Annotated in this window: 104 protein-coding genes and 1 tRNA gene (2 of these 105 running past the window's edge); 73 read left to right on the top strand and 32 right to left on the bottom strand. The window is 43.8% G+C overall.

Annotation, left to right across the window (positions count from 1 at the left end):
- The 3 genes from Q0890_RS03225 to Q0890_RS03215 form a co-directional block, all read left to right on the top strand.
- Window positions 1-215, top strand: partial view of a hypothetical protein gene (locus tag Q0890_RS03225; protein ID WP_299217544.1) — the 3' portion only. Its footprint begins 136 nt before the window's first position; only the last 215 of its 351 coding nucleotides appear in the window; its start codon lies beyond the left edge, outside the window; the stop codon is at window positions 213-215.
- Window positions 216-343: 128 nt separating this feature from the next.
- A complete protein-coding gene (locus Q0890_RS03220) occupies window positions 344-655 on the top strand; it encodes a hypothetical protein (protein WP_299217542.1) in 312 nt (103 codons plus the stop codon).
- A 173-nt stretch (window positions 656-828) separates the two neighbouring features.
- The gene (locus Q0890_RS03215; protein WP_299217540.1) at window positions 829-1,140 is read left to right on the top strand and encodes a hypothetical protein; all 312 of its coding nucleotides are present in this window, start codon (window positions 829-831) and stop codon (window positions 1,138-1,140) included.
- Window positions 1,141-1,256: 116 nt separating this feature from the next.
- Here Q0890_RS03215 and rpmG read toward each other — a convergent pair whose 3' ends face one another.
- Both rpmG and rpmB read right to left on the bottom strand, forming a co-directional pair.
- Window positions 1,257-1,412: a 50S ribosomal protein L33 gene (gene rpmG, locus Q0890_RS03210; protein WP_010201403.1), complete on the bottom strand. Its 156-nt coding sequence runs from the start codon at window positions 1,410-1,412 to the stop codon at window positions 1,257-1,259.
- A gap of 38 nt (window positions 1,413-1,450) precedes the next feature.
- Entirely contained in the window at window positions 1,451-1,687 is a 237-nt protein-coding gene (rpmB, locus tag Q0890_RS03205; RefSeq protein ID WP_075100488.1) for a 50S ribosomal protein L28, read from the bottom strand.
- A gap of 488 nt (window positions 1,688-2,175) precedes the next feature.
- Here rpmB and Q0890_RS03200 point away from each other — a divergent pair, with 488 nt between their 5' ends.
- Together Q0890_RS03200 and purU are read left to right on the top strand one after the other, a co-directional pair.
- On the top strand, window positions 2,176-7,848 hold the full coding sequence (locus Q0890_RS03200; protein ID WP_299217536.1) for a hypothetical protein: 5,673 nt from the start codon (window positions 2,176-2,178) through the stop codon (window positions 7,846-7,848).
- A 198-nt stretch (window positions 7,849-8,046) separates the two neighbouring features.
- Complete coding sequence (gene purU, locus Q0890_RS03195; protein ID WP_299217533.1) at window positions 8,047-8,976, top strand: formyltetrahydrofolate deformylase; 930 nt, start codon at window positions 8,047-8,049, stop codon at window positions 8,974-8,976.
- A gap of 50 nt (window positions 8,977-9,026) precedes the next feature.
- Here purU and Q0890_RS03190 read toward each other — a convergent pair whose 3' ends face one another.
- Complete coding sequence (locus Q0890_RS03190; RefSeq protein WP_299217531.1) at window positions 9,027-9,818, bottom strand: inner membrane protein YpjD; 792 nt, start codon at window positions 9,816-9,818, stop codon at window positions 9,027-9,029.
- 355 nt (window positions 9,819-10,173) lie between these two features.
- On the opposite strand from Q0890_RS03190, the gene ffh reads away from it, so the two are divergent.
- The 7 genes from ffh (at window position 10,174) to Q0890_RS03155 (ending at window position 16,622) form a co-directional block, all read left to right on the top strand.
- On the top strand, window positions 10,174-11,721 hold the full coding sequence (gene ffh / locus Q0890_RS03185; protein ID WP_299217529.1) for a signal recognition particle protein: 1,548 nt from the start codon (window positions 10,174-10,176) through the stop codon (window positions 11,719-11,721).
- 329 nt (window positions 11,722-12,050) lie between these two features.
- Window positions 12,051-12,752, top strand: coding sequence for a tRNA (adenosine(37)-N6)-threonylcarbamoyltransferase complex dimerization subunit type 1 TsaB (tsaB, locus tag Q0890_RS03180; RefSeq protein WP_299217526.1), 702 nt, complete (start codon window positions 12,051-12,053; stop codon window positions 12,750-12,752).
- 119 nt (window positions 12,753-12,871) lie between these two features.
- On the top strand, window positions 12,872-13,714 hold the full coding sequence (locus Q0890_RS03175) for an undecaprenyl-diphosphate phosphatase (RefSeq protein ID WP_299217524.1): 843 nt from the start codon (window positions 12,872-12,874) through the stop codon (window positions 13,712-13,714).
- 49 nt (window positions 13,715-13,763) lie between these two features.
- A complete protein-coding gene (locus Q0890_RS03170; RefSeq protein ID WP_299217522.1) occupies window positions 13,764-14,660 on the top strand; it encodes a class I SAM-dependent methyltransferase in 897 nt (298 codons plus the stop codon).
- A 76-nt stretch (window positions 14,661-14,736) separates the two neighbouring features.
- Entirely contained in the window at window positions 14,737-14,985 is a 249-nt protein-coding gene (locus Q0890_RS03165; protein WP_299217519.1) for a hypothetical protein, read from the top strand.
- A 58-nt stretch (window positions 14,986-15,043) separates the two neighbouring features.
- A complete protein-coding gene (gene ubiA / locus Q0890_RS03160) occupies window positions 15,044-15,961 on the top strand; it encodes a 4-hydroxybenzoate octaprenyltransferase (RefSeq protein ID WP_299217517.1) in 918 nt (305 codons plus the stop codon).
- Window positions 15,954-16,622, top strand: a complete 669-nt coding sequence (locus Q0890_RS03155) for a DUF4112 domain-containing protein (protein ID WP_299217515.1) — start codon at window positions 15,954-15,956, stop codon at window positions 16,620-16,622. Before ubiA ends, Q0890_RS03155 begins: the two co-directional genes overlap by 8 nt.
- Window positions 16,623-16,725: 103 nt before the next feature.
- Here the strand turns inward: Q0890_RS03155 and Q0890_RS03150 are convergent, their stop codons facing one another.
- The 6 genes from Q0890_RS03150 to Q0890_RS03125 all read right to left on the bottom strand — a co-directional run bounded on the left by Q0890_RS03150 (window position 16,726) and on the right by Q0890_RS03125 (window position 21,503).
- Window positions 16,726-17,361, bottom strand: a complete 636-nt coding sequence (locus Q0890_RS03150; RefSeq protein WP_299217512.1) for a hypothetical protein — start codon at window positions 17,359-17,361, stop codon at window positions 16,726-16,728.
- A 77-nt stretch (window positions 17,362-17,438) separates the two neighbouring features.
- Complete coding sequence (locus Q0890_RS03145; protein ID WP_299217510.1) at window positions 17,439-17,876, bottom strand: secondary thiamine-phosphate synthase enzyme YjbQ; 438 nt, start codon at window positions 17,874-17,876, stop codon at window positions 17,439-17,441.
- Window positions 17,877-17,979: 103 nt separating this feature from the next.
- Window positions 17,980-20,022: an FAD-dependent 5-carboxymethylaminomethyl-2-thiouridine(34) oxidoreductase MnmC gene (gene mnmC, locus Q0890_RS03140; protein WP_299217997.1), complete on the bottom strand. Its 2,043-nt coding sequence runs from the start codon at window positions 20,020-20,022 to the stop codon at window positions 17,980-17,982.
- A 79-nt stretch (window positions 20,023-20,101) separates the two neighbouring features.
- On the bottom strand, window positions 20,102-20,530 hold the full coding sequence (locus Q0890_RS03135; RefSeq protein ID WP_299217508.1) for a hypothetical protein: 429 nt from the start codon (window positions 20,528-20,530) through the stop codon (window positions 20,102-20,104).
- A complete protein-coding gene (locus Q0890_RS03130; protein ID WP_299217505.1) occupies window positions 20,527-20,856 on the bottom strand; it encodes a YciI family protein in 330 nt (109 codons plus the stop codon). Before Q0890_RS03130 ends, Q0890_RS03135 begins: the two co-directional genes overlap by 4 nt.
- A gap of 95 nt (window positions 20,857-20,951) precedes the next feature.
- Window positions 20,952-21,503, bottom strand: coding sequence for a septation protein IspZ (locus Q0890_RS03125; RefSeq protein WP_299217503.1), 552 nt, complete (start codon window positions 21,501-21,503; stop codon window positions 20,952-20,954).
- Window positions 21,504-21,692: 189 nt separating this feature from the next.
- Between Q0890_RS03125 and Q0890_RS03120 the strand changes: the two genes are divergently transcribed.
- Complete coding sequence (locus Q0890_RS03120; protein ID WP_299217501.1) at window positions 21,693-22,577, top strand: PHP domain-containing protein; 885 nt, start codon at window positions 21,693-21,695, stop codon at window positions 22,575-22,577.
- 380 nt (window positions 22,578-22,957) lie between these two features.
- Window positions 22,958-24,454, top strand: a complete 1,497-nt coding sequence (locus Q0890_RS03115) for a diguanylate cyclase (protein ID WP_299217498.1) — start codon at window positions 22,958-22,960, stop codon at window positions 24,452-24,454.
- Window positions 24,455-24,495: 41 nt separating this feature from the next.
- Here Q0890_RS03115 and truD read toward each other — a convergent pair whose 3' ends face one another.
- Window positions 24,496-25,758 carry a tRNA pseudouridine(13) synthase TruD gene (gene truD, locus Q0890_RS03110; protein WP_299217496.1) on the bottom strand — a complete coding sequence of 421 codons (1,263 nt, stop codon included), beginning with the start codon at window positions 25,756-25,758 and terminating at the stop codon, window positions 24,496-24,498.
- Between the two features lie 376 nt (window positions 25,759-26,134).
- On the opposite strand from truD, the gene Q0890_RS03105 reads away from it, so the two are divergent.
- Entirely contained in the window at window positions 26,135-27,808 is a 1,674-nt protein-coding gene (locus tag Q0890_RS03105) for an FAD-dependent oxidoreductase (RefSeq protein ID WP_299217493.1), read from the top strand.
- 92 nt (window positions 27,809-27,900) lie between these two features.
- Entirely contained in the window at window positions 27,901-28,497 is a 597-nt protein-coding gene (locus Q0890_RS03100; RefSeq protein WP_299217491.1) for a GNAT family N-acetyltransferase, read from the top strand.
- Between the two features lie 29 nt (window positions 28,498-28,526).
- On the opposite strand, the gene Q0890_RS03095 is transcribed toward Q0890_RS03100, so the two are convergent.
- From Q0890_RS03095 to Q0890_RS03080, 4 genes are all read right to left on the bottom strand, one after another.
- Window positions 28,527-28,769, bottom strand: a complete 243-nt coding sequence (locus Q0890_RS03095; RefSeq protein ID WP_299217489.1) for a hypothetical protein — start codon at window positions 28,767-28,769, stop codon at window positions 28,527-28,529.
- 254 nt (window positions 28,770-29,023) lie between these two features.
- Window positions 29,024-30,379 carry a glutathione-disulfide reductase gene (gorA, locus tag Q0890_RS03090; RefSeq protein ID WP_299217486.1) on the bottom strand — a complete coding sequence of 452 codons (1,356 nt, stop codon included), beginning with the start codon at window positions 30,377-30,379 and terminating at the stop codon, window positions 29,024-29,026.
- 277 nt (window positions 30,380-30,656) lie between these two features.
- Window positions 30,657-31,109, bottom strand: coding sequence for a threonine/serine exporter family protein (locus tag Q0890_RS03085; protein WP_010201359.1), 453 nt, complete (start codon window positions 31,107-31,109; stop codon window positions 30,657-30,659).
- Window position 31,110: 1 nt separating this feature from the next.
- Window positions 31,111-31,911, bottom strand: coding sequence for a threonine/serine exporter ThrE family protein (locus Q0890_RS03080; protein ID WP_299217482.1), 801 nt, complete (start codon window positions 31,909-31,911; stop codon window positions 31,111-31,113).
- A 131-nt stretch (window positions 31,912-32,042) separates the two neighbouring features.
- Here Q0890_RS03080 and Q0890_RS03075 point away from each other — a divergent pair, with 131 nt between their 5' ends.
- The gene (locus tag Q0890_RS03075; RefSeq protein ID WP_299217479.1) at window positions 32,043-32,324 is read left to right on the top strand and encodes a DUF503 domain-containing protein; all 282 of its coding nucleotides are present in this window, start codon (window positions 32,043-32,045) and stop codon (window positions 32,322-32,324) included.
- Between the two features lie 118 nt (window positions 32,325-32,442).
- A complete protein-coding gene (locus Q0890_RS03070; protein WP_299217476.1) occupies window positions 32,443-34,182 on the top strand; it encodes an NACHT domain-containing NTPase in 1,740 nt (579 codons plus the stop codon).
- 88 nt (window positions 34,183-34,270) lie between these two features.
- Here the strand turns inward: Q0890_RS03070 and uvrA are convergent, their stop codons facing one another.
- On the bottom strand, window positions 34,271-37,177 hold the full coding sequence (gene uvrA / locus Q0890_RS03065; RefSeq protein ID WP_299217474.1) for an excinuclease ABC subunit UvrA: 2,907 nt from the start codon (window positions 37,175-37,177) through the stop codon (window positions 34,271-34,273).
- 844 nt (window positions 37,178-38,021) lie between these two features.
- Between uvrA and Q0890_RS03060 the strand changes: the two genes are divergently transcribed.
- From Q0890_RS03060 to Q0890_RS03015, 10 genes are all read left to right on the top strand, one after another.
- On the top strand, window positions 38,022-39,386 hold the full coding sequence (locus tag Q0890_RS03060; RefSeq protein WP_299217471.1) for an MFS transporter: 1,365 nt from the start codon (window positions 38,022-38,024) through the stop codon (window positions 39,384-39,386).
- A gap of 107 nt (window positions 39,387-39,493) precedes the next feature.
- A complete protein-coding gene (gene ssb, locus Q0890_RS03055; RefSeq protein ID WP_299217468.1) occupies window positions 39,494-40,111 on the top strand; it encodes a single-stranded DNA-binding protein in 618 nt (205 codons plus the stop codon).
- A gap of 661 nt (window positions 40,112-40,772) precedes the next feature.
- A complete protein-coding gene (locus Q0890_RS03050) occupies window positions 40,773-41,096 on the top strand; it encodes an H-NS histone family protein (RefSeq protein ID WP_299217465.1) in 324 nt (107 codons plus the stop codon).
- A 228-nt stretch (window positions 41,097-41,324) separates the two neighbouring features.
- On the top strand, window positions 41,325-42,122 hold the full coding sequence (gene gspN / locus Q0890_RS03045; RefSeq protein WP_299217462.1) for a type II secretion system protein N: 798 nt from the start codon (window positions 41,325-41,327) through the stop codon (window positions 42,120-42,122).
- Window positions 42,123-43,091, top strand: coding sequence for a type II secretion system protein N (locus tag Q0890_RS03040; protein ID WP_299217459.1), 969 nt, complete (start codon window positions 42,123-42,125; stop codon window positions 43,089-43,091).
- A 132-nt stretch (window positions 43,092-43,223) separates the two neighbouring features.
- Complete coding sequence (gene gspD, locus Q0890_RS03035; protein WP_299217456.1) at window positions 43,224-45,482, top strand: type II secretion system secretin GspD; 2,259 nt, start codon at window positions 43,224-43,226, stop codon at window positions 45,480-45,482.
- Between the two features lie 76 nt (window positions 45,483-45,558).
- Window positions 45,559-45,735 (top strand): hypothetical protein, encoded by a 177-nt coding sequence (locus tag Q0890_RS03030; protein ID WP_299217453.1) that lies wholly within the window; start codon window positions 45,559-45,561, stop codon window positions 45,733-45,735.
- A 278-nt stretch (window positions 45,736-46,013) separates the two neighbouring features.
- Entirely contained in the window at window positions 46,014-47,027 is a 1,014-nt protein-coding gene (locus Q0890_RS03025; RefSeq protein ID WP_299217450.1) for a TatD family hydrolase, read from the top strand.
- A 256-nt stretch (window positions 47,028-47,283) separates the two neighbouring features.
- Entirely contained in the window at window positions 47,284-48,018 is a 735-nt protein-coding gene (locus Q0890_RS03020) for a tRNA threonylcarbamoyladenosine dehydratase (protein WP_299217996.1), read from the top strand.
- A 31-nt stretch (window positions 48,019-48,049) separates the two neighbouring features.
- Complete coding sequence (locus tag Q0890_RS03015; RefSeq protein ID WP_299217447.1) at window positions 48,050-49,819, top strand: GAF domain-containing hybrid sensor histidine kinase/response regulator; 1,770 nt, start codon at window positions 48,050-48,052, stop codon at window positions 49,817-49,819.
- Between the two features lie 111 nt (window positions 49,820-49,930).
- On the opposite strand, the gene efp is transcribed toward Q0890_RS03015, so the two are convergent.
- Complete coding sequence (gene efp / locus Q0890_RS03010) at window positions 49,931-50,503, bottom strand: elongation factor P (protein ID WP_299217444.1); 573 nt, start codon at window positions 50,501-50,503, stop codon at window positions 49,931-49,933.
- Window positions 50,504-50,734: 231 nt separating this feature from the next.
- Between efp and epmB the strand changes: the two genes are divergently transcribed.
- The 8 genes from epmB to Q0890_RS02970 all read left to right on the top strand — a co-directional run bounded on the left by epmB (window position 50,735) and on the right by Q0890_RS02970 (window position 61,411).
- On the top strand, window positions 50,735-51,769 hold the full coding sequence (gene epmB / locus Q0890_RS03005; RefSeq protein WP_299217441.1) for an EF-P beta-lysylation protein EpmB: 1,035 nt from the start codon (window positions 50,735-50,737) through the stop codon (window positions 51,767-51,769).
- Between the two features lie 99 nt (window positions 51,770-51,868).
- The gene (locus Q0890_RS03000) at window positions 51,869-53,653 is read left to right on the top strand and encodes a hypothetical protein (protein ID WP_299217438.1); all 1,785 of its coding nucleotides are present in this window, start codon (window positions 51,869-51,871) and stop codon (window positions 53,651-53,653) included.
- A 109-nt stretch (window positions 53,654-53,762) separates the two neighbouring features.
- Window positions 53,763-55,847, top strand: a complete 2,085-nt coding sequence (locus Q0890_RS02995; protein ID WP_299217435.1) for an EAL domain-containing protein — start codon at window positions 53,763-53,765, stop codon at window positions 55,845-55,847.
- A gap of 137 nt (window positions 55,848-55,984) precedes the next feature.
- Window positions 55,985-56,545, top strand: coding sequence for a c-type cytochrome (locus Q0890_RS02990; protein WP_299217432.1), 561 nt, complete (start codon window positions 55,985-55,987; stop codon window positions 56,543-56,545).
- Window positions 56,546-56,730: 185 nt separating this feature from the next.
- Entirely contained in the window at window positions 56,731-57,771 is a 1,041-nt protein-coding gene (locus Q0890_RS02985) for an AAA family ATPase (RefSeq protein ID WP_299217430.1), read from the top strand.
- A 49-nt stretch (window positions 57,772-57,820) separates the two neighbouring features.
- Window positions 57,821-58,909 (top strand): hypothetical protein, encoded by a 1,089-nt coding sequence (locus Q0890_RS02980; RefSeq protein WP_299217428.1) that lies wholly within the window; start codon window positions 57,821-57,823, stop codon window positions 58,907-58,909.
- The gene (locus Q0890_RS02975; protein WP_299217426.1) at window positions 58,906-61,158 is read left to right on the top strand and encodes a DUF3488 and transglutaminase-like domain-containing protein; all 2,253 of its coding nucleotides are present in this window, start codon (window positions 58,906-58,908) and stop codon (window positions 61,156-61,158) included. The genes Q0890_RS02980 and Q0890_RS02975 overlap by 4 nt, the downstream gene beginning before the upstream one ends.
- Window positions 61,159-61,334: 176 nt before the next feature.
- Window positions 61,335-61,411 (top strand) — tRNA-Val (locus tag Q0890_RS02970).
- Between the two features lie 345 nt (window positions 61,412-61,756).
- On the opposite strand, the gene Q0890_RS02965 is transcribed toward Q0890_RS02970, so the two are convergent.
- The 4 genes from Q0890_RS02965 to Q0890_RS02950 all read right to left on the bottom strand — a co-directional run bounded on the left by Q0890_RS02965 (window position 61,757) and on the right by Q0890_RS02950 (window position 66,436).
- The gene (locus tag Q0890_RS02965; RefSeq protein ID WP_299217423.1) at window positions 61,757-63,259 is read right to left on the bottom strand and encodes a tripartite tricarboxylate transporter permease; all 1,503 of its coding nucleotides are present in this window, start codon (window positions 63,257-63,259) and stop codon (window positions 61,757-61,759) included.
- A 5-nt stretch (window positions 63,260-63,264) separates the two neighbouring features.
- The gene (locus Q0890_RS02960) at window positions 63,265-63,720 is read right to left on the bottom strand and encodes a tripartite tricarboxylate transporter TctB family protein (RefSeq protein WP_299217420.1); all 456 of its coding nucleotides are present in this window, start codon (window positions 63,718-63,720) and stop codon (window positions 63,265-63,267) included.
- Window positions 63,721-63,816: 96 nt separating this feature from the next.
- Window positions 63,817-64,848: a tripartite tricarboxylate transporter substrate binding protein gene (locus tag Q0890_RS02955; protein ID WP_299217417.1), complete on the bottom strand. Its 1,032-nt coding sequence runs from the start codon at window positions 64,846-64,848 to the stop codon at window positions 63,817-63,819.
- A gap of 298 nt (window positions 64,849-65,146) precedes the next feature.
- Window positions 65,147-66,436 (bottom strand): SLC13 family permease, encoded by a 1,290-nt coding sequence (locus Q0890_RS02950; protein WP_299217414.1) that lies wholly within the window; start codon window positions 66,434-66,436, stop codon window positions 65,147-65,149.
- Window positions 66,437-66,759: 323 nt separating this feature from the next.
- On the opposite strand from Q0890_RS02950, the gene Q0890_RS02945 reads away from it, so the two are divergent.
- Window positions 66,760-67,485: a GntR family transcriptional regulator gene (locus tag Q0890_RS02945; RefSeq protein WP_299217412.1), complete on the top strand. Its 726-nt coding sequence runs from the start codon at window positions 66,760-66,762 to the stop codon at window positions 67,483-67,485.
- 119 nt (window positions 67,486-67,604) lie between these two features.
- Here the strand turns inward: Q0890_RS02945 and Q0890_RS02940 are convergent, their stop codons facing one another.
- On the bottom strand, window positions 67,605-68,378 hold the full coding sequence (locus Q0890_RS02940; RefSeq protein WP_299217409.1) for a sulfite exporter TauE/SafE family protein: 774 nt from the start codon (window positions 68,376-68,378) through the stop codon (window positions 67,605-67,607).
- A 367-nt stretch (window positions 68,379-68,745) separates the two neighbouring features.
- On the opposite strand from Q0890_RS02940, the gene Q0890_RS02935 reads away from it, so the two are divergent.
- From Q0890_RS02935 to Q0890_RS02860, 16 genes are all read left to right on the top strand, one after another.
- Window positions 68,746-69,945: a globin domain-containing protein gene (locus Q0890_RS02935; RefSeq protein ID WP_299217406.1), complete on the top strand. Its 1,200-nt coding sequence runs from the start codon at window positions 68,746-68,748 to the stop codon at window positions 69,943-69,945.
- A gap of 343 nt (window positions 69,946-70,288) precedes the next feature.
- On the top strand, window positions 70,289-70,633 hold the full coding sequence (locus tag Q0890_RS02930; protein WP_299217403.1) for a multidrug efflux SMR transporter: 345 nt from the start codon (window positions 70,289-70,291) through the stop codon (window positions 70,631-70,633).
- Between the two features lie 31 nt (window positions 70,634-70,664).
- On the top strand, window positions 70,665-71,246 hold the full coding sequence (locus Q0890_RS02925) for a TetR/AcrR family transcriptional regulator (RefSeq protein ID WP_299217400.1): 582 nt from the start codon (window positions 70,665-70,667) through the stop codon (window positions 71,244-71,246).
- A 97-nt stretch (window positions 71,247-71,343) separates the two neighbouring features.
- Window positions 71,344-72,858, top strand: a complete 1,515-nt coding sequence (betB, locus tag Q0890_RS02920; RefSeq protein ID WP_299217397.1) for a betaine-aldehyde dehydrogenase — start codon at window positions 71,344-71,346, stop codon at window positions 72,856-72,858.
- Between the two features lie 146 nt (window positions 72,859-73,004).
- Window positions 73,005-74,705, top strand: a complete 1,701-nt coding sequence (gene betA / locus Q0890_RS02915) for a choline dehydrogenase (protein WP_299217394.1) — start codon at window positions 73,005-73,007, stop codon at window positions 74,703-74,705.
- A 329-nt stretch (window positions 74,706-75,034) separates the two neighbouring features.
- The gene (gene betT / locus Q0890_RS02910) at window positions 75,035-77,080 is read left to right on the top strand and encodes a choline BCCT transporter BetT (RefSeq protein WP_299217391.1); all 2,046 of its coding nucleotides are present in this window, start codon (window positions 75,035-75,037) and stop codon (window positions 77,078-77,080) included.
- Between the two features lie 313 nt (window positions 77,081-77,393).
- Window positions 77,394-77,882 (top strand): M48 family metallopeptidase, encoded by a 489-nt coding sequence (locus tag Q0890_RS02905; RefSeq protein WP_299217389.1) that lies wholly within the window; start codon window positions 77,394-77,396, stop codon window positions 77,880-77,882.
- A 573-nt stretch (window positions 77,883-78,455) separates the two neighbouring features.
- A complete protein-coding gene (locus Q0890_RS02900; protein WP_299217386.1) occupies window positions 78,456-79,364 on the top strand; it encodes an urease accessory protein UreD in 909 nt (302 codons plus the stop codon).
- Between the two features lie 87 nt (window positions 79,365-79,451).
- Complete coding sequence (gene ureA / locus Q0890_RS02895; RefSeq protein ID WP_058369263.1) at window positions 79,452-79,754, top strand: urease subunit gamma; 303 nt, start codon at window positions 79,452-79,454, stop codon at window positions 79,752-79,754.
- Window positions 79,755-79,765: 11 nt separating this feature from the next.
- Complete coding sequence (locus Q0890_RS02890; RefSeq protein ID WP_299217383.1) at window positions 79,766-80,125, top strand: urease subunit beta; 360 nt, start codon at window positions 79,766-79,768, stop codon at window positions 80,123-80,125.
- A complete protein-coding gene (gene ureC / locus Q0890_RS02885) occupies window positions 80,122-81,825 on the top strand; it encodes an urease subunit alpha (RefSeq protein ID WP_299217380.1) in 1,704 nt (567 codons plus the stop codon). The genes Q0890_RS02890 and ureC overlap by 4 nt, the downstream gene beginning before the upstream one ends.
- A gap of 21 nt (window positions 81,826-81,846) precedes the next feature.
- Complete coding sequence (gene ureE, locus Q0890_RS02880; RefSeq protein WP_299217377.1) at window positions 81,847-82,395, top strand: urease accessory protein UreE; 549 nt, start codon at window positions 81,847-81,849, stop codon at window positions 82,393-82,395.
- Entirely contained in the window at window positions 82,370-83,092 is a 723-nt protein-coding gene (locus Q0890_RS02875; protein ID WP_299217374.1) for an urease accessory protein UreF, read from the top strand. Before ureE ends, Q0890_RS02875 begins: the two co-directional genes overlap by 26 nt.
- Before the next feature lie 97 nt (window positions 83,093-83,189).
- On the top strand, window positions 83,190-83,828 hold the full coding sequence (gene ureG / locus Q0890_RS02870; RefSeq protein WP_058369267.1) for an urease accessory protein UreG: 639 nt from the start codon (window positions 83,190-83,192) through the stop codon (window positions 83,826-83,828).
- Between the two features lie 135 nt (window positions 83,829-83,963).
- A complete protein-coding gene (locus Q0890_RS02865; RefSeq protein WP_299217366.1) occupies window positions 83,964-84,563 on the top strand; it encodes a HupE/UreJ family protein in 600 nt (199 codons plus the stop codon).
- 206 nt (window positions 84,564-84,769) lie between these two features.
- Window positions 84,770-86,044 carry a RidA family protein gene (locus Q0890_RS02860; RefSeq protein ID WP_299217363.1) on the top strand — a complete coding sequence of 425 codons (1,275 nt, stop codon included), beginning with the start codon at window positions 84,770-84,772 and terminating at the stop codon, window positions 86,042-86,044.
- A 155-nt stretch (window positions 86,045-86,199) separates the two neighbouring features.
- Here the strand turns inward: Q0890_RS02860 and Q0890_RS02855 are convergent, their stop codons facing one another.
- The 6 genes from Q0890_RS02855 to pstS all read right to left on the bottom strand — a co-directional run bounded on the left by Q0890_RS02855 (window position 86,200) and on the right by pstS (window position 92,144).
- On the bottom strand, window positions 86,200-86,577 hold the full coding sequence (locus tag Q0890_RS02855; protein ID WP_299217360.1) for an MliC family protein: 378 nt from the start codon (window positions 86,575-86,577) through the stop codon (window positions 86,200-86,202).
- A 102-nt stretch (window positions 86,578-86,679) separates the two neighbouring features.
- Entirely contained in the window at window positions 86,680-87,453 is a 774-nt protein-coding gene (gene phoU, locus Q0890_RS02850) for a phosphate signaling complex protein PhoU (protein ID WP_299217357.1), read from the bottom strand.
- A gap of 239 nt (window positions 87,454-87,692) precedes the next feature.
- Entirely contained in the window at window positions 87,693-88,451 is a 759-nt protein-coding gene (gene pstB, locus Q0890_RS02845; protein ID WP_299217994.1) for a phosphate ABC transporter ATP-binding protein PstB, read from the bottom strand.
- Window positions 88,452-88,701: 250 nt separating this feature from the next.
- A complete protein-coding gene (gene pstA, locus Q0890_RS02840; RefSeq protein WP_345832133.1) occupies window positions 88,702-89,604 on the bottom strand; it encodes a phosphate ABC transporter permease PstA in 903 nt (300 codons plus the stop codon).
- A 66-nt stretch (window positions 89,605-89,670) separates the two neighbouring features.
- The gene (pstC, locus tag Q0890_RS02835) at window positions 89,671-90,624 is read right to left on the bottom strand and encodes a phosphate ABC transporter permease subunit PstC (RefSeq protein WP_299217355.1); all 954 of its coding nucleotides are present in this window, start codon (window positions 90,622-90,624) and stop codon (window positions 89,671-89,673) included.
- Between the two features lie 356 nt (window positions 90,625-90,980).
- Window positions 90,981-92,144 (bottom strand): phosphate ABC transporter substrate-binding protein PstS, encoded by a 1,164-nt coding sequence (pstS, locus tag Q0890_RS02830; RefSeq protein ID WP_299217352.1) that lies wholly within the window; start codon window positions 92,142-92,144, stop codon window positions 90,981-90,983.
- A gap of 441 nt (window positions 92,145-92,585) precedes the next feature.
- Between pstS and Q0890_RS02825 the strand changes: the two genes are divergently transcribed.
- From Q0890_RS02825 to Q0890_RS02745, 17 genes are all read left to right on the top strand, one after another.
- Entirely contained in the window at window positions 92,586-93,260 is a 675-nt protein-coding gene (locus tag Q0890_RS02825; RefSeq protein WP_299217349.1) for a 2Fe-2S iron-sulfur cluster-binding protein, read from the top strand.
- Window positions 93,257-94,249: a xanthine dehydrogenase family protein subunit M gene (locus Q0890_RS02820; RefSeq protein ID WP_299217346.1), complete on the top strand. Its 993-nt coding sequence runs from the start codon at window positions 93,257-93,259 to the stop codon at window positions 94,247-94,249. The genes Q0890_RS02825 and Q0890_RS02820 overlap by 4 nt, the downstream gene beginning before the upstream one ends.
- Before the next feature lie 2 nt (window positions 94,250-94,251).
- Complete coding sequence (locus tag Q0890_RS02815) at window positions 94,252-96,747, top strand: xanthine dehydrogenase family protein molybdopterin-binding subunit (protein ID WP_299217344.1); 2,496 nt, start codon at window positions 94,252-94,254, stop codon at window positions 96,745-96,747.
- 145 nt (window positions 96,748-96,892) lie between these two features.
- Window positions 96,893-98,221: an XdhC family protein gene (locus tag Q0890_RS02810; RefSeq protein WP_299217341.1), complete on the top strand. Its 1,329-nt coding sequence runs from the start codon at window positions 96,893-96,895 to the stop codon at window positions 98,219-98,221.
- A complete protein-coding gene (locus tag Q0890_RS02805) occupies window positions 98,218-98,949 on the top strand; it encodes an NTP transferase domain-containing protein (protein ID WP_299217338.1) in 732 nt (243 codons plus the stop codon). The genes Q0890_RS02810 and Q0890_RS02805 overlap by 4 nt, the downstream gene beginning before the upstream one ends.
- A 68-nt stretch (window positions 98,950-99,017) precedes the next feature.
- Window positions 99,018-100,313 carry a gephyrin-like molybdotransferase Glp gene (glp, locus tag Q0890_RS02800; protein WP_299217335.1) on the top strand — a complete coding sequence of 432 codons (1,296 nt, stop codon included), beginning with the start codon at window positions 99,018-99,020 and terminating at the stop codon, window positions 100,311-100,313.
- 123 nt (window positions 100,314-100,436) lie between these two features.
- Window positions 100,437-101,552 carry a GTP 3',8-cyclase MoaA gene (gene moaA, locus Q0890_RS02795; protein WP_299217333.1) on the top strand — a complete coding sequence of 372 codons (1,116 nt, stop codon included), beginning with the start codon at window positions 100,437-100,439 and terminating at the stop codon, window positions 101,550-101,552.
- Window positions 101,553-101,618: 66 nt separating this feature from the next.
- The gene (gene moaB / locus Q0890_RS02790; RefSeq protein WP_299217330.1) at window positions 101,619-102,149 is read left to right on the top strand and encodes a molybdenum cofactor biosynthesis protein B; all 531 of its coding nucleotides are present in this window, start codon (window positions 101,619-101,621) and stop codon (window positions 102,147-102,149) included.
- Between the two features lie 24 nt (window positions 102,150-102,173).
- Complete coding sequence (locus tag Q0890_RS02785) at window positions 102,174-102,944, top strand: NTP transferase domain-containing protein (RefSeq protein ID WP_299217327.1); 771 nt, start codon at window positions 102,174-102,176, stop codon at window positions 102,942-102,944.
- 20 nt (window positions 102,945-102,964) lie between these two features.
- Window positions 102,965-103,486: a cyclic pyranopterin monophosphate synthase MoaC gene (moaC, locus tag Q0890_RS02780; protein ID WP_299217324.1), complete on the top strand. Its 522-nt coding sequence runs from the start codon at window positions 102,965-102,967 to the stop codon at window positions 103,484-103,486.
- 88 nt (window positions 103,487-103,574) lie between these two features.
- Window positions 103,575-103,883: a MoaD/ThiS family protein gene (locus tag Q0890_RS02775; RefSeq protein WP_345832135.1), complete on the top strand. Its 309-nt coding sequence runs from the start codon at window positions 103,575-103,577 to the stop codon at window positions 103,881-103,883.
- 52 nt (window positions 103,884-103,935) lie between these two features.
- Window positions 103,936-104,427, top strand: a complete 492-nt coding sequence (locus Q0890_RS02770; RefSeq protein WP_299217321.1) for a molybdenum cofactor biosynthesis protein MoaE — start codon at window positions 103,936-103,938, stop codon at window positions 104,425-104,427.
- Between the two features lie 73 nt (window positions 104,428-104,500).
- Window positions 104,501-105,328 carry a molybdate ABC transporter substrate-binding protein gene (gene modA / locus Q0890_RS02765; RefSeq protein WP_299217318.1) on the top strand — a complete coding sequence of 276 codons (828 nt, stop codon included), beginning with the start codon at window positions 104,501-104,503 and terminating at the stop codon, window positions 105,326-105,328.
- A gap of 50 nt (window positions 105,329-105,378) precedes the next feature.
- On the top strand, window positions 105,379-106,077 hold the full coding sequence (gene modB, locus Q0890_RS02760) for a molybdate ABC transporter permease subunit (RefSeq protein ID WP_299217315.1): 699 nt from the start codon (window positions 105,379-105,381) through the stop codon (window positions 106,075-106,077).
- A gap of 193 nt (window positions 106,078-106,270) precedes the next feature.
- Entirely contained in the window at window positions 106,271-107,134 is an 864-nt protein-coding gene (locus Q0890_RS02755; protein ID WP_299217312.1) for a universal stress protein, read from the top strand.
- A 60-nt stretch (window positions 107,135-107,194) separates the two neighbouring features.
- A complete protein-coding gene (locus Q0890_RS02750) occupies window positions 107,195-108,286 on the top strand; it encodes an NAD(P)-dependent alcohol dehydrogenase (protein ID WP_299217308.1) in 1,092 nt (363 codons plus the stop codon).
- A gap of 75 nt (window positions 108,287-108,361) precedes the next feature.
- Entirely contained in the window at window positions 108,362-108,649 is a 288-nt protein-coding gene (locus tag Q0890_RS02745) for a DUF4031 domain-containing protein (RefSeq protein ID WP_299217303.1), read from the top strand.
- Between the two features lie 112 nt (window positions 108,650-108,761).
- On the opposite strand, the gene Q0890_RS02740 is transcribed toward Q0890_RS02745, so the two are convergent.
- Together Q0890_RS02740 and Q0890_RS02735 are read right to left on the bottom strand one after the other, a co-directional pair.
- The gene (locus Q0890_RS02740; protein WP_299217300.1) at window positions 108,762-109,280 is read right to left on the bottom strand and encodes a DUF302 domain-containing protein; all 519 of its coding nucleotides are present in this window, start codon (window positions 109,278-109,280) and stop codon (window positions 108,762-108,764) included.
- A gap of 154 nt (window positions 109,281-109,434) precedes the next feature.
- A complete protein-coding gene (locus Q0890_RS02735) occupies window positions 109,435-110,328 on the bottom strand; it encodes a LysR family transcriptional regulator (protein WP_299217297.1) in 894 nt (297 codons plus the stop codon).
- A 209-nt stretch (window positions 110,329-110,537) separates the two neighbouring features.
- On the opposite strand from Q0890_RS02735, the gene Q0890_RS02730 reads away from it, so the two are divergent.
- Window positions 110,538-111,662: an S-(hydroxymethyl)glutathione dehydrogenase/class III alcohol dehydrogenase gene (locus Q0890_RS02730; protein WP_299217294.1), complete on the top strand. Its 1,125-nt coding sequence runs from the start codon at window positions 110,538-110,540 to the stop codon at window positions 111,660-111,662.
- Window positions 111,663-111,905: 243 nt separating this feature from the next.
- On the opposite strand, the gene Q0890_RS02725 is transcribed toward Q0890_RS02730, so the two are convergent.
- On the bottom strand, window positions 111,906-112,601 hold the full coding sequence (locus Q0890_RS02725) for a haloacid dehalogenase type II (protein WP_299217291.1): 696 nt from the start codon (window positions 112,599-112,601) through the stop codon (window positions 111,906-111,908).
- A gap of 156 nt (window positions 112,602-112,757) precedes the next feature.
- On the opposite strand from Q0890_RS02725, the gene Q0890_RS02720 reads away from it, so the two are divergent.
- Entirely contained in the window at window positions 112,758-113,372 is a 615-nt protein-coding gene (locus tag Q0890_RS02720; protein WP_299217288.1) for a TetR/AcrR family transcriptional regulator, read from the top strand.
- 1 nt (window position 113,373) lies between these two features.
- Here the strand turns inward: Q0890_RS02720 and Q0890_RS02715 are convergent, their stop codons facing one another.
- A complete protein-coding gene (locus tag Q0890_RS02715) occupies window positions 113,374-114,042 on the bottom strand; it encodes a DsbA family oxidoreductase (RefSeq protein ID WP_299217286.1) in 669 nt (222 codons plus the stop codon).
- Window positions 114,043-114,108: 66 nt separating this feature from the next.
- On the bottom strand, window positions 114,109-114,663 hold the full coding sequence (locus Q0890_RS02710) for a carboxymuconolactone decarboxylase family protein (RefSeq protein WP_299217283.1): 555 nt from the start codon (window positions 114,661-114,663) through the stop codon (window positions 114,109-114,111).
- A gap of 293 nt (window positions 114,664-114,956) precedes the next feature.
- On the opposite strand from Q0890_RS02710, the gene Q0890_RS02705 reads away from it, so the two are divergent.
- A protein-coding gene (locus tag Q0890_RS02705; RefSeq protein ID WP_299217280.1) for an SDR family NAD(P)-dependent oxidoreductase crosses the window boundary here: on the top strand, window positions 114,957-115,343 show its 5' end (the start). 465 nt of this gene lie beyond the right edge of the window; only the first 387 of its 852 coding nucleotides appear in the window; it begins with the start codon at window positions 114,957-114,959; the stop codon falls past the right edge of the window.

The raw sequence follows: 115,343 nt of genomic DNA, 5'->3' as shown, positions 1-115,343 counted from the left end.
TTCGCTTAATGGTAGGGGATGATGTTGGAGACGTGTTACGCCATGCTGCGGTGATAGTCCCTGCTTTTGTAGTTGGTATTCCATTACTTTTTTGGCTTGGCGCGCGTGTATTTAACAAGGTTAATGGTACTGACATTGCAGGCTGGAATGCGATAAGTCTAGGTTATCTGACTTCCTGTATTGCAATGTTATGGTTGATGGGTACTTATAGTTAGATTTCACACCATTTATAGGTTTTTTATCATTGTTAAGTCATGATCTTAAGGCGGGTCCTCATTTTTAGCCTATCAGAGGTTTACTCATTCAGATTGAGGATATACCCTAGTCTTGACTGGAATTTTATATGCAAATTATGCCCACCCGTATTGCGAATATTATTTACCCAAAAGATCTGCCCAACGTTTTGTTTACCAGTCTTATCATTGCCTGTCTATTATTAGGATTGGCGTCGTTAAGTCATGGTACAGGGTTGCAAGGCTGGTTACATGTTTTTGAGAGCTGGCTATTGATGCTCATTATTATACCTACTGCTACTGCCACCATTGCTTTACCTTTCAAATACCGTGATCCAGCGTTAGAGCTTAAGCTAATGTATTACCTTGGTATGTTTGTCGCTTTGCTATTTACCTTAGCAAAGTTACGCTATTGGCGTTAATTACTAGGCTAGTATAATTTCTTTGAATGCTTGTTATTGCATAGGAGTTGCATTATTACCCTTGAATTATAGCGTCAAAGCGTCCATTGTATGAGTATGATACATTTACTCATATTGTCCTGAGACGAAAAACTCTATGCAACGATGAGACAGTATAATTGAGGACATATTAGATGCCATACGATATCGATAATGAGATAGAAGTAGACAACGACAACCAAGATAATTTTGCAGGATTTGGTAAAGAAACGACTCTTGAATTGGTAGAAAGTGATGACGGCAGATTGTTGTTACGTGATGCTGAGCAGGACGATACCCCATTGATGACGATTGATTTTTCGGACAAGCTCAAAGAGCTGCTCGGTAGTGATACTCAAGCGATCGGTCAGCATATGATTCATGCTGCAATTCAGGTCATCATGCAAAAACAGATGAGTCAATGGCATGCGCATGTCTATGATAAAGAACCCACGCATTATAGTTAATGTGCGATGAGTGAAACTATAGCAGTTCATTCATAAAAAGCTAAATTACAGACCATAAAAAAGGGTTTATCAATTGATAAACCCTTTTTTATGGTCAAATAATAAGGTAATCACTATTACTTGATTTTTGCTTCTTTAAAGATCACATGCTGACGTACTTTAGGATCAAACTTTTTGATCTCCATTTTGCCAGGCATTGTGCGCTTGTTTTTGGTGGTAGTGTAGTAATACCCAGTACCAGCAGTCGATACCAACTTGATTTTATCTCTCATGATAGCTTTCCTTTAGATGGTGGTGATAAGCGCGTGGCTTAAACTTTTTGACCTTGTGCGCGCAAATCTGCTAACACTTTATCAATACCAACTTTGTCGATGATGCGCATACCTTTGGTAGACACACGTAGACGAACAAAACGGTTTTCTGACTCTACCCAAAAACGATGGTTATGAAGGTTTGGTAGAAAGCGACGACGGGTTTTGTTGTTTGCGTGCGAAACATTATTACCCACCATAGGGCGCTTTCCAGTCACTTGGCAAACTCTAGACATGGCGAACTCCTAATCTATGCGGTATGAGGGATTCTCATACCAGTCTGGGCAAGTTGCGCGTATTTGCGGCATGGACACAGCAAGCAGCAGCTTTGCACCAAACAAAACTATATGAAGGTTGAGCTGGTTTTACTGTCATATAAAGGCAAATAACAGAGTGACCAATTCAGAAAATTTTAAAGCCGACATTTATACCATAAAATCAGTAAATACTCAAATTATTTTACGATAAACATCGTCTTATAGAAGCGTCATTATACCTTGAATTGACACTGCTATGTGATTGATTACTTAACTTATAGGTATAATTTTTAGTTGTAAGTTACAACAAAAGTCAGTAAGGTTACCGTTATAATTTTAATACATTATATATATAGAGTAAACAGAATGTAACTTTATCTATTTTTATTATGCATTTATAGATTGGGTACGATTCTTGCTTGTATTTTTGAACATATCATAGCTGATTCGGATTCGGAGTCCAAAACATGTCACATAGCTCGCTACCTTTTACTTCTAAGCTGTTTCAACTTACTTCTTTGACTTGTGCATTGGCACTGGCAGGTTGTGGTGGAGGTGGTGACGGTGACACAGTAGATTCTGTTGCACCTGCACCTGATTTAGGTATTGAGCAGCCAGGCTCAGGTGGTAGTAACGGGGGTAATGGAAATAATGGTGGGGGCGAACAAGTTCCAGATACTGAACCTGATTTCTTTTTGCAAAAGCTTACTACCTTACCATCCATTATTGAGCTATCGGATGAAGAAACTCTCTTTACTGTTACTGTTAAAGCCGTTGAGAAAAACTCTGGTGGAGCAATGGTTGGCAAAGCAGTTACTTTAAAAGTAAATGACTCTGAAACCAACGGCATTACTATCGAAGGTCAGAGTACTCAGGCTACCGATAATGACGGTAATGCTGTATATACGCTCAAGCTCAATCCGCAAGCAGTTGATGACAAAAACGAACTGATAAATAAAGGCTTTACTTTATTGGCTACTGCTAATAAAGCAGATGGTACAGCTGTTGCACCGCAAGAGTTGAAGGTTTCAGTAAGCAAAGAAGGCAGTGGCGATGGTACACAAGTCACTGAAAGTAAGCTTGAAATCACCTCTTCATTAAGCACAAGTTCAGTTTCTAATAATACTCTAAACCCTTACGGAGATAATGCCCAGCTGACTGTCATTGCTAAAAACAACAATGGTGCTCGTGTTCAAGATGTAAAAGTTGGACTCGGTATTGATAGTATTAAGGGTATATCTATCGTAGGGGGTAATGGTAAAGTTACTGATGCTAATGGCGTAGCAACCTTTAATATTAAAATAGAAGAAAATATTTGGACAGATGAAGATGCGGATAAGCTTGAGGCATTGCAAAAAGAGCTTGCTGCATTGCTCGAAGGTGAAGGAATTGCATATGCTATTAGTATACAAGAGCAAAATGGTGCTACCAAACAAGATACAGGCTATTTACCTATAGCGTTGCCTGTATCTGACTATGAGTTAAGCATGACCAAGAGCGCAGAGCCACTTAGTGCTTATGGTGATACAAGGCAACTGACTTTTACTGCTAAGCCAAAAAATAGTAGCGTATCAACCAATATTAACGGCGCTAAAGTCACTGTCAAACTTAATGATGCACCTAATGGTGTGAGTCTAGCAACCAATCAGCTGACTTTAAATGATAAAGGTCAAGTAACTGTTGCGTTGACGATAGCACCTAATCTTAAAGAGTCTATACGAAAAATGCTCGCTGAAGATGGCATCAGCTATACAGTGACATTGTCGGAACCCAATCGTTCAATCACTCCTAAAACATTTAAAAGTTCAGTTGAAATACCAGTTGCAAAGAACGTAGTGAGTTTTGAGGGAAGTGACAAAAAACAAATCTCAAGCTCTGGTGGTAGTGCAGTGATTAGTTTTAGAGTCAATAGTAAAAATGGAGGAGCAGTAGCCAATCAATTGGTTTCAGCGACTCTACCAACGGCTTTGACTAGTAAAAGCTTATTGACTATTGACGGTAGTTCTGAACAGACTACTAATGATAAGGGTATCGTAAGCTATATAGTGCGTGTACCTGCAGGACTGAGTGAAGCACAAAAATTATCATTAGAAAAAACGGCAAGCTTTGTCTTAAGTATCAACGCTGTGGAAGATTCTGGCGTTAGCAGTACGGCAAGTAGTGAAAGCATTACTATTGGCTCAGACATTGGACAAAGTGATATGACATTGACAGCCAAAAGCGTACCAGCAGCTGTTAGTATTCTAGACGAGCAATTTCAGCTACAGGTTACTGGTAGACGTAAAGACGGTAGTGCTGCTAATGGTCGCTCAGTAAAGCTAATTATTAATAAAGGCGCAGGCGTAACTATCGTTGGTAATCAGCAGGTTACTAACGATGCTGGCGTAGCAACATTCACGGTCAACATTGATCAAAGCTTAACAGCAGCTCAGCGTGAACAACTGATAAAGTCTGGCATCAGTTATACTGCTGTCTTAACTGATGGAGATGGTACTCAAGCTAAAATTACTCAGTCTATCAAGGTTGCACAACCAATCACTAGTATTGAGTTTGCCTCTATTACTACCCCAACGATTAGTGAGCTTGGTGGTAGCGGCAACATTAATGTTAGGCTGTCGGCTAAAGGTAAAGCGCAGGCCGTTACAAACCAAAAAGTTGCTATTCAACTAGGCGCTAAAGCACAAACTTATGGCGTTACTATTGCTCAAGAGACGGCGACTACAGATTTCAATGGTGATGCAACTTTCGTCGTTCAGATACCAGACAATCTAACTGCCGAGCAGCGCGCTGATCTCAAAAGCGTAGGAATCAATTATCAACTATCTTACGTTGAAAATAATATTACTTATAAGTCTGAAATACAAAAAGTTAATATTGTTACTCCTACCGTTTCTCTAAACATATTGAATGCAACGAATAATATCGATAACCAAGCAGGCTATATTCTTAATAATGCTGGTAGCGATACTAGAATACAGGCTCAGCTTAATAACCAGTCATCTGGCGATCAAGTAGCCAATCAACCGATCAGACTTACCTTTGATAATACATCACTGGCAAGTTTGTTAACCGTTAACGGCCAGATTGGTTCAGCAAATATCACCGCTACTACAGATGATAATGGTTTAGTAAGCTTTGACGTTGTAGTTCCAAACAATTTAACTGATGAGCAAAAAGAGTCTCTTAACAAACAGGTGCTTACTGCGACCTTGGTGGAGACACTAACAGGTAAGCAACAGCAGGTCAAAATTAAAGTACAATCTATGACCGCCGCTATCTCCTTACTAGGCAGTGCATTAAAATCACTTAACCTAAATGGCGGTGAGAGTCAGATTGAGGTTATTGCAAAGGACAGTAAAGGCAATATTGTAGAGGGACAAAAAGTATTCCTTGCTCTGCCAGCCTCTATCGCTCGCCAAGGAGTTGCTTTGGTCTCTGGTGGTAACCAGACCACTGACAACTCAGGTAAAGCGACATTTAGCATTGCTGTACCCAACAATCTAACAGATGAGCAAAAAGCGGCTATTAGTAATAGCTTTGTGGTGGCATTATCGGCCGCTGATGCTAGTGGTAATATCGCTACGCAAACCGTCACTGTCGATACGGTTACACCAACGGGCACTACAGAGAGCTTGAGCATTGGTGCGAACAAAGTCGTTAACACTCAAGGTGATACATTCAAAGTCTTTGTACGCGTGACTGATAAAAAAGGTAGTATCGCAGGGCGTGAAGTGCGCTTAAATGTCGATGATCCTATTAAGACAGGCGTGAGCATTGCTAATGGCAAAGCCATGACTAACAATGATGGCGTCGCTAGTTTCGATCTTACACTCACAGACGGTGCTAGCGTCAACCAAGCTATTTTAGAAGAAGCTGGTATTCGCTTAACTGCCAAGACAACAACTGTTGAAAAAGTTGAGTTGGAGCAAAACTACATTGTAGCTGTAGATTCTACTAGTATTGATAGCTATCAAATTCTAGCTTCTTCTGACAAACCTACTTTAAACACCGGTGGCGATCAAACTAGCGCCACTTTCCGCGTAACCGATAGCAGTGGTGGTATCTTAGTAGGGGTGCCAGTTCAATTAAGTATAGAAAACTTAGCAGCTAGCGGCGCTGCTCTATCTACGCCAAGCATGGTAACCACTGATGCTAGCGGTTTGATAAATGTTGGTGTGTTACTAACGGCTAATAATGTCAATGCACGCCTTAACCATAGTGTCGTGATTAACGCCAAAATCGTCACGCCGCAATATGACGAGGATGGTAATGTTAGTATGCAAGTGCGTGAGGAGAAGTCGTTAAGCTTATCAGCAGTTGGCACAGAGATTACGCTTGCTGCGACAGCAACTCAGCTTGCAGATGGTGGTAGTACAGTTATCACTACTACGTTAATAGACGGAGCAGGCTTGCCCATTGGCAATGCTAATATGGAGCTAGTAAATAGTGATGGAGAAGTTATTACTAATGCTACTATTACTAATGCTAACGGAGAAGCCAGCTTCAACGTTCGGGAAACTGCTTTAAGCTTTGATAATAATGGTAATCTGCGAGTATTTGCTAGGGCAGTAGGCGAGCGTCAATTAATTACGCAGCGTAGCGCCAACAGTATCGACCTCGTCAAAATCTCACGTGCAGGTATCAGTTTTGTCGATATCAAAGAGTTTTACGACGTAAATGAGCCTCAGACGGTCAGCATTCAAGTCCGTACTGATACTGCAGAACAAGCGGCAGCTCTTATCGGTGAAGCAGTAGAGGTGCAAACAACATTAGGCAAGTTTACTAATAATACCGTTATTACTACTAAAAACATTACAACTAGTAATATCAACGGCAATATCATTACAGTTCCTGTCACTTTAGAGTCGCAATTTGCAGGTACGGCTGTACTGCAAGCAAGAGTGCTAAATATATTTATTAATGGTACTAGCGGCGGGCTAAAGTACCAAACAACAGTAGATACTCGTTTTAGAGCGACAACGCCTGCAAAAATGCTGTTCCAAGCAGTAAAATCCGTTATTACCCCAGGCGGTAGCACTGAAGTTGTTGCTACGGTTAAGGATAGAAATGATGTTCCTGTAGAAGGTCAAACGGTCGTCTTTAGCCGGGCTGCTGACTTATCAGCTGGTCGTCTATCTGCAGCTACAGCAGTGACTGATAGCAAAGGTGAGGCGCGTGTGGTGTATCTAGCAAACGCCAGCTCACCTATTGGCGGCGTTATAGTCAATGCGCGCTTATTGAATGACAATGCAGGAATTGGTACCAAAGAGGCGAAGATTACGGTCTCAGAAGAGGCGGTCTATACTACCCTAGCGTTCAGTAATAAGTTATCTTCTGACAATATCTATTACACAGTACAGGGCTCAATCTCTGTTATGGATGGTTCGGGCCGTGCGGTCACTGATACCGAAGTATCGATTAAGTCTTATGCTATCGAATATGCACAAGGCAGAGTATGTCTATTAGATAGCAATATTTCTTATACAGACTTAGGTTTTATAAACAGTACCTTTACTGAACAAGTACCGATTATATTTGAATCTAGCTGGAAGCCTACAGAGGATCCTGACTATAACTATACCTTAGATAAAGATGATGATATCAACAATAATGAAAGTCTAGAGACCATTAATCCAGTCGCTATCATTGGTGGTCAAGTATCAGACGATGGTTATTCGTTTATCACTGATAAAGAAGGTCGTGCTGATTTTCAGATTCGCTATCCTATTCGCTACTCGAACTGGGTGAAAGTACGTTTTGATGCCTCTACATTCTTAAACGGTAGTGAAAACACACAAAGTATTAATTATGGTTTGCCATATCTAGCAGACGATCTGAGAGTTGAAGGATCGAACTTGTTTAACCCTTGGATAGGTGGTAGCAGTCCATTTGGCACTGGCGGAGCTACTTGTGTTAACAGTATGAGCGTAAGCGTTAACGATCAGACTAACAAAACCACCGTATCTTTATCCCCTTATCAACCAGGCTACGCCGTTTCCATTAACGGTGTGCCTAGTAATCCTCCAAGCACAAGTACTGAATCCTTCTTTGTAGATTTTGATCAAGCATTTGATATAGGCTCTACAATTGATGTTAGTAATAATGGTTTTAGTTTCTCAAGAGTGCTTAAAGTTGATTAGTAGTTAACAAATATTGTTCAAGTAATTAACATTTAATAAAACCCCCAACCCCGCGTTGGGGGTTTTTACATTCATAATCTCAATAACGAAATACATTCAGCAAAAAGCGGTAAAAACAATTAGAATAGTGAATTTGCTACGCTCTTAGTGGTTATTAAAATACAAAAAGCAATTATTCTATTTTAGGTTGGGTGCTCTATGTCAGATACTGAAACGACGACTTCATCAAATGCTTTATCGCACGCTGTGTCTAATGCTTCATTCCCTCTCGATGCTATTGATACCGCTACATTATTGATTAAGTGCCGCGATCAAGCAGGCATTGTACAGGCAGTATCAGAGTTCATTCATCGCTATGGCGGCAATATTATCTCACTTGACCAATACTCTACCGCTCATGAAGGTGGCCAATACTTTATGCGTTTGGAGTTTGCTTTGGTAGGATTAAGCGAGATCGTCGACAATTTTGAAGCCAGCTTCGCTCATACGGTTGCTAAGCGCCACAATATGAACTGGCGCTTACATGATAATGCAATCAAAACTAAAGTAGGTATATTGGTATCGAAGTTTGATCATGCACTGCTGGATTTGCTATGGCGTCATCAGCGCGGTTTGCTCGATTGTCAGATTACCTCGATAGTAAGTAACCATCCTGACTTGCGCCAAGCGGTCGAAAACTTCGGTATACCGTTTCATCATGTACCAGTGACTAAAGATAATAAGGTAGAGGCGGAAGAGCAGATTCATACATTGATGGCAGGTAATGATCTGTTAGTATTGGCGCGTTATATGCAGATATTATCATCTGACTTTATTGAACGCTGGCCGATGCAAGTTATCAATATTCATCATTCGTTTTTGCCCGCATTTGTGGGGGCTGACCCATATCGTCAGGCCTATGAAAAAGGTGTTAAGCTGATTGGAGCGACTGCGCATTATGTGACTGCGGAGCTTGATCAAGGACCCATAATTGAGCAAGATGTGCACCGTGTGACTCATCGCCAAAGTGTGATAGAGTTACGTGCTATTGGCCGTGATATTGAACGCAATGTATTGGCTCGCGCCGTAAATTGGCATGTACAAAACCGAGTTATAGTGACAGGCAATAAAACAGTGGTGTTTAATTAAAAAAAATTGTCGATAATTGGTGATTAAATAGTTTTGATAAAAAGAGTGTTTTATAACACCAGCTCTAAGACAAACTTGCTACCAACGAAGCCCACTGCTAATAAGATAAAAGCATAAAAGGTAATGTTAGCCGCTCGCTTGCCACGCCAGCCTGCGCGCCAATGACCTATCAATAGTACGCCAAACAATATCCATGACAGCAAGCTAAAGACTGTTTTATGTACAATGTGCTGTGCCATTAAATCTTGTACGTAAATAAAGCCAATGCCTAGCGCAATGCTTAGTATGATAAAGCCTACCAATATCATATCGAACAATAGGCTTTCCATGCTTTGTAGAGGCGGTAGTTTGTTCACCCAAAAGCGATGAATGGTATGGTGTTTCAGCTCACGGATCTGCAGACGTAAAAATAGCGCTTGTAGGGCAGCCATTAACAGGACACAATAGGCGGCCAGTGACAATAAAATATGGGCTTCAAGTCCGATGCTTACATCAGTTAATGGTTGATAGGGTGCGCGGCCAACATAGCCTATCGTCATGCCGATAAGTGCCGACGGCGCCGCTAAAATACCGAGACTAAGAATAGGGCGATACAGGCAAAAGAGTACGTAAAAGAATAAGAAAAATAGACTGATGAGACTGATTATATTAAATAGGTTAAAATTTAATCCATATAACGTAACGACATACGGGTACAATAGCGCGGCATGGGCAAGCATACCAACGGTTAATAAACCTAGGCTTAAACCCTTATGTATAAGGTGATTTTTTGTCAGTGCCCAACTGATATGGATACTGACCAATATATAAGCCATACTGGCAACGATAAACACAAGGTGCACTGGTAAAAAACCTCATCCCATAATGAGCGCAAAATCGCCGCTCAATTTATTGCTAAAGTGGTATTATTAGAATAATCGTTCAATTTATCATAAAATGAAGGCTAATTGAGAATCATCTTCATTATTCTTTATGACTATTAAGGCAGTTGTTACCAAACCTACAAATGCTAAAAGCGTAAATTACACGCTAGTATCAATAAGTGGTGGTTTTTGGATAAATTGTACACAAACTAAGTGAGTAGTATTCCAAACTATTTTATTTAGTCCCTCATTAATAAAGTGCTTTTTGACTGTATATATTTTGGTAAAAAGCCTTTTGATAAAAATATTTTAACTGTTTAACTGAGAGTTATTTATGTTTGATACCTTAACAGAACGTCTGTCGTCAAGCCTACGCAATATCGTTGGCACAGGACAACTGACTGAAGACAACATTAAAGACACCTTGCGCGAAGTGCGCATGGCACTGTTAGAGGCTGACGTCGCCTTGCCAGTAACCCGTGATTTTGTCAAACGCGTCAAAGAGCAAGCGCTTGGAGCGGAAGTACTCAAAGAGCTAGCACCAGGACAAGCGTTTGTCAAAATTGTTCATGACGAGCTGACCGAGATGATGGGCAGCGCTAATCAGCAGCTTGAGATGACGGGTAAACCGCCTGTAGTCTACTTGCTGGCAGGTTTGCAAGGTGCAGGTAAAACCACTACTGCGGGTAAATTAGCCAAATATCTACAAGAGCGCCAAAAGAAAAAAGTCATGTTGGTTTCAGCGGACGTATATCGTCCAGCAGCGATCAAACAGCTTGAGCAGGTTGCCGGTCAAGTAAATGCCAAGTTTGTCAATTCAAGCATTGATGAAAACCCTATTGATATTGCTACCCGCGCCATTGAAGAAGCCAAAATCCAGTATCAAGACATCTTAATCATCGATACAGCTGGTCGTTTGCACATTGACGACACTATGATGGATGAGATTAAGGCGCTGACAGCGGCAGTTAATCCATCTGAGACCTTATTTGTGGTCGATGCGATGACAGGTCAAGATGCGGCCAATACTGCCAAAGCCTTTAACGACGCATTGCCATTAACTGGTGTGGTCCTCACCAAGACCGACGGTGATGCACGCGGCGGTGCTGCGCTTTCTGTCCGCGCGATTACAGGTAAACCGATTAAGTTCTTAGGTCGCGGTGAAAAACTAGACGCTTTAGAGCTTTTTCATCCTGAGCGTATAGCCCAGCGTATCCTTGGTATGGGTGACGTACTAAGTTTGGTTGAAGAAGTCGAGCAAAAAATCGACCGCGACAAAGCCGAAAAAATGGCGAAAAAGATGCAAAAGGGCGGTGATTTTGACCTTGAGGATCTACTGACTCAGTTTCAACAAATGAAAAATATGGGCGGTATGTCGGGTTTCCTTGATAAGATACCTGGTATGGGTGGATCAGACATGCAAAAGGCAGTCGAAGACGCTAAGCCTGAGGAAAAGGTACGTGAAATGGAAGCGTTGATTAATTCTATGACGCCATTTGAACGTAAAAACCCAGATAAGATCAATCCAAGCCGTAAGCGCCGTATCGCCGCAGGCTCTGGCCGTGAGATTCAAGACGTCAACCGTTTGCTAAAGCAACATAAGCAAATGGCAAAAATGATGAAAATGATCTCAAAGCCTGAAGGCATCAGTAAGATGATGAAGTCGATGCAAGGATTAATGGGCGGTGGCGGCGGAGCTGGGGGCGGTGGTCCTCTATTTGGCGGTGGCGGTCAGCAGGGCGGTCCCAAAGATGTGAACCCGCAACAAATGGCGAAGCAAATGGGCCTTGATCCCAATAATATGCCTAGCACCGAAGAGATGCAAAAACAGATGCAAGAGCTGCAAAACCAGACGCCTAAGAATTTTAAAAAGCGTTTTTAATAGACCAGTGACAAGTTTCTGTTATTGTAAGTTTTCTTTTTGATGAAAACCCAAAGCTAAAGCAGTTTTGGGTTTTTTTATGAAAACTGTAGGCAAATTTTTTGATGAATAAAGTATGAAAAACGTAGAAAGTCATAAAATGGCCTATTCTAAATGCTATGATAGGCCCAATTTTATTTGGGTGTTTTTGATATAGTCGTCCAAAGTGAAATTGTTATAAGTTTAAGCTGTTATAAAGCAACCGAGTGTAGAGGTAATACTGCAAACGAGACGCTATAATCTCTTATAGCGGACTGACTATAGTGCCAAAAGTATAAGCCGAGGTTACGATGTTTTTAGCAATGGATACCGTGTTTGATCAATGTTCGATCGCCATCCTAGATGCGAGTGGGCAAGTGCTATCGAGTCATACAGAGACGGGTAAACGTCAGCAGACCCAGCAAATATTGCCGATGATTGATGCAGCGTTGTCTGAGACAAATCTTAATCTCGCTGACCTACAAGCATTAATCTTTAACCGTGGCCCTGGTGCATTTAGCGGTATTCGAATTAATACCGCAGTGGTACAAGCATTATCTGTGGCACATGATTTGCCTTGTGTAGGCGTGTCTAGCTTACAAGCCATAGCCCAGTGTGCGTATCAGCAGTACGGCGTGACGCACGTATATAGTGCCCTCGATGCACGTATGCAACAAGTCTATTTTGGCCAATATAAAATAGAAGAAACAGAGCAATACCCCGTTGCCATAATGCAGCCAGTTTCAGTCGATAATAGCGATAGTACTGAGCGGTTGCTGGATTATGACAGTCAGACAGCGCTTAATCTTGCTATCGTTGGTAATGGTGCACAGCTCTTAACACTGTATGATGGACAAATATGTCATGATGATGTCTGGCCTATTGCAGTGGTGATTGGTCAATTGGGTATTGCTCAATTTACGAGTACTGGCGGTACAGAGGCTGCGCAAGCGCTACCAGAGTATCTGCGCAATCAGGCATGGAAAACCTTAAAAGAGCAAGGTAAAGCATAGCTTTTAATATATTCATTTAAGAGAATGCATATAGATGGGCAATAGTAGCTATGTGTAACTTATTATAAAAGCAACGACAATATAGGACGGCCAATAGGTCTGTTTTTAGGAAAATAATTGTGGATATACTCTTGTTAATTCAAGCTGTCATTATGGGTATCGTTGAAGGCATTACTGAATTTTTACCCATCTCTAGCACGGGTTATTTAATTCTATCTGCCGATTTAATGAATTTTTGGACTAAAGATAAAGTCGATTTGTTTGTGGTGGTGGTACAGCTTGGTGCTATTTTGGCAGTCATTTATGACTATTGGGGTAGGCTGTGGCAAGCGTTGATGGGTCTGCTGACGGGCAAAGCTGACGGTATGAGTAACCCAAGACAGCTGGGGCTGAGCCTGATTGTCGCTACTGTTCCTGTGATGCTTGTAGGCTTTACTTTTGCTGATGAGATCAAAACCTACTTATTTAATCCTATTACTGTCGCTATCATGCTCATCATCGGTGGTCTGCTGATATTTTATGTTGAAAAACGCCCCAAAACGATCATTGCTCGTGAAGCCGAAGACGTCAGTTTAAAGACAGCGTTGATGATTGGTTTGTTTCAGTGTCTGGCGCTGATACCAGGTACATCACGTTCAGGTGCGACTATCATTGGTGCGCTCTGGCTTGGCGTCTCACGTAAAGCTTCAGCAGAATTTTCATTCTTTTTGGGAATTCCGGTCATCGTTGGTGCCGCATTACTAGATTTGCTTAAGCACGGCGATGTGTTGACCAGTAGCGAAGATTGGCTGGTATTAGGCGTAGGCACAGTAGTATCTTTTATTGTAGCGCTACTTTGTATTCGCTGGCTTGTCGCTTGGGTAAGCCGTCGTGACTTTACGATTTTTGCATGGTTACGTATTATTACTGGTGTAGTGGTATTATTGGCGTCTTGGTTGTTTGGTTATCAAATGGCAGGTTAAACATGCGCTATGATTTATGGTTTTATCAATCATTAAGAGAAGGGCAGTCATGAGTGCGTCGCTACCAGCAGCTAACAATCTTAGTGCGCAAAGTCATTGCCAACTGCTTTATGTCAGCGAGCATCAGCAAGCCCAAATTGAGCGCCTGCACGTCTTGATAGAACAGCATCAACTCCCCATCAGCCTAATACCTAAATTGTTTACCGAAAAGCTCAATCAAAAACGTCGCAAGCAGTTAAGTCAAATGTCCACTGTACCCATTTTATTATTGGATGAAAAAGACAAGCTGTCGTGGTTGAGTGATGGATTGAGCGTTACCCCAGAATGGGATAAATTGCAGCGCCGTGTGGTAAGCGCTGGACGTAAATCTGAGCTGTTGCTGCAAGCGGCTAAAGTTACATCGGACAGCCGCGTTATCGATGCGACAGCAGGCTTTGGTCATGACAGCTTGATATTAGCCAGCACCGGTGCTCAAGTCACTATGCTTGAACAGCAACCTTTAATGGCGTTGCTACTACTAGTAGAGCAGCAGCGTATGAATGCACTACCGAATTGGCAAAAGCTGATGAGCCGTCTACATATCATCAACACCGATGCGCTAAGTTATTTTACGCAGTCAAATACAGAGATGACAGCCGCCAGTCAACAGTCAATCGACGTTGTATATTTGGATCCGATGTTTCCAGAAGACAGCTATCAAGATAGTAAGACGGGCAAAGGCGCCAAAGTCGGTAAGCATATGCAGGCCTTGCACCAATTGGCAAGCCCGCCGACAATGGACGAAGAGTGCCAACTACTACAAAGTGCGCAAGCTATCGTCAGAAATAGCGACAAACAAGGCCGCGTGGTGGTAAAACGGCCACAGCTTGCCCCGCCACTTGCCAATCAACAACCTAGTGAGAGTTGGCATAATGAAGCGGTACGTTTTGATGGTTATTTTGTTTGATATATAGGCAATCCAGTTTTAGAACGTTACCGTGCTGCTGGAATATATCTAGGACTCATGGATTTAGGAGCAAGGAATGTCGACGTTAATCATATGGGTGATGGGGGCAGGGTTATTATTGATAAATATTATCCTGCGTACTCGGATTCTCCGGCTTGAAGCGTCTCTTAAAGAACTAAGAGGCTCACAAGAGTATTTGACTTATCTGCATAAGCAAGCTCAAGCAATGCAAAATAATAAAGTGGCAGCCATCAAGGCGCTGCGTAAAAAATACCCTGAGCTATCATTGATTGAAGCCAATAAATTATGGCAGCAAGTCCAGTAGTCTTAACCGAACATATAAGCCGCATACATAACTTTTTATTGATGATAATTAAAATACCATGACATTTTCAGACAAACTACACGCCTATTTGCAGCTGACACGCTTTGATAAGCCAGTCGGTATAGAGCTGCTACTTTGGCCCACACTTTGGGGCGTGATGCTGGCTGCTATGGGCCATGCGCAGCAGCAAGGAGCAACGGCAGGTCTGCCCAGCCTAAAGGTATTTGTATTATTTGCACTGGGCGCGATTTTTATGCGAGCGGCAGGCTGTGCGATTAATGATTTTGCCGATCGGAAGGTTGATGGTCATGTCAGTCGTACTAAAGGTCGCCCTTTAGCAGATGGACGTTTATCTGCTAAAGAGGCCATTGCTGCATTTTTAGTGTTGGTATTATTAAGTGCCAGTCTATTGTTTTTTTTGCCCATCGAAGTATTTTATTGGTCTTTAGGAGCAGTCATACTGGCCTTTATTTATCCGTTTATGAAACGCTTTACGCACTTACCGCAAGTGTTTTTGGCTGCAGCGTTTGGCTGGGCGATACCAATGGCGTATGTAGCGGTGCAAGGTGCGCCTGACATTTGGTGCTGGTTGTTGTTTATCGCTTATATGTGCTGGACGGTGGCTTATGACACCCAGTATGCCATGGCGGATCGTGAGGATGATTTAAAGATTGGAGTCAAATCTACGGCAATACTCTTTGGCCGCTTTGATGTCGTTATTATTTCATTACTGCAAATGTTGTTTTTGCTCGTCATGGGTGTGGTGATGTGGCATTATTTTGCACCGACGTCGCTGGGCATCACGCCAGTATTTGGGCTAGCGTTGGTCGCGATGATGTTTGCTAAGCAAAACAGTGCCTGTGCCACGCGTCATGCAATGTCTTGCTTTCAGGCATTTTTGGCCAATATATGGGTCGGGCGCTACGTCTTTGCGCTTATCGCAATTGCTTGTTTATGGACGACTTTTAATGGATAAATTCAAGAAGCTCTCAAAGTCAAAAGCGAGAAAGCGGGCCAATCCCAATGCTTCAAACGTTGATTATCATGCTAAGCTTGCTGAGCACGGATTGACGCGCGCGCAGGTCATTGCCACCGAACGTAAACTCGCTAAATTTGCCAATACCATGGATTCGCTCGTGCGTGTACCCTTTACCAAACAAGGCATGGGCGCTGATGCCGCGCTTTCGACCATTCCCTTGGCAGGGGATTTGGCAGGGCTGGCGTTGACCAGCTATGCCTTTATACTAGGTCGTCAGTTGGGTGTCCCAGCGCATAAGATGACGCCAGCCGTTAGACTGGCCCTCATTGATATGGTGGTTGGTATCGTACCTGGTATCGGCACACTGCTAGATATTTTTATACGTCCTAGTCGTAAAACCTTAGGCATCGTGCATGAGCATCTACACCATGAGTATGGCATCACTGAAACCATGCATATGGATCGGCCATTTTTACACCAATCATTAGAAGACAAGCAGCAGCAAAGCCGCTTTTGGCGTAATCCAATCATTGCTTGGCTTTATCTGCACATACCTGACATATTAGGGCTAGTCGTTTTAATATTTGTTGTTTGGGGATTGTGGACGGTGATGAGCTGGCTGGTCGCTATGTTTGGTAAAACAACGGGTTTTGGCTAAAAGAAAGCAATAAAAAGGCGGCACACGTTACTATCGTGTGCCGCCTTTTTTATTGCTTAAAATAGTGTTTTTAAGAAGCTTAAACTATATGTCTTTTCACAATTTACTCAGTGACGACTTCAGCATCAGCGCTGATAGCATCGAAGCTTGTGACATTATTGCCTTCAATCAAGTCGATGCTACCACCACCTGCGTGAGTGACCAGCTGCATATGACCATCTGTAGAACGATAAGTTGGGTTGTTACCTTGGCCTTCGGGTGCGCTGAGCGTCATAGTCGGTTTGTTAGGCAAAGTGACAAGGGCATTGAGCACGCCTGCTGCTGAGGTCTCAAAGACGACGGATAACGTTTCACCTGCCGCGTTTTTATAAATGACATCAGTGATTTGTGCGCCTTTAATCGCTTGTTCTGGATTAGGAGTCAGGTCTGCTGTATTTGGTTCTACTTCTACGGTTTCGATATTGTTTTCAAGCTCGTTTACGCTGACATCGTTCTTTGACTTTTTGGTGGGATCAATCGAGTTTTGAGAGCTGTCTATAGGTGCATTATTGTCATTACTATCACTGTCATCATTAACAGGCGTACTTTGAACGGTGGTCGTTTCAGCTTGTGGCTCATTAGCTGCCTCAGGTTCTGGTGTCTTTTGGCAAGCAGTCAGTATCAGCCCACTAAAAAGAAAGGCAGGAAAAACACGCAAGTAGGACTTGGATTTTAGTGACGCTATAGCAAGAGCTTTCATAGTAAGGTTATTATTCCATTAAAAGGGTTTATTTGGGCATAGTGAGCTGTCATCTGCTGTTGAAGGGCAATATATGACTAAGTGCTTACGGTAATAACGAGCTGTCGCTGTCCGCCATACTTATCAAGGTTGTCTCGATGCTCGCATAAATATATGCCTTGCCACGTGCCAAGTCCCAATACGCCATTGATAAGTGGAACGGTTAAACTGACCCCAAGCATTATACTTTTAAAATGGGCTGGCAAATCATCTGCACCCTCTAATGTATGACGGTACTCGGGCTGATTAGCAGGCGCAATTTTATTCAGCCAGTCTTCAGTATCTAATCTGACATCTGGATCAGCATTTTCGTTAATCGTGAGACTGGCTGAGGTATGCTGTAAAAATAGGTGCACTAGACCTGCTTTAGGTGAATTGGGCATTAGCTTACGAAGCGCATCTTCAATCATTGGCGTTATGATATGAATGCCGCGCGCATAGGCAGGTAGGGTCAGCGTGGTTTGGTGGTAGGGCATTACATACCTCCCGTTATTAGAAACAACTTTATAGCTTCATACTACAAAATAGCCGTAAGTGTGCAAAGCTCAGTCACAACAAAGCTGAAACCAGGTTTGAATGTTAACTAAGCGGCGTCTGTAAGCGCGTACGATTGGGCGACAGGCGCGCGCGCATCGCTGCTGACAATGGTGCAAACGATCCTAGCATCATATCTGCAAGCGTTTCAGCGCATATAGGCGCTAACGCATAGCCTTTAGCGCCCATCGCACTCATGACCCAAGTACGCCGGCTTTGTGCTAATCGTCCTACGATAGGATGATAATCAGGGGTTTGAGTTCGAACGCCGGCGCGCCCCTGCCATAGACTGCTATCGGCTGGAATAACTGATTCCATCTCAGGAATGGCAGAGACGAGCTTTTCACGACTAATATGGTGCTCTTCATTACGAATATCAGTGTCTGTATCATTGCGTATAAAGCTAGCGCCTAATAATAGATGCGCTGCACCTTCTACCACATCATTCAACTCTTTATCATCAGCTTGCGCGGTAAAGGCGGCACAGTAGCCGCTATATTTAAGCGGTATTTTAGGTAGGTTTGTGAGCTGTTTGGTGGTTGGTGTGAACCACGAAAGCTGACCACGAATTTTACGACAATCAAAAATACGCTGATCTATTTTGTGGCTCTCATAAGCGGCGCAAATCACCACATTATCGGCACTAATGGTCATCGCGCCTTTGTCCTGATTACTGCCTTCAACACGAACACAGCTTTCCATCTCGTTAATACTGCTAACGTCTAATTGCTGAAAGCGGATGAGTGGATGGGTCAGTATTGTATTTTTTAATGATTGAGGATTGACCAAACCAGATTGCGGTAAGTACAAATTCTCTGATAAATCTTGCGTTTTTAATCCAGTAGTCTCTTGTGCTTGCGCAAGCGATAGCGTGGTTGCCATCTCATCCGGATAGTCTGCAATTTGTTCTGTGCCGATATTGGCTTTTATCAGCAAATCTAGTGCGCCAGTTAACTCGAGTACCGGCGCTGTATTTTGCTTTGCAGCCTTTTTATTAAGCTGTCGATACAGACGGCTGCTATAGAGATAACCGATGCTATGCAAATGCTCATCGACATGATGGATCGGTGTCATCTTAGGCGCGAGTAAGGCGCGAGGATTGCCTGATGCACCTGCTAGCGGCGCTGATTTATCTAGCAAAGTGACACTAATACCGCGATTGGCAAGTGACCACGCTATCATTAAGCCTGAGACACCAGCGCCAATGACAATACTATGGGCGCTATTAGTAGCTTGATTATCAGGATAGTCATGAGGATCACTACAGTTATCTGATAAATCGGTAGACTCAGCCATGATGGTGGTAAGCATCTCACGTTTACGGCCAAAGCCTTTGACTTTTTTGATCTTAAAGCCGCAGTCTTTTAGTGCGCGTTTGACAATACCTGCGCAGCTATAAGTAGCTGCAGTCGTGCCAAGGTAGGAGAGACGCTGTATTTGTGCGAAGATGTTTTCAGCCCACAATGTACTATTACAAGAAGGGGCAAAGCCATCCAGATACCATGCGTCAATGTAGGGTGCTGGCTTGATAGAAGTATCTAAGGCCAATTTGGCTAGGCTATCAGCTGCGTCACCAAACCACATATCGACAGTCAAATTATCATCGAGGAAGTTTAGACGATGACATCCTGCGATAAGAGGCGGATAAGCCGCTAAAAACTGCGCAGTCAGCACAGACAGCTCAGGCGCACGCTGTGCCCATAAAGCTAAGATTTGGGTAAGATCTGTGAGCGGTATCGGATGTTTTTCTGTGGTAATAAAGTGTAGCTTCGCTGTTGCCAAGTGTGGATGGGCATGACGCAGCTCTCGCCATAGCTGCCACGTTGCCAACAAATTTAGTCCAGTACCCAAGCCCAATTCTGCGATGCTAAAGCATTGCCTTGGCGCAAGATTAGTCAGTCGCTCAGCCAACTGATTGTGTGCCAAAAACACATAACGCGACTCTGCAAGGCCATCGGCATGCGAAAAATACACATCATCAAACTCACCTGATACCGGCACTTTATTACCCGTATCGTCCATCTGCCAGTTGATCTTGGCAGGAGTGATAGCTGATGCGTGGATATTCGGTGTGGTAGGGTGCTGCATAGGCATCGCGGCAGCGCTACTATTTTTTGAGGAGGCGTTAGACATAGGCGATCACATTAGAGAAAGCAATAACAAAGAGCTACCAGCGCTCACGGCGGACAAATACCAGCCATGAGATAAAAATACCGACAAGCAAGCTCATCAAAACAGTAAATGCACCGTATAAAAACAATTGACCTTTACTCTCATAAACCAAAACGTTTACTTGTGTCTGCAAATCATTTACTTGTCTTTGCAGTTGCGCATTGCGACTAAGTAGCGCTTGATTGGCCTCAGATAGGGCTTTATCTGAAGGCTGAATTTGTGCGGCTAAAGTATTGCTAGCTGACAATGTTTGGTCTGATGTTGACTGGACAGAAGTGTTTTGATTGGTGGCAGAGGACGTTGCTACGGAATCAGTATTGCTCACTGATGGCGCCGCATGCGCTGACATGGCAATGAGCAAAAACGTACTAGCTAGGCCATGTTGATAGCAGCGAGTTTTTGATAAGGATATTCGCTGATTCACGACTTTACTACTGCATTCGAGGCGTTATCATCTGCTTTTGGTAAGGTATGGATAAAGGGTCTGATATCTACGTGACTGTACACACCATCCCGTAAATACGGCTCATCGTTTGCCCATGCTTGCGCTGCTTCTAAAGAGTCAAAGTCAGCGATAATTAGGCTACCTGACATCGCCTCTAAACCGTGCTCGATAGGCGTAGGGCCTGCGATAATAAGACGGTTTTCTTGAATTAACCGCTGTAAGCGCTCAACATGTTCAGCGCGGGTGATTTGACGCTGTGCTGTACTATTGGCGACGTCGTGACCGATGATGGCAAATAAGGACATGACCCTTCCTTTATGAATAGTAAAAATAAAAAATGATGATTTATAATGATAATGTCAATTTGACAATAAGGGTTGGTTATTATCGCAATACTTTTTTATTTTGCAGACTTATCAGTTAAAGCTGGATTTAAATGCTTTTTTAATACCGCAAATTGAGCGACAACAAACACCAGCATAATCGGAATCCAGCCATAGGTCTTAAAGTTAATCCATGCCTCATCAGACATCGTGAATGCCGTGATATAATGTAAAAAGCCCATAAAGGCGAAGAACAGTGCCCAAGCGATAGTAAGCTTTTTCCAGCCACTCATGGTAAGCGAAAAGACCTCTTTCATGGCAAGTTGCATCAAGGGTTTATTAATCGCAGCACTGATAATCAGCGTTAACGCAAAGATACCGTTGATAATCGGCGATTTCCAACGCAGATAAATATCATCACGCAAAAGTAGCGTACCCCCACAAAATAAAATGGTCAGTATTAATACAACCCATTGCTGTTTATCAAATTTGCCTTTTTGGCGCACAAAGTGAATAGCATAAACAACGATAGTTGCAATAAGCAAAGCGCCTGCTGCTGCCAAAATACCACTTTGACGAGCAGTAACAAAAAAAGCAATCAAAGGAATGAAGTCTAGTAATGCTTTCATAACAAGTGGAATGTCCAACAAAAACGTAGTGAGTAGTTTACACGTCTACTGAGGCAAAAAAAAGTAATCAACATCACAAACATATTGATAATAAGTATAAGTGCTAGACAATCTTGTTATTGTTTTCTATTAAGCCATTATTGGCCCTCTATAAACCCATATATTTGATCAACATCTAAGGTTAACGTTATGAAAATCGACTTACATTGTCACAGTACCTGTTCAGACGGTACTTACGCTCCAGCAGATGTCGTACAGCGTGCGCACGCAGCTGGTGTCGATGTACTGGCATTGACGGATCACGATACGCTACTAGGTATTGATGAAGCTAGAGCGACAGCCACAGCGTGCGGAATGACACTTATTAATGGTGTTGAAATCAGCTGCGAACATACGCTAACTGGCGGTTATGGTAAAAATAAATCGACCAACAAGATCATTCACATCGTCGGGCTTGATTTTACCGATTTAGATAAAATGCATGCAACGCTACAGCAGCTACAAGACAGCCGTGCCACTCGTGGTCAACGAATTACCGAAAAGCTGAGTGAGCTATTAGATACCGACTATGAGGAGCTATGGCAAGCGATACTCGATAAAGCAGGTGGTAACTCGCAAGCGGTTGGACGGGCGCATATTGGTCAGGTGTTGTTTGAGCGTGGTGATGTCAAGACCGTACAAAAAGCCTTTGATAAATATCTGGCCGACAATAAAGCCGCTTACGTCGCGATTGACGCACTTAGTATGGCGAGAGGTATTGAGCTGATTCATGCATGCGGCGGTAAAGCAGTTCTTGCACATCCAACGCGCTATCAGCTGTCAGCCACGCGCGTACGTAAGCTTATCGCTGAGTTCGCTGAGCTTGGCGGCGATGCTTGTGAGTTGCCAGCGACCAGTGAGCCGATCAGTACCCGAAGAATGGTTGATCGTAGTATCGCTGAACATGGACTTATGGCTTCAATTGGCAGCGACTTTCATGGTAGCAATATGCCATGGCGCCGTATTGGAGATGTGCCAACCTTGTCAACTGAACAGCGCGGCGTTTGGCAACTTTTTCAACATAGCAATCATTGATTATTGGACAGTTATTAACCATATGTCGTATATAGAGACCATTGACAACAATAATATTGCCAAATGATTTGAAAGTTGCCAAAATCAATAATAAACATACTAGAATTATATAGGTAAGAATTACGTTCACAAAAACGAGTATAGTGCTGCGTCAATCGACGGCTTATTTAAAATTGTAATGCATATCAAACGTTTAAGATTTAAACCAATAAGTATCGTCATCTGCCATATCCTAAGTTCAGTACTAATGTAGTAATCAAGGCACAAGACCTTTGTTACTTTAAACTCATCTATCAGTCTGTTAGCACTTATTTACAAACCACAACGTTTGTATTGGTCTTGATGACAGAATGAACAAATATGCACGTGGTAACGCGTATATGGTTACACCGATATACCGGGCAGGCTACAAAAAACTCTCTCAGATGATTTTTGAGTGGCAAGCTGCGGATAGAGCATCATTGTTAGCCATATTCATCGTGATGGAAATCACCATGCATTGGTTATGGTGTCTGTTTGTTTGGTTACGACAAGAGGCACTAGAGGGCTATGTGGACATGGCTCTCTTGTATCCCATATGGGCCGTTATAACGCTCATAGGGATATTTTTTTGCTGGATGGTAGGTCACTTATCTCATATTAGAGACGACTCTAAGCGCCTACATAATTGGCAAATCGTACTCATTTGTGTATATGGGTTATATATTGCCGTTGTCGTTTTGGTAATGGGTCACAGCAGTTTAGTCTCAGGTGTATCGCTCGTTGGCGGTACGATGCTTGCGATGATGCTAGTACGCCGGCGTTACATTTGGTATGCGTTCTTGATTCAAGTTTATTTGATTGTCCTGATGGCGATTTTGCCTTATTTGGGTGTGACTTTACCTAGCATGCGCCAACTAAATATTCCCTCATTACCGCTGGGTACTTACAGTTATCAAACCTATAGCGAGATGACAAGTATTGAGAATGCGATAGAAGCCACTATTTTTCAAGATGGTACGCTTAGCTGGGATAGCATCAATGAGATTCGGCGCTCCTCAGTATTCTTTTGGCGTGTGACGCATATGTATTTGGCGTTGCCCAAAGCCATTTTTATGGTATATATTTTTAGTACGCTGCTACTAATTTTGGACAATAGCAAAAAACAAATCGTGCAGCATGCCAATCATGATGAGCTGACAGGTCTGAAAAACCGCCGCTGCGGTCTTACTAAAATGCGTCAAACGCTCGCTAAACTCACTAAAAGCCAAGACTATACTGTTATCTTACTCGATTTAGATTTGTTTAAAGACATCAATGACAATTACGGTCATGATGTCGGTGATCATGTATTAAAAGAAGTTGCAGATATATTGACAGACAAGCTCACTGAGACTGATATTGTCAGTCGTTATGGAGGTGAGGAGTTTTTAATTGTTCTACCTGATATAGCGCATGATCTAGCGATGGCTATTGCCGAACAGCTGCGTTGCGATATTGCTACCCATGTGTTTCAAATAGACCATAATCTAAGATTTAAGATAACGGCGAGTCTAGGGCTTTATACCTTAACTCATGTTGAGCGCGCCTGCATCAGACAAAGATATGCTGCCATAAAATCCAAAGAAACGGTGGCGACATCATCATTACCGAAGCTGCCGACGATTAAGTCTCGTAAGAGCAAACGCGCATCTATACCAGTGTCAGAGCTGCGTTATGCTCAGTTGCCTAGTGATATCTGTCAGCGTTTGATTAGAGTCGCAGACAAAGCATTGTACGAAGCCAAAGATCGTGGTCGCAATCAAGTGGTCAGTGCCAACGAGATGACAGTAACAAAAGACAGCATTGGGCAGTTATACAGCAGTCAAAAAACCAGCGGCCAAAAAACAGATGCGTAATCGGTTATGAACAGGATAACTTAGTACAAAGCTACAAAGCATTACACCTTCGATGATGAGCTGCTTAGCTGTTGTACCAAACTTGCCAGTACACTAGTAGCAAAGCTGCCAGTCGTTAAAGCAAAATGTAATACGAGCGTTTGCTTACCATCTGTTTGTCCCTCTTGCCACGTCCAACGCATCGCTTCAACGGGTAATCGTAGTGCTCGTCGCTGGGCTTTGACATCGCGTTTTTCTAGACCCACTGCTAGCTGTGCTAATAATGGATTGCGCTGTACTACATCGTCTTCGAGCTGGGCTGCTACGCCGCTGACTTTATTGTTACCTACGCCCCACAGCACACCAGTTGGATGAATATCCCCACTGGCAACACGCGCACGTAGCGACTCGTCTATCGCTTCACTGGCGAATATCGAGCCTGAGTCATCTAAATTAAATACTTCACCGGCAAGTCCTATATTCCAACTGCCGTCACGTACTCTGGCCGCCAATATCTCATTAAATAGTAAACTGCGCGCGGCAGACAGCTCCATCGCGTGTTGCTCACGCGGGGCACGTTTACGTTTACTCTTTTTTGTTTGCGGACGATCTTTTGGTGCTGGGCGTGCGAACAGCCTCAACGCCTCTGTTATATTGTTACCATGCCATCCAAAACGCTGCGGACCAAAGTAATTGGGTACGCCGCCTAAGCTGATAGTTTGCAGATGCTGCTCTACAGACGATTTATCGTCATCTTTTAATTCAATATCGCGTAAGGTAATAATAAAGTGATTGGCCCTATGCGCGCCGCGATTGAGCTTTTTATTGTGCCAGTGCTGCGTAAGGATGGTGACTGACTCGTTGTCACCGATATCTATTGGTGCAAATTGAGTCTCTGGCAATTGCTTTTTAGGTATCCGCAAGCTAAACCACTGCGTTGTCAGTGCATGGCGGTCTTTGAGTCCTGAATAACCAACATCACGTAATGGAATCTCTGCCCACTCGGACAGTAATTTGGCTAAATAAGCAGTATTCACGCCGGACTTTTCGATATGTAGCCATAGATGTTCGCCTTCGCCAGTGAAGTCAATCGGCAATATCTCGTTGACGATAAAGTCTGTGTTATATGTTTTGTAGGTTGCCTGCTTTAAAGGTGGCAGTATGGGCTGAGGGAGCTGTTCGGTATCTGTCGCCGCTTTGATATTAAAACTTGCGATATCGAAGCTTGCGATATCAAACTGCTCGTTATGAGTTGGCTGACTGTCTAAGTCAGATTGAGCACTAAGGTTATCTGTCGTTTTTTTATAGTTATCTTGAGAAGTCATAAAGTGGTCTTGTATTTTGAAGGTAAGTTTTGGGTTGAAAGGGTAAGGCCAATTCATTAGAGCTAGTAAATATTCACCAGTTACGTTTCGCAACGCAGCGAACGTACAAATAAACAGCGTACGTTAAGTGGGCTTGTTACTATCAATAGAGCTGTTTTTTAAATGTATAGTCGATACAAACTAAAATGGATACAGGACATTATAGTGCGTTACTGGTACAAATTTTCCTCACTTTCTGTGCCTACGCTGACAGAAACTTTGTAAAAATTGTCTCAGTCACGCTTGGTAGTTCGCAGTAACCTTGTCTTTTTTAAAGTATATCGACTATTACGGTACGTTTTATACAGAACATAATTATAACTGTTAAGGATGACCTATGAGCCAGATGAATAACAACCTAGCCGATAATAACATTCATACCGAGAATATCGTGACCATCAATAAATCTGATATTCCAAATGGTGGCATGAAATCATATAAACAAGATGATGATAGTATCATTTTAATCACGCGCGATGAGGATGAGTTTTTTGCCTTTGATGGCAAATGTCCGCATGCTGGCGCAGATTTGGGCACAGGGTTGCGCTGCGGTAGTCGAGTCGTCTGTCCTTGGCACCATGCAACTTTTGACAATCGTGATGGGACGCTATTAGAGCCAGTTGCCATGCGCGGATTGACTCAATATCAGCTGACAGATGAGGGCGAGAGCTTGAGCGTCGATACCTCAGCGAAAATGAATCAAAACTTGGACAATGACAAGCTGATCGATACCCATACTATTATCGTTGGTGGTGGCGGTGCAGGGTTTATGACGGCCAATCAGCTGCGTCATACGGGCTATGGCGGCAAGATTACCTTGATCAGTAAAGAGGATAAAGCCCCTTATAATCGCCCTTTATTATCAAAAGCCTTTTTAGCAGGGAATATGGATGAAGACAAGCTGTTGCTAGGCGGTGCAAAGTGGGCCAGTGACAACGATATCGATTTACGCCTCAATCAAACGGTTAGCGAAGTACTGCCCAATGAGTCTACCGTCGTTATCACCAATGATAACGGCAATAGTGAGCGACAGACCGCGGATTTTTTAGTGGTAGCGACAGGTGCTGAGCCAAACATACCGCCTATCACAGGAGCTGATTTGGATGGCGTTTATACCTTGCGTAGCATGGAGGATGCCAAGTTGATTAAAGCGGCCAGTCACGACCAGCGTGTGGTGATTGTGGGTACAGGCTTTATCGGTATGGAGGTCGCTTCTGCATTGGCACAAGCAGGTACGCCCGCTTCGATTACGGTGATTGGACAGGACAATCGGGTAATGGGCAATATCGTATCAGAAACTGTGAGCAATGCGTTGATTAAGCTGCATAAAGACAACGGCATAAACTTTGTGTTTAATGCCACTGTCAATAAAATCACTCAAGTTGGAAATAAGGCTGAGCATCCTAAACATGATAAAACCTTTTCACAAGTAGGCGGTGTGACGCTTGCCGATGGCGAGCATATCGATGCCGATATTGTGATTCTGGGTACGGGCGTGACACCGCGTACAGAAGTTTTAAATGAGGTGAATGATCCAGATGGCGTGCAAGTCGACAGTCATTTGCAGCTGCGCGATGGGGTTTATGCGCTTGGCGACATTGCAAAAGCATCCGGTCAGATGGGACGTATGCGTATCGAACATTGGCGCGTGGCTTTGCAGCATGGTATGGTCACAGCGGCAGCGATATTAAACGATGATAGTGTCAATTCGTTAGAGGCGCGCATTCCTTTCTTCTGGACGATGCAATATGGCAAGAGCCTACGCTACAGCGGACATGCAGCCTCACCAGATAATAATATCTTACTTGGCTCGCCTGACACGCTCGATTATATCGAGTACTACTTCGATGATGAGGGAGAAGATACTCGTGCAAGTGCTGCAAGTACTTTAGGGCGTGATAAAGAGTTGGTCGCTTTTAGTGAGCTGCTGCGTCGTGGTCACGCGCCGACGCGCGCGCAGATCAATACTGGATTCGATATTATCGAGCAGGCCCAAGCATTATCGCGCTAGCATTTACAGGCACATAAGGTTTACTATTAAAGCTGGCTTGGTTATCCAAGTCAGCTTTTTTATATAGCAATAATGAAAGGACACCTTATAAGATGAATAATAACCTTCTAAACAAAGACGCTGTGTTTTTACGGCAAGCAAAAGTGGATGATGTTGGCGCACTTGAGCAGTTATTAAATCGCTGTTATCGAGAAACAGCAGGCTGGACCAATGAAGCTGACTTGGTTGGTGGCATTCGTATTACTCAGTCTGAGCTGGCGAGCATCATCGATAATCCAAAACATTATCTGTTCGTTTATCCAAAAACGACGACTGGCTCTCAGGATGGCGATGAAACTGACGAGCTGTTGGGTTGTATTGCCGTTGATATAAAAGTCGATGCTGACGCAAATGAAAAAGCCTATATTGGTATGTTTGCGGTACATCCAGACTTGCAAGGGTGCGGTGTGGGTAATGTGATATTAGAAGCAGCTGAGACTTTTGCAGAGCGGCATCTACAAGGTAATGATCAACCAAGTCGTCTGACCATGTCTATTTTAAGCCATCGCCCCGAGCTATTGGCTTACTACCAGCGCCGCGGCTATCAGTTGAATGGTAACGAGATGCCGTTCCCAGATGACGGCAATAATGGCGAACCGAAGCGTCAAGACTTAGCATTATTAGAATTAGAGAAAATCGTTAGCTCATAAAGGTTGGCTTTAATTGTATCAGACTTGAGCTAACCCCAAAAATGCCCAAAGGTCATAAACAGCCCAACGCTTAGTAGAATAAATGCCACAATAATTAAACGCTTAAACCAGTTAAAAGCTGGCAGACGCGTGGCATTGTCATCCGACATGAGGTATGCAAACAAGCACAGTAAGCTTGCCGCTAACGTCATAATCCCAAGGCCAATTGGTAAAATATAGAGGTATACTTGCCACACAGTCATCTCACAAACGGCTTCTATTAAGCGCATCATAGCAGTATCATGATTGTGCTGTCTGTATCTGACGCTACGCTAAATCAAAAATAGGCAATAAAAAAGGCTATTCTATAGAGAACAGCCTTTTTGCTATTACTATCGTTAATCTTAAATAAAAAGAGTCCAAACATTATAACGTGTCACTGATATAAATTTTACTTGCTTGCTGTGTCTACGCTGACAGAGGCTGCGCAAAATTTATCCCAGTAACACTGTATTTATTTTATAGTGGATTGATTATATCTAACAAATTAACGCATCGTCACAAACTCTTCTGAACCAGTAGGATGAATAGCGACCGTATTGTCAAAGTCAGCCTTGGTCGCGCCCATCTTGATCGCCACCGCAAAGCCTTGAATCATCTCATCGACACCAAAGCCGATGCCGTGCAAGCCGATGACTTTTTCATCTTCGCCTAAGCACACCAGTTTCATCACGCACTTTTGACGATGCTGCGTCACTGCGCTATACATAGAAGTAAATGTTGAGGTATAGCATTTAATGTTGTCTTTACCAAAGTGATTGACCGCATCAATCTCAGACAAGCCAATCGTGCCAATAGGCGGATGGGTAAAGATAACCGTCGGTATCAAGTCATAAACCAAATGCTCATCGGTTTTGTCATTAAACAAGCGCTCAGATAGTCTACGACCCGCCGCGATAGCAACAGGGGTCAAATCAATGCTGTTTTCAATAATATCGCCGACCGCATAAATGCCCTCAACGTTGGTATTTTGGAACTTATCGACTTTGATTTTACCGTTATCAGTCGTCTCTACACCTGTCACTTCCAAGTTAATACCGTCAGTAGAAGGCGCGCGACCAATCGCCCAAATCAAACAATCTACGGTATCAAGAGCGCCGTCTTTGGTAAACAACTCTAAACAGCCATCTTCTTTTTTATGGACTTCCGTTAGTGTGGTATCGGTGTGCAATTGAATGCCATCCTGCTCCATCTCTATCAGCAATGTCTCCACGATGGTATGGTCAAATGAGCGTAGCGGCGAGTGTTGACGGACGTACAGATGCACCTCAGCACCCAGGCTGTTGAGCACGCCAGCGATTTCAACGGCGATATATCCTGCCCCGACGATGGCCACCCGTTTTGGCAAAGCATTTAAGGCAAAAAAACCGTCAGAATCAATACCGTATTCTGCGCCTTTAATATTTGGCTTAATAGGATGACCGCCCGTTGCGATCAAAATATGGTCAGCCGTGATATGCTCGCCATTGACTTCGACCGTATTGGTATCGACAAACTTGGCAAAGCCTTTTATGACTTCCACGCCATTTTTGGCTAAATTATTATCATAAGCGCGGTGAATGTTTTGGATATACTGTTGGCGACTATTGACTAGCTTTTGAAAATCAAAACCCTTTAACTCGACATCAAAGCCATAATCTGGCGCATACTTTTCGATGGCTTCGGCCACTTGCGCGCCGTACCACATGACCTTTTTGGGCACACAGCCCCAATTGACGCAAGTACCGCCTAACTGCTCCGCTTCAATAATAGCGCATTTTTTGCCATAGCTTGCCGCGCGGTTGATTGAGGCAATGCCGCCGCTACCGCCACCAATGGCGATATAGTCATAATGTTTTGTCATGGTTAAGTCTCTTTAGTCAATGCTTGTGATGAATAGTATGAACGCGATTGTTTTTTAGTTTTATTGTGAACTTTACTGTAATGGGTATGAGAATACATCTTACAAGTTTTTTCATGCTTAAGGCGTGCCAAGTAGCATTAATAATCCAATCTCAATTATTTATTTTTCTTATTTTTATTGGCGTAGGCTGGGTTTTAGTCCAACATTTTACCCAAGTTGAGAGCTAAGGCTCAATTTATAAAAGTCTTTAAGTAAAATAGACACCATTTAGATCTATTTAGACAATGGCGCGCCGTCTATAAAATAACAGTCCGGGAATAGACAAGCCCAGTACCAATCCTGAGGTCACAAACAGGGCCTCAAACAAATACACCATCATTTGGCTAAATAACTCGTCTGAGAAGCCAAAATAACCGATCTGTACCATACTGACCATCGCCTTATAAGCGGCAATACCTGGCATCATACAGATGACGCTTGGTGAGATTAACGCTTTGGGTGGTAGGGTGTATTTTTTAGAAAAATAAACACCCAAAAAGCTGGCAAGCATCGCCCCAAAAAAGCTGGCAACCACCAGATGTACGTGCTGATAGACAAGCGCTGTTTTTAGCCCAAAGCCAAACGCAGTCATCAGCAAACACGGCAAAATGTAGCGTTTGGGTACGCTAAACATCAGCGTCCAACCAAGGGTAATAATACATGACAGCACCACGGTTTCAATGAACCACATGTCAAAACCCCCAGTGCTGTATTTGCAGCAAAACCAGCGCCATAACAATGCCAACGCACGCGGACAAGGTCAGCATATAAGTAAACACGGCACGACCAATGCCGATATTGACATAGCCTTTTAGAATGTCTGAGAAAGAATTAATCAAAGGAAAGCTTGGCACCAATAACAGCACGCTAGAGGCAACCGCAATATCGGCATTATTACCAATATCAAAATAATAGGTTGTCGCGCCAATTAAAGAGGCGATAAAAGCCGTCACAATGACGGTAATAAAAGGATTAAAATGGTGCTTGGCTAAATAAATGCGCGTAAACATCGCTACCATGCCCGCGATAAAGGTCACGGCGGTAATCGATAAGCTACCGCCATTAAGATTGGCAAACGCGGCACAAGATGCACCAACAAATATGCCTACTAGCCATGTTGGATAAACCGTTTTATCTAACTCATCAAAGGCATGGGTGGTGCGGTCAGTCAGCTCAGACTTTAGCTTGTCAATATTTCTATCGGCTTCGGTTTTATTAACGATTTGCTGGATTTGCACCAGCAAATTGACATTAATGCTTTGATTGATGGTGTCTCTGGTAGTGGTGATACAGCGCTCATTACAGATGGTTGTCAGGGTAATGGCATTAAAGTTCAGCGAACATTCGACGCTGCTCATCCCCAAAGCAAATCCCAAACGTTTAGACAAGTCAACCACCACAGCAGACTCAGCGCCGTACTGCATAAGAAGTAATCCGCAGCGCACGCATAGTCGAGTGATGCGCTGCTGCTGTATGTAGCTGATAGAAGTCATTGGGCGAGATACGTATGTTGGTTGGTATTGGTACGCTATTATAAAGGGTCTAGATGCTGACGCGCAGGCATTATCGGACATTATATTTGATGCTACTATAAAGTATAAACTTTTTTGGTAAGGAGCATAAAATGCATATCGCTATCTTAACGCTGACTTTTGCGCTACCTGGCTGTAGCTCGTTAAAAGAAAAACGCCAACGAATGGGCGGCTTGCACGCGCGCTTCGGTAATACGCCAAGCGTTGCGGTATGCGAAAGCGATGAGCGTGATCGGCATGATGCTAGCGAATGGACGTTTGTAATCGTTGGACTGTCCAAACGTGAGATTGAGTCACAATGCAGTCAAATAGAGGAGAAAATAGAGCGTACGGTAGATGCACGGGTGATGAATGTTGAGAGGGAGTTTATTTAGTGTTGTAAATAGCTAACATTTGCTTGATAAATCAATGAGTATTGTAAGTTTCAGCTGCCATACGTGCTATAATTTTTATATCTATATTTAAGCAAATGAACATAATAGGATTAATCTTATGTTGTTAACTGGAGCGATGGCAGGTATAGCTGGAATGAAGTTAGCAGATGAGCTCAAAGAACCTACCAAAAAAGTATTTGGCTGGCTATTTGAGAAGGGCAAAAATAAATATGATGACCATAAACTTGATCAAGCTCTTAGTAATCTGTCTGATAGAATCGTTAGAGTTACCAAAGTAAAGACAATCTATAAAGGTGACGATAGTATAGACTTACAGGGGTTTTATGTGCCTACCAGAATTGAAGATATAAATACATCTATCGATTTTGTCACTGATATTAGTCGACAGTCAATTGTTCTTCAAGGGACAGTAGGACAAGGTAAATCTATTTTCATGCGTTATTTAACTTTTCAAGAAGCAAGACAAGGACAACGTATTCCGTTATTTTATGAGCTGCGCCGCTTAGATGATAACGATACATTAATCAATGCGCTAAGTAAGCAAATTAATAACTGGATAACTGAGTTTGAAGAGTCAGATTTTGATAGGGTCGCTAAGACAGGCGAGCTAGTACTGTTTTTAGATGGCTTTGACGAAGTACCTCATGACAAAGTAAAAAAGTTGCTTAATGAAATTGAAGAATGGTGTGAGCGTTATCCAAACATGCAAATTATTGTTAGCTCAAGACCGGATGCAGATATTCAGCGATCCAATTACTTGAAAGTATTTAAGCTATCAGAGTATCGTTTTTATGAGCAAAGTCTATTAATTGATAAATTGGTCGAAGAGAGTGAGAGTAATAAGCTACTCAAACAAGCTATTAAAGACAGCAATACAGAGATTCAAGACTTACTTAAGACTCCCTTGATGGTTACTCTTTTCGTAATGAATTATAGGGGTAGTCTGGAAATACCGACTAATCAACACGAATTTTATAAAAATTTATTCACAATTCTAATATCGCGTCATGATAAAACAAAGCCTGGTTTCAAACGTGAGTCTAATAGTGGTTTGAATGAAGTTCAGCTTCAAGAAGTATTCGAAGAGTTTTGCTTTATTACCTTTAGTATGGATATTCTGGTGTTTGATGATGGTAAAGCGATTGAAGTATTAAAAGAGTGTCTTGAAAATCAAAATATTCGTGATAACCCTAGAATGGTTTTATATGACTTATCTAAAAACGTTTGTTTAATTTTGAAAGATGGTTTCGATTACACCTTTATACATAAAAGTATTCAAGAGTTTTACTACGCTTCATTTATACACAATCAACCTGAAATGAAAATTGAATTCTATAAAGACTGCAGTTATGAGTTTGTAAATGGTAAGCACAATATATTAAAATTTCTTGAAAGTATGGATACTTACTACTTCTATAAGTATTTAGCATTACCAGTATTTGATGTATATATCAAATACTTTAATTTTGATGAAAGTCAAAATAAACTTATAAATTATTTTTTCTACAATTCGAATGAGGAATATGGTACTCATATTGAATTCTACTTTGAAATCTATTATGAATATCCTTTCAACTATTTCGATATCTTAATTGTGAAATTACTTCCTACAGTACTCAACGCATCATCTGAATTTGGTGCTGGTATGCTTAAAACCACTAAAGTTAGTTCAGAAGGCAGAAAATCAATTCAGTCACTTTTCACTTCAGAAAAGTATAATGAACTACAGATTACACTACACTTGTTTGAACAAGAAGTATTAGAACGTAGAGAAGAAATCCTAAGCTTTATTGATAAAAAAGATTCTAAAAAGTACAGAAAATATCTAAATAGATAAAATATGATAATTCTGAATTTAAACTCAGCCCAACAAAAAAGGCCACTCCCTAAAGAGCAGCCTTTTATCAATCATTCACTAACCTGTCTTAGCTTACATCTTTTAACCCTTGCTCAAGCATCGGCTTTAAGAACTCACCCGTATACGAGCCTTTCACTTCTGCCACTTCTTCAGGTGTGCCTTTCGCGATGATGAGTCCGCCACCTTTACCGCCTTCAGGGCCAAGATCAATGACCCAATCCGCCGTTTTGATGACATCCAAATTATGCTCGATGACCACGATGGTATTACCTTTATCACGTAAGGCATGTAGGATATTGAGCAGTTTATCAATATCATGGAAATGCAGACCCGTAGTCGGCTCGTCCAAGATATACAGCGTCTGTCCGGTATCGCGTTTGGCCAGCTCACGCGCCAGTTTGACCCGCTGTGCTTCACCGCCAGACAGCGTCGGCGCAGACTGACCCAAGCGAATATAGCCAAGACCAACATCCATGAGTGCTTGTAGACGGCGATAGATCGCTGGGATCGCTGAGAAGAACTCAGTGGCATCTTCAACGGTCATATCGAGCACTTCAGCGATACTTTTGCCTTTATAATGAATCTCTAAGGTTTCACGATTATAGCGTTTGCCTTCGCAGGTATCACACGGCACGTACATATCAGGCAAAAAGTGCATCTCAACTTTGATGAGTCCATCGCCTTGGCACATCTCACAGCGACCACCTTTAACATTGAAGCTAAAGCGACCTGGTTTATAACCACGTGCGCGGGCTTCTTGCGTTTGCGCAAACATCTCACGTACAGGGGTAAAGACGCCTGTATAGGTTGCAGGGTTTGAGCGCGGCGTACGGCCGATTGGACTTTGATCGATATCGACCATTTTGTCCAAATGCTCAAGGCCGCTGATACTTTCATGCTTATCTGCAATAAGGGTAGAAGCATTGTTTAACTGTGTGGCGGCGATCGGCATTAAAGTACGGTTGATCAAAGTTGATTTGCCTGAGCCTGAGACACCAGTAACACAAGTCATGATACCAACGGGTATGGTCAAATCTACATCATGTAGGTTGTTGCCGGATGCGCCTTTTAGCTCAATCGTCATCGGCACTTTTTTGGGTTTGGCTTTACCTTTAGCTTCAACTTCTACTGTTTTAGCCTTATGACGAATGGTAGGAATTTCAATTTTTTTCTCGCCTGACATATATTGTCCGGTCAGCGAGTCTTTGGTCGCCATGATTTCATCGACCGTGCCTTGCGCGATGATATGACCGCCGTGTACGCCTGCACCGACACCGATATCGATGACATGATCGGCTTGACGAATCGCATCTTCATCGTGCTCAACGACAAGGACAGTATTGCCCAAGTCGCGCAAACGAGTTAAGGTTTTGAGCAAGCGATCATTGTCACGCTGATGCAGACCAATAGACGGCTCATCGAGTACATACATCACGCCCATAAGCCCCGCACCGATTTGGCTGGCAAGACGGATACGCTGCGCTTCACCGCCAGATAGCGTCTCGGCAGAGCGGGCAAGGGTCAGATAGTCAAGTCCGACGCTAACAAGGAAGTTTAAGCGCTCATTAATCTCTTTAAAGATCTTTTCTGCGACTTCGCCTTTATGACCGCCAATCTTTAAGGTTTTATAATAATCAGCGGCATCGCCAATGGACAGCTTAACGATCTCAGCGATAGTTTGCTCATCGACGCGGACATTGCGTGAAATTTCATTCAAGCGCGCACCATCGCAGACGTTACAGGTAGTATCAGCCAGATACTTTGCCAGCTCATCACGCACAAGGTTACTTTGGGTCTTGGCATAACGGCGCTCTAGATAAGGCAGCACGCCTTCAAATGGAACAGTTTTGTTGGTCTTACGACCACGCTCATCGGTAAAGTTAAAGGAGAGCTTTTCTTTACCTGAGCCATGCATAATAAGGTCCTGTTGCGCTTTGCTCAGGTCTTGCCAAGGCGTATCCATATCAATGTCAAAATGCTTGCAGACAGTAGAGAGCAGACCAAAATAATACGCATGACGCTTGTCCCAACCGTTAATCGCACCTTGGTTGAGCGATTTTTCATGATGGGTAATCAGTTTTTCAGCGGCAAAATATTGACGTTTACCCAAACCATCACAGCTTGGGCAAGCACCGTATGGATTGTTAAAACTAAACATCCGCGGCTCAAGCTCAGGCACTGCTCGATCACAGACAGGGCATGAGTGCTTGGACGACATGACTTGGTTTTCATCGCCACCTTCTTTTGGATTGCCATCCATAAAGTGTAGCGTAACCAAACCTTGACCCAAGCGCAGAGCAGTCTCGAGACTTTCAGCGACGCGGTTACCTAAGTCATCACGGACTTTAAAGCGATCAACCACAACCTCAATAGTATGTTTTTTCTTTTTATCAAGCGTTGGTAGCTCGTCTGTATCATAGACATCACCATCGACGCGCACGCGCACAAAACCTTGTCCAATCAGCTGCTCAAGCAATACGGTATGCTCGCCTTTACGCTCACGAACCACTGGTGCCAAAATCATTAGCTTGGTATCAACAGGCAACGCCATCACCTGATCAACCATTTCTGTCACCGATTGTGCGACCATCGGCTCACCATGTTCAGGGCAGTATGGCGTACCGATACGCGCATAGAGCAGGCGTAGATAATCGTAGATCTCAGTAATCGTACCGACTGTTGAGCGTGGATTATGGTTGGTTGATTTTTGCTCAATGGCAATAGCAGGAGAGAGACCCTCAATGCTATCGACTTCTGGTTTTTCCATTTGTGAGAGGAACTGACGGGCGTAGGCGGACAGACTCTCGACATAGCGACGCTGTCCTTCAGCATATAGCGTATCAAAAGCCAAAGATGACTTTCCTGAGCCAGATAAGCCAGTAATTACCACGAATTTGTCACGTGGAATATCGAGATCAACGTTTTTTAGATTGTGAGTGCGTGCGCCGCGTATTGCAATGTGGTCATTTGCCATCGGTTACAGGTTTCCTATTTTCTAAAAGCGTTATTAAAAAAACTATGTGCGTATGGTTATAAAATCTAAAGTAAGTGATATATAGTAAGCTTTAAATGAAAACGGTATGTTAATAGCCATAGGCTACTTCATTTAAATACGATACGTTTAATGATAAGTTATAAAGTTTTATAGTGGTTGTTCGTAAAAACAGCTGTATCAACTGTGCATTCACATGTTATGTCATTCTATTTATAAAACCGTTAATGTTAAAAATTAACAAAAGTCTAGATTAGATAGAATTAGTGAAACAGTTACTTGTTGGCTAAGTTTTTGTTGTTTTCTGATATTTATGTCAGTTTTAAAATCAGTATCAGGTAACCAGTTAATATTTTAAAAAGATAGACTTGCGTCAAAGATATATGAGTAAATTCATCCATCAGTAGATCGCATCTATGTTTTTAAGCGCTGGGCAATACAGATTACGATAACATTGCTTACATATATGAGGTTTTTCTATTTAGATGATTTTTTATCATATTTTGTATGACGTTTTACTTTATTGTCATTCAGATGACATTATTCAAGGTATGACTGCGCATTAGATGCACTTAGTAACAAAACTGTCTAGTAAAATAAGCAAGTTGCAAATAGCAGCCTATGGTTGATTGTCTTTTGAAGAGGGTTAACTATAGGGCACGTTATTGAAAAGGTAAAAGTTTCGGCAACCAAGTAGCGAATGTTTTATACTGTGGGGCTTGATTGACAAGTGAAGCTGATCGCATGAGCCTGTATCGATGGCGCTACATAATCGACAGTCAGATAAAAAGGTCAGATCAGCGATGATAATATCAGTGAGGCAAGTATGAATAGCGTAGAAAAACGGGCAATTCTCGGGGTCGGTGGTATATTTGCCTTGCGGATGATTGGCTTGTTTATGATTGTGCCTGTTTTCTCTGTATATGGTGACAACTATGCCCATGCCACGCCGTTTTTGATTGGTTTGGCCGTTGGTATTTATGGGCTTGGGCAAGCGATTTTTCAGATACCGATGAGCCTTGCTGCCGATAAATTCCCGCGTAAGCCGATTATCTTTTTGGGTCTGATATTATTTGCTTTGGGCGGTATCATCGCGGCCAACGCGACAGATATTTATGAGGTTATTATCGGCCGAGCGCTGGCAGGGAGCGGTGCGGTCTCGGCGGTGCTGATGGCATTGTTAGCTGATGTGACACGAGAAGAGATGCGCACCAAAGCAATGGCAACGATGGGCTTGACCATCGCCACCTCCATTATGCTCGCTTTTGCCTTTGGCCCACTACTGGTGGGTTCGCTTGGTATTTCAGGCCTGTTTTGGCTGACATCGGGTTTTGCGGTTTTAGCAATGATGCTACTTTTTGTCGTACCCACACCGCTACGTGTGCTCAAGCACAATTTAGACAATAAATCGATTGGTCAGCAGTTGGTAAGCGTGTTAAAAATTGGCGATTTAAACCGTTTGCATATCGGTATCTTTGCCCTACATCTGACCATGACAGCGATCTTTGTGATTTTACCGCACCAGCTCTCTGACGTATTAGGTCTATCAGTACGTCAGCAGGGTTTGGTGTATTTGCCGCTATTATTTATCGGCTTTGCCGTGGCCATTCCCTTTATTATCATCGCTGAAAAGAAACGCAAAATGCGTCAAGTATTTTTGGGCGCGATTGTTTTGATGACGGCGGCGCTTGCATTATTGGCATTGGGCAGTCAACTGGGAGTCGGGATTATCCTAGGTTTGTTGTTCTACTTTATGGGTTTTAATTTACTTGAGGCGACCATTCCGTCTTGGATATCTAAGCGTGCGCCAGTGGCAAATAAAGCGACGGCAATGGGACTTAACTCGTCCAGTCAGTTTTTTGGAGCTTTTGTTGGCGGGGCCATGGGCGGCTTACTATTGACACAGCCAAATTTATTGGCGTGGGGCATACTAGCACTTATTATGGGCGCAGCTCTGCTGATCATTATTCCGATTGCACAGCCGCCTTACTTGTCGAGTACGACCGTCACTATCCCCAAAAATATCGACATACAAAATTGGTCGCGGCAGGTGTTGGCAGTAGATGGTGTCGATGAGCTGGTCGTGATGGCAAAGGAGCAAGTAGCGTATCTTAAGCTAGACAAGACCCAGCTGACAGATACTTCGCGACAAGAGCTGTCGCATTTGGCACAAAGCCCTCTAGATATTTAAACAAAAATTGGTTAAAGTAAAATCAAATTACTGATAGTATGAATTGGTTTCAATCAATAATAGCTTGTACGATTCATTAAATTATTCATAAGTAAAAGGACGGTATCATGCGCGGAGTTAATAAAGTTATCATTATCGGTAACCTTGGAGCAGACCCTGAGGCACGTCAATTTAACAATGGCGGTAGCGTGACCAATATTTCGGTTGCAACGTCAGAGCAATGGACAGACAAACAAAGCGGTGAAAAAAGAGAAGCGACAGAGTGGCACCGTATTGCTTTATTTAACCGTTTAGGAGAGATTGCCGCGCAATATCTTCGTAAAGGCAGTAAGGTCTATATTGAGGGCAGTTTGCGTACGCGTAAATATCAAGATCAAAATGGCCAAGATCGCTACATTACTGAAATTCGTGCTGAACAAATGCAAATGCTAGATGGCGCAAGTGGTGGTCAAGATAACAATAACTTTGGTGGTCAAAACCAAGGTGGCGGCTATGGTAATCAGGGCGGACAAAACAACCAAAACAACTTTGGTCAACAAGCCAATAATCAACAAGGTGGCTATAATCAGGCGGGCGGCGTAGCAGCTCAAGGTGGCCAACAAAACAGTTTTAACAACCAAAGCGCATCTGCTCAGCAAAACCAGTTTAATCAACCAAATCAAGCGCCAACACAAAAACCTACGGCAATGCCAGATGGTCCTGTCGATGATGACATTCCATTCTAGGATATACCTGAACTAATAGGGTAGAAAAACATTAAAAAGAGCCTATATCGATAGGCTCTTTTTAATGTGCAATGTTTTTTATAGGTGTTTCAATTTTAAAAGAAAATAGTGTCTCTTAAATGAAGTTTTTATATTATAAAGAAGTGTAAGGTATAGATTAGCTAAGAAAAAACAATGCAAATAAAACATAATAACTAAATGATTAAATGCCTAACGCATCGCCTTGTCTTGAAGCAATCGTTTAAACCTGATATCAAAATTCACTGTTTATATAAGAAATAGTAAGAATACAGAATTACTATCGTAAATAAACTTATGTCTATAAAAAATTATGTAAGATATAATCATTGTATAAAAATACGACTTTTAATGTCTTCATGATAATGTCATACCTAACTATTAAAAAACTTGAACAATATTATTGATATTTATTTATTCATTAAACAATAAAATTATGTTAATCTCGCACAGTTGCTATCGCTAGTTAATCAGACAGTGAAAATTATCATATAAATCAAATCGATCTATTTTGTTTTTGGTTTGATGGGTAATTTCAAAAGACAATAATAGTGTTAAAGCAGTATTGCTAAATACCTATCCTTCGCTTAATAGGTTGCAAAACCATATTGAGCTTATCTCTATTTTTAAGACTGAGGTTATTATGAATAAGAACAAGACAATTGATTTAGATAATCTAGATGTAGACGAGCTACGTGCTATCACTGAGAACGCCCAACAACTTATTACCCAAAAACAGCATCAGCGTTTATATGATGCGTATATGCAGTTTGAAAAAATCGCAGAAGATAGTAATAGTACAATTGAAGAGATTTTAAAAGCTGGTGAGAAGTTAGAAAAGAAACGCAGTATTAAATATCGCAATACTGACAATCATCAAGAAACTTGGACTGGCCGTGGTCGTAAGCCTACATGGTTGGTGGATGCATTGGCAGCGGGTCGCGATCTTGAAGATTTTGCTGTATAAATCTACTTTAATCTGACTGTGTGTTTATCTTGAATGTGATTATTACATTGCATTAATTGTACGAGCTATTTATAAACGAGTTATATAATAGAGCGATAATACCACTCAGCTGATTGGATTCTAAAAACCAGTATCTTTGTCTAAAGATACTGGTTTTTTTGCTGTCATCTATAGGTAATAGTTTGTTATCATAATATCATTTTTACCTCCAAGAAGAGTAATCTAACTGTGTCCAAAGCATCTGCTTCGTCTCATAAGCGTCCCCGTAAGCTGTGGTGGCTGGTTGGATTTGTTTTGTTTGCTCTATTTGCGTTGTTGCAAATGCCAGCATCTTGGATCGTTGAGAAGTACGCGCCTGATTCAACTTATGTACAACATGTTTCAGGTAATCTGTGGCAAGGTTCAGCCATTTGGCAACTACCAGTAGCGACTGTGCCACTGACGGGGTCTGCTAAATGGTCTTGGCAGCCGTGGCAACTGTTACTGGGTAAAATAGGCGCTGATGTCAATATTACTACGGGACAAACCCGTCTTGATGGCCAAGTCAACATAGGGCGTCACTCTTGGCAGGTTGATGATATGAGCGGCAAGATTGCTTCTGATACCCTATCTAGTGTGGTTGATTGGCAACTGCCGAATACGCCCATTCAAGTAAATGCCGTCTCATTGCACCGCCAATCAAGCTCAAAAGTGACTGGCTTTACAACAGCAGATGGTCAGCTTACTTGGGTGGGCGGCGAAGTTGGTTATCCAAGTGGTGGCAAGGTGTTTTACATTACGATGCCAGCGACACGTGCTGAGCTAAATACAGAACAAAAAAACGATAAAAATTTGCTGCATATTAACCTATTAGACAATCAGGATAAGCGCTTAGGGGATCTATATCTCGATGGTGATAACATGCTAGATGTGAGCCTGACGCAGCGATTGTTAGAAAATATGCCTGAATACCAAGGGCAAGCACCAAAAGATACAGCGGTAGTAAGTGTTCGCCAACCACTGCTGACAGGTTTGGGGGCGCGTTAAATGACAAGTATTCCAGCACGCCTAAAACCAGTGGTAGATAACTTAAACCGATTTTCGGTATGGCTACTATTATTGGCACTTGGTTGGCTAGCTTGGACTGCCGCGCGCCTATTATGGTTGATATTAGCGCCACCTACTGCGCCTGCATTGCAGGTACAGCCATTGCAGAATAATGCCGCATCCAATATCGATAACAGCAGTTTGTTTGCAATATTTGCCGATCCTGAGCCTGTTGTCGCTGCTACAAAGCCGCCACCTAATGTAAATTTAAAAGGGGTGCTATTGGCGATACCAGAGAGTATGTCATCTGCATTATTGGATGTAGAGGGCGAAGTTAAAAATTACCGTATTAACGAAAGTCTGCAAGACAGCGGATATATACTGGTTGCTGTCGATTGGAACGCTGTCGTTATCGCTGATGCTAGTGGTAGGGAGACAGTCATTAGCATGGCGGACTCTATGCCACTTGATCAAAGCGATATGATAGCAGGGAATGTAAGCAATCAGCGCTTGCCAAGTAATGAACCGGTCGATGATTTGCAGCCGATGCCATTACCTAACGCAATACCGAATGACAATGTTGTCAATGCGACTACTAGCTCCAATGATGGCTCTGACAATGACTCAACAGACAGTGATTCTACAAATGATAGCAATGGTGCAGCTAGCCCAAGCTCAGCTATTGATGAAGCTGTCACTGCATTACAAGACAGCCCAGCCAGTTATTTGAGTCGCATGGGGGTGATGGCAGCTGGTGAAGGCTATCAAGTCACCGCTGCAATGCCAGCTGGAATACGTAATCGATTGGGGCTAGAGCCGGGCGATCGAGTACTTAAGGTAAATGGCCAAAACATCGGTAGTGATCCTACACAAGACGCTGGTTTGTTAAAGCAAGTACAGCAATCAGGCGAAGCTCAGATTGAAGTAAAACGTGGAGAGCAAGTGATTACGATTCGTCAGCAGTTCTAATGGATTTGATGATATTTAAATAATACGGTTTGCTCTAACCACCATTATCTCGACCATATAACAATATTGTTAGCGCTATCTTAGCAACGTTTCAGTTTACAGTGAGTGATATCACAATGGGTAATGATAACCATGATAAGTTTTTATAAATTTTCAGTAACACCTCTACGTCATTCACTGCAGCGTTTGCTGTATATATGTCGGCCATTGTGTCTAGCACTGCCGTTATGGGCGGCAACGTTTGGGTTTGCCAGTGCTGAAAGCTGGAAGGTAAATTTGCAAGACGCGGATATTAAAGCTTTTATTAACGAAGTGGCAACGATTACCGATCAAAACTTTGTCCTTGATCCGCGTATCAATGGCAACGTTACTGTGATTTCTAACAAGGCGTTGTCTCGTGATGAGATTTATCAGCTGTTTTTGAGTGTCATGCAGGTCAATGGTATTGCAGCGATCGATTCAGGAACGACGATCAAGCTCGTTCCTGATAATATTGCAAAGCAGTCTGGTGTCGAAGTCGATCTGCGCGGTGATAGCGTGGGTGAAGCCTTGGCAACTCGCGTTATTTATTTGACCAATACGCAGGCCGCTGAAGTACTAGGCGTTATTCGACCACTGATGCCACAGTCTGCTCATGCGGCTGCCGTGCCTGGTGTCAATGCACTGGTATTATCTGATCGCGCTGATAGTTTGAATCAGTTAACCACCCTAATTCGTGATTTGGACAACAATGTCAATGATAGCTTACAAGTCATACCACTGCGCCATGTAGACGCTGAGCGTATGATGGATCTCATCAGTGCTTTGGTGTTAAGTGCAGGTGAACAGGCACAAGGAGGCGGCAATCAGCTCAAAGTGATCGCTGATACTTCTAGTGACAGACTGCTGGTCAAAGGCAGTCCTGAGATGATTGCTAAAGTGCAAGAAATGGTCAATCAACTTGATACCACGCCGTCACGTCGCTTAAGTGGCTTACGAGTCTTTCGCTTAAAGTATGCAAGTGCTGGTCATATCGCAGAGATGTTACGCGGCTTACTTGCCAATCAGTCTATTAATAGTACTGGGGCGACATCGACTTTAGAGTCAGCCTCACTGGATAGTGCTGGCAGTACAGGTAGTACGCTGGGCAATAATAGCAATGATACATTAAATGGCAATAGTTCAACTGGAACTAATAACTTGGTGTCAGCTTCTGCATCCAGCTCAGGTGGGGCAGGCACAAGTACTGGCGGTCGACCCTTTAGCATTATCGCTGATGAGACGCAAAACTCCGTTATTGTCAATGCAGCCCCCGAGCTTATGTTCGAGATTGAAACGGCCGTCAGTCAGTTGGATAATCGCCGTGCGCAAGTGCTTATTCAAGCGGCTATCGTTGAGGTCTCAGGTGATGATGCCGCCCAACTCGGTGTACAATGGGCACTTGGCAATGCGAACAGCGGCTATGGAGTGGTGAACTTCAATAACGTTGGCGCAAGCGCGGCATCACTTGCAGGCGCGGTACTGTCTGGAGGCGCGTCAGGTATTAGCTCTGCGGCAGGCTCTATTGCTGGTGCGTTACTTGGTATTGGGGATAGTAGTACAGACAGTGATGGAAATACACAGTTTTATGGCGCTATCTTGCAAGCATTAGACTCATCTACCAGTGCTAACTTATTGTCCATGCCTTCTATTTTGACTTTGGATAATGAAAAGGCCAGCATTTTGGTTGGTCAAAACGTACCATTTGTAACAGGCTCTTATACCACCAGCGGCAACTCGTCTGAAAATCCATTTCAGACCATCGACCGTCAAGATATTGGTATCAATCTTAATGTCATTCCACATATTGGTGACAATGGCACGGTACGCTTGGAAGTCTCGCAAGAAGTATCTTCGGTCGTACCCGGTAGTGTCGGTAATGCCAGTGGGCTTATCACCAATAAAAGTTTAATCAACACCACTATTTTAGCGGATGATCAACAGACCATCGCGCTTGGGGGTTTGATGCGCGACAACACGACCAGCAACCAACAAAAAGTTCCAGGTTTAGGTAACGTGCCTATTATCGGGCGGCTATTCCGCTCTGATAGTGATAGCACCCAAAAGAGCAATTTGATTATATTTTTACAGCCAACTATCCTACGCGATGGTGGTGCAGTTGCAAGTGTCACTGAGCGCAAATACAACCAGATGCGTGTACTACAATTGGTCATCGATAAAAATGGGACGATCAAACAACTGCCACTTAGCGGCACTGAAGGCTGGGATGGTAAGGTTGATGCTAATTATGAATTGATGCCACTAAACCCACTCGTACCCAAGCGCGATCAAAAGTCAAAACCTACAGCGCAAGGGTTTACTAAGGTAGATGCTCCAAGCACAGGCATTAAGACATATCCGTTAAAGCGTTAGAATATAGCGGTTAAGTTTGTCGTTTGGCTATCTACAACTGTGATAGACAGACATAAAAGTGGCGGGAGTAAAAACGATGAATAAACAAAAATGGCTGACATTAGGCATGGTTGGGACGGCTTTATTGCTGCTACCAAGACGTAGCAGCTGGCAACAGACTCCTCATGCCAAAGAATTATCAAAAAAAGACCACTCAAAAACCATCAATCCTGAGCATACAGAACTGCAATATCAAAACTGTGACAAGGATTAATAAAGGGTTAAGAAACAACTTTTATACTTCCATGCTTTTGATACTTGCACGCTCTTTATACTTGCATATTATGCTCAATATAACGCACCTAATAGACAGTTTAGCGGCGCAATATACTTCATAAAGCGGTACATCACACGCTGTATTACAGTTTTGTGTCAGCATATAGATACAAAGCTGCTAAACATTCAAAATTAAAATACTCTATTATCATAACCACCTAACTGCTATGCAGCACATATTTACCAACCTTAAAGAATCAACTATAAAGACGGATTATGATTCATACAAATTCACATCTAGCGCTAGATCATACCCCACTGCCTGCTATATATCCTCTGATCGATACTCATACTCATTTTGATGCGCCAGTCTTTGATGGTGATAGACAGTCACAGACGCAGCAGGCTTATATGCAGGGTGTTCAGCACTTGGTATTGGTCGGTTATTTGCAGCGATATTTTTCTAGACTCTATGAGACCCAGCAGGCAATCGAGCAGATACATCTGTCTAAGGATAAGGATAAAACTGATCGTAGAGACGTGTATCCTGTAGCGCACATTGCACTTGGCTTACATCCTTTTTATATCGAACAACATACTGACACGCATCTATCTAGCATGGCGCAAATGATACAAGAGCAGCGCCCGTTAGCAATTGGTGAGATAGGGTTGGATACTTATACGGACGCTATGAAGCAACCTGAGGTTTTTGCTAAACAAGCGCGTTTTTTTACAGCGCAACTGGATATTGCTGTGCTGCACAAGCTTCCTGTCATGCTGCACATTCGTAAGGCTCATGCAGAGGCATTGGCGTTATTAAAGGCACATAGCTATGACGCGCATAAATTAGGCGGTATTGCTCATAGCTTTAGTGGCGGTGAGCAAGAGGCCAAAGCTTTTGTTAAATTGGGCTTTAAGCTTGGTATTACTGGCCAAATTACCAACCATAACGCCAAAAAGCTACGCCGTGCTATCAAAGCTGCCGTTGATAGTCATGGCATAGAGTGTTTAGTTCTAGAGACTGATTGTCCTGACATGATGCCGATAATGTGTCAAAAAGCAAAAGACACTCAACTAGACAGTCAATCAGCCAATCAATCAACAACGGGACAAAGTCCAGATAACGAATGGTATGGCGCTGATGGACACAATCGTAACGTACCTGCTAATTTGCCTTGGGTATTGAAAGGTCTAAGTGAGTTGCTTTCTGTAGAACCTGCAGTACTTGCACCTCAATTGTGGCAAAATAGTTGCAATGCCTTGCAAACTTCTTGGCCTTACCCTAAATAAGACATGAGCAATTAAAAACGTCAAAAAACGTCAAGAATATCAAAAGATTATTGACCATAGTGTCACCAACCATCAGAGCTTCTCATTCATTATGAATCAACAAACGCAACTCATAAGAACCGAGCAACAATCGGCCAATACTGAATCGACTTTAGAACATGGCACACTAAATGCAACGACTCATACAGTAAGTGAGGTTGTCAATACAGATTTACAATATGAGCGACGCTTTCAAGGGACGCAGACATTGTATGGTATGGCAGCATTTGATGTCTTTGCTGCAGCGCATGTTTATGTGATTGGCGTGGGCGGCGTAGGCTCTTGGGCTGCTGAAGCGTTAGCGCGTACCGCAGTAGGCAATATTACGTTAGTTGATTTAGATGTATTGGTGGCTTCCAACGTCAATCGGCAGCTACCTGCGCTTGATAGCACCTTTGGGCAAAGTAAGATAGCAGCACTGGGCGCACGTTTGCAAGAGATTAACCCAAAGCTCACTTTGCACTTGGTAGATGACTTTTTAACAGTTGAGAATGTCTCTACATTATTACCCAATCGGAGTGAGGCAAAAGCTGCCGCAGCTGAGCAAAGGCCGATTGTGATATTAGACTGCGTAGATGACATGAGTGCCAAACTGGCTATTGCACTACATTGCCGTTTTAATAAGCTAAAGCTCGTTTGTGCAGGTGGAGCAGGGGGCAAGATAGACCCTTCTCAGATTACAGTTAGCGATTTAAAGGACAGTTATCAAGATCCATTGTTAGCACGGTTACGTAACAAGTTGCGCCATGAAAAAGGTATCAATAGCGCTCTAAAAGATAAATTCGGTATTAGGTGCGTATACTCAACTGAGCCGCCGCGCGTAGACAAAAGCTGTCAGACAGGCGGATTACAATGTGGCGGCTATGGCTCTGCAGTCGCGGTAACTTCTGTAGTGGCAATGATTATGGTTAGTGAGGCATTACAAATGCTGAGCAAACAAGCTGGGGTCTGACCCATCACTTCTTATTAACTTGGAGACGGTTTTGTCGATTCATACTTATCCGCTGGCGTTAGATGAGCATTTACGTATCGCTAAGCTACATGAATACGACGTGCTTAATACTTGTAATGAACCTGCATTTTCGCGTTTGACTGAACTGGTTAAATTGTTCTTTGGTGTGCCCATGGTGGCTATTACTTTCATGGATGAACACATACAGTATCTAAAATCGCCGCATGGATTCGGTGATTTATGTACGACCAAGCGCGGCGTGGCGATTTGTAATTACACAGTATTATCTAATAGTGTTTTTACTATACCAGATCTATCACTTGATGAGCGTTTCGTCGACAATCCATTAGTGACAGAAGACCCTCATCTACGTTTCTATGCAGGCGCGCCAATTACTCTAACAGAGGAAAACAAGACGTATCATTTAGGGTCACTTTGTTTGTTCGATACCAAGCCCAACAATACATTTGATGACGATAAGGCCAGACTGCTTTTACAGTTCGCTGAAATGGCGGCAGATGCATTGCAGTTGCAAAAGAATCAACATCGCGCCAAACATGCCAATCAAATGAAGTCTGAATTTTTAGCAAACATGAGCCATGAGATACGTACTCCCATGAATGGTATTATTGGTATGGTTGAGATGCTTGACGATACTGATTTGAACGTTGAGCAAAAAGTCTATGTCGACAACATAAAACTGTCAACAGAGCACCTGCTTGCGATTATTAATGGCATTCTAGACTTATCTAAAGTTGAGTCAGGCAAGATGACTGTTGATGACATACCTATGGACTTGTCATTATTATGTGATGAAGTCGTCAGTTTATTTGCGGTCAAAGCTCGTCAGCGCGGCCTTATACTGGATTACAGTTATAGTGAAAAACTATCGCCTTATATGCAAGGTGATCCTGTAAGGCTAAAACAGATTTTGGCCAATCTAGTTAATAATGCGATTAAGTTCACTCGTGAAGGTGGGCATGTCAGTATTAACGTCACTCATGCACCGCATTGTAAAAAGAGTGGATGCAAGAGTTTGGGTGTAAAAACTGATGAGATAGTTTGTCATGATATGACGGTCTGTATTGATATCAAAGATACAGGCGTTGGTATTAAGCCTGAATCATTGGATGCTATTTTCGACGCTTATAACCAAGCAGACAAATCTACCCATCGCCTATACGGTGGTACAGGTCTGGGTCTGTCTGTTTGCAAGTCTTTGGTTAACTTGATGGGCGGACATGTTTGGGCAAACAGTGTCGTGGGAGAGGGAACGACGTTTAAGGTATTGTTACCTCTAAGGTCTATAAGCCAAGAAAAGTATGATGACTGGCAACGCTCAAACATCATAGAGATTAGTCCCAATTCTGAGTATTCTGGTCATATATTATTGGTTGAAGATGATAATGTTAACGCTATGATTGCCAAAAAAGCGTTATGTAATAATGGGCACAAGGTCACTCACGTGACTGATGGACAAAAAGCCATTGATCAGTTTTCAGCACACCCGCGGCGCTTTGATGTGATACTGATGGATCACCATATGCCGATCATGGATGGGATACAAGCAACGATCAAACTGCATGAGATTTATGACCCAGAAATACTACCACCAATCATTGCGCTAACGGCAAATGCTATGGATGGCGAGCGCGAAAAATATCTGAAAGTTGGCATGCAAGACTATTGCACCAAACCTTTTAAAAAAGAACAGCTCAACGCGTTGGTACAGTATTGGCTTATGCACCAACAAGCAACAAAAAAACAGGTCAATAGTAGAGACCTAAAAGAGTCATCATAGCAGATAGCTGCCGGTATCAAGTATCGAATAGCCAGTAAAAATCTGATAGTAATAATAAAAAAGCTCGACCATTGTTATGATGGTCGAGCTTTTTTTATAGGTCTGACGGTATCAGCTAACTCGAGTCTGATAGTCACCTGTGCGCGTATCAACGCGAACGATTTCACCTTGCTGGACGAATAATGGTACACGTACGACTGCACCTGTCTCTAAAGTTGCAGGCTTACCACCGCCGCCCGAAGTATCACCGCGTACACCAGGATCGGTTTCGGTAATCTGCAATTCAACGAAGTTTGGCGGTGTGACTGACAATGGTACCCCATTAAACAAGGTAATCACGCAGAGCTCGTTACTGTTGTCTTTTAACCATTTTGGCGCATCGCCAATGGCCGCTTTGTCCGCTTGTAGCTGCTCAAAGCTTTCAGGGTGCATAAAATGCCAAAACTCACCATCGTTATATAGATAGTTCATTTCAGTATCCAACACGTCGGCCGCTTCTAAGCTATCACCTGATTTAAAGGTTTGCTCGAGTACTTTACCACTACGAAGGTTGCGCAGTCTAACGCGGTTAAAAGCTTGGCCTTTACCAGGTTTGACAAACTCATTTTCAAGAATGGCACAAGGGTTGCCATCAAGCATGACTTTTAAACCGGCTTTAAACTCATTGGTAGAAAAACTTGCCACAAGAGACTCCTAAGGGTTGTAGTAATTATATTAATAGGTTACTGATTGATTATCGACGCGTTGCCAAACCTGACACGGTGTTACTTATACTGGAATACCTATCATATGGGCCAAAGTCTATGAATGGCAAGGGTAAATAGGTATCAACCATAATGTTTGCTTGGCATGCTTTGATAGTACGCTGATTTACAGCGTATAATGTCGGTTTTTAGGCACACGCATTAGGTTGTCATGATAAACCATTTAATCACACAAAAAAACTGGCAAACACAACTATCTGAAGCAATTACATCGATAGATGAGTTACTGGAGATACTTAACCTTGAGACGATGAAAGCGCAAGTTTATGCTCCAGCGCACTTTCCTTTACGTGTCCCGCGTGCCTTTGTCGCCAAAATGGCGATGGGTGATGCGCATGATCCTTTATTAAAGCAAGTGTTACCAGACAGACAAGAACAAATCGCTGTGACAGGTTATATCACTGACCCCTTGGCTGAAAACGACCAAAATCCAATTAAAGGTCTGCTACATAAGTATCAATCTAGGATACTATTAACCGTGACGGGTGCGTGCGCCATCCATTGTCGTTACTGCTTTCGTCAGCACTTTGATTATAACGCCAATATGCCAACTTCCACCGAACACTTAGCGATTGCCTCCTACATTAAAGAGCATCCTGAGGTCAATGAGGTTATCTTGAGTGGCGGCGACCCACTGAGTGTTTCTAATCGGCGACTATTTGCCTGGCTTGATACCTTGGAGGCGATACCGCAACTGACCACTATTCGCTTGCATACACGCTTGCCGTTAGTGATTCCTGAGCGCTTAGATGATGCTTTGCTAGATCGCTTTAGTCAAAGTCGCTGCAACATCGTGATGGTTGTTCATTGCAACCATGCCAATGAAATTGATACGAACACGGCTCAATATTTGCAGCGTGCACGGGTCGCTGGTATTGTGATGTTAAACCAAGCCGTATTATTAAAGGGTGTCAATGACAGTGTCGTGACTCAAACTGCCCTCAGTCAGCGTTTGTTTGCGGCAGGTGTTTTGCCTTATTACTTACACGTACTCGATAAGGTCTTAGGCGCCGCTCATTTTGATAACAATGAGCAGTCCGCTGTTGACTTATACTGGTCGTTGTTGGCTAAGCTTCCTGGGTATCTTGTGCCCAAATTGGTAAAAGAGTTGCCAAACAGACCATTTAAGGTGCCAATTAATATTTATAAAGACAGTCAAGGTATGCAGGATAGTAAGTTGTGGTAATATGTTTTGCTGAACATTAGTAGCGCTCTATAACGCACATACACACAAGTAATATCGCGACTGTTCACTTGAGAATAGAGGTTTTATTAAAGAGGGCTTATGATAACGTTGTCAGATTTTCAGGATCATCTATCACATAAAGCACCACTAAAACACTCTTCGCGTAAATATGTGGATGGACAAGAACAGCAGCTGCGTCAATGGGCAGCAAGTTTACCAACACAAACTGAAGTTCAGCAGGCCGTGCAGATAGAGCAGGTGTTGACTGAGCTTGCCGCAGCAGACTTAGATGACAAACTACGTCTTAAGCTTTTGACCATTGTTGCTTGTGCATCCGAGCGCTTGATCACCTCTTTGCACAAGCATTATCATTATGAGTTAGGAGCGCTTAGCAAGACGCAGCGAGTATATGTAGATCAAGTCAAATCACTATACTACTCGACCATACTGGCCTACGACAATATCATACAACGCAAGAGTCTGACTTTAACTAATCAGCGAGGTCCAACAACAGGCCGAGGTTGGACGCGTTTTTTGACGTTAGCTAAAACATCACCGCTTGTTTTGGCCGCTGCTATTTACCAGTCACTCACCATTTATCAAAAATTATTGAGTGAGCACAACATATCTTACCAACCATCACCACCACACTTATGGGCTGCGTTTAATGAGCTATATGACCTAGCTTGTCAGATAAATGTGGCACATACTGATTTGAGCACGCAAGTAATTGCCAAGCAGGCACACAGTATTCACGGCTTATATGTACAGGTTTGCTTGCAGAGTTTATTGAATGTCCGTGCCATGCGCCGCTCCAATATGCTATTAATCCAGCGTCTACTACCGTTATGGGCAACTCATGTCCATGCTGCTATCGAGCCGCAGACTGAGACGCGTATCTTTGTAGACTTACAAAGCGGCAGTCCGCCTGATTATCTCACTGCCAGCTCCGCTATTAATCCCTATGAAGCGCACCATCGTTGTCTATTTATCGAACTTGGACCATTGATAACATACTTACAGCAGCGCAAGCAGGCGTTGGTTGATAGTAATAACGCTGCGATTGAATATCAGCTGGTTAATAAAGTATTAATGGCCATGAAACATCGTTATGTCGAGCGAGCAATGACATTACCGACCAAGTATCATACAAGACAGCGTGCAACTGTCATTGGTGGTTTTAATAACATTCATTATAAAGTGGCTGGTGCAAAGAGCTTAGTAGACTTGATAGCTGCCAGAGAGTTGGCAGTTGAGCAGCTGCCACGCTATGATACACAGCCTAAGAAGGGCGATACACAAGGTGTCCTTGAAGTAGAGGTAATTGATAGCACAGATATAGCATCACAGATGAGAGTCTTACATTTATTGTCTCCAGAAGATTTAGTGGTGCCACTGTCAAAGACAGATGATGAGGCGACAGGACAACAATCAAGCTTGCTCAAAGCGGACATATTAGACGCCGAGACGGACAGTAGCGACACACTTAATACAGCACCGCCACCACTTAGTTTTATGAGTCTGTTATTGTTGCAATATTCACATAATGACAGCAAGTGTAAATGGTCAATGGGTATGGTACGCTGGCTCAATCTTGATAATAAACCTATTGAGGTTGAATGGCAGGTACTTGGGCATGTACTGACAGCTTGCGCTTTACGTTTGGATATTAGAGACCATCGTGGCCAAAGCTTTATGCCAGCTTTTATGGTGGCTGGCGATGAGAGCTTACAGACAGAGTTTAGCATTATAGTGCCTTCTCATCATTTCCAAACCAATGACAAAGTCATGCTGCGTATCAATGACAAACAAAAAACACTTTGTTTACAGCAATGTTTACTAAATAGTGAAGAGTTTAGTCAGTATAAAGTGATACAGATTTAGCTGGATAAGATTGCTACAATCAATACTTTTATACAAAATTAAGCATTGCTCAAGTCCAATCATAATCTAGTATACTGTCACGACGGTTATAAGAATAAAAAGGCCTATTATGCGTACCAAATCTGTCCTAAATCTCCTAGTTATAGACGAAGATCAGCTTTATGCCGAGCGTTTAGTCAGCTTATTATCTGCTTACTACGATGAAGTTAATCTTGGGTTTTTGGATGATAGAGAGGAGCTATTAAAGTCACTACGTCAACAGTGGGACGTCTTGGTATTTGGGCGCGCCTATGACTTAAGCTTCACCGATGTCGTTGGTATTGTGCAAGAGCAAAACCTTGATCTCCCTATCATTGGTCTGATGAGTGATGAGATGGCGAGTACTGGTCGTAATGATGATGGTTTGCCCTCAGTCATAGATGGAGTGATGGTAAAGGCTTTACTCGCAGATAAAGAGGTACAAGTGGTAATGGCAATCTGCCTACAACATGCCAATTTGCGCAGCCTACGACAGCTTAATAGCTTGCGTCATGTACTCTCCGAAGCCGAGCAGCGTGCCAATATATTAATCAAAAACTCTAAGAGTGCGGTTGCTTATATCGATCAAGGCATTCATATTTTTGCCAACGAGCCCTATTTAAAGTTGTTTAACTTTGAGTCGATGGACGATATTATTGGTCTGCCAGTTATTGACTTTATTGTCGGTAAAGATAATGTCAAAGGTTTTAAGGAGTTTTTACGTCAGTTCGATAAAGGCCACCGTGAGCAAGTTGAATTTAACTTTGACAGTAAGCGTATGGACGGTAGTACTTTTGAGGCAAAGCTACAACTCGCTGTCGCTACGCTAGATGGTGAACCAGTCACCCAGATTATCATTCAACAAAACAATAATAACAGCGCTGAGATTGCCAAGCGTTTGGCAGCAGCAGAGCGTCAGGACAGCTTGACAGGACTATACAACCGCCGCGGCTTTGAAGAGCGTTTTGAAGCCTTGCACCAATCGGTGGTAGCAGGCAAAGCGCACGCAGCCTTATTATATATACAGCTAGATAATATCGGTAAAATCAGTAGTAGCTTGGGCTTGCAAGGGGTGGATACGACCATTCAGCAAGTGGCTCGTATGCTTGAGCAAACGGTAGCAGAGGGGCACATTAGCCGCTTTAGTGACACAGCATTTACAGTGTTAATTGAAGATTTGTCATCTAAAGCGCTGGTCGATCTTGCTGAGAGTATCCGCCAGCATATCAGCGATATGCTCATCGAAGTCGATAAACGCACAACCAGTACGACTGTGAGTATTGGTATCGTCAAAATAGAATCCAATGCCGCTGAACCGCAAGTCTTGTTTGATCGTGCAGTTGATGCGATCAACCATATCAGAGTTGAAACGGCAAATCAGGGCAACGCTTATCACTTGTATGATCCAAGTGAGCATGCAAACAGTGATGATAGCGCTTTAGCTGAATATCTAGTCAGCGCGATCACCCACAATCGCTTTGAGCTATTTTTTCAGCCAATCTATGATATTAATCAAGATCGTAGTGACTTCTTTGAAGTTTACCTGCGTCTACCATTAGCCGATGCTGAAAATACGGTACTGACACCTGACAAGTTTATGACAGTCGCCAAGACGCACCACTTACGCGAAAAAATAGATCGCTGGATATTAATCAATGCCTGCAAACAATTAAATGAGGTGCGCAAGACTCATCCTGAAGCGCGCGTGTTGATACAATTGACCAGCGCGTCATTAGTTGATAAAAAGCTGCCAAGTGTGGCCGGCCAGTTGATAAAAGCGGTGGGGGGTGTATCTGGGGCATTGACACTACAGTTTAATGAGCAAGATGTGGCCAATCATCTGACGATTGCCAAATCCCAGTTTGCTGCTTTAAGCGATATAGGTTGCAAGATAGGTATTCATAACTTTGGTACTTCTGCAAAATCGATTGAGATTGCTGAATTTGTAGCGCCTGATATGACGCGCCTTGCACGCGATTATGTAAATGAGATTAATAAACCTGATAATTTAGAGGCGATTAAATCTTTAATCGTACGCACTAATGAGCTTAATATTGATGTATTGATGCCTTATATTGAGGAGGCTGCTACGATGTCGGTATCTTGGAGTGTCGGTGCGCGTTATTTGCAAGGGTATTATCTAGAAATGCCAAGTAAAGCAATGAATGTAGTCTAAGAGCTCTACTTTGCAAGGAATGTATCAATCTACGCTTGTAAGCATACCATCATTTCTAAAATACCATCGTACGTCTGCTATTATTTCGTTAGGCTGACCAAACCTTTTCAATCCATAGACATAAAGAATATATAAACATGCCGATCGACGCCAATATTTCATTCAGTGGTACATTAATTGCAGGGCTTGTATTGACGATCCTGACAGTGCTTACTGCTTGTGAGCGCACCCCGCCTGATTATCGTGATCCTGTTACCCTGCCAGTGTATAGCGAAGGAGACGCTGATAATGGTGCTATCATCTATGAAGAAGCTTGCGGCCAATGCCATCAGTTAAGTCCAGGAAGCAATAAAAAAGGCCCGCAATTGATGAATATATATGGGGCACCAGCAGCTGAACTAGAAGACTATGACTACGGTGCAGCGCTAACTAAATCAGGCTGGGTATGGGATGCAAAAACTTTAGACCCTTATATTGCTGATGCTCAAAAAGCAATGCCGGAGTCAAAAATGCTGTCAGACCCGATGCCAGATGCTAGTGAACGCGCTGATATTATCGCTTACCTATCTACTTTGCGTATGGCTGCTCCTGCTATCGATAGCGATGGAAAACCCATAGATACTGAGCATACACAAATGAGTGATGAGCCAGTTGAGATAGAAGACGGCTTAGAAAATCAACCTGCAGCCAGTTTCTAATCATAGCAATTGCTCAAGCTTGGTTTTTTTCAACTTTATTGCTTTTTATAGTTAGTATATTTATTAGAGCGTTTTTACTTGTCGTTTTTATCTTATTAAAATAGGTGTATTGGCTATTACTGAACACTCCAAACGAGTCAATGTGTCAATATTTCAGTACGCACTAATACAGTCGGTAGTTTACTATGCACCAAAGCCATGCTTACGATGTCGCATCTCACACAGATACTGTATCTCCATTAGAGTCAGACGCTGTCTTAAAGGATTCAAACGATGTTACTGGCGATTATTTAACCAATCAGCGTCAAGTGGCACAATTGCTTGTTCAATTAAATCGAATCGTGCTTGATAAGCCGCAAGTGGTCAAGCTGGCACTGAGCTGCGTGCTGGCAGGTGGACACCTGCTCTTACAAGATCTACCTGGTATGGGCAAAACCACCTTGGCTCAAGGGCTGGCACAGTTACTGGGCTTGTCATACAATCGTGTGCAGTTTACCAATGATATGCTGCCAGCCGATATTCTGGGTATGAGCATTTATAATCAAAACACTCAAAGCTTTGAGTTTCGTAAAGGGGCGATTTTCACTCAGCTATTACTTGCTGATGAAATCAACCGCTCTAGTCCAAAGACCCAAAGTGCGTTACTAGAAGCAATGGAGGAGCATCAAGTCACCCAAGATGGGCAGACTTACCGTTTACCTCAACCGTTCTTTGTCATAGCTACCCAAAATCCCATGCAACAAGCAGGTGTCTATCCTTTACCTGAGTCCCAGTTGGACCGATTTTTGATGTGTCTATCGCTTGGGTATCCTTCACCAGCTGCCGAGCGAGAGTTACTACGGGGCCAAGATCGTCGTAAGTTACTTGCAAGCTTACATGCGGTGCTTGAGACAGATGCTGTATTACTTGCACGCCAAAATGTTCAACAGGTATATGTAGCAGATGTCGTATTGGATTATCTACAGCGATTGGTTGCAAAGACTCGAGTTAGCCAAGAATACCATGGACTGTCACCTCGCGGTGTATTGTCGCTACAGCGTGCCGCTCAGGCTCATGCCTATGTCTCAGGTCACCAAGAGGTCACACCAGAGGACATTCAAGCTGTTTTTGCTGCGGTTACAGATCATAGGTTAGGCCAACGATTTGTGCCATCGCACATCGTTGGCGGGCAAGGCTCACAGACTATTGCTCAGCGAATTATGCATGAGGTACCAGTAATTGTTTAAACTAAGGTTTGAGCGCACGCTATAGTGTAACCATAATGATAAGACAGTTATGACTTTATTACCACGTACCTTATTACCACGTACTTTGACTCAGCCAATAACGCAAGCCTTGGCGCGCTGGTTTGCCAAACGTGCTCCTAAAAGTGACAGTGCTACTCTTAATTTGCGCAACGTCTATATTTTTTTCCGACGTGAAGGGCTACTTTTTGCCATATTATTGATAATTACCTTTATTGCTGGTATCAATTACGGTAATAACTTGGTTTTAGGGCTTTGTTTTTACCTTATTAGTATATGGCTGATTAGCTTTCATGTGACCTTTTTGCACATATCTGGCCTGCACGTTCAATTGTTAGAAGTCACTATGGCAGAAGTAGGGGCGCCAGTCTGGGTGACCCTGCAAGTACGTAGTGAGAGTCGCCAACCAAGACGACAATTGATGTTTAGGTTTGAGCAACATCAATTGGACCAGCAAGAAAATAGCGAGCATGAATATAAGCGCAACAGCAAGCGTAGCCGTAAATTGCTTAACAACGATCCCAAGCTGCAGGTACTGCTACCACGTGTACAAGATGAACACATTATTCGTTTACCTATTATGACCTATAAACGTGGTCAGCTTGAGCTTCCTAAATTAACAGTCAGTACGGTTTATCCACTTGGTATTATGCGTGCCTGGTCGTACATCTATTTTGCGCGCACTGCTTGGGTCTATCCAAAACCATTGGCTTTTGACTGGCAGACGCAATACATAACTGCAAGTTTAGATGACTTACCGACGAGTGGGCAATATAGTCAGCATATTCAAGGCCAAGACGATTTTGAACGTCTTGATAGTTATGTCGAAGGCGAATCACTAGCCAGAGTCTCATGGGCGCATGTGGCACGTGGGCAGGGGATGCTTACCAAGCATTTTGCCGATCCTATCGGTCATGAGCAGAGCCTCAATTATGCCGATATGCCAGCTGCCCATCATGAACAAAAGCTTGCGCAACTGGCTCATGGCGCGATCACGCTTGGCAGTCTTGGAGTGCCCTTTACCATGCAACTGCCTAACGAGAGCCGTACAGAGTCAGCGATTGGACACGATGAGGCTTTTGCGCAGGCGTGTTTGCTACGATTGGCACAGTCATCATGATTGACTCTAAGCACGCTCGCAACCCTTCTTCTAGCCTATCTTTGCCTAACTCATCTGCTTTTGCAGCGGTAACCTCGCCTGCAAGTTTTGAGAATCTAGCATTGGGAAATATTGCTAACAATAGCCATGACCCAAACAGAAAATGGTATAGCAAACTGTTAGCGCTACCGGCTTATTATTGGGTGTTGCTGACTCAAATTCTTGTTATATTTCCCCATGCTGTTCATCTGCCGTTATGGTTAATGCTCTTTGCTTTAATCACTGTCATTGCCCAATTGCCTCATATCAAATCCAAGTTTAGACAGAGGTTTGAGCAGCTTCGCCATCTCAAACGCATGTATCAAAGCATACAAATGCTTGGGTTTTTATTAGGATTGGTAGGCTTGTGGTTGACCTATAACACAAGCTTTGGTCTGGATATGGGTGTGGCCTTTTTAGTGCTGTGCTTGATTAGTAAGCTTTGGGAGTTGTATAAACGCCGTGATGCTTATGTAGTGTTGAATTTATCATTGTTTGTGCTTGCTGCACTATTTTTAATGGATCAAGGATTGGTCACTACTTTAGAGGTCATCATAGGTACGATTGGCATCTTGCTAGCATTTATTGCGCTCAATGATGACGGCAATATACGCGGTGATGGACGCCTGCGTACACTTGGTATATTAGGGGTAGGGGCATTACCGTTATTAGTGGTGCTTTTTTTGTTCTTTCCGCGTTTGCCGCCACTATGGTCAGTGCAATTATCAGGACAACAAGCAACGACTGGTGTCTCAGACAGCATGTCACCTGGCGATTTTGCCAGTCTGAGTCAATCCACTGCGCTGGCTTTTAGAGTTGAATTTGCAGATAAACGTCCACCGCAAAGCGATCTGTATTGGCGCGGCTTGGTATTTAGCGATTTCGACGGTGTGACATGGCAACCGAATCGTAGTAGCCAGCAGCAGTGGCAGCCAGCGCGACAAATTCCTATGTGGATTGAGCGTGCGATTGCTACTGTTCCTAATAGTGTGCAGCTTGCACCCGATAAGTATGAGATACTTTTAGAGCCAACCCAGCAAAACTGGCTATTTGGGCTTGATTATCCATTTACTCAGCGTACAGATGTCAGTATCACATCAGAATTTACTTTATTAAAAGACAGTCCGGTGACCCAGCAGCTACGCTACAACGTCCTGCGTTTTGTACCCATGCGTATCGATCCTGTACTTGATGAGGATTCACGTCGTATCAACGTGACACTACCTAAAGATGGCAATCCACAAGCGCGTGCACTTGCTCAGCAGCTGTTTGCGCAATCGGGTTCAGATCCTGTGCGCTATATGCAAGCACTTGAGCGCTGGATCAATCAAACAGAGTTTCGTTATACATTATCGCCGCCACGGCTAAATGATAACCGCATCGACGAGTTTTTGTTTGATACTAAAGCTGGGTTTTGTGAGCATTATTCTTCAAGCTTTGCTTTTATGATGCGGGCGGCTGGTATTCCTGCGCGCATTGTGGCTGGTTATCAAGGTGGCGAACCAAGTCGCAGCGGTGACGTGTGGGAAGTACGGCAGATGGATGCTCATGCGTGGACTGAAGTATGGCTTGAGGGTCAAGGGTGGGTACGTGTTGATCCGACTGCGTTTGTCGCGCCGCAGCGTGTCGAACAAGGAATGGACGCACTGTCTCAATCCCAAGGAGCAGCGTTGTTTGGCGATGGAGCAGGGGCGCAGATTAGCTATCAGCAGTATCAGATGCTACAAACGCTAAGGCGGTTTTCTGACCAAGCCAGTTATTACTGGCAAAAAGACATCGTCGGCTATGATCAAGACAAGCAAGCAGGATCTTTATTAAAATGGTTCAACATCAGCTCAGTTATGCAACAAATCGTTTGGTTAGCTGCTGGTGCCATCACAGTGATATCTATAGTGACATTTATACTATGGCAACGACGACGGAAGCGTTGGCATCCAGTAGACTTGCTTTTAATCAAGTTATCTAAACGGCTAGGTAAAAAAGACAAGGCACTTGCTCGCCATGATCATGAAGGACAACTAGTGTGGCTTGAGCGGCTAGTAGATAGCCTTACAGAGACTGATAGTCGGCTTGTCACCGACGATCTCAAACTAACTCAACAGTATGTCAACGATATTAAACAGGACTATCGGCAACTACGTTATGGGCGAATAAGTACGCTTGATGTAAGTCACGCTGAGTATCAGCAAGTACTTAAAAAGCTTAAAGAGAATACGCGCAGATTGTCATAAATATGAGTAGTGCGCTCCCTAATGGATTTTCCCATAATTGCTATGGTTTTAGATACAGAACTAAGAACCATAAAAAGACTTTGACGATAAAATAGTACTTATTTAAAAATAACTTCTGGTTTAGAGAGAAAACACTTGCAAAGTCTCAGAAACTTGCTAAAATGCTCAACCTAAATAGGCGTATAGCTCAGTTGGTTAGAGCGCTACCTTGACATGGTAGAGGTCGCTAGTTCGAATCTAGTTACGCCTACCAGATTCGAAAGCCCCAATCTTTATGATTGGGGCTTTTTTTTGCCTGTAAGATATGGGCTGTAGTGGGAGAGCTTCTACTTTCATAAAGAAGATAATGTATGGTGCTACGGCTAACGCAATCTTGATAAGAATAAAGTTACCAATATAGTGTCGTTTGCTATTCTATTGTACTTACATTGCTGGATTTGATAATTGGAAGGCGATTGTCCCTTCTTAAGGCCATACAGTGGTTATATTAGGGATATGTTATTTATAAGATATACAATAACTCAGCCTAGAAAAATGGTGGCCATACTAAAAGTACAACCACCACAGCAAAATATTTCAAGAACAGAATCGCTAAAACCTAAACAGCTGGTCTAAATTTTCTGCGATAGAGTTTACGTATTATTGGCATAAATACCATCAAGATAGCCAGTATCCATAACACTATTGTAATATTACTACTCCACAGAATACTCAGCTCGCCCTGCGAAATAGATAGAGCGCGTCTTAAGTTATCTTCCATCAACTCGCCTAATACATAACCCAAAATAAGCGCTGATAATGGGAAGTTTGTTTTGCGTAAAAAGTAACCGAACACACCAAGCGCTACCATGAATACCAAATCGAAAGTGGTACTGTTGATAGAATAAACGCCAATGAAACTAACCGCTGCGATAGACGGTATCAATATATAGTTTGGAACATCAAGTAGTTTGGCAAAAAAGCGTACTAAAGGGATGTTCATTACCAGCAAAATAACGTTACAGATAAATAAAGAGGCAATTAAGCCCCAAACGATATCAGGCTGCTCAGTAAATAGCTGTGGACCTGGCGTAATATTATATAAGGTTAGTGCACCCATCATAACGGCTGTCGTACCAGAACCTGGCACACCCAAAGTCAGCATCGGTACAAATGAACCACAGGCTGAAGCATTGTTCGCAGCCTCTGGAGATGCCAAACCTCGAAGATCACCTTCGCCAAATTTGCCAGTTTCGCCAGCAATTTTACGTTCACTGGTATAAGTCATGGCACTAGCGATAGTCGCGCCTGCACCTGGCAGAATACCAACAACAAAGCCCATAACACCACTACGCAACATCGCACCTAAGCTGAATAACAGCTCTTTTAAGTTAAATAAACTACGCTTACCTTGCTCGACAACTTTTTGCCCAGTAGAGGTTCTTTCAAGTAAAATTAGAATCTCACTGACACTGAAAAAGCCAATCACAATCGTGGTAAATTGAATACCATCAGACAGATTCACCGAGTCAAAAGTGAAGCGGTACACGCCAGTCACCGCGTCAACTCCAACCGTAGCAAGACCCAAACCGATGAGCGCTGAAACAGCTGTCTTAATAGGTTGATCACCAACTAAACCACTCAAACAAGTGATGGCAAACACCATAAGTACAAAATATTCAGCAGGGCCAAAAGATACTGCCCAATTAGCTAATAGTGGAGCAAACAGCACTACACCGATAGTAGCAATAGTAGCCCCAACGAATGAAGCCACGGCTGATATTGATAACGCAATACCTGCTTTGCCTTGTAAAGCGAGAGGATTACCATCCAATGAGGTCATGACAGCAGCAGCAGATCCTGGGACGTTTAGCAAAATCGCAGAAATACGCCCCCCATATTCACAACCCAAATAAACTGCAGATAGCAGAATTAGCGCACTCTCTGGAGGTAAGCCAAGCGCAAAGGCAAAGGGAAGTAATATCGCTACGCCATTGATAGGCCCAAGTCCAGGCAACATACCGACTACAGTACCTATAAAAGCACCGACCAGGGCTATCATCAAGTTTTCGGGTGTAGAGGCGACAGCGAAGCCATGCATTAAAAAATTAAAGGTTTCCATAATAGCTATCCCATTATCCCTGATAACAATCCAAGTGGTAACACGACATCTAATACCATGTCGAACAAAACGTACAAGGCGATACTGATCACAATTGAAAAAATCAGGCTCTTAATAGGATTACCAGCAAATAACAAACCAACCGCGAAACACATGAGTATGGTTGCAAGGATAAAACCTAGAACTTCAAATATCAGACTATAAACAGTCAATGCAATGATGCACAAAATTAAATTTCTAATAACGGTTTTGTCGTAACCTAAAATAATTTCTTTAGTAAAACGCGCGGGGCGAAAAGCAATCACTAAAGTCAGAAACGCCATAAGGGAGAAAATCAGAATAGGATAAGGGCGAGGTCCTATAGGATCATAAGCGATAGGGGCAACATAACTCATGGCTAAATAAATTAAAAATAAACTAAATAATGCCATTAGCCCAGAAAATAAACGTTCCATCGTCATAAGGAGTATTCCTTGAGTTTGGGGGCAAAAAGGCTAACAAGTAAATACATTGTTAGCCTTTAAAAGTACTATAAATATTTAGTACCTAATACGTGGTTATTGAGCTTCAACAAGACCGTACTCAGCGGACAAATCGCGCAGCTCACCAGTACGCTTATAGACATACTCTTGTAATTCCTCACCAGTCATAGAGAATGGTAGTAGCTCTTGCTGCTCGCGTATTTCAGCAAATTTTGGATCAGCAAGGACATTATCAAAAGTCTCTTTCCACCAGTTATAAGCGCTAGGGCTTACATCTGGACCCATATAGTAACCACGAACCACCGGCCAAGTGACATCGTAGCCTTGCTCTTTGGCAGTAGCAATATCGCTCATACTGCCATCTAGTCTCTCATCAGCAAACACGGCCAACACGCGTAGTTTACCAGCACTAGCTTGTGGCATCAGCTCTGCAATACCGGCACTAACCGCAGTGATATGATTACCCATGACCGCTGTAATTGCCTCACCGCCACCTTCCATTGCGACATAAGTCATATCGCTAGGATTGACCCCAACTGCTTTGGCTAACATAGCAGTTTGCATCCAGTCCTGACCACCAACACTACCGCCTGCACCGAAGCTGACTGACTTTGGATCTGTTTTTAGAACTTCAACCAAATCGTCTAAAGACTTGATGTCTGAGTCAGCATTTACAGCAACAGCGCCATAATCGGTACCAACACCTGCAAGCCATTTCACGTCTTTTTCCGTAAATTTACCAAATTTACCTTGCGATAAATTCAGAATAGAACCAGTAGAGAAGGCAATAATGGCATCTTCATTGTCGCGATCATTAGCCACAATCTTATTATACGCAACAGCGCCTACGCCGCCTGGCATATAGGTCACGCGCATAGGATCTTCTAGAATGCCAGTCTCTTTTAAGCCTGCTTGAGCAAGCTTACAAGTCAAATCAAAACCGCCACCTGGTTTTGCTGGGGCAATACACTCTGGACGTGAAGGCCCAGTAAACTCGCCCGAGCCATCTGTCGCAGCTGTATCTGTACTAGCCGTTTCGTTTGCATTGTTACAGGCAGTCAGAGATAGAATAGATAGGCCAAGAGCCAGATAGGAAAGCTTTTTCACACGACACTCCTTGTGTGTATTTGCACACTCAAAATTCAATAGAATTCTGATCAAAATAATCAATTATTAACGCTTGAAATTATGATCAGATTAGAAAAGTTACTAGACTTCATCAAAATATGTTTTTTTAACACTGCATAAAAGTAACAGAATACTTTAGAAATAACAAGAAACATATGTATGTCTGTATGAATTTTATTGTATTATAGAGAGGCGTAAAACTATTTACCATCGTTTTCATCAACACCTTGCAGTCAGATATAGAAAAATTTTGATAGGTGTCCTTGTTTATAAGCCTTTAGAATATAAGCTGGATTACTAAAATGGCTATTATTCCAACGCTAATATCTAGAGGTACAGCCTTAAATAGTAGGGCACTAAAAAGCTTATCTTTTTCTATAACGACTTGCGAGGCGCCTAACATTAGACTGCCTCCTGATGAGAAAGGGGAAAGTGATGAGCTTTGCGCCCCTACAACAATACAGGTAAACAGCAATAAGGGACTGAGTCCAGAGGCGACGGCTAAGGGAAGCACTATAGGAAATAGAGTAGGAGCAACGACGCCAAGTGTACTAGCAAATACCGACATAATAGCGCTGATAACGAAGACCAACATCGGTATTAACCAGATAGGAACGTTGGTACTGAGCCATTCTGTCAGCTCGTAAATGACACCGACTTCTACGCCGAGGCGAATCAACATACCGACGCCACAAATCATAATGAGCGTGTTCCAAGGTATGAGTGCAATCACTGCTTTTTCATCACCCAACTTTAAAAATAGGCTGATCAAAGCAAAAATAACAGCGATAAAACCAATATCAATCCGAGCATTCAAAAACTCAATCGCCGATACTTGCGGCATGAGTAGATTGAGAATGGGCACAATAAGCACAGTAGCTATCATGATAAAAATAAGCACAATAGATTTTTTTTGTTTACTATCAAAAGGCTCTGGCACCATCGTTTGAATCGCGATTTTGCTATTTTTGGCATTGAACAAGCTATAGCCGCCCAGTAGAATCACAGGTATTACAAAAGTCGCGGCAAACACTCCTAAAACATAAGTAAAGCTATTGTCATTGGCAACCCCTGCATCGCGCATCAGCTCCCTGAAGATAACCCCACTTTGTGAAGTGATAAAGTTAGCACCAGCGAGCGCGCCATAATTCACAGATAAGGTCGCAATGACAAGATTTAAGTTAGTGCGTTTAGACAATAGCAGAATCATAGGTGCCATCGTGGCCAAGACAGTGTAATAACCGGCGCCTAAGCCTGCCACGATCGTAGCAACAAAGAATATAACTAAAGGCAAGAATTCTGGAAAATAGCGACACCTATAAATTAGATGACTAGAAAGCTTTTCTAAAGCGCCATTAGCAAGAGGAAAGTTATAAAAGAGGGTCACAGCAAAGATCACAAAGAAAATTTTGAGTGGCCATAGCTCAATAATCTCATAAGCTTTCAGTCCCATACCAAAACAACCGATCAGGTAGGAAAATGCAATAGCAAACAGACCAATATTGATCTTAGTGGTATAGCCCAAAATAATACATATCACTATGGCTGCTAGAATATAAAGAGTCACGGCTTTTCCTTGGTCCTAACAGTAGATGTAGGGCTATATACAGTTTGTAGATTAAAAAATATGACCAAGTATGGGCAAATAGCTTTCTACACTAGAAAACCGTCCATCTTCAGAATCATATCTAATCGCATAGAATGATAACAAAAAAGGTAACGTGAATTAGATAAGATTGACTGAAAATTTAGCTTAGCGCTAACATCAAAGTGGTTAACATGAAAATGGTTTAGAGCTTAAAAGATAATTGGGCACATTCTTCTTTTTAAAGTAATAAAAATGTTTTGAAGAGTTGAGAAATTTAATAGAAATTCCATAATGGTGAATAAATGATAGATAATTTCAAGAATTTTAAAATGCCACGATATGAGCAGGTAAGATGGCACATACAAACGTTACTAACAGAGAGTAAATGGGACGAAAACACCCCTTTACCTAGTGAACAGGAATTCGCTGATAAGTACCAAGTATCGGTAGGAACCGTGCGTAAAGCGGTTGAAAAACTTGTCGACGAAGGGGTTTTGATCAAGCAGCAAGGTAGAGGGACTTTTTTAAAACGCCCAGATTTTGGAAGTTCATTATTAAGGTTTTTTAAGTTCCGTGACAAAGAATCTGGTTATGTAACGCCGACTGGTATCATCAAAAAAATCATGGTGATAGAGGCTGTCGATGATATTAATCAAAAATTAAATATAGGTAAAAATAAGGCGCTAATTTATATAGAGCGCGTTCGTGTTGTCGAAGATGACGTGTTACTGAGTGAAAAAATTTGGCTACCTAAAAGCCGTTATGAAGCTTTTGTAACCTTAGAGCCCGAAGATTTTGAGAACCTTCTTTATCCGTTTTACTATACAAAATGTGGTCAGTTTGTGTCGTCTGCCGTTGAGACATTGTTTTTTATAACCAATCACATCGACCCTTATTTAGAAAATACTAAGCAAGAAAACTTAGTGAAGGTATGCCGTATTGCTAAGAATTTAGAAGGTGCTCCTATTGAGTATAGAGAATCATATGGGTTAGCAGAGAAGTTCAGTTATGAAATTAATATCATTTGACAATCGCGGTGTGTGATCAGTCAAGCTAAGCAACATAGGATGCTCGATGGATAGTACTCAATAAGTGAAGAGCTAACTCATAGCTGATGAAGAGGCTTCCCCTAGGTTTAAATTATTCACTAAAACAGCACATTGACGTTTCTTATTATCATTATTAGACCGCTGATTACCATGAGCATGAGCAGCATTACTCTAAACTGACTAATACTCATTCCTGTCAAAAAGCGTTTACCAATGACATTACCAACGACCGCACCTAGTCCTAATACGAGACCATACACCCAAAGCTTGGCAGTAAATACGCCAAAAAAAGCGTAGCTACCGATTTGTACGATACCTACAAAAAAGGAATTAGCGGTTTTGGTAGCAATAAGGCTTTCTTTTTCTAGTCCAGCATTCATATAAAAAGGGTTCAAAATAGGACCAAGACCACCCACCAATGTGCTCATAAAAGCAATGATAAAACCTAACGGTATAAAGCCTGCTTTTGGCATCTCAAAGGTTTTATCTACTTTACCAAATTTGTATTGGAATATAGTAGATACTAAAAATACGCCAACCAATAATTGAATCCAGCCTGCATCTAATCGACTAAAGACCAATGCTGCCAGCCATGCTCCTAGTATGGCGCTTGGTACATAGTATTTGGTCAACGACCAGTCAATATCATTCCAGAATAAATAAAGCCGCGAGGCGTTACTAATAAGGGTAGCCAAATTAATGACAGGGGGCGCAACTGCTGTTCCTATCATTGAAGAGGTAACTGGTATCAGCAACATGGCACCGCCACCACCAGATACAGTAGAGATGATAAAAGCAATCATACCAGCGGCAAATAAGCCTACTAAGTGCCAGTTTGGTATAGTCTGTAATACATTCAAAACGATAGACACTATGAAATCCTATTTCAAGCATTACACCAATTGATGATTTTTAATATAATCAATGTACGGCATTATGTTGTTTAAGAGTAGTTGCTTGACCTACCAAATTCGAAAGCCCCAATCTTTATGATTGGGGCTTTTTTTATGCCTGTAAACATATACTGTAGCAAAAGTAGAAGCAAACATGGCCGCAATACAGATTGATATTTGTATAGAAATAATATAAGATTCATTTTAAATGAACTTTTAAGAAATAGGCGAATTATACTTTGAGTCATCGTTCTAACAAGATTTGATTAATACTCAAAACTTTAGGCACTGTTATCGGTATCAGTACCTCAACTTATCAATATAATGAAACATCAAGGAAAATATCATGGCGTCACCAAAAACGATAGAGATTGTAAAAGCAACCGTACCTGTGCTTGAAGAGCATGGCACTGCGATTACCACCGTGTTTTATCAAAATATGTTTGAAGAGCATCCTGAGCTGTTAGACATCTTTAACGAGACCAACCAAAAGCTAGGTCGCCAGCAGACTGCCCTTGCGACCACAGTTTTGGCCGCTGCCAAACATCTTGAAAATTTGGCAATCTTGCTGCCGCAAGTGACCCAAATTAGTCATAAGCATCGCGCTTTACAAATCCTACCAGAGCATTATCCGATCGTGGGCAAGCATCTACTTGGGGCGATAAAAGAAGTACTCGGAGAGGCGGCTAATGACGATATCATTGACGCTTGGACTGAAGCTTATGATGAGATTGCTGACGTCTTTATTCAGCTCGAAAAAAATATGTATGAACAAGAGATGTGGGAGGGTTTTGCGCCCTTTAAGGTCGTAGAAAAGACGGCTGCAGCCACCGATATCGCGGCCTTTACTGTCGTTCCAGTCAATAACAATGCAAAAAACAGCCAAGACATTGACCTAAGTAAGCTCAATCTAACTGCCGGTCAATATATCACGGTAAAAACGGATCCAAAAGACAGTGACCATCTCGCCCTACGTCATTACTCTTTATATTCTGCCGATACTGATAAGGGTATCCAGTTTGCTGTCAGACGCGATAATCGCAATGCGCATTATGGTTTGGTCTCCAACTATTTACATGATGAAGTAGAGGTTGGCGATACCATTTTATTATCTGCCCCTGCTGGTGACTTTGCGCTCAACCAAGATTTGGTGCAGCAAAACGATATTCCATTAGTTTTGATGAGTGCTGGCGTCGGCGTCACGCCCATTTTATCGATGTTAGAGGCGCAAGTAATAGCAAACCCAGAAAGACCTATCATCTGGGTATATGCGTGCCAAAATGAAGAGCATCATGCTTTTGACGCTAAGGTCGATAAAATTTTAGAGACAGCGGCAAATGTGAATAAAAATATTTTCTATTTTGACGCGGGGCAAATACTCGATGAACGTTATCTTGCGACGCTGCCAGAGCCTGCTGATATCTATGTATGCGGGTCAATGCCGTTTATGGAAAGTATGATTGATGGTCTGATGAAGCTTAATCATGGGGTAGATAATGTCCATTATGAGCCATTCGGTCCTAAGATGAGCTTAGAGCTGGCTTAGTTTTATAGATAAAATATAACTAATTACATTACTATATAAAATAATAGAGTGATATTTAAACGGTTTATTGGATGGTATTAAAGCCATCCACGTTTAAGTATGACTCTATTTTTTTGTTTAACTCGCGTGATATTTGAGAAGCGTATTTTTCTCTGCTCATTTTAAATGTACGTTGTTGCCTGCTGTATAAATGACAAATGATAAAAACTTACCCTTCACATTACTAGAGTATTTGTATAAAATACCGTCTGTATGGTTTCTTTGATGAAATTACGCAATTTATTGTTGGCCCTTTTACGCTCAATCGAGAGAGTATGCTTGATTTAAAACAGGTAATTTAATTATGAGTCCTACCACTATTGCTTACGTTTACCTAGCGATTGCTATCATTTGTGAAGTGGTTGGCACGACGTTTTTGGTTAAGTCAGAGCAGTTTACTCGTTTGGTGCCGACCCTGATTATGGGTGTGCTTTATGCCATCTCGTTTTATTTATTGACCCAGACCATCAAGGCCATTCCGCTTGGCATCGCCTATGCGCTGTGGGGCGGTCTAGGTATCGTACTGACCTCACTGGTCGGTGTGTTCTTTTTTAAACAAAGTCTCGATACCGCGGCCGTGGTCGGTATTGCGATGATCGTCGGCGGTGTGGTGGTGATGAACTTATTGTCAAACTCGGTGGTGCACTGACAGGTAGGTAAAAATGAACATGGACACAAAAATGGAAACAAAAAACGCGCATAAACGTAAAAAACAGCCAGAGCTGGTACGGCGGGCGCTGCTCGATGAGGCAGCACGTATCACGCTAGAGCAGGGCTTGTCTAAAGTCACTTTTCAAGCGGTGGCAGATGCCGTCGGCGTGACCAAAGGCGGAGTGATGCATCATTTTGCTACCAAAGACGCGCTTATCTTAGAGGTGTTTTATGATGCGATGGCCAAGTTTGAGGCAGAAGTCAATGCCGCCATGGCAAAGGATCCTGTCCGCTACGGCTCGTTTACCCGCGCTTATATCGATGCCACGATTAGCTTGGGCGAAAAAGGACAGGCCGAGTTCAATAGCCAAGCGACCTTGTATGTGTTGATGCTAGGAGACCGGATGCTACGCGAACGCTGGGCTGAGTGGTCAAATGCGCAGCTAAAAAAACATGCCGCTACCGATAATACTGAAACGCTATGTATGGTACGTCTGGTCGCCGATGGGATTTGGCTCTCTGATTTTTCGGGTATCGATATCTCGGACAAAGCCTCAATACGTGAGCGCTTGATAAATATGACGCAGCAAGACTTTGATAAACAGCTTTAATCCATAACACGCACGCAGAACATTTACCCTTTAACCCATGATGGCATGATTGACTGAACGATTTTTTATAAATTCTCAGTCGCCTTAAGGAAAACTTATGACAACTACTCAGATAAACGTAAATAATTTACAAGACATTATCGATTTAACACAAACGCAGACCGCTTATATTAACGGGCGTTATCTGCCGGTCGATGAGTCATTAGCGACTTTCGAAGATATTAATCCGGCGACAGGTGAGGTGCTGGCGACCATTCAGCAAACGACCGCTGAGCAAATCGATGAAGCGGTAAAAGCGGCGCAACAAGGGCAAAAAGTGTGGGCGGCAATGACCGCAGTTGAGCGCGGCCGTATTTTGTCAAAGGCGGTTGCGATATTGCGCGAGCGTAATGATGTACTGGCACTGCTTGAAACCAAAGACACCGGTAAAGCTTACTCTGAGACTAAGTACGTCGATATCGTCACAGGTGCCGATGTCGTTGAATACTATGCAGGGCTTGCGCCAATGATTGAGGGCCGCCAGATTCCATTGCGTGATAGTAGCTTTGTCTATACGCGCCGTGAGCCGCTTGGCGTCGTCGCTGGTATTGGCGCATGGAACTATCCGATTCAGATCGCGATGTGGAAAGCTGCGCCAGCGTTGGCTGCTGGTAACGCGATGATTTTTAAACCCTCAGAAGTCACGCCACTGACGGTACTTAAACTGGCGGAAATCTTTACTGAGGCGGGCATGCCAGATGGCGTCTTTAACGTCGTGCAAGGCGATTATAAAGTAGGCGAAGCATTAACCCAGCATCCTGATATTGCCAAAGTCTCGTTTACAGGCGGCGTGCCAACGGGCAAAAAAGTCATGGCAAGCGCGGCCTCATCGTCGCTGAAAGACGTAACCTTAGAGCTTGGTGGTAAGTCACCATTAATCATCTTTGACGATGCGGATATTGATATGGCTGCAGATATCGCCATGATGGCGAACTTCTACAGTACCGGTCAGGTCTGTACCAATGGCACGCGCGTTTTTATCCCAAAAGCGCTACAAGACAAGTTTGAAGAAGCCATTTTGACGCGCGTAAAACGTATCAAACTCGGCGATCCGATGGATGAAGATATCAATATGGGCCCGCTAGTGAGCTTCCCGCATATGGAGCGTGTGCTCGGCTATATTGAGCAAGGTAAAGCAGGCGGCGCGCGTCTATTAACTGGCGGTGAGCGAGTAACAACCAGCGAGCTTGCCAGCGGCGCGTATGTAGCACCAACAGTATTTACCGATTGCAGCGATGACATGACTATCGTACGTGAGGAAATCTTTGGCCCTGTGATGTCGATATTGACTTATGAGACTGAGGAAGAAGTCATTCGCCGTGCCAATGATACGGATTATGGCTTGGCGGCAGGGGTGGTAACCAAAGATCTAACCCGCGCGCATCGCGTCATCGGTCAAATAGAGGCGGGTATTTGCTGGCTAAATACCTGGGGCGAGTCGCCTGCGCAAATGCCAGTTGGCGGTTATAAGCACTCAGGTATCGGCCGCGAAAATGGCATCGAAGCCCTTGAGCATTATACGCAGACCAAGTCCATCCAAGTCGAGCTGGGTAAGTTTGAGTCAGTATTTTAATAGCTTGTTAACTGCTTGTTTTTTAACCACCTGTTTTAATGTACAAAGAAAGCTGTCGTCAGTAAGCGCGTCCTGTAGGCGAATTTGTCTTTTTATTTAAGCTTACTGCTATGACCTGACGTATTTTTACTATTATGGAGCGTTTTATGACATCAACTACACCTGAGTATGACTACATCATTGTCGGTGCAGGCTCAGCCGGAAACGTGCTAGCCACGCGCTTGACCGAAGATGCCAACATTAAGGTGTTGCTGTTAGAGGCGGGTCGACCTGATCATCGACTAGACTTTCGCACGCAGATGCCAGCGGCGCTCGCGATGCCGCTACAAGGCACCACGTATAACTGGGGCTACAAAACTGACCCTGAGCCATATATGAATAACCGCGTCATGGATTGTGGCCGCGGCAAAGGGCTGGGCGGCTCATCACTCATCAATGGCATGTGCTATATCCGTGGCAATGCGCTCGATTTTGATGACTGGGCGAAAATCAAAGGCTTAGAGGACTGGACGTATCTGGACTGCTTACCGTACTTTAAGAAGTCAGAGAACTGCGATGCAGGCGAAAACGACTATCATGGCGTCGGTGGTCCGGTTGAGATGACGACCTCAAAGCCTGGAGTCAATCCGCTATTTCAAGCGATGATTGAAGCAGGCGTGCAAGCTGGCTATCCGCGTACCGACGATCTAAACGGCTATCAGCAAGAAGGCTTTGGGCCAATGGATCGCTTCGTCACACCCAATGGTCGCCGCGCCTCAACGGCTCGCGGATATCTGGATCGTGCCAAACCGCGTAGCAATATCACCATTTTGACTGGCGCATTGACTGATGTGATTCTGTTTGATGGCAAGCGTGCTGTCGGTGTCAAAGTTGAACATCAAGGTCAGACTAAGAACTTCTACGCCGCTCGTGAAGTAGTTATCTCGTCAGGCGCTATTGCCTCACCGCAATTATTGCAGCGCTCTGGCATTGGTCCTGGTCAATGGCTCAAAGACTTGGGTATTAATGAGGTTTTAGAGTTGCCGGGTGTCGGTAATAATCTACAAGACCATTTAGAGCTGTATATGCAGTACGAATGTAAATTGCCGGTATCGATTGCCCCTGCCAATAAATGGTGGAATAAGCCTGCAATTGGTGCTGAATGGTTGTTTATGGGTACTGGTCTTGGTGCGTCTAATCAGTTCGAGGGTGGCGGCTTTATCCGTACCGATGAGAAGTTTACTCACCCCAATATCCAGTATCATTTCTTGCCGTTAGCGGTGCGTTACGATGGTCGCAGTGCGGTGAACTCCCATAGCTTTCAAGCACACGTAGGTTCATTGCGCTCGCCAAGTCGTGGTCGCGTTAAGCTGACCTCAAAAGACCCAAGCGCGCATCCAAGCATTTTATTTAACTATATGTCGCATGAGCAAGACTGGCAGGAGTTCCGCGCGGCGATGCGTATCACTCGTGAGATTATGCATCAGCCAGCGCTTGACCCGTATCGCGGCCGCGCTATCGCGCCGACCGATGATCTGGTGACCGATGCGCAGTTGGATGAGTATGTCCGTAACCATAGCGAGACCGCTTATCATCCGTCTTGTACTTGTCCGATGGGCGAAGGTAATGATTCGGTAGTCAATGGTGAAGGGCTAGTGCACGGTATCGATGGCTTGCGAGTTGTTGATGCGTCTATCATGCCAAATATCATCAGCGGTAACTTAAATGCCACCACTATTATGCTGGCCGAAAAAATCGTCGATAAGATGCGCGGCAAGCAGTTGCCACGCTCGACAGCGGACTATTATGTCGCCAATGGCGCACCGCTCAGAGCCGAGCCGATGCGCGCTTATGGCGCTGCTGTTTAACCGCCTGTATAAGCGATTTAACATTATTGGATAATTTCAACAAGAAGACCTTTCAAAGTAAAGGTCTTTTTTATCAGCGCTACTCTGTTCGCGCTATATCTTTTCTGTCTTTTCTATCTTTACCGGATTATAGCGTGACAGTTATTTCAGTTTGTATTGTTAGTTTTTGAGGTTTTGCTAAGGGGTCTGCGGATTGCTTAGCAGGTTTCATTGATTGGTACTGCTTTGTGCGTCATGCGCTCATGTATACATGACGTGGTGATTTTTCATCATGTTATGGCGGACAAAGCAATATCAGACCCTGTTTCATTTACCTATTGAGGTCTTTTATGTACAGTTCGCCATCAGAAGATGCGACGAAAACCCTGACTCTAAATAAGACGGTTTTTTTAGGCTCAGCTATTGTTTCTATTTTACTGATTATCTGGACGATCACGTTTCCAGATTATAGTGAGGCATTATTAGGCGCGAGTATGGCATGGGTATCAGAGAGCTTTGGCTGGTATTACATGCTGGTGGTTGCCGCTTATAGTATATTTGCCTTATTTGTAGGATTTTCAAAATACGGCGACATCAAGTTGGGTCAAGACCACGAAAAAGCCCAATTTCCCTTTTTAGCATGGGCGGCAATGCTGTTTTCTGCAGGTATCGGCATTGATTTGTTATTCTTTGGTGCGTCTGAGCCATTAATGCATTATTTGACGCCGCATACGGGGCTTGAGCCTGCCAGTGAGGCGGCCATGCGTGAAGCACTTGCGCAGACCTTTTTGCATTGGGGTCTACATGGTTGGGGCATTTATGCCTTGATCGGGATGGCATTGGCGTACTTTGCTTATCGTAAAAACATGCCATTAGCCCTACGTTCACCACTAACCCCTGTCTTTGGTGAGCGTTTAATTAAAGGCTGGCTCGGTGATGGTATTGATACCTTTGGCGTGGTCTGTACCTTGATGGGTATTGCGACCAGCTTAGGTATCGGCGTGTTGCAGGCCAATGCAGGCTTGACCCATGTCTTTGGTATCGAGTCGAGCAAAATGGTGCAGAGCTTGATCATCTTGGGCGTGGTCGCTGCGGCGGCTATCTCTGCCATGACCGGTGTAGAGCGAGGGGTACGCCGTTTATCTGAGTTCAATATGCTGTCATCGATATTGCTATTGATCGCGATACTGGTGATGGGTAACACCGTATATTTATTGAATACCTTTACCCAAAGTATCGGTCAGTACTTCCAGACCATCGTTTATAAGACCTTTGATGTTTATGCTTATGACGGCAGCGCTGGTGCTGACTGGAAATCTGGCTGGACGATATTTTTCTGGGCATGGTGGGTCGCTTGGGCACCGTTTGTTGGCTTGTTTATCGCGCGTATTAGCCGTGGCCGTACCTTGCGTGAGTTTGTGTTTGGGGTGATGTTTATCCCATTGGGCTTTATCTTTGCTTGGTTCTCTATCTTTGGTAATTCTGCGATAGATTTGGTCGTTAATGGTGCGACAGAGCTTGGTGAAATCGCTATCAATGATGCGGCGATGGGCATGTTTGCCTTGTTTGAGTACTTTCCTTACAGTGATATTTTGTCATTTGCAGGTGTGGTTATTGGCTTAGTGTTCTTTGTCACTTCAGCGGACTCTGGTGCTTTGGTACTGGCGAACTTAAGTTCAAAGGGCATGACCAATGATACTGACGCGCCAGTTTGGCTGCGCCTGTTTTGGGCGGCAGCAACGGGTTTGATTACTTTGGGCCTGCTGTTCGCAGGCGGGTTTGCATCATTACAGTCCGTTTCTGTGATCGCCGGTTTACCGTTCTCGCTCATCTTGGTGCTCTACATGATGTCGATGTGGAAGTCGCTCAAAGAAGAGGGCAATAAGCGCAAAGCCAGTACTGTTGGCACAGCAAACGTGCTCGATAGCGGTAAGAGCTGGAAAGCGCGTCTACAACGTATCGTTAGCTTCCCAGGACATGCCCAAGTTGAACGGTTTTTGCAAAATACTGTTATGCCAGCGATGAGCGAGGTTGAAAAAGAGCTGCAAGCAGGCGGTCTTAACACTTCTTTAGATATTCGTAATCTTGATAATATCAGTGAAAGTATAGATGCTGGTAAGAGTCAAGATGACGGTCAGATAGATGGTGTCAAACTGCGTGTCGGTCATGGCGATGAAGATGATTTTATTTATGAAGTTAATCTTATTAAAGCTGAGCGACCTAACTTTACGTTGAATACCTCAACCAAGCATGCCGAGTTTTACTACCGTGCTGAGGTATTCTTGAGTGATGGCTCACAAGAATATGACTTGGTTGGCTATACCAAAGAACAAGTACTGGTCGATATTCTGCATCAGTATGAGTGTCATCTACAGTATCTACACTTAGAGCGTTAATTGGCTAGATGTTAACTAACTATATATCGTGATAAGATTGTCTTTTATATGACCTCATAAGTTACATTTAGCTTATGGGGTTTATTTATGAACTGACGATAGGTAAATAGGAAGGATAAGGTAAAATATATAGAGACAAGTCTTAAAGTATAGTCAGTGAAAAGTGATATCTATACATCATATACTGCTGGTATAATTTTTTCGCTTGCTGTGCCTACGCAGACAGAGGCTACAAAAATTTATACCAGTAGTACCGTAGTGTTTTCAAAGAGTTTTGATTAGGGCATCCCCTCTATAAGCAAAGGATAGATTTGTGACCACACTCAAGTATATCGCTCATTACTCTGAGCAAATTCAAACCCAAGCGGCACTGCTCATTAGTGAAGGCAGGCTGGGAGAGTATCTAGAAAACAAGTATCCGAATCGGCACCAAGTACAAAGCGATAAGGCACTCTATCAATACATAAACGATATTAAAAACCAATCCATGCGCAAGATTGGTCCATTATCGAATGTCAGTTATAGTAGTAAGTTGAAAGTTCTTAAGCATGCGCTGGGCATTCATACTACGCAATCTCGCGTACAAGGCAGTAAGCTAAAATCCCATAACAGCATCACCGTGGCGAGCTTATTTAAAGAAGCGCCGCCTGAGTTTTTGCGCATGATCGTCGTGCACGAATTGGCGCATTTTAAAGAGCATGAGCACAACAAGGCCTTTTATCAATTATGCTGTCATATGGAGCCAGATTATCATCAGTTTGAGTTGGACACGCGCTTATGGTTGCATTGGCGTGAGTTATGATTTGGCTAGGTTGGTCTAAGTTAATAGGCTAGTGATAATAAGCTAACAGTTTGATAAAAAGCAGATTGAACCATAGTTTGCCCTTCGTTATATTCCCAGTATTATCTTGACAAGCTTCAGCTAATAACCTATAAGAGTTATAGAGTACAGGTGTTTTCTCATAAGTGTTCTTTTCAAGTCTTGAGTGACCAAAACCAACATTCATATCAAGGGATATAATCTACTATCCTGACATCTAATCGAATGACCTGTACTAATTAGTTTGACAGTTTCTAGGCAATGAATGCCCATATAATATTGACATTCATTGACGGCTAACATAGTCAATCCACTATAAAAGAGTGACAGCGTTAACCTCGCTTGAAGTATTACGTATACATCTGCACTCGGGTGCCTTGACTCTCTTTTAGATTGAATCAACTATAAGCCAATATTGTCAACCTGACCTCACCCGCGCACATGAATATTTTGATCATTTTGCTATCTGTAAGCTAATACCCTGCCTTTCAGGATGATTGGCTAACGATTCAGTGATATATGTCGCGCTGGGTTTATAAAAAGGTGTTCGACGGAATGACGACTTTATCTCATAAATCTACAGTACAACAGACTGCTACAGACTCAGGACACCACTTCGATGCCAACCGTCATTGGGCAGCATTTTTAACCTTGGGATTTGGCGCTCACGCCGAAGCTGAGACTAGCATTACCCGTATGAATATAGCCCGCCATTATGGTCCCTTGCGTGTGCAAAGACCGTTCTATCCTGAAGGTCGCGATGGTTGCTGTCACGTTTATCTGCTGCATCCGCCTGGTGGCATTGCTAGTGGCGATGCGCTTAATATAGATGTCACCGTGGCGGCAAACGCCCATACGCTATTGACGACACCTGCTGCCAATAAGCTTTATAAAGCCGACAGCAATGGTGTTGCTTGGAACCAACACACCCATTTAAAAATCGCTAATGACGCTACTTTAGAGTGGCTACCACAAGAAACGCTGGCTTTTAACGGCTCGCGTGGTGAGCAGACCATCATCATTGATTTAGAAGCCAACGCCAAATGCTTGGGGTGGGAGATTCTCGGTCTTGGTCGTCCTGCCAGCAAGCTGCCTTTCGTCAGTGGCCGTCTCGAACAGCGTTTTCAACTCACTCGTAATGGTCGCCCGTTATGGATAGAGCGCCAATGTATAGATCCCGATCATCCAAGATTTGCTGGCATGTGGGGGCAGGGCGGTGCCACCGTACATGCGACGTTATGGGCGGTTGGATTGGATGATCCACAAGAGGCCATCACTGCTCTACGTGAGCATATACCTGCTACCAATCACTGGGCAGTTACCTATCGGCGCGGTGTATTGCTGCTACGCTATTTAGGCATTGAGCGTAACGAAGCTTGGGAGTTATTTCAGCAAGCACGAGAAGTGCTACGTCCGCGATTGACCGGACACAAAGCCATCACACCACGAATTTGGTTGACTTAACGATTGACGCCCAAGTATTTGCTTGGGTGCTAACAAACGCTTTTCAAAAAACAATAACGATAACCATAATATAAGAAGGAGTCAGCGATGGAATTAACGCCAAGAGATAAAGATAAGTTGCTATTATTTACTGCAGGGCTACTTGCTGAGCGCCGTAAGGCTAAAGGCCTCAAACTGAATTATCCTGAAGCCATAGCGCTGATCAGTTGCGCCATTATGGAAGGTGCGCGTGAAGGGCGTACTGTGGCAGAAATGATGAGTGCCGGCCGCGAAATCCTTACTCGAGATGACGTTATGGATGGCATCGCTGAGATGATTGAAAGCCTGCAAGTTGAGGCAACTTTTCCTGACGGCACGAAGCTTGTGACCGTTCATAACCCTATTGTCTGAGGAGACTTGCTATGATTCCTGGTGAATATCAGCTAAAGAGCGATGACATTGAGTTATGTGTCGATCGTGAACCTATCATTATCAACGTCGCAAACACAGGTGACCGTCCTATCCAAGTCGGCTCTCACTACCACTTTGCCGAAACCAACGCAGCCTTAGACTTTGACCGAAAAAAAGCGTATGGACACCGCTTAGCGATTGCGGCAGGTATGGCGATACGTTTTGAGCCGGGTCAACACCGTGATGTACCCCTCATTCCTTTTTCAGGTTTACGCTATATTTATGGTTTTCATGGTGAAGTAATGGGTCCCTTAGATCAAGGTCAGGATCAGGGTCAGAACCAAAACTCAGACTCAGGAGCGAGCTCATGAAAATTACTCGCCAAGCTTATGCAGATATGTATGGTCCAACGACTGGCGATAGAATTCGTTTAGGCGATACTGAGCTGTGGATTGAGATCGAAAAAGACTACACGCATTATGGTGAAGAGGTCATGTTCGGTGGTGGCAAGGTGATTCGTGATGGTATGGGTCAAAGTCAGCGCTGCGATGATGCCGTAATGGATACTGTCATTACCAATGCTGTCATTATCGACTGGTGGGGTATCGTAAAAGCCGATGTGGGTCTAAAAAATGGTCGCATCGCTGCTATCGGAAAAGCCGGCAACCCTGATACCCAACCTGATGTCGATATTGTCATTGGCCCTGGTACCGAAATCATCGCGGGCGAAGGTCAGATTTTGACAGCAGGTGCTGTCGATACACACGTGCATTATATTTGTCCGCAGCAAGTGGACGAAGCACTAATGAGCGGCTTGACGACCATGATTGGCGGCGGTACGGGACCAGCGACTGGCTCAACGGCAACCACCCATACGCCCGGTCCTTGGCACATAGGTAAAATGATGCAAGCCGTAGATGACTTGCCTATTAATATTGGTTTTCTTGGCAAAGGTAGTGCCAGTAAGCCAGAAGCACTAGTACAACAAGTAAAAGCGGGCGCCATGAGTCTAAAAATCCACGAAGATTGGGGCGCAACGCCAGCCTCTATCAGCAACGCTTTGGATGTGGCCGATCGCTATGATATACAAGTTGCCATTCATGCTGATAGCTTAAATGAGTCTGGGTTTGTGGAAGATACCATAGCAGCGTTCAAAGACCGCTGTATTCATACTTACCATACCGAGGGTGCTGGTGGTGGTCATGCGCCCGATATTATCGTCGCTTGTAGCCTACCTAACGTCTTACCATCGTCTACCAATCCGACCCGTCCTTATACGATCAATACCGTTGATGAGCATCTCGACATGTTGATGGTGTGTCATCATCTAGACCCAAGTATTCCTGAAGACGTCGCCTTTGCCGATTCGCGCATCCGCCGTGAGACTATAGCTGCTGAAGACATCCTGCATGATATGGGGGTGATTTCGATGATTTCGTCGGATTCGCAAGCGATGGGTCGTATCGGTGAAGTGGTGTGCCGAACTTGGCAAACCGCGCACAAAATGCGCCTGCAACGTGGCCTGTTACCAGAAGATGAAGAACGCGGGACGGATAATTTCCGCGTAAAGCGCTACATCGCTAAGTACACTATCAATCCAGCCATCACTCACGGCGTAGGTCATGAAATTGGTTCTATCGAAATTGACAAGCTGGCAGATTTGGTATTGTGGAAGCCGGGCTTTTTTGGCGTTAAGCCATCAATTATCCTCAAAGGTGGCATGATAGCGGGCGCTGCGATGGGTGACCCTAATGCGGCTATTTCTACGCCGCAACCTGTGCATTATCGCCGTATGTTTGGTGCGCTTGGTCGTGCCGCTGCCGCAACACGAATTACTTTTGTCAGTCAAGCGGCTATGAATACGGGACTAGAAGAAAAGTTTGGTCTAAAGAGTAGACTGGTTGCATGTAAAAACGTTCGCCAAATGCGTAAGAGCGATATGAAGCTCAATGATGCCTGCCCAGAGCTGACAGTAGATCCACAAACTTATGAAGTTCGCGCAGATGGCGAGTTATTAACGTGTGAGCCCCTGTCAGAATTGCCATTAGCCCAACGCTACCATTTGTTTTAGAGCACTTGTAAGGATATCAATATGCTTGAATTAATAAAAAGAATCGACGGCAGCACTCAGGCCGATGTACACGACACCCTAACGCTACCTTATGAGCTGCGCATACGTGGCCGCTTAAAAGCGGTGACTGATAGCGGCCTCGATGTTGGTTTGTTCCTTGATCGTGGTCCGGTACTACGTCATGGTGATTTGCTACAAGCGAGTAGTGGCGAGATCGTCCAAGTGTTTGCTGCTGATGAGCCAGTCACTACCGCTTATGTTGAGGGCGGTTTGGCATTGGGACGACTCGGCTATCACTTAGGTAATCGTCATGTATCGCTCGCCCTTGGTCGCGATGAAGAAGGACGTTATTGGGTACGGTTTCCGCCAGATCATGTATTAGAAGAATTAGCTGTTCTGCTAGGAGCTACCTTGAGTCATCATCAAGCGCCATTCGATCCAGAGTCTGGTGCTTATGCGCAAGCTGGCCGTGAACACTCTCATTCCCATGAACACGCACATGACCACTCTCACGAACACCATCATGCCCATGGACATTCCCATCATGACGACCATAACCATGCACACTGACATCCAGCCAAACGCAACCAGCGATTTGGCACTGCTGGGACTGATGCAACTGATTAGCCCTGCATTGCCCATCGGTGCATTCGCTTGGTCACAAGGGCTAGAGAGTGCATTTGAGCTTGGCTGGGTATGTAATGAGGCTGAGCTTGGCGAGTGGTTAGAGGGCGTACTTGACGATGGCTTGTCTCGCTGCGAATTACCAGTGCTGGCACGCTTGCAAACTTGCTGGGAGAATGGCGATAGTGAAGGTCTTACCTTCTGGAATGACTGGATACATGCCAATCGTGAGACCGCTGAGCTGAGCGACGAAGACATACGTTTGGGTCAAGCACTGATGCGCTTGCTCAACAGTTTGGAGTTGCAGCCGCAGACAGTATTAGGTCATGCCAAGCTACCAGAAGATCCCGGTTACGTGACCGTTTTTGCTTGGACTGCCCATCAGCGACAAGTACCGATACGCCAGAGTTTACTCGGCTTTGCTTGGGGCTGGCTGGAAAACCAACTGGCGGTTGCCTGTAAAGCGATGCCATTAGGTCATACCGCCGCGCAACGTTTAAACGAGCAACTACGCCCGCAACTGGTCGCTGCTGTCGATACTGCGCTGGCCTTAACTGATGAGCAGTTGGGGCCGATTCTACCGGGCTTAGCGCTCGGTAGTGCCCAGCACGAAACCCAATATTCAAGACTATTTAGAAGCTAATCTTTTTTATTCTACGACTGCTTTAATGCTATAAGCGCTTCGATTTTATAACCGCTTTGACTCATACATTTTGATTAATATATAAGGAAAGATAGCCATGAAACATTGTTTAAGAGTAGGTGTCGGTGGACCAGTTGGTTCTGGTAAAACGGCCTTATTACGCCAGTTATGTAGCGCCTTAAAAGATCACTACGACATTGCCGTGGTCACCAACGATATCTACACGCGTGAAGATGCTGACTTTTTACTTAAGCACGACGCCTTGCCTGCTGATCGTATTCTTGGCGTGGAAACGGGCGGCTGTCCGCACACGGCCATTCGCGAAGATGCTTCTATGAATTTGGCTGCGATTGATGACTTGCAAACGCGTCATCCTAACTTAGAGCTGGTGTTAGTAGAGTCTGGCGGCGATAATTTAGCTGCGACCTTTAGCCCAGAGCTGTCTGATTTAACCTTATACGTCATCGATGTCGCTGCTGGTGACAAAATCCCTCGTAAAGGCGGCCCCGGTATTACCAAATCAGATTTATTAATTATCAATAAAATTGACATCGCTGAATATGTACACGCCTCCCTAGATGTGATGGAACGTGACTCGAAAAAGATGCGCGGCGAGCGTCCGTTTATATTCACTAACTTGTATGACGGTGTAGGCGTAGAAGAAATCATTAGCTTTATTTTAAAGCAGGGCATGTTACCTGAGCGTCGTCCTGGAAAGCTAAGCGCTGATGCTTAAGAATAAGTGCTTAATTATTAATACTTAACTGCCAGTGGTTTATTATCAGTGCTTAAACGCCTTTATGGTACAAGCAAGATATAAAAAGTAGTTATACCAGTTAACAATAAACAAAAAGAACAGAGGGAGAATACCATGAATAAAATGACTAAGTTGCCAGCGGCGAAACTATTAATGACCATCGGGCTGATGCTGACGGCCACTTTAGCCGTTGCCCATCCTGGCCATGGCGAGCACGTGAGCAATGGTTTTCTTAGCGGTTTACTACATCCATTAATGGGTCTTGACCACTTATTGGCCATGGGTGCGATTGGTTTTTGGAGTATTCGCCAAAACACCACGATGAAACGCGGTACGCCTTTATTTGTCGTTGGTGGCATGATAGCGGGTGCAGGCCTTGCTTGGGCTGGTGTTAGTTTAGCTGGCATAGAGACGGGCATCGCTATGTCAGTATTGCTAGTCGGTGTATTAATTGCGACGCTTGCAAAACTGCCGACGGCTGTTGGCGGCACTTTGGTTGCGCTGTTTATGGTCGCCCACGGTTATGCTCACGGCACTGAGATGACCCAAGGTTCAAGCTTACTGCTTTATATGGCAGGCTTCGTTGTTGCAACTTTAGCGATTACCTTTGTTGGTCGCGGTCTAGGCACCATGATGCTCAAAGCCGATAACCGTATTACTCGTGCATTAGGCGGTGTGGTTGCTGTCATTGGTGGAGTATTGGCTGCTGGCTAATCGCTACTAGCTGATCTTCACTAGCTAGTCTCTACTAGTGCTGCAACCCAGTTATCATGATAAATCTAAAAAGCCGCACAGATTTCTTGCGGCTTTTTGAGTTTAAGTATCTGATTTTACGCCACTGCTAGCTTTTAGTGGTACGCGTTACTGCTTTGTTAAACTGAGATTCATATAAAAACACATATCAAATAGGGAATACCGATATGAACGACACTACTAATGACACTATCATAAAAGTATCAAGAAACACGGACATTGCCCCGCAAAATTTACTCTCTACCCAAACCGTTGCTTTTTCGCATTACAACTATATCTCAGCGCAATTACCTGTCAATATTACCACCGGTGATTTGGTCGCAAATGATATAAAAGTACAGGCCGCGCAGTGTCTAAAAAATATCAAAACCATTGTAGCGAGCATCGATCATGACATGAATGATGTGATCAAAATTAATATATTTTTAAAAAACATCGAAGATATTAAAGACATCGATACGATTTACCCTGCGTTCTTCCAAGGCTATCTGCCGACACGGACGGTCATAGCAGTAGCAGCACTACCCATGGATGATGCTTTGGTACAAATGGACGCTGTTATCTCAAACGGTGAAGGTACGTATCCGCAAGCACCCGTTGAGCTGGTAAAAGTACCAAAAAACAATGAACAAGTACCAAAGGATTCAGTATCGCCGCATACGATCGCTTTTTCCCATTACAATAATATCTCAGCGCAACTGCCTGTCGATATTGAAACTGGTGAGCTAGTCGCTGGTGGTGTCAAAGAGCAGACGCAGCAGTGCTTACAAAACATCGAAGCGATTTTAGAAAGTATCGACGTTCCTCTTCAAGAAATTGTCAAAGTAAATATCTTTTTAAAGAATATTGCCGATGTGGACGTGGTAAATGACGTTTATAAAGAGTTCTTTCCAGAGTCAACCAGTGATGGAAGCGCGGCCTATTTACCAGCACTGACGATGGTGATAGCGTCAGATTTACAGCTAGATGCTTTGGTACAGATTGATGCTATCGTGTCTCATGGAAATGGCACACCGCCACAAGCGACCGAAGATAAGCATGGCATTACTATCAAGGCTAACAATACGGATAAAGCGCCGCAGAATCCACTATCGACACAAACGGTGGCGTTCTCTCATTACAACCATCTCTCAGGTCAATTACCTATCAATCCTGAAACAGGCAAGCTAATCCACGGTGACATCAAAGCGCAGACGAAGCAGTGTTTAGAAAATATCAAAGCCATTGTAGAAAGTATCGACCACGTTATGGATGATGTGGTAAAAATGACCATCCAACTTACAGACATTACAGATATCGATGCGGTAAATGATATTTATAAGACCTTTTTCAATAGCGACTTGCCAGCCAGAACAGTGATTGGTGTCGCCGCTATTCCTATGGATGCTTTGATACAGATTGACACTGTCATATCTAATGCCGAAGGTACGCCACCAGCTTGAGAATAGTAATTGTTGATAACAGGATTTTTTAAGAAAAAAGTGCCAGTCATTTCAACGACTGGCACTTTTTTTAGATCTTCCTAATGATACGAAGAGGGTTTACTTAAAAAAATATTGCTTAGGAAAAAATGTTATTCAAAAGGGAGGTTGCTGCTTTATAGTTGGCAAGTAATGCTGTATTTACGATCATTTACTGAGCGGATACTCAGAATGCCGCGATTGGCCTTGGTATGCCATTCATAGCTGGCTTTAGAGCTAGATTCTTTAATGTAGCGTGCACCAGAGCCCGATACTGCTTGTTTAAGACTTACTCTTTGGTTTTTTATACCTAGCTTGGGCAGCGTCAAGCTTAAATTAGCCACTTTACCATTCGCTGAATAAATAGCAGTCACTTTACTATTATCTTCACAGCTAAAAGCATAAGATTTTTGTATTTGAGGTTTATGTCCACTATGAGCGTTGTTTATTGGTGCATTAGTCGCACATGCTGCTAATAATAAAATAGTAGGGGTTACAACCAGTAATTTTTTCATGATATTCCTCGATAGTGCTAGTAGCTGATAAGGGTAGCAATGCGAGGCGTATCTTACAATATGTGGCGGCTATTTTATCAGTCGCTATTATTATTTAGCGCATCAATTATTGGGTGCATTAATATCTGCCGCTGCCACGTTATCAGTTTGACGCGCCGCCATTCGATCATTGGCTTCTTGCACCGCTTTTTCGACCAACGCATAGTCCGAATGGCGCACATCTTGTCCGCTAATATAGTTAATCACTAGCTCAGCGACGTTCTGCGCATGATCGCCAATCCGCTCAAGCGCACGCAACACCCACACGATATTGATGACCTTGGAGACGTGGCGTGCGTCCTCCATAATATACGTCATCAAGGCACGAATCGCTGACTGATACTCTTCATTGACCACATCATCATTGCGCATCACTTCAAACGCCTGCTCAGCATTGGACTGACTAAAGGCCTCTAGCGCATTATGCAGCATCAGACGCACTTGATTGCTCAGATGCTGCACTTCTGCATAGCCATACGCTGACTTACTTTGTGCGGCGAGCTTATTGGCCATTTTGGCGATTTTGACCGCTTCATCACCGATGCGCTCCAAATCTACCACGCCTTTACTGATGGACATGACTAAGCGTAAGTCACTGGCCGCTGGCTGACGTTTGGCGACCAATAATAAGATATGCTCATCGAGCTCAACTTCCATCCGATTGATATCAAAGTCCATCTCGATGACCTCTTGCGCCAGTGTTTCATTTTTATCGATAAGGGCATGAATGGCTTTGGCAACTTGGTTGGCGGCGCTGTCACCCATGACCAAAAACAGACGAATGGCTTCATCCAAATCTTGGTCGAAACTTTTGGAGATATGCTTGTCACTTTGCATAAGAGGTATTTCCTAAATATCTGTATTTTAGTGTAGTCAGTTCAACCTAAAAGAAGGGCACTGTTAATGGCGTGCTGCTAGGATAAATTTTCCTCGCTTGCTGTGCGCAGGCCAGACAGATGCTTCGCAAAATTCACCCCAGCAGTACATGTAACTTTTGAAATCAAACAGCTATAGCGTGATATGTTTTGAGTTTACATAAGTAGTTTTAGTCTGCTGTACTTTCAATTTGCACAGCGTTAACCATAACGACCCGTAATATAATCTTCCGTGGCTTTTTGCGAAGGTGTGGTAAAGACTTGATCCGTCTCACCCATCTCAATCATGTCGCCCAAATACATATACACCGTGTAGTCTGACACTCGCGCAGCCTGTTGCATGTTATGGGTGACGATGGCAATGGTGTAGTCGTTTTTTAAATCCTCTATCAAATCTTCAATGGCACCTGTCGAGAGTGGGTCAAGCGCCGAGGTTGGCTCATCAAGCAGTAGTACTTCAGGCTTGGTAGCGACACTGCGAGCGATACACAGGCGCTGCTGCTGCCCGCCTGATAACGACAAACCTGAGGCTTTGAGCTTGTCTTTTACCTCCGGCCATAGTGCCGATTTTTTAAGTGCCCATTCCACCCGATGGTCTAGCTCAGCTTTGCTTAGCCTTTCATAGAGACGCACACCAAAGGCGACATTGTCATAGATGGACATCGGGAACGGCGTCGGCTTTTGAAACACCATACCGACCTGCGCGCGTAGCAAATTGACATCGATGTCTTTGCCCAAGATGTTTTTGCCATCGAGGTTGATACTGCCTTCTGCACGCATGCCAGGATATAAATCATACATACGGTTAAAGGTACGGAGCAGGGTCGATTTGCCGCAGCCGGATGGCCCAATAAAGGCGGTGACTTTTTTATCAGGAATGTCGATATTGATGTTTTTAAGCGCCTGAAAATCCCCGTAATAAAAGCTTAAATCACGAATCTGCATCTTTGCCGCTGGCATGTCTTTGGGAATATCATGCTGCGTTTGCTTAGTTAAATTTGACGAATCTGGCTGCGACAGTTGCGTGGTCGTCGCCATCGATCTATGTAGTAAGCTGGCTGTGGTCGTATCAAAGTTACTGCTATCTGCTGTGCTACGCGTTTTGCTGATGACGTCATTCATAATATTATCCAACCTAGCTTGATGAATATAAATTTAGGTAAATGGGTATATAAAGTGATTTGGTGGTAGGCGTTATCGACTCTGGCTGCTATTTACTGGAGCTGCGACCACCGATAAACCTTGCCAATACATTTAGTACCAGCACCGAAGCGGTAATCAGCAGTGCTGCCGCCCAAGCGATTGCATGCCAATTGTCATAAGGGCTCATGGCAAACTGGTAAATGGTATTTGGCAAGTTGGCAATCGGCTGGCCCATATCGGTACTAAAGTATTGATTATTCAATGCCGTAAATAGTAACGGCGCGGTCTCACCGGTAATTCTGGCAAAGGCCAACAGCACACCAGTGGTTAGCCCCGCTCGAGCTGCTTTAATCGTCACTTGCGTGACCATTTTCCACTTCGGTGTACCCAGTGCATAAGCCGCCTCACGAATGCTATTGGGCACTAAATTAAGCATGTTTTCAGTCGTACGTACAACCACAGGAATGACAATCAATGCCAATGCCAGTGCGCCGGCCCACCCAGAAAAGCTTTGGCCTTTGACCATCAAGGCATAAATAAACAGACCAATGACAATCGATGGAGCAGAGAGCAAAATATCGTTTAAAAAGCGCGTCACTTTGCCAAGCATGCTGCCTTGCGCAAACTCAGACAAATAAATCCCCGTCATAAGGCCAATGGGCGCACCAATGAACAATCCCGAAAACGCCAACATGACTGAACCAACAATGGCGTTGCGTAAACCGCCTGCGCTCATCGGCGGCGGCGTGTCGGCAGTAAAGATAGGCATTTGCACCATGCCTTGGAAACCTTCAACGAAGAGCGTAAATAAAATCCAAAACAACCAAATTAGGCCAAATACCATCGCCGACATGGCAAAACCCAAACCCAGCTTATTGGCCCAGCGCCGTTTGTTATAAAGGCGCTTGTTATAACGATCTTCAAAGTTGCTCTTAGCAGGTAACGCTGAATTCATAGCATCAGTAGGCATAAAACTCACTTCCCATATTTTTATCAATACCAATAATCATCGAAGTTTACCGAGGAAATCGAGCTACTATCGATTACCTGCTTTTTGATCCATACGTATCAGCATCAGCTTAGCCAGCGACAGCACAATAAAGGTGATGACAAATAGAATTAAGCCTAAATGTAATAACGACGCCAGATGTAGCTCACTAGAGGCTTCTGCAAATTCATTGGCAAGGGCTGAGGTAATGGTGACCCCAGAAGTAAATAGACTTGGACTGATATTAAAGGCGTTACCAATTAGGAAGGTCACGGCCATGGTCTCACCAAGGGCACGACCCAGTCCCAAGATGACACCACCAACGACGCCCGCTTTGGTATACGGCAAGATAATCTTGAACATGACTTCCCATGTCGTTGCACCCATGCCGTAAGCCGATTCTTTTAATAAATCCGGCACCACGGAAAAGACATCACGCATGGTGGCGGCGATAAAAGGAATAATCATGATGGCAAGGACAAGAGAGGCGGTAAACATGCCCAGTCCCATTGGCGCACCGGTAAACAGCTTACCGATGATAGGCAGTGGGCCAACGTGTTCGATAAACCTCGGCTGAATATGATCGCCAAAAAACGGCGCAAAGACAAACAATCCCCACATACCGTAGATGATAGAGGGAATACCTGCCAGCAGCTCAATGGCGATACCGAGAGGCTTTTTTAAGAAATTTGGGCACATCTCGGTCAAAAATATGGCAATACCAAAGCTGACGGGCACGGCAATTAAGATAGCGATAAAGGACGTCACCAGCGTGCCATAGATAGGCGCCAGCGCCCCATACTCATTGGCAACCGTGTCCCAGTTATTACTGGTATAAAAGCCGAGACCAAATGCTTGAATGCTCGGCCAAGCGCCAATGATCAAAGAGAGCAAAATACCGCCCAAAGATAGCAGCACGAGAATGGCAAATGCCTTGGTGGCATTGACAAATAATGCATCGTAACGTTTTTGTTTTGCCAGTTGCGACCTTAAATCATTCATAAGTGTCTCAGCATTAAATAGGGTTTCAGTCAGCTCGAAATTAAAGAGATATAGTTAAAATAGCGTTCTGCTGGTATAAATTTTCCTCGCTTGCTGTGCGCTTCGCACTCCAGAGGCTTCGAAAAATTCATCCCAGCAACCCTTAAATCTTTTTTAAAATTAACCGGCTATAGAGCAAAATCCTTAAAGGGTTTAATCAGGTCTTATCACAGCAAACTAAATCTTAATAAAGGGCGCTATTAACGGTAATGGATGACGCTATTTTTAAATTTGTTGTGATAAAACCTTTGAGACCACCACCGGAAAATAGGTGTCTCAAAGGGGCTTACAAGTGCTGCTATATATATGTGTAAAAACTACTGAGCTGGGGTGTAGACAGGTTGACCATCATGGCCTTTGACTTCATTCCACTTGTCTTTAAACAGTGCCACTGCGGTATCAGAAAAAGGCACATAATCAAGCGCCATGGCACTATCATCACCTTGTGCATATGCCCAATCAAAGAAGTTCAACACGCCAGCCACTTGCTGCGGGTTTTCTGGCTGCTTGTGTACCAAGATAAAGGTGGCAGCAGCGATGGGCCACGCTTGCTCGGTCTCAGAGTTGGTGATGACTTTATAAAAGCCTGCTTGCTGTGACCAATCGATGTCACCTGCCGCGGCAAAGGTCTCAGCAGATGGCTGCACGAAGTTACCCGCCGCGTTTTTGAGGGCGGCGTGCGCCATGTTGTTTTGCTTGGCATAGGCATACTCGACGTAGCCGATAGCGTTTTTCATACGATTGACGTAACTTGATACGCCTTCGTTGCCTTTACCGCCTGCCCCTGTGGCAGAGGTAGGCCATTTGACGGTTTTATCAACACCCACGCTGTCTTTCCAGTCGTTTGAGACTTTGGCTAGATAATCGGTAAAGTTAAAGGTCGTGCCTGAGCCATCTGAGCGAAACACGGTGGTAATGGCAGCATCTGGCAGGTTCAAATCTGGGTTCAATGCGGTGATGGCAGGGTCATTCCATTTGCTAATCTTACCCAGATAGATATCAGCTAAAGCCGCACCGTCCAATTTCAGTTGACCTAGCCCCACGCCATCGATATTGACAATCGGTACCACGCCACCGATAACGGTCGGAAACTGAATGAGACCTGCCGCATCCAGCTCTTCAGGGGTCATAGGGGCGTCAGATGCGCCAAAGTCGACGGTTTTTGCTTGGATTTGTTTGATGCCGCCTGAGGAGCCGATAGATTGGTAGTTCACCTGACCACCAGTCGCGGCATTATAGTCATAAGACCATTTGGCATAGATAGGTTGCGGGAACGACGCGCCAGCACCAGTGATGTTCATAGCGATATTTTCAGCAGATTTAAAATCGCTTGCTGTAGTAGACGTTGTATTAGTGGTTGTTTCTGTACTGGTTACGGCGCTACTATTATCAGCAGCTGAACTTGAAGGGTCGGTTGATTTATTACAAGCGGTGAGTACTAAGGTGCAACTAACGGCGACTGCTAATAACGAATAACGCATGTAGAACTCCTAAAGTTTGACAACAACACAAATTTGAGAACAAAGCAAAAACGACTACCTGTGATATGCGTGGTAGTTTGCCAAGCTTTCATGACAGTTTGATGACAATAGGAAATTTATCTTGTTAGCAGTGATATTTTAATTTCGCAAGCACAGGTGAAGGAGAGCGGTATTTGTTTAGTGTTAACACTTTTTGCCTATCTACTACAAAAAAACAATATCGTAAGTTTCGCTGAGCATATTAATGTATAGATTGTTTTGATTGTATTTTTCTATATTAATGATGACATTAGCGCATATTAAAGGCATAAAACTAGTCTGTGGTAATGTCAAAGTTAAATGTTCAATACGTCTTAATATTAAATAATCAATACTAAATAACTAGATGGATGGATAAAAACTCATCCGCGAATTCTTATCATCTGCCAGCGAGAAGCCAGCATGTCTATGTCTACGATAACTTTGATGATCAACGGTGAACAGCACCGCTTTGAAAATCTCGACACCCGCACGACAATTCTAGATTTATGTCGTCAACATCTACAAATTACCGGACCCAAAAAAGGCTGTGATCACGGTCAATGCGGTGCCTGTACCATTCTTATCAATGGTGAGCGCATCAACTCGTGCTTGACCCTTGCGGTTATGCATGACGGCGATGAGATCACCACGATTGAGGGCATTGGAATGCCTGAGTCGTTATCAGCCTTGCAACAAGCCTTTAAAGATCACGATGCTTTTCAGTGTGGTTATTGCACGCCAGGGCAGATTTGTTCAGCGACTGCTTTAATAGAAGAGGTGAAACAAAACTGGCCAAGCTATGTTACAAGCGATCTAAAAAACCCTAATGGATTATTAGTGCAAGAAATTGCTGAGCGGATGAGTGGTAATATCTGCCGCTGTTCTGCTTATCCCAATATCGTGGATGCCATCTCACAAGTGCTTGAAAACGAAGTCTCAGGTAAGCGTACCGCTTCTAGTGAAGAGACGACTACAGGCTCGCTGCAAGACTCGGCAGTAACGGGTATTTGGTCGCCGCCACCAAGTGAGACGCAGTTAGGTAAGCAGTCATCACACAATCAAACTGCCAATAGCACACTAGGAGGCCGCTCATGAAACGCTTTGAATACATTCGTGCTAACGCGCCAGAGCAAGCCGCGACATCGGCTAGTCCCAAAGACGCCTTTTTTATCGGCGGTGGTACTAACTTACTCGATTTAATGAAATTTGAGATTGAAACACCAAGCACCTTGGTTGATGTCAATCGTCTTGATCTTGAGAAGGTAGAGGATACCGATGAAGGTGGTCTACGTATCGGTACGCTAGTCAGTAATAGCGACTTGGCGGCGCATCCTACCGTTATTGAAAACTATCCTGTCTTGTCTCGTGCCATATTAGCAGGGGCAACCGGACAGCTACGTAATAAAGCAACGACTGGCGGCAATTTTTTGCAGCGTACGCGTTGCTACTATTTTTATCATACCGATAGCCCTTGTAATAAGCGCGAACCGGGCACTGGCTGTCCTGCTATCAACGGTGAGAACCGCTCTTTAGCTATTTTGGGCACCAGCGAATCTTGTATAGCCCAGCATCCCTCCGACATGGCGGTTGCTATGCGCTTGCTTGATGCTACCATCGAGACAGTTAAAGCCGATGGCACCACTCGTCAGATTCCGGTTAAAGAATTTTATTGTCTGCCTAAAGACACCCCCCATATCGAAAATGTGTTGGAAAGTGGCGAGCTGATCACCCACGTGGTGTTGCCTGCGCCCCTCACAGGCATGCACACTTATGACAAGGTACGCGTCCGTGCCTCTTATGCCTTTGCACTTGTATCCTGCGCAGCTGTAATAGATACGGATGATAGCGGCAAACTCTCAACAGTACGTTTAGCGTTTGGCGGCATTGGTACCCAGCCATGGCGTAATGAGGAGGTTGAGGCGTTGTTAACCGATACGCAAGGTGACGACGATACGATCAAGCAAGCGGCCGATTTATTATTAAAAGATGCCAAGGGCAGTGGTCAAAACGACTTTAAGATACCCTTGACGCGCCGTTTACTCAAACAAGTTATACAGCGCGCACTAGCGGGCGAGGGAGCATAATTATGTCATTATTAGATTCAGTATTACCGGTAGAGCCCACCAACAAAGAGAAGATGGATCAGCCAGTTGAGACGTTGTTTGACAAAACGGCTAGTAATTTGGTGGGCAAACCCATTAATCGCGTCGAAGGCTCATTAAAGGTAAGTGGTCAAGCGCATTATTCAGCTGAGATCGACGTCGATAGTAAAGTTTATGGTGTCTTGGTTAGCTCGACCATCGCCAAAGGAAAAGTTGAAAAAATCGATAGCGACTCGATTGCCCATATACCAGGTATTATTAAAGTCGTTACTGACCTTAAGCACTTTTTGCGTAACTCCGCGCAAGGTGGTGACACTGAAGCACCGGCGCAAGGCGTAAGTGAAATCTTTTATCACGGTCAGCCTATCGCAGTCGTTGTCGCTGAAACTTTTGAAGCGGCGACCGAAGGCGCCAAGGCCCTTAAAGTCACTTATAAAGACGAAACCGATCAAGCGGCTTTGGATTTTACTAAAGAGCTGCCTAACGCCCACGAGGTAAATGAGAAAAAAGGCTCGGATAAGAATGCTAAGCACGGCGATCCAGAGCAAGGCCTTGCTGATTCGGCGGTAACCCTCGATAGTGTGTACCATACCCCAAGTCAGAGCAACTCACCGATGGAACCGCACGTTACTTTGGCACATTGGGAAGATGACAAGCTGGTCTTATATACTTCAAACCAGATGATCGCCTCTTGTAAGCAGCAAGTAATGGACGCATTAGATTTGAAGAAAGATCAAGTCGAGCTGATCTCTTACTATGTGGGCGGCGGTTTTGGCAGTAAGCTTGGTATTGCGCCAGAATCTATTGCTGCCGCTATTGCTTCTAAAGAAGTCGGTCGTCCGGTACTGATTACTATGACGCGCCCGCAAGTGATGGAGGCGACGGTAAGACGCTCAAACACCCGTCAGCGTATTGCTATTGGTTGTAATGAAGAGGGTATTATTAATACCTTTATTCACGATACCACGACCAGCAATTTGCCAGGCGAGGCGTTCTTTGAACCAACAGCATTATCCACTCACTTTTTGTACCGCGGAGAGAATCGCCGCGTCAGCTATCAGATGGTGGATATGAATCACGTATTATCAGGCTCTATGCGTGCTCCTGGTGAAGCGGTGGGTATGATTGCTGTTGAGTGTGCGATGGATGAGCTGGCGAACAAGCTTGAGATGGATCCTATTGAGCTGCGCCGCCGGAACGAACCTGAAGAAGACCCTAGCAAAGAGATTCCGTTCTCCACACGTCAGCTGGTCGCCTGTATGGAAAAAGGCGCTGAAGCATTTGGTTGGGATGAGCATAATCCCAAACCTGCCAGCCGACTAGAAGGCGACTGGTGGATAGGTACCGGTATGTCTGGCACTTCTCGTGGCAACACGTTACAACCTTCTGAAGCGCGGGCGATACTACAAGTCGATGACTCAAAAGAACTTGGCGTCAAAGCCATTATCGAAACGGATATGACAGATATCGGCACTGGCTCTTATACCGTATTTACTCAGGTCGCAGCTGATTTGTTAGGACTGCCTATCGATCATATCGAGATGAAACTTGGCGACAGTGATTTACCGCCAGCATCAGGTTCTGGCGGTAGTTTTGGCGCGGCCAGTGCTGGTAGTGGGATTTATTTGGCTTGTGAGCAGCTACGCGCCATGTTAGCCAAAAAAGTAGGTCTACATGCCGATACGATTCGTATAGATAACGGTCAAATCAAAAAATCAGGTGAGCACGAGCCTAGTAAAGTAGAAGTAGCCATTGATACGGGTAAAGAAAAAGTCACAGAGCTGGTTGATGAAAAATTGGCTAATAAAGTCTCAGGCTTAATGGATAAAGCCGTAGGTTTGATGGATATCGCGTCAGAGAAAACGGGTATACCGCTGCCAGAATCGGCATCAAATCTGAAAACAGCAACCGAGCAATATGACTTTAGCGATGCTCAGTCTTATGCGCTGGCTGATGTCATTGCAGAATATGATGAGCAAGAAATCAGCGCCAAAGGCCAGATAAAACCAGGTAAAAATGGCAAAAACCTTCGCCAAGCCTCATTTGGGGCCAACTTCGCTGAAGTCGCGGTACATAAGGTCACTGGTGAAATTCGCGTCAAACGTATGACTGGCGTGTATGCAGCGGGCCGTATTCTCAACCATAAACTGGCTACCTCACAGTGCTACGGCGGTATGATATTTGGTATAGGTTCTGCTTTGATGGAGGAGGTGATCCATGACAAGCGCGATGGTCGCTTATGTAATCATGACCTTGCCGAGTACCATGTGCCAGTCAACGCAGATGTGCCGCAGTTGGAGGTGATTTTGTTAGAAGAAGACGATCCCTATACCAATCCTATGCATATTAAGGGGATTGGGGAGACCTCTATTTCAGGATCAGCAGCAGCCATTGCCAATGCTATCTATAATGCGGTCGGTGTGCGCGTTTATGATTTTCCAATTACGCTTGATAAGCTGCTTGCTGAGATGCCAGAGTAATCTTAAATACGAGTACCGTTTTTAATAGAAATTACTTTATTAAAGAAACCCGCTTAAGTAGCGGGTTTTTATACCCTGATTATCTTGGATATGTGTATTTTTCAATTTAGTAAGTATTCTATATAAGTTATAAAAAAGAGGCGTTATGAATCAAATCGCTGATATTCTCAAACTAGCAAGCGACGCTCAAAAGCAGGCCATTGACGCGGTACTGGCAACGGTCGTCCGTACTGAAGGCTCAGCATATCGCCGGGCTGGCGCGATGATGCTCATCCTTGAAGATGGGCGTTCAGTGGGGATGATCAGTGGCGGCTGCCTTGAGCCGCATATTATCAAGCGCGCGTTTTGGCTCACTCGTCACGGCGCATGCGTGCAAGCTTACCAAACCGGCGACGATATTGGTTATACTGAGGATGGCAGGGCTAAACCTGACATTGAGCTGACGCAAAACGATGTGAGCGACGATCCACATGATGATTTATATCATGAAATGGATGAATTAAATTTTGGTCTAGGTTGTAATGGACGCGTACACATATTGTTTGAGCGACTAACGTCGGCTACGGCTTTATTAGATATCGTTCGGCAAGTGCGTGCAACTCAGCAGCCAAAAAAAATTGCAACCCTCATTCGTTTTGCTAATCATCAGGATTCAAGCTCTAAACTTAAAATCGGTATGCGTCTTGATTTGGATAATTATACCGAGTCGGGACAAATCACGACTATTGGCACTGATAACAGCGGTATCAATAACGAGTCAAATCAAGCTGGCGCTAACACCTCAAGTACGATTGTGGATACGGTTAAAAAATTAGCACAACATGCACTTATCGATAAAAATGCCAAGTATATCGTTGTAAAAGATGATGATAACGATAACGATCACGACAACGCTAACTTAGCAACCGAGTGGCTCGTACAAAACATACAGCCGCAGATACGTCTGCTGATTTGCGGGGCAGGTGACGATGTGTTAGCGCTGGTCACCATGGCAAAGCTGCAAGATTGGCACGTCACCGTTGTAGATAGTCGTCCAGGGTACGCGACTCGCTTGCGCTTTTTTCAAGCAGATAGAGTGATGCAGTTGCCACTTGATGCGACAGACAAGCTACTGGCGCTCAGCGAAAATGCGGCAGTGGCGCTTATGTCACATAGTTTGTCGCAAGACCGTATTCGCCTTGCAACCCTACTAGAGCATGCTCATCATTATAAGTACCTTGGCCAATTGGGGCCACGCTATCGTACCGAGCGTTTAATTAATGAGATTAGCGCGACCAAAGCTGATCCTAGCGTTTTAAATGCAGGGATTAATAAACTGCACTATCCAATCGGCTATAAGCTAGGCGGCGATGGACCCGAAGCCTTAGCACTTAGTATCATGGCACAGATCAATGCAGTCATGCATGGACAAACGCCATCAGCTCAGTGTGTAGATTTGGCCAATAGTGATATAACTATGATGAGCCACGCATGACGACGCAAAATCATACCATTATTGTTTTGGCAAGTGGTCTCAGTCAGCGCCTTGGTCAAGCAAAGCAGCTACTTCATAAAAATGGTGAGCCATTGATCGGCTACATGATTAAACTAGCACTAGCGACTCAGCCGCAAGCTATTGTCGTGGTTATTCCTAGTAATAACTCATCGATAGAGGATGTGGTTGCTAAGCTGGCAGCGCAGTATGCCGCCATTCATACGGTTATGAATACAGCTCCCAAAACTGGTATGGCGCACAGTTTGTATTTGGGTATCGAGGCATTACGCAATGATATTGACTGCGATGGTCTTTTAGTCAGTCGCGTATTAATCATGGGCATTGATCAAGTATTACTTGATAAGTCACATCTAATCGCGTTGCTGACAGGCGCACAAGATGTGGTTGCTAGTAGATATAGTGGTTTGGACAATTGGAGCGACGAGCAGGACTTGAGCGAGAAAACTGCGTTTCATGAGACAACCACCAATAAAATAACCACTTGTGATCCTCTTAGCAAGGATATCGTTGGCCTGCCTCTAAAAATTGATTATGAGCTACTGACACAATGGCAAGCCTTGCTGACAGGGGATAAGGGACTACGGCACTTAATCAGAGGGCTGGCGTCTCACCAAATAAGTAGCGTAAATAATCATCAGCTCAGTTATGATATTGACACGCCAAGCCAACTTGCTCATGCTAGAGCACAAAGATGGATTGATGGTTAAGTTAAGAGGGTTCTTACGTCGCAATCCTTTCATCTTACAAATAACGTGAATAAAAAGAGTAGACCTTTATGATTACTATGGAAGAATTGCAGTCAGCGATAAAGCTGCGCGTAGATAATTACAATAATACCGACTTTACGCGTCAACAAAGAGTCATTGATACTTGCAAGCTACTAGATAGCCAAAATCAAATATTGGCGCAAGATATAAGTTCACCTTTTGATATACCAAGACAAGACCTATCAGCGATGGACGGCTATGCAATTGCGCAAGGCAGTGCGCTATCAAAAGACAGTACTGTCAAGATAGTAGGCGAATCGCAGGCGGGCAGCGCTTATACAGGTCAGCTTGTAGCGGGACAGGGCGTACGCATTTTTACTGGGGCAGTCGTGCCAAGTGACTGTGATACGGTTATCATGCAAGAGAATACCAATTTTGCAGAAATAAAAGACACGCTTGATAAATCAAAGCCTTATGCTATTACGCTATCGCAAACTGCTGAGATCGATAGCAATATTCGCCGCCAAGGTGAAGAGATTGAGTCAGGTGAAGCGGTACTAAAAACAGGCAAACGCATTAATCCTGCTGATATTAGCTTGCTGGCAAACTTAGGGGTCGGTGAAGTAAGCGTCTTTGAGCCGCTTATCGTTGGGCTGCTGGCAACCGGCGACGAGCTTGTCGTTGTAGGTGATGAGCTGACAAGCCTTGCACAAATATATAATTCTAATACCCCAACCCTCAAAAGCTTGCTCGCAGACTTACCGATTACGATTCGCGACTACGGCATCATTGCTGATGATTTAGACAAGACGACTGCGGTTGTCAACGAAGCCATGCAAGACTGCGATGTGCTGATCTCAACCGCTGGCGTGTCGGTGGGAGATTATGATTTTCTAACCACCGTCATTGAGCAGTTAGGGCAAATTAACCATTATAAGGTGGCGATGAAGCCTGGCAAGCCCTTTGTGTTTGGCGAATTAAATAAAGACCTTGATAAACCTGTATTATATTTTGGCTTACCTGGCAATCCATTATCTACGGTCGTCGGAGCGCTGCAGTTTGTGATACCAGCACTATGGCAAATGTCAGGTGCGGGTTTGTCAGAGCAGCCTATGCAATTAAACGTCAAGGCGACACTGATGAACGACATTAGAAAATCGGTGGGTCGCAAAGACTTTCAGCGCGGAGTTTTATCGCAAAACGAGGTAGGTAATTATCAAGTTGAGTGCTTCGCAAGCCAGCAATCACATAGAGTCAAGCAGCTTAGCCATGCCAATTGCTTTATCGTACTAGATAAGGACAGCGATAATGTGGCAGCGCATAGCACAGTAACCGTGCAACCTTTCCCTTGGCTGCATCATTGATTAAGCGCTTGCCAATTTACTATAAGATGACTACAAGAAAACGCAAAATAAACGCTACAATAGGTTGATAACCTTGAATAAAAAAGTAATGCTGATAACTGGCAATACTGACGGCAGTAAATTATGAATGATGACAGCACTAAAATAGGCAATGCTCAGATAGACAGCGCCCAAATATATTCGCCCACCCCCGCACATACTATATTTGATAGTTATAGAGCGTCATCTGTAGCTGCGCCTGTTGCTAGTACCACTATTGACCATCAGCCTTTAACGGATGGGTTTTCTCGTCGCCTGACTTATCTGCGTCTGTCTATTACTGACTTTTGTAATTTTCGCTGTGAATACTGCCTACCGAACGGTTATCAAGGCAAGCGTCCTGATGACGAGCTGAGCGTCCCTGAGATTGCAACACTGATTCGAGGGTTTGCGCAAGTCGGCACCAAAAAGGTGAGAATCACAGGCGGTGAACCCTCCATTCGCCGTGATGTTGTTGAGATTATCCAAACCATCAAACAGACACCAGGTATCGAAACCGTCGCTATGACCAGTAATGGTTATAAGCTCGGTAAACATCTGGCCAAGTGGCAAGCAGCTGGCCTGAATCAGTTAAATATCAGCATGGACAGCTTTGATGCCGACACCTTTTATAAGATGACTGGCTTTAATACCTTACCGCAGCTGCTTACTGATATGGATACCTTGCTACAAACGACTGATATTAAGCTAAAGATAAACAGTGTTTTGATGGCAGAGACCGCGTTTGAAAACTTGATGGACGCCATCGACTATGTCAAAGACAGGCCCGTCACGTATCGCTTTATTGAATTTATGCAAACCAGTGATAATAGTGATCTGTTTTTTGCCCAGCATGCCCATTCCGATACCATCATCGATTATCTGACTGAGCATGGCTGGCAGCCACACGTACGCGGTAGTAGTGATGGTCCAGCGGTGGAATATAGTCATCCAGACTATGTTGGTCGCATCGGTATGATTGCCCCTTATGCCGCGCATTTTTGTGATACGTGTAACCGTCTCAGAGTCAGTAGCCAAGGTAAGGTACATTTGTGCTTATTTGATCAAGGCAACTACGATATTCGTCAGCATCTGCAAACAGGGGATGTGCAAGGTTTGGTCGAGACTCTACATAGCTTTATGCCGATCAAACCTGAACACCATCATTTGCATGAGTCTAATAGCGGCATTATGCACAACTTATCGATTATTGGTGGTTAGCATGACTGTACTCTAATCATAAAACCTATATTTAAATCATAAAAACTGTATTTTTGAGGAATCCCTATGAGCAAACCTGCTACCAAGTTTATCCCACTTAATATTGCCGTATTGACCGTTTCTGACAGTCGTACACTCGCAGAGGATACGTCAGGCCAGTATTTAGCAGATAGCTTAACCGACGCCGGTCATCATCTGGCAGATCGCAAGCTGATTACCGATGATATCTATCAGATACGAGCGGTGATTAGTGGCTGGATTGCTGATCCAAACGTCCACGCGGTCATTACCACTGGCGGCACAGGGTTTTTTATTAGAGACAGTATGCCAGAGGCAGTAAAGGTATTGTTCGATAAATCTATTGACGGCTTTGGTGAGATGTTTCGTCTGATCTCAAAAGACGAGATTGGTATGTCAACGGTACAGTCACGCGCGGTTGCAGGCATGGCAAACGGTACGGGTATATTTTGTTTGCCAGGCTCATCGGGCGCATGCCGTACGGGCTGGGAGAATATTCTCAAAGAGCAGTTTGATAGCCGTACGCGGCCGTGCAATTTTGTACCGCATTTTATGGCACAAAACCCAAGTCACGACTGAGGTGATAACAAGCAAAGTGTGGCTATGATAAATACTATATATGGTTCAAATGGTTTTAACTGCTTAGACAGTTTGGCTGGTATTGTTATTTTAGCAGGCGGTGCCTCTAAACGGATGGGCACGCCCAAAGCTGAACTCGTTCTGCCGACAGGTGAGCGTCTGCTTGATTACCATGTACGGCATGCGCTGGATTTAGCTCAAGCTCATACTGGCAATCATAAAAAGCTGCCTATTATGATTGCTGATAATGGGCGCGGCTTTAACCTTGATTCAGCTTTAAGTGACAATGAGCCACAATCTCCAATTATTCATATTGCTGATTATGGTGCTATCAATAGTAAAAAGCAGAAGAGTGACGGTCAGATTGTTACAGGCGGGGCATTGGTCGCTATCGAGTCGGCTCTGCAAACTGTGATAAAGACTCAGCCATCAGATGCTTTAACGGAAAACCAGTCATCATGGCTGTTGGTGATTAGCTGTGATAGTTTGATACCTGCTACAGAGTTATGGCAAAAGTTGCAGTCTGTAGCGACTCAAATAAACAAAAATCAAGAAGCTGATAAAAAGGTGATTTGCTTAACCGATAATAGCCATTTGTATCCATTATTAGGGCTTTATCAGTTGAGTATTGAGCCTGATTTAAGGGCTTATATTGATAATGGCGCGCGGCGAGTGATGGCTTTTATTCAGCCTATGACGCACGCTGTGCCGTTAACAAGTAACTGGCAGCATTTGACCAACTTTAATACGCCAGCAGATTTTGAGCGTGCCTGCACATCATTATGTGATTTATAAAAACGCAAGAGAATGGATAAATGAACAGCAACAGTCAAGCAAAAAACCAAGCTACTGCTACCCAATCCACTTTATCGCATTTAGACAGCGATGGTGATATTACTATGGTCGATGTCAGTGGTAAAACTGCCACAACACGAGAGGCCAATGCAGCGGGACAAGTGCGATTTCCGAGTGAGATTTATGAGCAGATCAAAGCCGCTGATGGTATGACCAAAAAAGGTAGCATCACCCAGACCGCGCATATTGCAGGCATCATGGCGGCCAAGCGCACCCACGATCTGATTCCGCTGTGTCATCCGCTGCCATTAGATAAGATTGGTTTAACCTTTGAGTACGATGATACCTGCAATAGCATAACCGTCAGCGGTACTGTTAAAGTCACGCATAAAACGGGTGTCGAGATGGAAGCCTTGACGGCGGTAAGTATTGCTTGCTTGACCATCTATGATATGACCAAAGCACTATCGCATGATATCGTTATCGATAACGTACATTTGCTAAAAAAGACGGGTGGCAAATCAGATTATAGTCATGCTTAGGGTTATAAGACTTCTTTTAAAACAGTTTTTTTAAGACAGTAAGGCATTGAACACAAAGCCAAGTAGCTTGTAAAGAATGGAGAGTGTGATGAACACTATCGAACCAAAAATCGTTGAGCCAGAAACTAAAACAGCAACCAACGTTGATACCGCTATGGATATCAATGTTTTATACTTTGCTAGCATTGCCGATGAAGCTGGACGCCAGCAAGAGACCGTCAGCGTGGCGCAGTCAACCTCATTGAGCGAGCTATACGATCAGCTGCGTCAAAAGCACGGATTTAGTCGTCCGCAAGCTGAGCTGCGGGTCGCTGTCAATGATTACTTCGCTAAATGGACAGAACAAATCCATGATGGCGATAGCGTGGTGTTTATCACCCCAGTTGCTGGTGGTTAAATAAGTATTTGTTAGCGGCTATATAGCTAAAAAAATTAAGTAGAGAGAAAAGATGACAGACAACGTCCATAGCCATTCAATGACCATCAAACGCAGCGTTGATGAAGTATACACAATTGCTGAACGCGATGGCTTTGCCTTATTAGATATCGCCATAGATGAAGACCGGCTTAAAAGCACCCTTGATGATGATAGCTGCGGTGCCTTTGTCTGTTTTGAAGGTCGCGTGCGCAATCATAACAATGCCACCAGTGTGGATCGTCTCACATATTATGGTTATGAAGATTTGGCAATCAATCAAGGCCGTGCCATTATCGAAGAGGCCAAACAGCGTTTTGAAATTACCCATGCTATTGCTATCCATCGTATTGGCGCATTAGAGATTGGTGATGTAGCAGTATGGGTTGGAGTGGTTTCTGCTCATCGTTATCCGGCGTTTGACGCTTGCCGCTGGATACTTGACACCATTAAGGCAGATATCCCTGTGTGGAAGCAAGAGTATTATGAAGATGACTCTTCTAAATGGTTAAGTAATAATGGTTAGGTAATAATGTTTAAGTAGCAATGTTTAAGTAGCAATGGTCAAGTAATGATAGCTAACTGATAATGGTCAAGTAATGATGGTTAAGATAGCGGCTTTAGTTGGGGCATTATTGATGCTTAATGCCTGTATGCAAGAGAGTGCGGTTAGTGAAGCATCTGCTGCTGACACTGAGCAAGCTCAAACGCTACGTATCGCTGCCGCTGCCAATTTGTCTGACGTACTGCCTAAGATTATAGCGGGCTATAAAAAAGACAATAATCTGCCTGCACAAACTATCCATGACATAGATGTCACTTATGCGTCCTCTGGCAAATTATACGCGCAGATTATAGCAGGCGCGCCTTATGATATATTTTTATCGGCCAATCAAGAATTTCCTGCCAAGCTTGCTGATACAAGCGCGCAAGGCGTAACGTTTCATGAGCCTTTTACTTATGCGCAAGGCCAACTGGCATTATATAGCGTGACCAAACCTTTGGCTGAGCGCAGCCCTACAGCGCTGATCGAGCGCCTGATGAGCGATACTACGGCCAAAATCACTATCGCTAATCCTAAGCTTGCCCCTTATGGCGCATCGGCAAAATCCTATCTGCAGGCGCAAAAGATATATAACACTTTAGAGCAGCAAAAACGCTTAATACAAGCAGAAAATATCGGTCAGGCCTTTCAATACGTGTATACGGGCAATGTCGATTATGGCTTTGTGGCGCAATCACAACTCACTGCTATCAACGCCAAACCTGAGCAATTTATTACTTTAGCACCAGCGTCTTACCCTGCTATTTTACAAGATGGTATCGTCATTGGTGACTCTGCTATGGCGACAGACTTTAGTGATTATCTGCTATCAACAGCAGGGCAACAGCACTTTTTACAAGCAGGATATTTAACCGCTCAATAACGATTGGTGGGATAGAATACACCTTTACTAATATGATGAGCAACGGCGTTATGATAGACCCATCCTTTATGTCCGACATGCTCAGTCCATTCTTAGTCAGCCTTAAGCTGGCTACTATTACCACTTTATGTTTATTACTCTTTGCCACGCCTGTGGCTTATTGGCTTGCCAAACCAAGCCGTGGACAATTGGTAGCACGTGTCAAAGTGGTACTGATGGGCGTCATTGCTATGCCACTGGTACTGCCACCTACTGTTATTGGGTTTTACTTATTATTATTGCTAAGCCCTAGCACGGGTATTGGCAAATGGCTTAGTGAACATAACATTAGCCCCTTAATCTTTACCTTTGAAGGTCTGGTCATCGGCTCTATTATTTACTCCCTACCGTTCTATATTCAGCCTGTCTATGCTCAGTTTTTACGTATTCCCAAAAGCGTGATGGATATGGCAGGGTTATTAGAGCCAAGCCGTCTTAAGCGCTTTATGAGAGTGGCGTTACCACAAGCAAAAGTTGGTATCATTTTGGGTAGTCTTATCAGTTTTGCTCATACCATTGGTGAGTTTGGCGTGGTACTGATGATAGGGGGTAGCATCGCAGGTGAGACCAAAGTGGTATCGATCGCCATATATGAACAAGTTGAGGCGCTCAATTATGAAGCGGCGCACATGATGTCAGGCGTTCTTATTATTATAGGAATGATAATGGTGGCGCTCATTGCAATCATAAATAAGCTGAACCAGCGTTAATCTGTATCAATCGTAAAAGTACATCTTGAAACGGTTATCCACTGTGAGAGGTGATATGCTAAATAGTATGATCATCGCCTAAGTTTTCGATTTCTAGGTTTTTAAGTTGCTGCATAGTCATAATCACAGGCGTAGATCGACCAGTCGAGCTGCACAAAAAAGTGGCAGCCATCGTTAAAATTAAGGATGAATCATGAAAACAGAACAGCACATTTTAGCCTGTATTGATGGCTCAGCGGTTACTAAGTCGGTTTGTGATTATGCAGCATGGTATGCCAGCAGGTTAGGGTTGCCGGTTGGGCTGCTCCATGTCAGCGATGTTCCAGCGTCGACCAGACGCGACTTATCAGGAGCGATAGGAATCAATAGTCGCGAGTTTTTGCTAGAAGAGTTAACAGAATTGGATGAAAAAAGAGCCAAGGTTGTCAATAGTTATACTAATGCATTGACACAAGATGCAAAGAGCTATTTGCAAAGCAGCTTTAAGGAAGTGGACGTCCATATTTATCAACGCCGCGGTAAGCTATTGCCGGCTATCGAACACTTTAAAGAAGAAAACCGTGCCATCGTTATGGGGCGTCGCGGTGAAGATCATAAGAACAGTCGCATCAATATCGGCAGCCAAATCGAAACCGTTGCACGAGCATCGAGTATACCTGTTTTAATTTGCTCAGAAGAATTTGAAGCGCCTAAGTCCTACATGGTCGCATTTGATGGTAGTAAAACGGCCATCAAAGCCACACATATGGTGGCAAAGAGTGAGCTATTGCGAGGATTAAAAGGTTATATCGTGATGGTAGGTAATGATAAAGAAGCCGCCAAAAAGAGCCTTGCTGATGCTGTGGAACATCTAACGTCAGCGGGCTTTGAGGTAGAGGCACATCATTTACCTGAGCTTGATGCGGTTGATGGATTATTATCGTTTCAGATAGATAATGATGTCGATATTATTGTAGTCGGTGCTTACGGTCATTCTAAATTGCAGCGCCTGTTTTTGGGTAGTACCACCACCGAGATTATCGCTAGCACAGTGTCGCCAGTAATTTTAGTGCGCTAAGACAGCGAGATAGCCTTTTATAAACGACATTTAATTTTGCTAGTGAACAAGGTGGATATAATGGATATTAAAGCAGCAGTCACTCACAACCAAGACACAGCTTTTGAATTAGAGACTGTACAGCTTGCCATGCCTGAAATTGATGAGATACGAGTAAAAGTCATTGCGACAGGCGTCTGTCATACCGATGTGGTCGCGCGCGATATGGGCATCGCGCCATTTCCTATCGTACTGGGTCATGAAGGGTCTGGGATAGTGGATGCTGTCGGTGCCGGGGTAACTGATTTGCAAGTCGGTGATCCTGTGGTGTTATCGTTTGCGCACTGCGGTAATTGCGGGCATTGCCTGACGGGTCATCCAACCGTTTGCGACACTTTTAATGAGCTGAACTTTGGCGGTGCCATGGACGATGGCACCCATAGGCTTGCGCAAGATGGTGAGACGCTGGCGACTTTTTTTGGACAATCTTCATTTGCCACTTATGCGATAGCCAAGTCTAGAAACGCTGTAAAAGTCGATTCAGAGGTCGATTTAGCGCTACTTGGACCATTAGGATGTGGTATTCAAACTGGTGCAGGAACAGTGTTAAATCGCCTAAAGCCAGAGTTTGGTTCTAGCATCGTGATTTATGGCGCTGGCGCCGTTGGTCTCAGTGCAGTAATGGCAGCCAAGATTGTTGGCTGTCAGCATATCATCGCTGTTGATATGCATGATAGTCGTCTTGAGCTGGCAAAAGAGCTTGGCGCGACCCATACTCTAAATGGTGAAAACGTCGATGTCGTCACAGAAGTCAAAAAGATAACGGATGGTGGCAGTCACTATGCGGTAGAGACCACAGGCGTCCCTACAGTAGTCAAGCAATCATTAAATGCCTTACGCTCTTTAGGTACAGTGGCAATTGTCGGTATTACACCAGAGATGAATATTGATGTCCATAATGATTTGATGGCTGAAGGCAAGAGCATGATTGGTGTCATCGAAGGTGATTCTATTCCGCGCGTATTTATCCCGCAGCTGATTGCTTACTTTAAAGCGGGTCAATTCCCATTTGATAAGCTGGTTAAATTTTACGATTTTGAGAACATTAACCAAGCGTTTGAAGATTCGGCAAATGGCATTACCATTAAGCCGATTTTAAGAGTAGGATCATAAGCAAAACGCAAAGTTAAATTGGTTTTTCATCATCCTAAAAGCAGCTTATTTTTTAAATTTCAAAGGTACATATTAATGGCAATATACGTGGATTTTATGCAAATAGAATTTAAAGGCTATAAATGGTGCCATATGTTGGCAGATACCCTGCAAGAGCTGCATGAGTTTGCCGAATTGATTGAGGTGGATGCGCGCCTATTTCATCGTAATGCCAGCTATCCACACTATGATGTAACAGTACAGATGCGAGAGACAGCGATTAAGTATGGTGCTATACCTGCTAATAGAAGAAAAATTATCGAGTGCGCTAAGAAATTAAAAGTGGAGCTGCATGAGCAAATAGCGCGATCTGAGAATTGCTAATAAGTGAATCTGGTAGAGAGACAAAAAAGGTGGACCATGCTTTTGCATTCCACCTTTTTTATTACTCTAAATATGACCGTTTTCAATGTTTATTATCAATGTTTATTAATAGTTACTTTGCAATAGCTGCTTTACTAACGCCCTCAAGGGCTTTTGCAATATTAGCAAGCTGGGTATCACAACCTTTGATATTATGACGCTCTTTTAGATACTCAGGATTATTGTACGACAGCCATACTTTTTTATCAGCGTCTTCACTGATGAGGATTTTTTGCGGTAGATCGATAGCGACGCTTTGCTCGCAATTCATCAATGGCGTACCCGCTTTTGGATTACCGAACATAATCACTTGCGTCGGTCTTAAGGTTAAATCAGCGCCTTGCGCATTTTTTTGATGATCAACGCGCGCAAATACTTTCATACCTTTACTCTCGATAATCGATGCTAGCTTATCAGCGGTATCTTGTACAGAGTGCGAACTTTGCATCGTCACCAAACCCTTCTCAGCATTGGTAGCAGCCATCGTTTCAGGCGTCGACTGTACCTCATCAGACGTATTTAAGAAATTGTCAACGTTGGCGCAAGAGGAGAGCGCTAACGCGACGGCAACAACAGAGATAATTTTAAGCATAAAAAGTCCTTTTTTTATTGTGGCTGTTTATTCAGTGAGTGATGGTTGGTAATATCGAATATTCATTGTGAACCATAACATTGTGCGTAATAAACTGCGCATAGTAAAGGGTCGCATTACAACATCTCTTAAAAAATTATAAAGACAAAACTAATTACAGAGCCAAACGCGCCACAAGGTAATCTACCAGTAGACGAATCTTTGGCGACAAATGACGGTTGTGCGGATAAACAGCCCAGATACTTTCCTCGGGCTCTCTATAGTTATCCAGTAAGCTGACCAGCTCGCCAGACGCTAAGTATTGTTGCACATAATAATCAGGTAGCTGCACAATACCTAAACCTTTTAACGCAGCATCGACTAGACTATGACCACTGTTATATTGCACAGTGCCAGACACTCGCATATTCTTTTCTTTATCCACTTCTTTATCAGCGTGTTTATCATTGTCGATAAAATGCCAATAATCACGAGTACCAAGTAAGCAGTTATGTTGGCTTAGATCGGACAGCGTATTCGGTATGCCGTATTTTTTGAGATAAGCGGGTGCGGCACAGACGAAATTGGTACGACGGCTAAGTTTTTTTGCCATCATGGTTGAATCGCTTAATTTGCCAATGCGAATTGCCAAATCATAGCCGCCATCTACTAAATCGATTTTTTGATTACTCAAAAATGCCGTTACTTCGATATCGCTATACTGCACCATGAAATCATTGACCAGGGGCAATAATTGCTGCTCGCCATAAGTGACAGGAGCGGTGAGCTTAATTCTACCTTGCGGTTTGGATTGCAGATTACTTACCGCTTGTTCCGCGGCATCCAAGCCATCGAGCACGCCGCGGCAGTGCTGATAAAACACGCGGCCTTCTTCAGTCAGTGTTACCTTACGCGTCGTACGATAGAGCAGTTTAATACTGAGACGTTTCTCTAAAGCGCTTATCTGCCGACTGACCTGCGCGGTTGATATGCCCAACTCTTTTGCGGCGCGGGTAAAGCTCTCGTACTCCGCCACATAGACGAACTCGCTAATACCATCCCAGCGCATGATTATTACCACTGTGTAAAAGATATTTGCAAATATAGCACATTGTTATCGTTCTAGAAAAGACTATAATGGTCAGTATAAATTAACGTTTGACAGACTAAAGCAATGCGCCAATACAATAACGGTAACTTGCCTCTACTAAGTCAGCACTATAAGATGAGTAGGTCTGTGTTCAATAATCGATAAAACCAATTAAAAGAGAGAATACTATGTCAGATAAATTTATTAAATCGAAAGCCGCTGTCGCTTGGGCAGCAAATGAGCCACTATCTATCGAAGAAGTAGATGTCATGCTGCCTAAAAAAGGCGAAGTATTGGTAAAAATCATCGCCAGTGGCGTCTGCCACACTGACGCCTTTACCTTATCTGGTGAAGATCCAGAAGGTGTATTCCCAGCTATCTTGGGTCACGAAGGTGGCGGTATCGTTGAGCAAGTCGGTGAAGGCGTGACCAGCGTGCAAGTTGGCGATCATGTTATTCCTTTATACACCGCAGAGTGCGGCGTCTGTAAAATGTGCCGCTCAGGTAAGACCAATCTGTGTTCAGCGGTACGTGAGACTCAAGGCAAAGGCTTGATGCCAGACGGTACCACGCGCTTTTATAAAGATGGTGAGCCAATTTACCATTACATGGGCTGCTCAACGTTCTCTGAGTATACCGTTTTGCCAGAAATTTCATTGGCCAAAGTTGACGCTGATGCACCGCTTGAAAAGGTGTGCTTGCTTGGCTGCGGCGTGACTACTGGCATGGGCGCGGTTATGAATACCGCTAAAGTCGAAGAAGGCTCTACCGTTGCTGTTTTCGGTCTTGGTGGTATTGGCCTTGCCGCTATTATTGGTGCAAAAATGGCCAAAGCCAGTCGTATTATCGGCGTTGATATTAACGAAGATAAATTTGAGCTTGCCAAAAAACTAGGCGCAACCGATTGCATCAATTCTAAAGACTACGATAAGCCTATTCAGGAAGTCATCGTTGAGATGACGGATGGCGGCGTAGACTATTCGTTTGAATGTATCGGTAATGTCGATGTCATGCGCTCAGCGCTTGAGTGCTGCCACAAAGGCTGGGGCGAGTCGGTCATCATCGGTGTCGCAGGTGCAGGACAGGAGATTTCAACCCGTCCATTCCAGCTGGTGACTGGTCGCGTTTGGAAAGGTTCCGCATTTGGCGGTGTCAAAGGTCGCACCGAATTGCCTGGCTACGTTGATCGTTATATGCAAGGTGACATCCCATTAAATGACTTTATCACTCACACTATGCCATTAGAGGACATCAACGAAGCATTTGACTTAATGCATAAAGGTGAGAGTATTCGTACCGTTATTCATTTTTAAGAGATACTTTTTAAAACACGCCCTAGTTTTATAAGTTAGAAAAACCAAAAATGCCGCCCTTATATAGGAGCGGCATTTTTTTAGCATTAAAAATAGCATGAAAAGTCATATCGACACATCACGCACTGCCGATATCGATTTTTCTTGCTTGCTGTGCCTGCGCAGACAAAGACTACAAAGAATCGATATCAGCAATACCGTAGCTTTTTTAGGATGTTTTGACTATAGAGTGTTAAATAACGGTTAGCCTTGAGTATCAAGAATAATCTGCTCAGCAAGCGCAACCAAATCTGAGGCCATAAAGTCCGGTGTTGGTACATTGGAGGCAGGCAACATGGCATTATAGGGCCGAGTGAGAAATGCCCCTTGGCAGCCAACAGCCTGCGCGCCGATCGTATCCCAAAGATGACAGGCGACAAGGCAAAGATCTGACATTTCAACAGCCAGCTCGTCAGCGACCATTTGATAAGTCTCAGGTGCAGGCTTGAACTTACCAACCTTCTCAACACTAAAAGATTGCTCAAAGAACTCACTCAATCCTGCTTTTTCAAGTGGCGTAGGAGAAGCGCTACTGGCTGAGTTGGTCAGCGTCATCAGTCGAAACCCTGCGTCACGTAGTTTGGTTAATGCCGGTATTGCATCAGGATGAGCAGGCATTTTGCTCATGCGCTCTTTTAACTCATTGATATCATCATCTGTCAGCGTAACGTGATGGATATCGGCGGTCATCTGAAGCGCACCGACGCCAAGCTCACCAAAAGGCGTATATAGTCCTGATAGGGTCATGGTCTGCGAATAAAGCACCAATTGGGCAAACCATTCTCTTAGCATGTGCTTGTCACCGAACAGGCGCGCAAATAATGGTTCAAGAGTAGTAATGTCGAGTAGTGTCTCATTGACATCGAAGACGATAATCGAGGGTGATAGATTGTTGGACATAAAAACTCCTTTTTAGTAGCTATGAGTACCGTCTAACTTTAACTAGACTTGAGAGGTTGTTCAAGATAAAATTGAGCAATCACTCAAATTAATATTGTTTTACAACTTTGCTGCGTCTGATTGCAGCTTGGCACAGACTGAATATTGGAATTAGATATGTCTCGTACGACGCTTTATAACCGACAAGACTCTTTAGAGCGAGCTTTACAGCTTTTTTGGCAAAAGGGATTTCATGCGACGTCTTTAAAAGATTTAGAAAAAGCACTCGACATGCGACCGGGGAGTATTTATGCCGCTTTTGGTAGCAAGGATGGATTGTTCCAAGAAGTATTAGAGCACTATGCTCGTCTGTCATTGGCTGAGCTTGATTATACTTTGAAGACCCATAGCTCGCCATTGATGGGGCTAGCTGCCTACTTGCGACAGCTTGGCGGCATTCTCGATAAGGGGCTGCCAAGTCGCGCTTGTATGTTGGTCAAAAGCCTATTGGAGCTTGGCGCTCGTGAGCAATCAGCCTTACAAAAGGTTGAGGCCATGCTGGCTGGTATGGAAGCGCGATTTATTGACTGCTTTACCGAAGCTCAGCGAATAGGGGAGCTTGATAGTGAGCTTGACCCTGTGAGGCCGGCTCGGCGCTTACAAGCGGAGATAATGGGGCTACGTGCCTTTGCACAGCGCGATGTAGATAGTGCTGCTGTACATGAGCTTGCCGAAGATATGGCGCAATCAATAGAAGCCTTGCGTGATGATAGCGCCACAGAATCGATATAATTTAATCAGCCATGTCAGCCAATTGCTTTAGAATTTGAGTATAGTTTTCAACCCCTTGAGCACCGCTAACCAGATGACGCTCATTAAAAATGATGGCTGGTACGCTCTGAATGCCTTGCTGTTGCCAATGCTTCTCAGTCTCTCGCACCTCTTGGGCAAAACGTTGATCTTCTAACACTGCTAGTGCCTCGCTACGGTCTAACCCAATCTCCGCTGCAATATCAGCAAGTACTTCTTTATCAGAGATGTTACGACCATGAGTAAAGTGCGCGGCAAACAAGGCTTGTTTTAAGTCGTGCATCCGGCCCTGTTGATCTGCCCAGTGCAGTAGCTGATGCAAATCAAATGTATTGTGCATACGTGTGTCGTCATCGAAATTAAAGGTAAAGCCCACCTCATTACCAGCTTCAGTCATTCGGACGCGGCTCGCATCTGACTCGGCTTTGCTTGAGCCATACTTCTCCATGATATGCTCGCGCAAGTTTTGACCAGCGCTTGGCATATTAGGGTTCAGCTCAAATGGATGCCAATGTATCTCATAGTCGGTATCGGTTTGCTCAAGCGCTTTTGCCAACTGTCGATAACCGACGACGCACCAAGGGCAAACCACGTCCGATACGATATCTATGCGCAACGGCTGATCCGATGATAACTGCTTTGAATGTTCCATATGACCTCTCGTTAGCTATTGTTTATAATGTTAACTTTCAAAACTGCTGCGTGTTAGCTTAGGTAGTTAGTCAGCCTTTTGCCATGCAAACTTTTGGAACGGCTTATCAATTGGCGTGTTAGCGAGATGATTGGTGTAGTTGCTCATCACTTTTTGCGCGGCAGCAAGGATGACTTCCAAAACTTGACGCTTAGTAAAACCTGCATTTAAGAATGCTTGTACAGCGTCGTCGTTAACGTTACCACGATCCCGGACGACAGAGAGTGTAAAGTTACGTAGTGCTTCCAACTTATCAGTCGGTAGTGGCGTTTCATTACGTAATGCTTCGGTGATAGCGTCATCTACCTTCATACTTTTGGCAATGCCAGTATGCGCTGGCACGCAGTAATGACAATCGTGCTCAACGTTGATGGTTTGCCATACAACGGTGGTCTCTTCATCATCGAAGCTGCTGTCTAAAAACAGCTGATGCAAACGTTGGTAGCCTTCTAACAGCCCTGGTGCTTCGGCCATGACAGCATGTAGATTTGGAATCATACCAAAGGCATCGATAGAGTTATTCAGCAACGCTTTGCTATCCTCTGGGGCGCTTTGTTTGTCATGTAGAGTAAAGTCAGTCATATAAGAATCCTTATTGTAGGTGCTAATGGTTATTTGTTGATGGTTTAGTGATGAATGCTTTTATATTAAATTGACTATATTTGAGTGATTGCTCAAATTAATAGGTAATGCGTTTTCAAGTCATTCAACTACAATCACTATAAATCATTTTGAGCGAACGTTCAAGTTTGATTGAGCAATTGTTTGAAGCACAACATTTTCATTACAATGTGCTGTTTTATGACAGATAAAATAGAACACATTTAAAACTTAAGTAATAGTGTAAATAACAACTCAAATAATAAGGACGGCTCATGACTAAGACTATTTTGATTACTGGCAGTACTGATGGCATTGGTAAATTGACTGCTTTAAAACTGGCAAAAGCGGGACATCAAGTGTATTTGCACGGTAGAAATGCGGACAAACTTAACAGTGTCATTGCAGAGGTCAAAGCAGTAGCGAAAGGTGCAGCAGTAGATGACATTGATGGATTTGTGGCTGATTTTTCAGATTTAAATGCGGTACGTAAAATGGCAGCAGAAGTCAGCGAAAAGCTACCAAAGCTCGATGTACTCATCAACAACGCAGGGATTTATACCACCGCATCGGCAACAACCAAAGATGGGTTGGACATACGTTTTGTGGTCAATTACTTGGCGCCTTACGAGTTAACCAACGCCTTATTACCGCTACTCAAG

Origin of the sequence: uncultured Psychrobacter sp. (assembly GCF_947488565.1) — a bacterium.
Lineage (GTDB): Bacteria > Pseudomonadota > Gammaproteobacteria > Pseudomonadales > Moraxellaceae > Psychrobacter > Psychrobacter saeujeotis.
The sequence above is the reverse complement of the archived record's forward strand: the minus strand, read 5'-3'. Positions and strand labels throughout refer to the sequence as shown.

What these genes read in the sequence shown, in the direction of transcription:
- Q0890_RS03000 (WP_299217438.1), top strand. Translation starts at nt 51,869, where the DNA reads ATGATAACGTTGTCAGATTTTCAGGATCATCTATCACATAAAGCACCA.
- Q0890_RS03095 (WP_299217489.1), bottom strand. Translation starts at nt 28,769, where the DNA reads ATGATGCGCTTAATAGAAGCCGTTTGTGAGATGACTGTGTGGCAAGTA.
- Q0890_RS03125 (WP_299217503.1), bottom strand. Translation starts at nt 21,503, where the DNA reads ATGAAAGCATTACTAGACTTCATTCCTTTGATTGCTTTTTTTGTTACT.
- Q0890_RS02995 (WP_299217435.1), top strand. Translation starts at nt 53,763, where the DNA reads ATGCGTACCAAATCTGTCCTAAATCTCCTAGTTATAGACGAAGATCAG.
- Q0890_RS02735 (WP_299217297.1), bottom strand. Translation starts at nt 110,328, where the DNA reads ATGCGCTGGGATGGTATTAGCGAGTTCGTCTATGTGGCGGAGTACGAG.
- Q0890_RS02770 (WP_299217321.1), top strand. Translation starts at nt 103,936, where the DNA reads ATGACAGACAACGTCCATAGCCATTCAATGACCATCAAACGCAGCGTT.
- epmB (WP_299217441.1), top strand. Translation starts at nt 50,735, where the DNA reads ATGATAAACCATTTAATCACACAAAAAAACTGGCAAACACAACTATCT.
- gorA (WP_299217486.1), bottom strand. Translation starts at nt 30,379, where the DNA reads ATGACAAAACATTATGACTATATCGCCATTGGTGGCGGTAGCGGCGGC.
- Q0890_RS03130 (WP_299217505.1), bottom strand. Translation starts at nt 20,856, where the DNA reads ATGTCCTTATTTGCCATCATCGGTCACGACGTCGCCAATAGTACAGCA.
- Q0890_RS02815 (WP_299217344.1), top strand. Translation starts at nt 94,252, where the DNA reads ATGTCATTATTAGATTCAGTATTACCGGTAGAGCCCACCAACAAAGAG.
- Q0890_RS02740 (WP_299217300.1), bottom strand. Translation starts at nt 109,280, where the DNA reads ATGCTTAAAATTATCTCTGTTGTTGCCGTCGCGTTAGCGCTCTCCTCT.
- Q0890_RS03080 (WP_299217482.1), bottom strand. Translation starts at nt 31,911, where the DNA reads ATGACTTCTATCAGCTACATACAGCAGCAGCGCATCACTCGACTATGC.
- Q0890_RS02900 (WP_299217386.1), top strand. Translation starts at nt 78,456, where the DNA reads ATGACGACTTTATCTCATAAATCTACAGTACAACAGACTGCTACAGAC.
- Q0890_RS02945 (WP_299217412.1), top strand. Translation starts at nt 66,760, where the DNA reads ATGATAGATAATTTCAAGAATTTTAAAATGCCACGATATGAGCAGGTA.
- pstB (WP_299217994.1), bottom strand. Translation starts at nt 88,451, where the DNA reads ATGCCAGCGGCAAAGATGCAGATTCGTGATTTAAGCTTTTATTACGGG.
- Q0890_RS02805 (WP_299217338.1), top strand. Translation starts at nt 98,218, where the DNA reads ATGACGACGCAAAATCATACCATTATTGTTTTGGCAAGTGGTCTCAGT.
- moaC (WP_299217324.1), top strand. Translation starts at nt 102,965, where the DNA reads ATGAACAGCAACAGTCAAGCAAAAAACCAAGCTACTGCTACCCAATCC.
- Q0890_RS03025 (WP_299217450.1), top strand. Translation starts at nt 46,014, where the DNA reads ATGATTCATACAAATTCACATCTAGCGCTAGATCATACCCCACTGCCT.
- Q0890_RS02825 (WP_299217349.1), top strand. Translation starts at nt 92,586, where the DNA reads ATGTCTATGTCTACGATAACTTTGATGATCAACGGTGAACAGCACCGC.
- Q0890_RS03155 (WP_299217515.1), top strand. Translation starts at nt 15,954, where the DNA reads ATGGATAAATTCAAGAAGCTCTCAAAGTCAAAAGCGAGAAAGCGGGCC.
- betT (WP_299217391.1), top strand. Translation starts at nt 75,035, where the DNA reads ATGTACAGTTCGCCATCAGAAGATGCGACGAAAACCCTGACTCTAAAT.
- Q0890_RS03220 (WP_299217542.1), top strand. Translation starts at nt 344, where the DNA reads ATGCAAATTATGCCCACCCGTATTGCGAATATTATTTACCCAAAAGAT.
- Q0890_RS02860 (WP_299217363.1), top strand. Translation starts at nt 84,770, where the DNA reads ATGAACGACACTACTAATGACACTATCATAAAAGTATCAAGAAACACG.
- Q0890_RS03075 (WP_299217479.1), top strand. Translation starts at nt 32,043, where the DNA reads ATGCATATCGCTATCTTAACGCTGACTTTTGCGCTACCTGGCTGTAGC.
- Q0890_RS03030 (WP_299217453.1), top strand. Translation starts at nt 45,559, where the DNA reads ATGAATAAACAAAAATGGCTGACATTAGGCATGGTTGGGACGGCTTTA.
- modA (WP_299217318.1), top strand. Translation starts at nt 104,501, where the DNA reads ATGATGGTTAAGATAGCGGCTTTAGTTGGGGCATTATTGATGCTTAAT.
- Q0890_RS03150 (WP_299217512.1), bottom strand. Translation starts at nt 17,361, where the DNA reads ATGAAAGCTCTTGCTATAGCGTCACTAAAATCCAAGTCCTACTTGCGT.
- ureG (WP_058369267.1), top strand. Translation starts at nt 83,190, where the DNA reads ATGAAACATTGTTTAAGAGTAGGTGTCGGTGGACCAGTTGGTTCTGGT.
- uvrA (WP_299217474.1), bottom strand. Translation starts at nt 37,177, where the DNA reads ATGGCAAATGACCACATTGCAATACGCGGCGCACGCACTCACAATCTA.
- Q0890_RS03115 (WP_299217498.1), top strand. Translation starts at nt 22,958, where the DNA reads ATGGTTACACCGATATACCGGGCAGGCTACAAAAAACTCTCTCAGATG.
- Q0890_RS03145 (WP_299217510.1), bottom strand. Translation starts at nt 17,876, where the DNA reads ATGCCCTACCACCAAACCACGCTGACCCTACCTGCCTATGCGCGCGGC.
- Q0890_RS02935 (WP_299217406.1), top strand. Translation starts at nt 68,746, where the DNA reads ATGGCGTCACCAAAAACGATAGAGATTGTAAAAGCAACCGTACCTGTG.
- Q0890_RS03120 (WP_299217501.1), top strand. Translation starts at nt 21,693, where the DNA reads ATGAAAATCGACTTACATTGTCACAGTACCTGTTCAGACGGTACTTAC.
- moaA (WP_299217333.1), top strand. Translation starts at nt 100,437, where the DNA reads ATGAATGATGACAGCACTAAAATAGGCAATGCTCAGATAGACAGCGCC.
- Q0890_RS02890 (WP_299217383.1), top strand. Translation starts at nt 79,766, where the DNA reads ATGATTCCTGGTGAATATCAGCTAAAGAGCGATGACATTGAGTTATGT.
- Q0890_RS03060 (WP_299217471.1), top strand. Translation starts at nt 38,022, where the DNA reads ATGAATAGCGTAGAAAAACGGGCAATTCTCGGGGTCGGTGGTATATTT.
- Q0890_RS02730 (WP_299217294.1), top strand. Translation starts at nt 110,538, where the DNA reads ATGTCAGATAAATTTATTAAATCGAAAGCCGCTGTCGCTTGGGCAGCA.
- Q0890_RS03170 (WP_299217522.1), top strand. Translation starts at nt 13,764, where the DNA reads ATGAGTGCGTCGCTACCAGCAGCTAACAATCTTAGTGCGCAAAGTCAT.
- betB (WP_299217397.1), top strand. Translation starts at nt 71,344, where the DNA reads ATGACAACTACTCAGATAAACGTAAATAATTTACAAGACATTATCGAT.
- modB (WP_299217315.1), top strand. Translation starts at nt 105,379, where the DNA reads ATGATAGACCCATCCTTTATGTCCGACATGCTCAGTCCATTCTTAGTC.
- Q0890_RS02710 (WP_299217283.1), bottom strand. Translation starts at nt 114,663, where the DNA reads ATGACTGACTTTACTCTACATGACAAACAAAGCGCCCCAGAGGATAGC.
- Q0890_RS02930 (WP_299217403.1), top strand. Translation starts at nt 70,289, where the DNA reads ATGAGTCCTACCACTATTGCTTACGTTTACCTAGCGATTGCTATCATT.
- ubiA (WP_299217517.1), top strand. Translation starts at nt 15,044, where the DNA reads ATGACATTTTCAGACAAACTACACGCCTATTTGCAGCTGACACGCTTT.
- Q0890_RS02720 (WP_299217288.1), top strand. Translation starts at nt 112,758, where the DNA reads ATGTCTCGTACGACGCTTTATAACCGACAAGACTCTTTAGAGCGAGCT.
- betA (WP_299217394.1), top strand. Translation starts at nt 73,005, where the DNA reads ATGACATCAACTACACCTGAGTATGACTACATCATTGTCGGTGCAGGC.
- ureE (WP_299217377.1), top strand. Translation starts at nt 81,847, where the DNA reads ATGCTTGAATTAATAAAAAGAATCGACGGCAGCACTCAGGCCGATGTA.
- Q0890_RS02875 (WP_299217374.1), top strand. Translation starts at nt 82,370, where the DNA reads ATGACGACCATAACCATGCACACTGACATCCAGCCAAACGCAACCAGC.
- Q0890_RS02865 (WP_299217366.1), top strand. Translation starts at nt 83,964, where the DNA reads ATGAATAAAATGACTAAGTTGCCAGCGGCGAAACTATTAATGACCATC.
- Q0890_RS02985 (WP_299217430.1), top strand. Translation starts at nt 56,731, where the DNA reads ATGCACCAAAGCCATGCTTACGATGTCGCATCTCACACAGATACTGTA.
- Q0890_RS03165 (WP_299217519.1), top strand. Translation starts at nt 14,737, where the DNA reads ATGTCGACGTTAATCATATGGGTGATGGGGGCAGGGTTATTATTGATA.
- ureA (WP_058369263.1), top strand. Translation starts at nt 79,452, where the DNA reads ATGGAATTAACGCCAAGAGATAAAGATAAGTTGCTATTATTTACTGCA.
- Q0890_RS03100 (WP_299217491.1), top strand. Translation starts at nt 27,901, where the DNA reads ATGAATAATAACCTTCTAAACAAAGACGCTGTGTTTTTACGGCAAGCA.
- Q0890_RS03050 (WP_299217465.1), top strand. Translation starts at nt 40,773, where the DNA reads ATGAATAAGAACAAGACAATTGATTTAGATAATCTAGATGTAGACGAG.
- Q0890_RS03200 (WP_299217536.1), top strand. Translation starts at nt 2,176, where the DNA reads ATGTCACATAGCTCGCTACCTTTTACTTCTAAGCTGTTTCAACTTACT.
- phoU (WP_299217357.1), bottom strand. Translation starts at nt 87,453, where the DNA reads ATGCAAAGTGACAAGCATATCTCCAAAAGTTTCGACCAAGATTTGGAT.
- Q0890_RS02980 (WP_299217428.1), top strand. Translation starts at nt 57,821, where the DNA reads ATGACTTTATTACCACGTACCTTATTACCACGTACTTTGACTCAGCCA.
- Q0890_RS02990 (WP_299217432.1), top strand. Translation starts at nt 55,985, where the DNA reads ATGCCGATCGACGCCAATATTTCATTCAGTGGTACATTAATTGCAGGG.
- Q0890_RS02975 (WP_299217426.1), top strand. Translation starts at nt 58,906, where the DNA reads ATGATTGACTCTAAGCACGCTCGCAACCCTTCTTCTAGCCTATCTTTG.
- truD (WP_299217496.1), bottom strand. Translation starts at nt 25,758, where the DNA reads ATGACTTCTCAAGATAACTATAAAAAAACGACAGATAACCTTAGTGCT.
- Q0890_RS02925 (WP_299217400.1), top strand. Translation starts at nt 70,665, where the DNA reads ATGGAAACAAAAAACGCGCATAAACGTAAAAAACAGCCAGAGCTGGTA.
- Q0890_RS02855 (WP_299217360.1), bottom strand. Translation starts at nt 86,577, where the DNA reads ATGAAAAAATTACTGGTTGTAACCCCTACTATTTTATTATTAGCAGCA.
- pstC (WP_299217355.1), bottom strand. Translation starts at nt 90,624, where the DNA reads ATGAATGATTTAAGGTCGCAACTGGCAAAACAAAAACGTTACGATGCA.
- Q0890_RS02810 (WP_299217341.1), top strand. Translation starts at nt 96,893, where the DNA reads ATGAATCAAATCGCTGATATTCTCAAACTAGCAAGCGACGCTCAAAAG.
- Q0890_RS02960 (WP_299217420.1), bottom strand. Translation starts at nt 63,720, where the DNA reads ATGACGATGGAACGTTTATTTTCTGGGCTAATGGCATTATTTAGTTTA.
- mnmC (WP_299217997.1), bottom strand. Translation starts at nt 20,022, where the DNA reads ATGCAGCACCCTACCACACCGAATATCCACGCATCAGCTATCACTCCT.
- rpmB (WP_075100488.1), bottom strand. Translation starts at nt 1,687, where the DNA reads ATGTCTAGAGTTTGCCAAGTGACTGGAAAGCGCCCTATGGTGGGTAAT.
- Q0890_RS02820 (WP_299217346.1), top strand. Translation starts at nt 93,257, where the DNA reads ATGAAACGCTTTGAATACATTCGTGCTAACGCGCCAGAGCAAGCCGCG.
- Q0890_RS03085 (WP_010201359.1), bottom strand. Translation starts at nt 31,109, where the DNA reads ATGTGGTTCATTGAAACCGTGGTGCTGTCATGTATTATTACCCTTGGT.
- Q0890_RS02745 (WP_299217303.1), top strand. Translation starts at nt 108,362, where the DNA reads ATGGCAATATACGTGGATTTTATGCAAATAGAATTTAAAGGCTATAAA.
- gspD (WP_299217456.1), top strand. Translation starts at nt 43,224, where the DNA reads ATGATAAGTTTTTATAAATTTTCAGTAACACCTCTACGTCATTCACTG.
- Q0890_RS02775 (WP_345832135.1), top strand. Translation starts at nt 103,575, where the DNA reads ATGAACACTATCGAACCAAAAATCGTTGAGCCAGAAACTAAAACAGCA.
- tsaB (WP_299217526.1), top strand. Translation starts at nt 12,051, where the DNA reads ATGTTTTTAGCAATGGATACCGTGTTTGATCAATGTTCGATCGCCATC.
- Q0890_RS02965 (WP_299217423.1), bottom strand. Translation starts at nt 63,259, where the DNA reads ATGGAAACCTTTAATTTTTTAATGCATGGCTTCGCTGTCGCCTCTACA.
- Q0890_RS02750 (WP_299217308.1), top strand. Translation starts at nt 107,195, where the DNA reads ATGGATATTAAAGCAGCAGTCACTCACAACCAAGACACAGCTTTTGAA.
- Q0890_RS03215 (WP_299217540.1), top strand. Translation starts at nt 829, where the DNA reads ATGCCATACGATATCGATAATGAGATAGAAGTAGACAACGACAACCAA.
- glp (WP_299217335.1), top strand. Translation starts at nt 99,018, where the DNA reads ATGATTACTATGGAAGAATTGCAGTCAGCGATAAAGCTGCGCGTAGAT.
- Q0890_RS02785 (WP_299217327.1), top strand. Translation starts at nt 102,174, where the DNA reads ATGATAAATACTATATATGGTTCAAATGGTTTTAACTGCTTAGACAGT.
- Q0890_RS03070 (WP_299217476.1), top strand. Translation starts at nt 32,443, where the DNA reads ATGTTGTTAACTGGAGCGATGGCAGGTATAGCTGGAATGAAGTTAGCA.
- Q0890_RS02715 (WP_299217286.1), bottom strand. Translation starts at nt 114,042, where the DNA reads ATGGAACATTCAAAGCAGTTATCATCGGATCAGCCGTTGCGCATAGAT.
- Q0890_RS03020 (WP_299217996.1), top strand. Translation starts at nt 47,284, where the DNA reads ATGGCAGCATTTGATGTCTTTGCTGCAGCGCATGTTTATGTGATTGGC.
- pstA (WP_345832133.1), bottom strand. Translation starts at nt 89,604, where the DNA reads ATGCCTACTGATGCTATGAATTCAGCGTTACCTGCTAAGAGCAACTTT.
- Q0890_RS02755 (WP_299217312.1), top strand. Translation starts at nt 106,271, where the DNA reads ATGAAAACAGAACAGCACATTTTAGCCTGTATTGATGGCTCAGCGGTT.
- moaB (WP_299217330.1), top strand. Translation starts at nt 101,619, where the DNA reads ATGAGCAAACCTGCTACCAAGTTTATCCCACTTAATATTGCCGTATTG.
- ureC (WP_299217380.1), top strand. Translation starts at nt 80,122, where the DNA reads ATGAAAATTACTCGCCAAGCTTATGCAGATATGTATGGTCCAACGACT.
- rpmG (WP_010201403.1), bottom strand. Translation starts at nt 1,412, where the DNA reads ATGAGAGATAAAATCAAGTTGGTATCGACTGCTGGTACTGGGTATTAC.
- Q0890_RS03105 (WP_299217493.1), top strand. Translation starts at nt 26,135, where the DNA reads ATGAGCCAGATGAATAACAACCTAGCCGATAATAACATTCATACCGAG.
- pstS (WP_299217352.1), bottom strand. Translation starts at nt 92,144, where the DNA reads ATGCGTTATTCGTTATTAGCAGTCGCCGTTAGTTGCACCTTAGTACTC.
- ffh (WP_299217529.1), top strand. Translation starts at nt 10,174, where the DNA reads ATGTTTGATACCTTAACAGAACGTCTGTCGTCAAGCCTACGCAATATC.
- ssb (WP_299217468.1), top strand. Translation starts at nt 39,494, where the DNA reads ATGCGCGGAGTTAATAAAGTTATCATTATCGGTAACCTTGGAGCAGAC.
- Q0890_RS02725 (WP_299217291.1), bottom strand. Translation starts at nt 112,601, where the DNA reads ATGTCCAACAATCTATCACCCTCGATTATCGTCTTCGATGTCAATGAG.
- Q0890_RS03040 (WP_299217459.1), top strand. Translation starts at nt 42,123, where the DNA reads ATGACAAGTATTCCAGCACGCCTAAAACCAGTGGTAGATAACTTAAAC.
- purU (WP_299217533.1), top strand. Translation starts at nt 8,047, where the DNA reads ATGTCAGATACTGAAACGACGACTTCATCAAATGCTTTATCGCACGCT.